This window comes from Paracoccus ravus, assembly GCF_004522175.1.
Taxonomy (GTDB): domain Bacteria; phylum Pseudomonadota; class Alphaproteobacteria; order Rhodobacterales; family Rhodobacteraceae; genus Paracoccus; species Paracoccus ravus.
Window position 1 is genome coordinate 1 of record NZ_SDEB01000001.1, and the last position, 110,327, is coordinate 110,327.

General features: G+C 65.2%; 113 protein-coding genes, 3 tRNA genes, 1 pseudogene and 1 riboswitch (1 of these 118 running past the window's edge). Of the genes and pseudogenes, 37 read left to right on the forward strand and 80 right to left on the reverse strand.

Translation table 11 applies throughout. From position 1 onward, the window contains the following. The 4 genes and pseudogenes from ESZ60_RS21220 to ESZ60_RS00020 all read right to left on the reverse strand — a co-directional run. Positions 1-151, reverse strand: a pseudogene (locus ESZ60_RS21220) (IS110-like element ISMmg1 family transposase); the annotation flags it as partial. Positions 152-253: 102 nt separating this feature from the next. Next, complete coding sequence (gene glyS, locus ESZ60_RS00010; protein WP_134678357.1) at positions 254-2,311, reverse strand: glycine--tRNA ligase subunit beta; 2,058 nt, start codon at positions 2,309-2,311, stop codon at positions 254-256. Beyond that, a complete protein-coding gene (locus tag ESZ60_RS00015) occupies positions 2,311-2,781 on the reverse strand; it encodes a DUF6446 family protein (RefSeq protein WP_134678358.1) in 471 nt (156 codons plus the stop codon). The genes glyS and ESZ60_RS00015 overlap by 1 nt, the downstream gene beginning before the upstream one ends. Position 2,782: 1 nt before the next feature. Continuing rightward, positions 2,783-3,745 carry a glycine--tRNA ligase subunit alpha gene (locus tag ESZ60_RS00020; RefSeq protein WP_134678359.1) on the reverse strand — a complete coding sequence of 321 codons (963 nt, stop codon included), beginning with the start codon at positions 3,743-3,745 and terminating at the stop codon, positions 2,783-2,785. An 86-nt stretch (positions 3,746-3,831) separates the two neighbouring features. Here ESZ60_RS00020 and ESZ60_RS00025 point away from each other — a divergent pair, with 86 nt between their 5' ends. Beyond that, the gene (locus ESZ60_RS00025; RefSeq protein WP_209021214.1) at positions 3,832-5,343 is read left to right on the forward strand and encodes a peptidoglycan-binding domain-containing protein; all 1,512 of its coding nucleotides are present in this window, start codon (positions 3,832-3,834) and stop codon (positions 5,341-5,343) included. Positions 5,344-5,345: 2 nt separating this feature from the next. On the opposite strand, the gene ESZ60_RS00030 is transcribed toward ESZ60_RS00025, so the two are convergent. Continuing rightward, positions 5,346-6,794, reverse strand: coding sequence for a TrkH family potassium uptake protein (locus ESZ60_RS00030; protein WP_134678360.1), 1,449 nt, complete (start codon positions 6,792-6,794; stop codon positions 5,346-5,348). 104 nt (positions 6,795-6,898) lie between these two features. Here ESZ60_RS00030 and ESZ60_RS00035 point away from each other — a divergent pair. Then, positions 6,899-6,972: transfer RNA gene (locus ESZ60_RS00035), tRNA-Gly, on the forward strand. A gap of 36 nt (positions 6,973-7,008) precedes the next feature. Here ESZ60_RS00035 and ESZ60_RS00040 read toward each other — a convergent pair. From ESZ60_RS00040 to ESZ60_RS00060, 5 genes are read right to left on the reverse strand one after another with little or no spacing between them, the layout of a single operon-like run. Beyond that, the gene (locus tag ESZ60_RS00040) at positions 7,009-7,221 is read right to left on the reverse strand and encodes a hypothetical protein (RefSeq protein WP_134678361.1); all 213 of its coding nucleotides are present in this window, start codon (positions 7,219-7,221) and stop codon (positions 7,009-7,011) included. 26 nt (positions 7,222-7,247) lie between these two features. Then, positions 7,248-8,051, reverse strand: coding sequence for an ABC transporter ATP-binding protein (locus tag ESZ60_RS00045; protein ID WP_425331297.1), 804 nt, complete (start codon positions 8,049-8,051; stop codon positions 7,248-7,250). Then, positions 8,048-9,049: a FecCD family ABC transporter permease gene (locus ESZ60_RS00050; protein ID WP_134678363.1), complete on the reverse strand. Its 1,002-nt coding sequence runs from the start codon at positions 9,047-9,049 to the stop codon at positions 8,048-8,050. Before ESZ60_RS00050 ends, ESZ60_RS00045 begins: the two co-directional genes overlap by 4 nt. After that, complete coding sequence (locus tag ESZ60_RS00055) at positions 9,046-9,885, reverse strand: ABC transporter substrate-binding protein (protein WP_134678364.1); 840 nt, start codon at positions 9,883-9,885, stop codon at positions 9,046-9,048. The genes ESZ60_RS00050 and ESZ60_RS00055 overlap by 4 nt, the downstream gene beginning before the upstream one ends. Then, positions 9,879-11,759 carry a TonB-dependent receptor plug domain-containing protein gene (locus tag ESZ60_RS00060; RefSeq protein ID WP_134678365.1) on the reverse strand — a complete coding sequence of 627 codons (1,881 nt, stop codon included), beginning with the start codon at positions 11,757-11,759 and terminating at the stop codon, positions 9,879-9,881. The genes ESZ60_RS00055 and ESZ60_RS00060 overlap by 7 nt, the downstream gene beginning before the upstream one ends. Before the next feature lie 131 nt (positions 11,760-11,890). Next, positions 11,891-12,085: riboswitch (cobalamin riboswitch) on the reverse strand. Between the two features lie 214 nt (positions 12,086-12,299). Between ESZ60_RS00060 and ESZ60_RS00065 the strand changes: the two genes are divergently transcribed. Together ESZ60_RS00065 and truA are read left to right on the forward strand one after the other, a co-directional pair. Further along, complete coding sequence (locus tag ESZ60_RS00065; RefSeq protein WP_134678366.1) at positions 12,300-13,265, forward strand: 5-bromo-4-chloroindolyl phosphate hydrolysis family protein; 966 nt, start codon at positions 12,300-12,302, stop codon at positions 13,263-13,265. Continuing rightward, on the forward strand, positions 13,265-14,053 hold the full coding sequence (gene truA / locus ESZ60_RS00070) for a tRNA pseudouridine(38-40) synthase TruA (RefSeq protein ID WP_134678367.1): 789 nt from the start codon (positions 13,265-13,267) through the stop codon (positions 14,051-14,053). The genes ESZ60_RS00065 and truA overlap by 1 nt, the downstream gene beginning before the upstream one ends. Positions 14,054-14,060: 7 nt before the next feature. Here the strand turns inward: truA and ESZ60_RS00075 are convergent, their stop codons facing one another. Then, the gene (locus ESZ60_RS00075) at positions 14,061-14,819 is read right to left on the reverse strand and encodes a sugar transferase (protein ID WP_342365222.1); all 759 of its coding nucleotides are present in this window, start codon (positions 14,817-14,819) and stop codon (positions 14,061-14,063) included. A 214-nt stretch (positions 14,820-15,033) separates the two neighbouring features. On the opposite strand from ESZ60_RS00075, the gene ESZ60_RS00080 reads away from it, so the two are divergent. From ESZ60_RS00080 to ESZ60_RS00120, 9 genes are all read left to right on the forward strand, one after another. Next, on the forward strand, positions 15,034-15,489 hold the full coding sequence (locus ESZ60_RS00080) for a universal stress protein (protein ID WP_134678369.1): 456 nt from the start codon (positions 15,034-15,036) through the stop codon (positions 15,487-15,489). After that, on the forward strand, positions 15,489-16,109 hold the full coding sequence (locus ESZ60_RS00085; RefSeq protein ID WP_134678370.1) for a CPBP family glutamic-type intramembrane protease: 621 nt from the start codon (positions 15,489-15,491) through the stop codon (positions 16,107-16,109). Before ESZ60_RS00080 ends, ESZ60_RS00085 begins: the two co-directional genes overlap by 1 nt. Before the next feature lie 46 nt (positions 16,110-16,155). Then, complete coding sequence (locus ESZ60_RS00090) at positions 16,156-16,710, forward strand: NifU family protein (protein ID WP_134678371.1); 555 nt, start codon at positions 16,156-16,158, stop codon at positions 16,708-16,710. Then, positions 16,703-17,296: a tRNA (adenosine(37)-N6)-threonylcarbamoyltransferase complex dimerization subunit type 1 TsaB gene (gene tsaB / locus ESZ60_RS00095; RefSeq protein WP_134678372.1), complete on the forward strand. Its 594-nt coding sequence runs from the start codon at positions 16,703-16,705 to the stop codon at positions 17,294-17,296. The genes ESZ60_RS00090 and tsaB overlap by 8 nt, the downstream gene beginning before the upstream one ends. Next, positions 17,293-17,703 carry a ribosomal protein S18-alanine N-acetyltransferase gene (gene rimI / locus ESZ60_RS00100; RefSeq protein ID WP_134678373.1) on the forward strand — a complete coding sequence of 137 codons (411 nt, stop codon included), beginning with the start codon at positions 17,293-17,295 and terminating at the stop codon, positions 17,701-17,703. Before tsaB ends, rimI begins: the two co-directional genes overlap by 4 nt. A gap of 80 nt (positions 17,704-17,783) precedes the next feature. Continuing rightward, a complete protein-coding gene (locus tag ESZ60_RS00105; protein ID WP_134678374.1) occupies positions 17,784-18,770 on the forward strand; it encodes a BMP family lipoprotein in 987 nt (328 codons plus the stop codon). Next, complete coding sequence (locus ESZ60_RS00110; RefSeq protein ID WP_134678375.1) at positions 18,770-20,383, forward strand: ABC transporter ATP-binding protein; 1,614 nt, start codon at positions 18,770-18,772, stop codon at positions 20,381-20,383. The genes ESZ60_RS00105 and ESZ60_RS00110 overlap by 1 nt, the downstream gene beginning before the upstream one ends. A gap of 70 nt (positions 20,384-20,453) precedes the next feature. Further along, on the forward strand, positions 20,454-21,548 hold the full coding sequence (locus ESZ60_RS00115) for an ABC transporter permease (protein WP_134678376.1): 1,095 nt from the start codon (positions 20,454-20,456) through the stop codon (positions 21,546-21,548). Further along, positions 21,548-22,513 (forward strand): ABC transporter permease, encoded by a 966-nt coding sequence (locus tag ESZ60_RS00120; protein ID WP_134678377.1) that lies wholly within the window; start codon positions 21,548-21,550, stop codon positions 22,511-22,513. Before ESZ60_RS00115 ends, ESZ60_RS00120 begins: the two co-directional genes overlap by 1 nt. Before the next feature lie 238 nt (positions 22,514-22,751). Here ESZ60_RS00120 and ESZ60_RS00125 read toward each other — a convergent pair whose 3' ends face one another. From ESZ60_RS00125 to ESZ60_RS00165, 9 genes are all read right to left on the reverse strand, one after another. Then, entirely contained in the window at positions 22,752-23,312 is a 561-nt protein-coding gene (locus tag ESZ60_RS00125) for a hypothetical protein (RefSeq protein WP_134678378.1), read from the reverse strand. Further along, positions 23,309-23,596, reverse strand: coding sequence for a hypothetical protein (locus ESZ60_RS00130; protein WP_134678379.1), 288 nt, complete (start codon positions 23,594-23,596; stop codon positions 23,309-23,311). The genes ESZ60_RS00125 and ESZ60_RS00130 overlap by 4 nt, the downstream gene beginning before the upstream one ends. Then, the gene (locus ESZ60_RS00135) at positions 23,593-23,979 is read right to left on the reverse strand and encodes a hypothetical protein (protein WP_167620023.1); all 387 of its coding nucleotides are present in this window, start codon (positions 23,977-23,979) and stop codon (positions 23,593-23,595) included. The genes ESZ60_RS00130 and ESZ60_RS00135 overlap by 4 nt, the downstream gene beginning before the upstream one ends. A gap of 129 nt (positions 23,980-24,108) precedes the next feature. Next, the gene (locus ESZ60_RS00140) at positions 24,109-24,843 is read right to left on the reverse strand and encodes a helix-turn-helix domain-containing protein (protein WP_134678381.1); all 735 of its coding nucleotides are present in this window, start codon (positions 24,841-24,843) and stop codon (positions 24,109-24,111) included. Next, a complete protein-coding gene (locus tag ESZ60_RS00145; protein ID WP_134678382.1) occupies positions 24,840-25,151 on the reverse strand; it encodes a hypothetical protein in 312 nt (103 codons plus the stop codon). The genes ESZ60_RS00140 and ESZ60_RS00145 overlap by 4 nt, the downstream gene beginning before the upstream one ends. Beyond that, complete coding sequence (locus ESZ60_RS00150; RefSeq protein WP_134678383.1) at positions 25,148-25,498, reverse strand: hypothetical protein; 351 nt, start codon at positions 25,496-25,498, stop codon at positions 25,148-25,150. The genes ESZ60_RS00145 and ESZ60_RS00150 overlap by 4 nt, the downstream gene beginning before the upstream one ends. Positions 25,499-25,632: 134 nt before the next feature. Continuing rightward, positions 25,633-25,839, reverse strand: a complete 207-nt coding sequence (locus tag ESZ60_RS00155; RefSeq protein ID WP_134678384.1) for a hypothetical protein — start codon at positions 25,837-25,839, stop codon at positions 25,633-25,635. A gap of 123 nt (positions 25,840-25,962) precedes the next feature. Continuing rightward, positions 25,963-26,649 carry a hypothetical protein gene (locus tag ESZ60_RS00160; protein WP_134678385.1) on the reverse strand — a complete coding sequence of 229 codons (687 nt, stop codon included), beginning with the start codon at positions 26,647-26,649 and terminating at the stop codon, positions 25,963-25,965. Beyond that, on the reverse strand, positions 26,646-27,908 hold the full coding sequence (locus ESZ60_RS00165; RefSeq protein WP_134678386.1) for a tyrosine-type recombinase/integrase: 1,263 nt from the start codon (positions 27,906-27,908) through the stop codon (positions 26,646-26,648). Before ESZ60_RS00165 ends, ESZ60_RS00160 begins: the two co-directional genes overlap by 4 nt. A gap of 163 nt (positions 27,909-28,071) precedes the next feature. Here ESZ60_RS00165 and ESZ60_RS00170 point away from each other — a divergent pair, with 163 nt between their 5' ends. Next, positions 28,072-28,869: a purine-nucleoside phosphorylase gene (locus tag ESZ60_RS00170; protein WP_134678387.1), complete on the forward strand. Its 798-nt coding sequence runs from the start codon at positions 28,072-28,074 to the stop codon at positions 28,867-28,869. On the opposite strand, the gene mnmH is transcribed toward ESZ60_RS00170, so the two are convergent. Both mnmH and ESZ60_RS00180 read right to left on the reverse strand, forming a co-directional pair. Then, a complete protein-coding gene (mnmH, locus tag ESZ60_RS00175; protein WP_134678388.1) occupies positions 28,846-29,898 on the reverse strand; it encodes a tRNA 2-selenouridine(34) synthase MnmH in 1,053 nt (350 codons plus the stop codon). The two genes, ESZ60_RS00170 and mnmH, sit on opposite strands and share 24 nt — an antisense overlap. Beyond that, positions 29,899-30,477 carry a L,D-transpeptidase gene (locus ESZ60_RS00180; protein ID WP_134678688.1) on the reverse strand — a complete coding sequence of 193 codons (579 nt, stop codon included), beginning with the start codon at positions 30,475-30,477 and terminating at the stop codon, positions 29,899-29,901. A 397-nt stretch (positions 30,478-30,874) separates the two neighbouring features. Between ESZ60_RS00180 and ESZ60_RS00185 the strand changes: the two genes are divergently transcribed. Both ESZ60_RS00185 and ESZ60_RS00190 read left to right on the forward strand, forming a co-directional pair. Continuing rightward, entirely contained in the window at positions 30,875-33,313 is a 2,439-nt protein-coding gene (locus ESZ60_RS00185) for a heavy metal translocating P-type ATPase (RefSeq protein ID WP_134678389.1), read from the forward strand. After that, a complete protein-coding gene (locus ESZ60_RS00190) occupies positions 33,310-33,684 on the forward strand; it encodes a GDSL-type esterase/lipase family protein (RefSeq protein WP_134678390.1) in 375 nt (124 codons plus the stop codon). The genes ESZ60_RS00185 and ESZ60_RS00190 overlap by 4 nt, the downstream gene beginning before the upstream one ends. A 346-nt stretch (positions 33,685-34,030) precedes the next feature. Here ESZ60_RS00190 and rpmB read toward each other — a convergent pair whose 3' ends face one another. Together rpmB and meaB are read right to left on the reverse strand one after the other, a co-directional pair. Then, positions 34,031-34,306, reverse strand: coding sequence for a 50S ribosomal protein L28 (gene rpmB / locus ESZ60_RS00195; RefSeq protein WP_134678391.1), 276 nt, complete (start codon positions 34,304-34,306; stop codon positions 34,031-34,033). Between the two features lie 232 nt (positions 34,307-34,538). Then, positions 34,539-35,513 (reverse strand): methylmalonyl Co-A mutase-associated GTPase MeaB, encoded by a 975-nt coding sequence (meaB, locus tag ESZ60_RS00200; protein ID WP_134678392.1) that lies wholly within the window; start codon positions 35,511-35,513, stop codon positions 34,539-34,541. A gap of 107 nt (positions 35,514-35,620) precedes the next feature. Between meaB and ESZ60_RS00205 the strand changes: the two genes are divergently transcribed. The 3 genes from ESZ60_RS00205 (at position 35,621) to ESZ60_RS00215 (ending at position 38,212) form a co-directional block, all read left to right on the forward strand. Then, the gene (locus tag ESZ60_RS00205) at positions 35,621-36,019 is read left to right on the forward strand and encodes a SoxS protein (RefSeq protein ID WP_245155535.1); all 399 of its coding nucleotides are present in this window, start codon (positions 35,621-35,623) and stop codon (positions 36,017-36,019) included. 66 nt (positions 36,020-36,085) lie between these two features. After that, complete coding sequence (gene serS / locus ESZ60_RS00210) at positions 36,086-37,378, forward strand: serine--tRNA ligase (RefSeq protein ID WP_134678393.1); 1,293 nt, start codon at positions 36,086-36,088, stop codon at positions 37,376-37,378. Between the two features lie 78 nt (positions 37,379-37,456). Next, entirely contained in the window at positions 37,457-38,212 is a 756-nt protein-coding gene (locus ESZ60_RS00215; RefSeq protein ID WP_134678394.1) for a hypothetical protein, read from the forward strand. On the opposite strand, the gene der is transcribed toward ESZ60_RS00215, so the two are convergent. From der to ESZ60_RS00270, 11 genes are all read right to left on the reverse strand, one after another. Next, complete coding sequence (gene der / locus ESZ60_RS00220; RefSeq protein ID WP_134678395.1) at positions 38,213-39,688, reverse strand: ribosome biogenesis GTPase Der; 1,476 nt, start codon at positions 39,686-39,688, stop codon at positions 38,213-38,215. Then, a complete protein-coding gene (locus ESZ60_RS00225) occupies positions 39,685-41,004 on the reverse strand; it encodes a PQQ-like beta-propeller repeat protein (RefSeq protein ID WP_134678690.1) in 1,320 nt (439 codons plus the stop codon). The genes der and ESZ60_RS00225 overlap by 4 nt, the downstream gene beginning before the upstream one ends. A 55-nt stretch (positions 41,005-41,059) precedes the next feature. After that, a complete protein-coding gene (locus ESZ60_RS00230; protein WP_134678396.1) occupies positions 41,060-41,755 on the reverse strand; it encodes a hypothetical protein in 696 nt (231 codons plus the stop codon). Positions 41,756-41,831: 76 nt separating this feature from the next. Continuing rightward, complete coding sequence (rarD, locus tag ESZ60_RS00235; RefSeq protein WP_134678397.1) at positions 41,832-42,740, reverse strand: EamA family transporter RarD; 909 nt, start codon at positions 42,738-42,740, stop codon at positions 41,832-41,834. A gap of 209 nt (positions 42,741-42,949) precedes the next feature. Next, positions 42,950-43,549: a superoxide dismutase gene (locus tag ESZ60_RS00240; RefSeq protein WP_134678398.1), complete on the reverse strand. Its 600-nt coding sequence runs from the start codon at positions 43,547-43,549 to the stop codon at positions 42,950-42,952. Positions 43,550-43,689: 140 nt separating this feature from the next. Further along, positions 43,690-44,124 carry a hypothetical protein gene (locus tag ESZ60_RS00245; RefSeq protein WP_134678399.1) on the reverse strand — a complete coding sequence of 145 codons (435 nt, stop codon included), beginning with the start codon at positions 44,122-44,124 and terminating at the stop codon, positions 43,690-43,692. A gap of 72 nt (positions 44,125-44,196) precedes the next feature. Continuing rightward, a complete protein-coding gene (locus ESZ60_RS00250) occupies positions 44,197-44,715 on the reverse strand; it encodes a sarcosine oxidase subunit gamma (RefSeq protein WP_134678400.1) in 519 nt (172 codons plus the stop codon). Further along, positions 44,708-47,638: a sarcosine oxidase subunit alpha family protein gene (locus ESZ60_RS00255; protein WP_134678401.1), complete on the reverse strand. Its 2,931-nt coding sequence runs from the start codon at positions 47,636-47,638 to the stop codon at positions 44,708-44,710. Before ESZ60_RS00255 ends, ESZ60_RS00250 begins: the two co-directional genes overlap by 8 nt. Next, complete coding sequence (locus ESZ60_RS00260; RefSeq protein WP_134678402.1) at positions 47,635-48,000, reverse strand: sarcosine oxidase subunit delta; 366 nt, start codon at positions 47,998-48,000, stop codon at positions 47,635-47,637. Before ESZ60_RS00260 ends, ESZ60_RS00255 begins: the two co-directional genes overlap by 4 nt. A gap of 138 nt (positions 48,001-48,138) precedes the next feature. Then, positions 48,139-48,372: a hypothetical protein gene (locus ESZ60_RS00265; RefSeq protein WP_134678403.1), complete on the reverse strand. Its 234-nt coding sequence runs from the start codon at positions 48,370-48,372 to the stop codon at positions 48,139-48,141. Positions 48,373-48,502: 130 nt separating this feature from the next. Further along, entirely contained in the window at positions 48,503-49,777 is a 1,275-nt protein-coding gene (locus ESZ60_RS00270; protein WP_134678404.1) for a sarcosine oxidase subunit beta family protein, read from the reverse strand. Between the two features lie 182 nt (positions 49,778-49,959). Between ESZ60_RS00270 and ccmI the strand changes: the two genes are divergently transcribed. Both ccmI and ruvX read left to right on the forward strand, forming a co-directional pair. After that, on the forward strand, positions 49,960-51,177 hold the full coding sequence (gene ccmI, locus ESZ60_RS00275; RefSeq protein ID WP_134678405.1) for a c-type cytochrome biogenesis protein CcmI: 1,218 nt from the start codon (positions 49,960-49,962) through the stop codon (positions 51,175-51,177). Beyond that, entirely contained in the window at positions 51,174-51,641 is a 468-nt protein-coding gene (gene ruvX / locus ESZ60_RS00280) for a Holliday junction resolvase RuvX (RefSeq protein WP_134678406.1), read from the forward strand. Before ccmI ends, ruvX begins: the two co-directional genes overlap by 4 nt. Before the next feature lie 45 nt (positions 51,642-51,686). On the opposite strand, the gene ESZ60_RS00285 is transcribed toward ruvX, so the two are convergent. The 5 genes from ESZ60_RS00285 to ESZ60_RS00305 all read right to left on the reverse strand — a co-directional run bounded on the left by ESZ60_RS00285 (position 51,687) and on the right by ESZ60_RS00305 (position 57,181). Then, positions 51,687-53,867 carry an esterase-like activity of phytase family protein gene (locus ESZ60_RS00285; RefSeq protein WP_134678407.1) on the reverse strand — a complete coding sequence of 727 codons (2,181 nt, stop codon included), beginning with the start codon at positions 53,865-53,867 and terminating at the stop codon, positions 51,687-51,689. Positions 53,868-53,954: 87 nt separating this feature from the next. Further along, positions 53,955-54,305, reverse strand: a complete 351-nt coding sequence (locus tag ESZ60_RS00290) for a hypothetical protein (RefSeq protein WP_134678408.1) — start codon at positions 54,303-54,305, stop codon at positions 53,955-53,957. Beyond that, positions 54,302-55,210: a DnaJ C-terminal domain-containing protein gene (locus tag ESZ60_RS00295; protein WP_134678409.1), complete on the reverse strand. Its 909-nt coding sequence runs from the start codon at positions 55,208-55,210 to the stop codon at positions 54,302-54,304. The genes ESZ60_RS00290 and ESZ60_RS00295 overlap by 4 nt, the downstream gene beginning before the upstream one ends. A gap of 151 nt (positions 55,211-55,361) precedes the next feature. Continuing rightward, the gene (mog, locus tag ESZ60_RS00300; protein ID WP_134678410.1) at positions 55,362-55,895 is read right to left on the reverse strand and encodes a molybdopterin adenylyltransferase; all 534 of its coding nucleotides are present in this window, start codon (positions 55,893-55,895) and stop codon (positions 55,362-55,364) included. A gap of 56 nt (positions 55,896-55,951) precedes the next feature. Further along, a complete protein-coding gene (locus ESZ60_RS00305; RefSeq protein WP_134678411.1) occupies positions 55,952-57,181 on the reverse strand; it encodes an argininosuccinate synthase in 1,230 nt (409 codons plus the stop codon). Positions 57,182-57,397: 216 nt separating this feature from the next. Between ESZ60_RS00305 and ESZ60_RS00310 the strand changes: the two genes are divergently transcribed. After that, positions 57,398-57,625, forward strand: coding sequence for a hypothetical protein (locus tag ESZ60_RS00310; protein WP_134678412.1), 228 nt, complete (start codon positions 57,398-57,400; stop codon positions 57,623-57,625). Positions 57,626-57,690: 65 nt separating this feature from the next. After that, a complete protein-coding gene (gene ilvA, locus ESZ60_RS00315; RefSeq protein WP_134678413.1) occupies positions 57,691-58,929 on the forward strand; it encodes a threonine ammonia-lyase IlvA in 1,239 nt (412 codons plus the stop codon). Here ilvA and ESZ60_RS00320 read toward each other — a convergent pair. Beyond that, the gene (locus ESZ60_RS00320) at positions 58,892-59,287 is read right to left on the reverse strand and encodes an Hpt domain-containing protein (protein WP_134678414.1); all 396 of its coding nucleotides are present in this window, start codon (positions 59,285-59,287) and stop codon (positions 58,892-58,894) included. The two genes, ilvA and ESZ60_RS00320, sit on opposite strands and share 38 nt — an antisense overlap. Positions 59,288-59,407: 120 nt before the next feature. On the opposite strand from ESZ60_RS00320, the gene ESZ60_RS00325 reads away from it, so the two are divergent. After that, positions 59,408-60,694, forward strand: a complete 1,287-nt coding sequence (locus tag ESZ60_RS00325) for a PP2C family protein-serine/threonine phosphatase (protein ID WP_134678415.1) — start codon at positions 59,408-59,410, stop codon at positions 60,692-60,694. A gap of 30 nt (positions 60,695-60,724) precedes the next feature. Here ESZ60_RS00325 and ESZ60_RS00330 read toward each other — a convergent pair whose 3' ends face one another. The 3 genes from ESZ60_RS00330 to ESZ60_RS00340 form a co-directional block, all read right to left on the reverse strand. Then, a complete protein-coding gene (locus ESZ60_RS00330; protein ID WP_134678416.1) occupies positions 60,725-61,165 on the reverse strand; it encodes an NUDIX domain-containing protein in 441 nt (146 codons plus the stop codon). Between the two features lie 138 nt (positions 61,166-61,303). After that, a tRNA-Leu gene (locus ESZ60_RS00335) sits at positions 61,304-61,388 on the reverse strand. Between the two features lie 156 nt (positions 61,389-61,544). After that, positions 61,545-61,629, reverse strand: a tRNA-Leu gene (locus tag ESZ60_RS00340). A 387-nt stretch (positions 61,630-62,016) separates the two neighbouring features. Between ESZ60_RS00340 and exbB the strand changes: the two genes are divergently transcribed. Genes exbB through ESZ60_RS00355 form a run of 3 tightly spaced genes read left to right on the forward strand, consistent with a single transcriptional unit; the run spans position 62,017 to position 64,562 of the window. Further along, entirely contained in the window at positions 62,017-63,207 is a 1,191-nt protein-coding gene (gene exbB, locus ESZ60_RS00345) for a tonB-system energizer ExbB (RefSeq protein WP_134678417.1), read from the forward strand. A 3-nt stretch (positions 63,208-63,210) separates the two neighbouring features. Beyond that, positions 63,211-63,714: a TonB system transport protein ExbD gene (gene exbD, locus ESZ60_RS00350; protein WP_134678418.1), complete on the forward strand. Its 504-nt coding sequence runs from the start codon at positions 63,211-63,213 to the stop codon at positions 63,712-63,714. Next, entirely contained in the window at positions 63,711-64,562 is an 852-nt protein-coding gene (locus tag ESZ60_RS00355) for a TonB C-terminal domain-containing protein (RefSeq protein WP_134678419.1), read from the forward strand. The genes exbD and ESZ60_RS00355 overlap by 4 nt, the downstream gene beginning before the upstream one ends. Here the strand turns inward: ESZ60_RS00355 and ESZ60_RS00360 are convergent. The 12 genes from ESZ60_RS00360 to hutI all read right to left on the reverse strand — a co-directional run bounded on the left by ESZ60_RS00360 (position 64,552) and on the right by hutI (position 77,065). Continuing rightward, positions 64,552-65,475 carry a hydrogen peroxide-inducible genes activator gene (locus ESZ60_RS00360; protein ID WP_134678420.1) on the reverse strand — a complete coding sequence of 308 codons (924 nt, stop codon included), beginning with the start codon at positions 65,473-65,475 and terminating at the stop codon, positions 64,552-64,554. The genes ESZ60_RS00355 and ESZ60_RS00360 overlap by 11 nt on opposite strands. Positions 65,476-65,515: 40 nt before the next feature. After that, the gene (locus tag ESZ60_RS00365) at positions 65,516-66,796 is read right to left on the reverse strand and encodes a hemolysin family protein (RefSeq protein WP_134678421.1); all 1,281 of its coding nucleotides are present in this window, start codon (positions 66,794-66,796) and stop codon (positions 65,516-65,518) included. 39 nt (positions 66,797-66,835) lie between these two features. Beyond that, positions 66,836-67,561, reverse strand: a complete 726-nt coding sequence (locus ESZ60_RS00370) for an exopolysaccharide biosynthesis protein (protein WP_134678422.1) — start codon at positions 67,559-67,561, stop codon at positions 66,836-66,838. Positions 67,562-67,658: 97 nt separating this feature from the next. After that, positions 67,659-68,783, reverse strand: coding sequence for an NADH:flavin oxidoreductase/NADH oxidase (locus tag ESZ60_RS00375; RefSeq protein WP_134678423.1), 1,125 nt, complete (start codon positions 68,781-68,783; stop codon positions 67,659-67,661). A 64-nt stretch (positions 68,784-68,847) separates the two neighbouring features. Beyond that, a complete protein-coding gene (locus ESZ60_RS00380) occupies positions 68,848-69,618 on the reverse strand; it encodes an amino acid ABC transporter ATP-binding protein (RefSeq protein ID WP_134678424.1) in 771 nt (256 codons plus the stop codon). Between the two features lie 2 nt (positions 69,619-69,620). Then, positions 69,621-70,283 carry an amino acid ABC transporter permease gene (locus ESZ60_RS00385; protein ID WP_134678425.1) on the reverse strand — a complete coding sequence of 221 codons (663 nt, stop codon included), beginning with the start codon at positions 70,281-70,283 and terminating at the stop codon, positions 69,621-69,623. After that, positions 70,283-70,930: an amino acid ABC transporter permease gene (locus ESZ60_RS00390; RefSeq protein ID WP_134678426.1), complete on the reverse strand. Its 648-nt coding sequence runs from the start codon at positions 70,928-70,930 to the stop codon at positions 70,283-70,285. The genes ESZ60_RS00385 and ESZ60_RS00390 overlap by 1 nt, the downstream gene beginning before the upstream one ends. Before the next feature lie 61 nt (positions 70,931-70,991). Then, complete coding sequence (locus ESZ60_RS00395; protein ID WP_134678427.1) at positions 70,992-71,807, reverse strand: transporter substrate-binding domain-containing protein; 816 nt, start codon at positions 71,805-71,807, stop codon at positions 70,992-70,994. Between the two features lie 66 nt (positions 71,808-71,873). Further along, entirely contained in the window at positions 71,874-73,538 is a 1,665-nt protein-coding gene (hutU, locus tag ESZ60_RS00400; protein WP_134678428.1) for a urocanate hydratase, read from the reverse strand. Between the two features lie 5 nt (positions 73,539-73,543). Continuing rightward, on the reverse strand, positions 73,544-74,335 hold the full coding sequence (gene hutG / locus ESZ60_RS00405) for an N-formylglutamate deformylase (RefSeq protein ID WP_134678429.1): 792 nt from the start codon (positions 74,333-74,335) through the stop codon (positions 73,544-73,546). Further along, complete coding sequence (gene hutH, locus ESZ60_RS00410; RefSeq protein WP_245155536.1) at positions 74,332-75,897, reverse strand: histidine ammonia-lyase; 1,566 nt, start codon at positions 75,895-75,897, stop codon at positions 74,332-74,334. Before hutH ends, hutG begins: the two co-directional genes overlap by 4 nt. Continuing rightward, positions 75,866-77,065, reverse strand: a complete 1,200-nt coding sequence (hutI, locus tag ESZ60_RS00415) for an imidazolonepropionase (RefSeq protein WP_425331298.1) — start codon at positions 77,063-77,065, stop codon at positions 75,866-75,868. Before hutI ends, hutH begins: the two co-directional genes overlap by 32 nt. A gap of 97 nt (positions 77,066-77,162) precedes the next feature. Here hutI and ESZ60_RS00420 point away from each other — a divergent pair, with 97 nt between their 5' ends. The 4 genes from ESZ60_RS00420 to ESZ60_RS00435 all read left to right on the forward strand — a co-directional run bounded on the left by ESZ60_RS00420 (position 77,163) and on the right by ESZ60_RS00435 (position 81,092). Continuing rightward, entirely contained in the window at positions 77,163-78,524 is a 1,362-nt protein-coding gene (locus tag ESZ60_RS00420) for a formimidoylglutamate deiminase (RefSeq protein WP_134678432.1), read from the forward strand. Beyond that, positions 78,521-79,228, forward strand: coding sequence for a histidine utilization transcriptional repressor HutC (locus tag ESZ60_RS00425; protein ID WP_134678433.1), 708 nt, complete (start codon positions 78,521-78,523; stop codon positions 79,226-79,228). The genes ESZ60_RS00420 and ESZ60_RS00425 overlap by 4 nt, the downstream gene beginning before the upstream one ends. A gap of 62 nt (positions 79,229-79,290) precedes the next feature. Then, positions 79,291-80,079: an inositol monophosphatase family protein gene (locus ESZ60_RS00430; protein WP_134678434.1), complete on the forward strand. Its 789-nt coding sequence runs from the start codon at positions 79,291-79,293 to the stop codon at positions 80,077-80,079. 59 nt (positions 80,080-80,138) lie between these two features. Next, positions 80,139-81,092, forward strand: a complete 954-nt coding sequence (locus tag ESZ60_RS00435; protein ID WP_134678435.1) for a DMT family transporter — start codon at positions 80,139-80,141, stop codon at positions 81,090-81,092. On the opposite strand, the gene ESZ60_RS00440 is transcribed toward ESZ60_RS00435, so the two are convergent. Next, the gene (locus tag ESZ60_RS00440) at positions 81,043-83,196 is read right to left on the reverse strand and encodes a lytic transglycosylase domain-containing protein (RefSeq protein ID WP_245155538.1); all 2,154 of its coding nucleotides are present in this window, start codon (positions 83,194-83,196) and stop codon (positions 81,043-81,045) included. The genes ESZ60_RS00435 and ESZ60_RS00440 overlap by 50 nt on opposite strands. A 103-nt stretch (positions 83,197-83,299) precedes the next feature. On the opposite strand from ESZ60_RS00440, the gene dapA reads away from it, so the two are divergent. After that, complete coding sequence (dapA, locus tag ESZ60_RS00445) at positions 83,300-84,175, forward strand: 4-hydroxy-tetrahydrodipicolinate synthase (RefSeq protein WP_134678436.1); 876 nt, start codon at positions 83,300-83,302, stop codon at positions 84,173-84,175. 90 nt (positions 84,176-84,265) lie between these two features. Here the strand turns inward: dapA and ESZ60_RS00450 are convergent, their stop codons facing one another. From ESZ60_RS00450 to ESZ60_RS00480, 7 genes are all read right to left on the reverse strand, one after another. Further along, positions 84,266-84,850 (reverse strand): CAP domain-containing protein, encoded by a 585-nt coding sequence (locus tag ESZ60_RS00450; protein WP_134678437.1) that lies wholly within the window; start codon positions 84,848-84,850, stop codon positions 84,266-84,268. A 124-nt stretch (positions 84,851-84,974) separates the two neighbouring features. Then, positions 84,975-85,337: a Na+/H+ antiporter subunit G gene (locus ESZ60_RS00455; RefSeq protein WP_134678692.1), complete on the reverse strand. Its 363-nt coding sequence runs from the start codon at positions 85,335-85,337 to the stop codon at positions 84,975-84,977. Positions 85,338-85,353: 16 nt separating this feature from the next. Beyond that, positions 85,354-85,623 (reverse strand): K+/H+ antiporter subunit F, encoded by a 270-nt coding sequence (locus ESZ60_RS00460; protein ID WP_134678438.1) that lies wholly within the window; start codon positions 85,621-85,623, stop codon positions 85,354-85,356. Continuing rightward, positions 85,620-86,111 (reverse strand): Na+/H+ antiporter subunit E, encoded by a 492-nt coding sequence (locus ESZ60_RS00465; protein WP_134678439.1) that lies wholly within the window; start codon positions 86,109-86,111, stop codon positions 85,620-85,622. The genes ESZ60_RS00460 and ESZ60_RS00465 overlap by 4 nt, the downstream gene beginning before the upstream one ends. Next, a complete protein-coding gene (locus tag ESZ60_RS00470) occupies positions 86,108-87,700 on the reverse strand; it encodes a monovalent cation/H+ antiporter subunit D (protein ID WP_134678440.1) in 1,593 nt (530 codons plus the stop codon). Before ESZ60_RS00470 ends, ESZ60_RS00465 begins: the two co-directional genes overlap by 4 nt. Next, the gene (locus ESZ60_RS00475) at positions 87,700-88,071 is read right to left on the reverse strand and encodes a Na+/H+ antiporter subunit C (protein ID WP_134678441.1); all 372 of its coding nucleotides are present in this window, start codon (positions 88,069-88,071) and stop codon (positions 87,700-87,702) included. The genes ESZ60_RS00470 and ESZ60_RS00475 overlap by 1 nt, the downstream gene beginning before the upstream one ends. Further along, positions 88,071-90,914, reverse strand: coding sequence for a monovalent cation/H+ antiporter subunit A (locus ESZ60_RS00480; RefSeq protein WP_134678442.1), 2,844 nt, complete (start codon positions 90,912-90,914; stop codon positions 88,071-88,073). Before ESZ60_RS00480 ends, ESZ60_RS00475 begins: the two co-directional genes overlap by 1 nt. A 122-nt stretch (positions 90,915-91,036) precedes the next feature. Between ESZ60_RS00480 and ruvC the strand changes: the two genes are divergently transcribed. Genes ruvC through ESZ60_RS00505 form a run of 5 tightly spaced genes read left to right on the forward strand, consistent with a single transcriptional unit; the run spans position 91,037 to position 94,561 of the window. Continuing rightward, positions 91,037-91,531, forward strand: coding sequence for a crossover junction endodeoxyribonuclease RuvC (gene ruvC, locus ESZ60_RS00485; protein ID WP_134678443.1), 495 nt, complete (start codon positions 91,037-91,039; stop codon positions 91,529-91,531). 10 nt (positions 91,532-91,541) lie between these two features. Next, positions 91,542-92,213, forward strand: a complete 672-nt coding sequence (gene ruvA / locus ESZ60_RS00490; RefSeq protein ID WP_134678444.1) for a Holliday junction branch migration protein RuvA — start codon at positions 91,542-91,544, stop codon at positions 92,211-92,213. An 8-nt stretch (positions 92,214-92,221) separates the two neighbouring features. Next, a complete protein-coding gene (htpX, locus tag ESZ60_RS00495; protein ID WP_134678445.1) occupies positions 92,222-93,136 on the forward strand; it encodes a zinc metalloprotease HtpX in 915 nt (304 codons plus the stop codon). Continuing rightward, positions 93,133-94,158 (forward strand): Holliday junction branch migration DNA helicase RuvB, encoded by a 1,026-nt coding sequence (gene ruvB / locus ESZ60_RS00500; protein WP_134678446.1) that lies wholly within the window; start codon positions 93,133-93,135, stop codon positions 94,156-94,158. Before htpX ends, ruvB begins: the two co-directional genes overlap by 4 nt. Continuing rightward, complete coding sequence (locus tag ESZ60_RS00505; protein WP_134678447.1) at positions 94,151-94,561, forward strand: PaaI family thioesterase; 411 nt, start codon at positions 94,151-94,153, stop codon at positions 94,559-94,561. The genes ruvB and ESZ60_RS00505 overlap by 8 nt, the downstream gene beginning before the upstream one ends. A gap of 310 nt (positions 94,562-94,871) precedes the next feature. Here ESZ60_RS00505 and ftsH read toward each other — a convergent pair whose 3' ends face one another. The 16 genes from ftsH to ESZ60_RS00585 all read right to left on the reverse strand — a co-directional run. Continuing rightward, positions 94,872-96,767, reverse strand: a complete 1,896-nt coding sequence (ftsH, locus tag ESZ60_RS00510) for an ATP-dependent zinc metalloprotease FtsH (RefSeq protein WP_134678448.1) — start codon at positions 96,765-96,767, stop codon at positions 94,872-94,874. A gap of 60 nt (positions 96,768-96,827) precedes the next feature. Next, positions 96,828-98,099: a tRNA lysidine(34) synthetase TilS gene (tilS, locus tag ESZ60_RS00515; RefSeq protein ID WP_134678449.1), complete on the reverse strand. Its 1,272-nt coding sequence runs from the start codon at positions 98,097-98,099 to the stop codon at positions 96,828-96,830. Continuing rightward, positions 98,089-99,012, reverse strand: a complete 924-nt coding sequence (locus tag ESZ60_RS00520) for a tetratricopeptide repeat protein (RefSeq protein ID WP_425331296.1) — start codon at positions 99,010-99,012, stop codon at positions 98,089-98,091. The genes tilS and ESZ60_RS00520 overlap by 11 nt, the downstream gene beginning before the upstream one ends. Continuing rightward, positions 99,012-99,518, reverse strand: a complete 507-nt coding sequence (pal, locus tag ESZ60_RS00525) for a peptidoglycan-associated lipoprotein Pal (protein WP_134678450.1) — start codon at positions 99,516-99,518, stop codon at positions 99,012-99,014. The genes ESZ60_RS00520 and pal overlap by 1 nt, the downstream gene beginning before the upstream one ends. A 21-nt stretch (positions 99,519-99,539) precedes the next feature. Beyond that, positions 99,540-100,865: a Tol-Pal system beta propeller repeat protein TolB gene (gene tolB, locus ESZ60_RS00530; protein ID WP_134678451.1), complete on the reverse strand. Its 1,326-nt coding sequence runs from the start codon at positions 100,863-100,865 to the stop codon at positions 99,540-99,542. 59 nt (positions 100,866-100,924) lie between these two features. Then, positions 100,925-102,337 carry a cell envelope integrity protein TolA gene (gene tolA / locus ESZ60_RS00535; protein WP_134678452.1) on the reverse strand — a complete coding sequence of 471 codons (1,413 nt, stop codon included), beginning with the start codon at positions 102,335-102,337 and terminating at the stop codon, positions 100,925-100,927. 4 nt (positions 102,338-102,341) lie between these two features. Continuing rightward, positions 102,342-102,809 carry an ExbD/TolR family protein gene (locus ESZ60_RS00540; RefSeq protein ID WP_134678453.1) on the reverse strand — a complete coding sequence of 156 codons (468 nt, stop codon included), beginning with the start codon at positions 102,807-102,809 and terminating at the stop codon, positions 102,342-102,344. Continuing rightward, entirely contained in the window at positions 102,809-103,504 is a 696-nt protein-coding gene (gene tolQ, locus ESZ60_RS00545) for a protein TolQ (protein WP_134678454.1), read from the reverse strand. Before tolQ ends, ESZ60_RS00540 begins: the two co-directional genes overlap by 1 nt. Positions 103,505-103,603: 99 nt before the next feature. Next, on the reverse strand, positions 103,604-104,008 hold the full coding sequence (gene ybgC, locus ESZ60_RS00550) for a tol-pal system-associated acyl-CoA thioesterase (protein WP_134678455.1): 405 nt from the start codon (positions 104,006-104,008) through the stop codon (positions 103,604-103,606). 9 nt (positions 104,009-104,017) lie between these two features. Further along, the gene (locus tag ESZ60_RS00555) at positions 104,018-104,593 is read right to left on the reverse strand and encodes a hypothetical protein (protein WP_134678694.1); all 576 of its coding nucleotides are present in this window, start codon (positions 104,591-104,593) and stop codon (positions 104,018-104,020) included. A gap of 93 nt (positions 104,594-104,686) precedes the next feature. Further along, positions 104,687-105,316, reverse strand: a complete 630-nt coding sequence (locus ESZ60_RS00560; RefSeq protein WP_134678456.1) for a 3-oxoacid CoA-transferase subunit B — start codon at positions 105,314-105,316, stop codon at positions 104,687-104,689. Beyond that, positions 105,316-106,020 (reverse strand): CoA transferase subunit A, encoded by a 705-nt coding sequence (locus tag ESZ60_RS00565; RefSeq protein ID WP_134678457.1) that lies wholly within the window; start codon positions 106,018-106,020, stop codon positions 105,316-105,318. The genes ESZ60_RS00560 and ESZ60_RS00565 overlap by 1 nt, the downstream gene beginning before the upstream one ends. A 129-nt stretch (positions 106,021-106,149) precedes the next feature. Then, positions 106,150-108,720, reverse strand: a complete 2,571-nt coding sequence (topA, locus tag ESZ60_RS00570) for a type I DNA topoisomerase (protein WP_134678458.1) — start codon at positions 108,718-108,720, stop codon at positions 106,150-106,152. A gap of 126 nt (positions 108,721-108,846) precedes the next feature. Then, a complete protein-coding gene (locus ESZ60_RS00575; RefSeq protein ID WP_134678459.1) occupies positions 108,847-109,686 on the reverse strand; it encodes a ferredoxin--NADP reductase in 840 nt (279 codons plus the stop codon). Positions 109,687-109,741: 55 nt separating this feature from the next. Then, a complete protein-coding gene (locus ESZ60_RS00580) occupies positions 109,742-110,113 on the reverse strand; it encodes a DUF934 domain-containing protein (RefSeq protein ID WP_134678460.1) in 372 nt (123 codons plus the stop codon). Next, on the reverse strand, positions 110,110-110,327 hold the 3' portion of the coding sequence (locus ESZ60_RS00585; protein ID WP_134678461.1) for a phosphoadenylyl-sulfate reductase. It continues 514 nt past the right edge of the window; 218 of the gene's 732 nt are visible here — the last part of the coding sequence; the start codon falls outside the window, past its right edge — the gene reads right to left on this strand; its stop codon occupies positions 110,110-110,112. The genes ESZ60_RS00580 and ESZ60_RS00585 overlap by 4 nt, the downstream gene beginning before the upstream one ends.

Consider the following 110,327-nt stretch of genomic DNA (forward strand, 5'->3'; position numbering starts at 1 on the left):
TGGCCATGATGCAGGCCGGTAGCTTCGACGCGAAGGCGATAACGCCCTCCCGACGCAATCGCCGACGCATCACGACTGTCCCCGCCCGGTCGAGACCGACGACACTGCAACTGTTCTTGCCCAGATCGATGCTAAGGATGACAATGCTCATGGTTCGCTCCTTCCTCCTTTGAAAACCGACATCCTACACAGAGGTCGGCGGGAGGGGCGGGCCATCCATACAGGGGGCCTGAGGCCCCTTTCCCTTGATGGTTCAGCCTTCGATCCGGCCAAAATCGGCGATCAGCCGCCCCGCCTCGCGGATTCGCGACAAGAGGTTCAGGCGGTTGCGGCGGACGATCTGGTTGTCGGTATTGATCTGCACCGCCTCGAAGAAGGCGTCGATCGGCGCGCGAAGGGTCGCGATGCCTTGAACCGCAGCCGGGAAATCCTCGAGGCGGACGGCTTCTCGGATGGCGGGCTCGGCCTTGTCGAGGGCGGCGAACAGCGCGCGTTCCTGCTCGGTCTCGGAGAATTTCTCATCCGCGCCGAAGCTATATTCGACGCCATCCTTTTCCTCGGCCTGCGTCAGGATGTTCGACGCGCGCTTGAGGCCTTGCAGCAGGTTCGTGCCGTTCTCGGTCGTCAGCACTTCGCCAAGCGCAACGGCCCGGTTTACCAGCAAAACGAGATCGTCATTCCCCGGCATCGCCAGAACCGCGTCGATAATGTCGTGACGCACGCCCTGATCGCGCAGATAGACTTTCAGACGGTCGTGGAAGAAGGCCAGCAATTCGCCCGCATCCGCGCCCGGATAACCCTTGGCGAAGACATCCGAGAGGTTCGCGCGAACCTTGTTCGAAAGCACCAGCCGGATCACACCAAGCGCCGCACGGCGTAGCGCGAAGGGGTCTTTCGAGCCGGTCGGCTTCTCGCCGATGGCCCAGAAGCCGGTCAGCGTGTCGAGCTTGTCGGCCAAAGCCACCGCGACCGAGACCGGCGCAGAGGGCACGTCATCCGACGGCCCCAGCGGCGAGTAATGGTCGCGCGCGGCATCGGCGACGGCGGCCGGCAGGCCCGCTTCCAGCGCGTAATGGCGACCCATGCCGCCCTGCAGCTCGGGGAACTCGCCGACCATGGCTGAGCGCAGGTCCAGTTTCGCGACCTTCGCGGCCTGTTCGGCCAGTTCGGGATCGGCCCCGACCAGCGGTGCGATCTCGCGCGCCAGCGCCGCGATGCGGGCGACGCGGTCGGCCTGCGAGCCGAGCTGGCTCTGGAAGGTCACGGATTTCAGCCCGTCGGCCCAATCCCCCATGCCCGATTTTGCCTCGCGCAGGTCATTGTCCCAGAAGAAGGCGGCGTCCGACAGGCGGGCGGCCAGCACGCGCTGGTTGCCCTTCAGGATCGTCTCGCCATGATCCGGCGTCTCGATATTGGCGACGGTGACGAAGCCCTCGATCCGGCCGGTCTTGGGATTGCGGGCCGAGAAGAACTTCTGATGCTCCTTCATCGAGGTCTGCAAAACCTCGGGCGGCAAGGTCAGGAAGCGGTCCTCGATCGCGCCCATCAGTGGCACCGGCCATTCGACCAGACCCGCGACCTCGGTCAGCAGACCGTCGTCGGGGACGATCTCCCAGCCGCGGGCGAAGGCGAGATTGGCGGCCTCCTGCCGGATCGCGGCCGCGCGCTCGGCGCTGTCGAGCATGACCTTGGCGCGGCGCAGCTTGGCGGCGTAATCGTCAAAGCCGGAAACGGTGATCTCGTCCGGGGCCATGAAGCGGTGGCCGCGGGTGGTGTTGCCCGAGGTGATGCCCTCGATTTCCAGCGGCACGACCTCGGCGCCGGCCTCGTCGGTCAGCAGGCAGATGACCCCATGCAGCGGACGAACCCAGCGCAAGCTTCCCGAGCCCCAGCGCATGGATTTCGGCCAGGGGAAGTTGCGGATAGTCGCGTCCAGCACCTCAGCCACGATCTCGGCGGCGGGGCGGCCGGCCTTCTCGATGGTGGCGAACCAGACTTGGCCCTTCTTGTCGTCGCGCGCCTCAAGCTGCTCGCGCGTCAGACCGGTCGAGCGCAGGAAGCCTTCCAGCGCGGCCTCGGGGGCGTCGGTGCGCGGGCCTTTGCGTTCCTCCCGGGTGGTCGGGCTATGGGCGGTCAGGCCTTCGACCGCCAGCACCAGACGGCGCGGAGTCGAGAAAGCACCCGCCGAGGCATAGGTCAGGCCAGCAGTCACCAGCCCGTCGGTTACCAGTTTCTTCAGGTCTTCGCGGGCGCGGGCCTGCATCCGCGCCGGGATTTCTTCCGAGAAAAGCTCGATCAGAAGGTCGGGCATCAGTCCATTACTCCGCGTTCGGGGGTCTTGTCGTTGAATTGGTGCCAGCCGTAAGCGCGGCCATCGGGATAGACGGCGATCACACGATCCACATCGGGGCGGATCTCGGGCTGGGAGAGATAGGCTTTGGCCGCGCCAGAGGCCAGATCGGCCTGCAATTGCCCGGCGTCAAAGCAGGTAAACCAGTTCGGCCCGACCAGCGGCGTCGGCTGCTCGAAAACTTCCGCACCCTCGGGCAGCGGCTGGTCTAGGCGAAAGCATCCGCGCCAGCGGATGGGCGAGCTTGAGGCGTCGATCGCCTCAAGATCGCCTGCCTCCAGCGGCACAGGCTGGCCATGCGCCACCACCGTCAGCCGGATGCTCGCAGCATCGGCGCGCTCGTAAAAGCCATATTCCTGCGCATACCAGACCCCGACGCCCGCAGCGATTGCGGCGCCAAGGATCAGAAGCGCGGGAATCCGGCCGTTCAAATCACGCCCCCGCCGGGAAAGCAGGCAGCGGCTCGCCCGTCGCAGCCGAGGTCGTCACGAACAGATCCGCGCAACGCTTCGCCAGCGCGCGAACCCGCCCGATATAGGCCTGACGCTCGGTGACCGAGATCACGCCTCGCGCATCGAGCAGGTTGAACAGGTGGCTGGCCTTGATCGCCTGATCATAGGCCGGATGCGCCATCGGAATATTGCGGCCGGCGCTGTCGGCCTCGGCCGCGTCCAGCGTGCGGGCGCATTCGGCCTCGGCATCCTCGAAATGCTTCAGCAGCGTGGCGGTATCGGCCTGCTCGAAGTTCCAGCGGGAATATTCGCGCTCGGCCTGACGGAAGATATCGCCATAGGTCAGGGGGATCGCGCTCGCCGGGTCGTTGAAGGGCATGTCCATGACATGCTCGACGCCCAGCACATACATGGCCAGACGCTCGAGGCCATAGGTCAGCTCGCCCGAGACCGGACGGCAGTCATGCCCGCCGACCTGCTGGAAATAGGTGAACTGGCTGACTTCCATACCGTCGCACCAGACCTCCCAGCCAAGGCCCCAAGCGCCCAGCGTCGGGCTTTCCCAGTCATCCTCGACGAAGCGCACGTCATGGATCATCGGATCCAACCCGATCGCCTTCAGCGAGCCCAGATACAGATCCTGCAGGTTCGGCGGCGAGGGTTTGATGATGACTTGGTACTGGTAATAGTGCTGCAAGCGGTTCGGGTTCTCGCCATAACGACCATCGGTCGGGCGACGCGAGGGCTGGACATAGGCCGCAGCCCAAGGCCGCGCGCCCAGCGAACGCAGAGTGGTCGCCGGATGGAAGGTGCCCGCGCCGACCTCCATGTCATAGGGTTGCAGCACGGCGCAGCCCTGCGCGGCCCAATAGGATTGCAGGCGCAGGATGATATCCTGAAAGCAGACGGGTTTCGCCGTCTGAACGTCCTTGGGGCTGGTCATCGCTGCATCCTTTTGCATAACTGGCAAGTAGGGTCAGCCGCCTTCTAGGCAGAGGGCGGCGCAGGGTCAATGAGAGGGAATTGCCCATGCGGCGCTTTGCGTTCATCTTCGCTGCGGCCTTGCCGCTTTTGCCTGCCCTGCCAGCCCAGGCCGAGGATGTGCTGATCCGCATCGAGGCCAAGCGCGGCACCGAGGCCGCCCGCGCCAGCGCCGAGGGCTGGAGCGCGCGTTTCAGCAATATCGTGACCTTTCCTCTGGCCGATGGCTGGGTCGGCGTGGCGCTGGGTCCACTACCCCGAGCCGAAGCCACCATCCGCCTGCGCGAGTTGAAATCGGCGGGACGGATTCCGGGCGACAGTTTCCTCGCGCCGCTTCCCGGACAAAGACTGACGCCGGTCGCCCCCGCAGCGGGTACACCACGGGCAGATCCTCCGGCAGATCGTTCGGCTGCGGCCGTCGGCTCGCCCTCGACCTTCCCTTTGGGCGGGGCGGCTGGCGCGCAGCCCGAGCAGAACGTCACTGCCGCCGCCGAGCCTGTGCCGGAAACCGACCCACAGCCGGTCAAGTACTTCCTGCGCATCGAATCGGCGTCCGACCGGGCAAAGGCCGAAGAGCTTCTCGCCAAGCGACGCGAGACCCTGCCCGAGGTGGGGTTATGGGCTCTGCCGAACGGAAGATCGGCGATTGCGCTCGGCCCCATGGACGAGGCGACCGGCAAGGCCTGGCTCGCAGCCTTTCGCCGGGCCGAGGCCATTCCCAGGGACGCCCTGCTTTCCCCCCAGACAGAGATGGGCCAGCCGGTCATGCCCGGCAGCGATCCCGAACTGGGCCCGCCGCCCGCCGAAGGGGCTGAGCCCGCCGCCATGCCCCCGCTCGAGGATATCCAGCGTGCATTGCGTTGGGCGGGCCATTACGACGGCGCGATTGACGGCAAGGATGGTCCGATGACGCAAGCCGCCATCGCCGATGAGATCGTCAACCTGCGGACCTCGCCCGACACGGCCACTGCCATGCAGGAACTGATCCGCCGGCGCGAGACCTGGCGCCGCGAGATGGGGCTGGGCGAATTGCGCGATGCCCATACCGGATTGGCCCTGCCCGCCCCGATGGAAAAGTTGGAATTCGACCGGGCCGAGCGGGCGCTGTCGATCTATGGCCCCAAGGGCGGCTCGGGCGCGGCACTGATCCTGTTCTCGCAGCCCGGCGACCAGCAGGAAATGCTGGACCTGACCGGGCTTGTCACGGCGCTTGGCTGGGTTCCCGCGCCCAAACGCGATGTGCGCCGCGGCAGCGTGACGCTGGACGGCCGGAACGAGACCCATATCAGCCATGCCGAGGCCCGTATCCGCGACGGCAGGGTCGAGGGCTTCGTGCTGATCTGGCCCGGGGTCGATCCCGAAGAGCAGCGCCGCCTTGCCTCCGAGATCTCGGATAATCTGGGTCGCTTCGCACCGACCGCCGCCGAGATCGCGAGCCAAGCGCCTGCGGAAACCGCCGCCACCCCCGAGCCCTTGGCCGAGGCCATGCCCGGTCCGGCAGGCGCAGAGGAAACCGCCGCAAGCCCGATCCCTGCCGCGCTGCCCTCTGCCGCGCCCTGAATTCAGCTGCGCCAGAAGCGTGGCAGGAAAAGCACCAGCACGGTGACCAGTTCGAGCCGGCCGATATACATGCCAAAGGTCATCATCCATTTCGCGGCGGTCGGCAATTGATCGACCGCCCCGTTCGGGCTGAGCTCGGGACCCCACATCACGCCGACATTGGCGATCGCGGTCCATGCCCCGGTCAGCGCCGTCCTTGGATGCAGCCCGGTCATCGCGAGGCCCATGATGAGCAGGCCGAAACTCAGCATGAACAGGGTAAAGAAGGTCATCACCGAATCGACGACCTCCTGTTTCAGCGGGTTGCCGTCATAGCGCAGCGGATAGACGCGATGCGGCGATTGCATCCGCCGCATCTGCGAGCGGACGGCCTCGAACAGGACCAGATAGCGGAACACCTTGACCGAACAGGCGGTCGAGCCGGTGCATCCGCCGATCAGCCCGACCACCACCAGCACGGCAAAGGGGAAATGCCCCCATTGCGTCACATCGCTGGAACTCAGCCCCGTGCCGGAAAAGGTCGAAACCACGTTGAAGACGGTTTCGCGGATGATCGCTTCGGGATGTTTGGCCTCGAGCCAGACCAGCCGATAGGCGACGATCGCCGTGATCGCCAGGAACATCCAGCGCAGATAGGCCCTGATCTGCGCATCCGCCCAAAGCGGCTCGGCCGAGCCCCGCACAAGCTGGACCATGCGGATGAAGGGGATCGAGGCCAGCACCATGAAAATCGCCGCCGCATATTCCAGCGGCCCCGCGAAACCCGCAAAACTGGCATTGTAATTCGAGAAACCGCCGGTCGAGCAGGTGGACATGGCCAGCAGGAAGGCGTCATAGCCCGTCATTCCCAGCAAAATATAGACGATGGCGCAGATCGCGGTCAGGGCGATATAGACCCAGGTCATCTCGCGGGCGATGTCAAAGGCACGGGGCAGGATCTTGCCCAATGTGTCGAAACCCTCGGACTTGAAGAATTGCATCCCCCCGACCTTCATCACCGGAAGGAAGATCATCGCGACCACGATGATCCCCAACCCGCCTGCCCAGTTCAGGAAACAGCGCCACAGATTGGCACCCTTTGGCAGGCTGTCGAGATCGGGAATGCTGGTCGCCCCGGTGGTGGTCAGTCCCGACATGCCTTCGAAATAGGCGTCGGTGAAGCTCAGATAGGGCGCGCCGATCATCAGCGGCAAGGCTCCGGCCGCTGGCAGCACCGCCCAGATCGCGGCGGTCAGCAGAAAGGCCTGCTCCATGCTCAGCGCCAGATCAGCCCCGCGCGTCGCCAGCGTGATCAGCGCCCCCGCAAGCATGGTGAGGATCGCGGATTCGAGAAAGGCCTTCCAATGCGGGTCGCCGGCCCACCAATCGACAGCCATAGGCAGCACCATCGCCGCCCCCAGCGTGATGACCAGCTTGCCGATTGTGTTGGCCACCGGACGGATATCGATCATGTCTCACTGCTTGCCGCGCCGTTGTGCCTGCGTCAAGCATCTGCGGTTTAAGCGCCTCTGCCCGCTTGCAACCTCTGTCGGGGCTGACTATAGAAAACAGCGATGCGGGTGTAGCTCAATGGTAGAGCAGCAGCCTTCCAAGCTGAATACGTGGGTTCGATTCCCATCACCCGCTCCATCCTTCCCTTTTCCAGATTGCCGCAGCCAGAGCAGGTTATTTGCCTAGCGTCAGCGCGGCAAAGGCGTAGCCCGCAAGGAAAGTCAGGCAGGGAATGACGAGGTTCCGCGCCCGGTATATCATCTGAAGCCGCAGCGTTTCCGCCTGCAGCTTCCTGGTCTCGGCCTTCAGCTTGATCACTTCGGCCTCGTCACGCAGACGCCTTGCGCGAGCCATCTGCTCGGGAGTCGGTGGAATCAGTTCCGACATGCAACCTCCGCTTCGCAAAAAGCAGTCTATCCGTTTCGGACGGGCGAGGAAGGCAAACTGGCGGATATGGTTAAGGGCTCGGGCGTCACGGTGTCCAGCGGCTGGAACAGCCAGCCCTGCTCGCCCTCGGTGATCTGCGCGGTGATCCCGAAACTCTGGGCCAGATGCCGGCGGGTCAGTACTGCCTGTGGCGCGCCATCCGCGACGATCCGGCCATGATCAAGCAGCACCAGCCTTGTGCAGTGCCGCATGGCAAGCCCCAGATCATGCAGCGAGGCCAGCACCGCCCTTCCCTGCCGCGCGAGCCCCGCGAAAAGCCGCATCACCTCGATCTGCGCGGCCGGGTCCAGACCCGCGATCGGCTCATCCGCCACCAGAAGCGGCGTCTCCTGCGCCAGCGCGCGCGCGATCAGGACCCTCGCCCGCTCGCCCCCCGAAAGGCCAAGCACGTTGCGATGGCGCAGCACCTCCAACCGGAGCGCCGCGATGGCCCGGTCGGTGGCGCGCCGGTCGGCATCCGCGGCGGCGTCGGGATGGGCGATGCGGCCAAGCGCCACGAGATTCTCGACCGACATCGGCCATGCGATCTCGCGGTCCTGAGGCATGAAGGCGACGGCCCGGGCGCGCTCATGCGGAGGCAACTCGGACAATGAAGACCAACCGCTGACCGGCACCAGACCTTGCGCCGCGCGCAAAAGACTGGTCTTGCCCGCCCCGTTGCGCCCGACCAGCCCGACGAATTCTCCGGCCGAGATGGTCAGATCGATGCCTTCCAGCACCGCAGCGCCGTCCTGAAGGCAACTCAGGCGCGACAGCGTGAGCCGGTTCACCATTCCAGCCTCCGAGTCTTGAGGATCAGATGCAGAAAGAACGGCGCGCCCACGATCGATGTCAGCACCCCCAGCTTGAGGTCGCGCTCGGGGGCGATCAGCCGAACCGCGATATCGGCTGCGAGCACCATCGCGCCTCCGCCCAAAGCCGAGGCCGCGATCAGCCGCGAGGGGCGGGCCCCGACGGCGTGGCGCAGCACATGCGGCACGACGAGGCCGACGAAACCGATGGTTCCGGCCACGGCCGTAGCACCTCCGATCATTGCCGCCGTGCCCGCGACCAGCATCAGGCGCAGCTGCCGCAGATCGATGCCGCTGGCGGCGGCGGCGTCCTCGCCCAAGGTCAGCGCGTCGAGGCCGCGCCCGGTCGGAAAGAGCAAGGCCGCGCCGCAGATGATGAAGGGGGCCGCGATCCAGACATGCAGCATCGAGCGATCCGAAAGCGATCCGAGCATCCAGAAGATGATCTCGCTCGCGGCATAGGGATTGGGCGAGAGGTTCAGGACCAGCGCCGTCGCCGCCCCGGCCAGCGCCGAGATCGCGAGCCCCGCAAGGATCAGCGCCATGGTCCCGCCGCGCGGCCCGGCGAGCAGCAGGACCAGCACCACCGATCCCAGCGCCCCGGCCAAGGCCGCCAGTGGCAAGGCCAAGGGAAAGCTCGCGGCAAGGCCCAGCTGGATCGCCAGAACCGCCCCCAGCGCCGCCGAGGCGCTGGTGCCGACCAGCCCCGGCTCGGCCAGTGGATTTCGCAGGAAACCCTGCATCACCGCCCCGGACATGCCGAGCGCCGCCCCGACCATCAGCGCCAGCAATGCGCGCGGCAGCCGGATCTGGCGCATCACCAGTTGCAGCATCTCCGGTCCCTGGCCGGACAGGGCGCGCAGGCTGTCGCCCGGCCGGATCGCCGCCGGGCCGATCAGGACCGAGGCCGCGAACAGGGCAAGGCATAAAGCTCCAAGCCCGGTCAGCAGCAGGGAATAATTCGGGTTCCGGCTCATTTCGGCAATTTCTCACCAGTTCTCAGGGCTCGCAAGTCGGCAACGGCGCGCAGGACATGGGGCGTGCCGCAGGCCCAGTCCCGATCCGAAATCACCTCGCGGGACTGCCGTTCCAGAAGATGTCGCAGGGCGGGATGGTCAAGCATCTCTTCGGCGCGGGCATGGCCGGGATTGCGCTCGCTGACGACGACCAGATCGGGTTGGGCCAGGGCCAGTTCCTCGAGCGGCAGGTTGCCGCCGTGACGGATCCCGAAATCGCTGGCGAGGTTACGGTATCCCGCTGCCGCGAGCATCGCGCCCGCAAGGCTTTCATCGCCCGCCACATAGCCATTCGCGGCGTAAAGCACCGCACTTGGCGGATCGGCGGGATGGTCCTGCAGCGCGGCCAGATCAGCGTCGAACTGGGCCAGCACGGCCTCGGCACGGGCCTCGCGGTCCAAGGCGCGGCCCATGCGCAACAAATTGTCGCGGATGTCCTGAAAGCTCGTCTCGGGGGGAAACACTTCGACCGGGACGCCGAGACGGCGCAGCAGGCGCAGCGCCTCGGGGGGCGTCGTCGCGCCGGCAAGGACCAGATCGGGACGCAGCAGGAAGACCTCTTCGGCGCTGGCATGATTGACGGGAATGTCCAGCGCGCGTTCGCGCATCACCGAAAGAAGCGGGTCCTGCGCCAGATATGAGACCGAGATCACCTGTCGGGGCGCCGCCAGCATCAAGGCTAGCTGGTCGGTGCAGAGATTGACCGAGACCACGCGCTCTGGCCGGGCCTCGGCGGCCGCTCCGACAAGGCTCAGGCCGCCCGCGAGGCAGGCGACCCGAAGAAGCGCTGTCACCATCTGGCCTCCAGCCCGGCATGAACGGTGCGGCCCGGCGCAGCATAGCCCCAGACCTCGGAATATTCCGCATCGAACAGGTTCACCACCCGCCCGGTCAACCGGATATTCGATGTCAGATCGTAACCGCCTGCGAGGTTGACGGTGGTGAAATCGTCAAGCTCGGAGGTCTCATACATGCCCCAGAACTCGGTGTCGTAATTCCCCGAGACATGACGCAGATCGGCGGTGACGGACGCCGCGCCGTCAAGCAGCGCCAGCGTCGCGGACAGGCCCAATTCATGCCGGGGGCGGCGGATCTCGACCGTGCCCTCGGGCGTCTTGGCATCCAGGTAGGTGTAATCCAGCGCGAGGCTCACGTTTTCCGCCGCGCGCAGCTTGGCGGCGATCTCGACGCCCTCGCGCGGGCTTTCCCCATCGAGATTGGTATAGCTTGCCCGCCCGTCCGGCGCGAGGCCGGGCAGATAGACGACCTCATCCTCGAGCGTCTCGCGGAACCATGTCACGTCGACCGAACCGCGCCCATCGGGAAGCTGTGCCTCGATTCCCAGATCGAAGCCGCGATTCTTCTCGGGCTTGAGAAAGGGATTGCCGACCGAGAACATGTCATCCGAGTAAAGCTCGTAATAGGACGGGTTCACCAGCCCGGTCCCCGCCGAGGCATGCAGGCGGAAGGGGCGGTCGGGCATCTGCCAGGACAGAGCAAGGTTCCAGCTGGTGAAATCCTCGAAATTCGCGTTGTCGTCATGGCGCAGACCGGCCTGCAGGTTCAGGCCATTTTCGAGGAAACCGCGATATTCCAGAGCCAGCGAATTCATCTCGCGGCGGAAATCGGGGGCAAGGGTCGATTCGTCCTTTTGCCGCTCGGCGAGCAGGTTCAACAGATGCGCGGCATCCTCGACGGGCCTGCCGTCGAGGCCATAGCTCAGGCGGTATTTCAGCGTTTCCGTCTCGCCGCGCGATTCCGCAGATTCGGTCGAGCGATTCTTGGTCACCGTATCCTGATAGGCCAGCCGATGCGTCAGGCGACCGTCCAGCATGGCGAATTCGGCCCAGAGCGCGCCTTGGAACTCGTCCCGCTCGCCATGCAGGCTGTCATCATCGACGACGTAGCTTTCGGCATCCGTGGCCATCCAATCGCTGTAATCATAGTCGTAACCCTCAGCCGCGCGGCGCAGGCTCGCGCCAAGACGCAGCGCATCCGTCGCCTGATACCAGCCCGACAGGCCGATGCTCTTGCGGGTGATGCCGTCCTTTTCGCCGCCATCGCCAGACTGGTCATAGCCGTGATCGTCGCTGGCCGAGAGGTTCAGCGAGATCCCGCCCCGCTCGCCATTCTGGCTGACATGGCCCGAGGCCGAGGCCCCGTTCCCGACCTCGATCTTGCCCCCATAGCTCAGCCCCGGACCGCCCTTGTCGGTGATGATGTTGATCACCCCCGCCGAGGCGTTCGAGCCGTAATAGACCGATTGCGGACCGCGCAGCACCTCGATGCGCTCGATATTGGCGGTCTCGAGCCCCGCCACGACATATTCATCGCCGCCGCCATTGGCCTCGATCCCGTCGATCAGGACCAGCGTGTGATCGGACTCGCCGCCGCGAATCCGGATCTGGGTATGGCTCGTCCCCGAAGAACTGACCGAGACGCCGGGCAGCGCACGCAGGGCGTCCTGCACCGATGCGATGCCGCGCGCCTCGATCTCTTCGGCGGTGACGATGCTGAAGGCGCGGCCATAGCCCGCCTCGGGGACGGGTTGCAGCCCGGCGGTCAGCACCACGGGGGCGAGCGTCACGGGGGCCGCATCCTCCTGCGCCTGGGCCATAGCGGGAAGGGTTGCGGCGAGCAGGGCGATCTGGGCGCTTTTCTTGCGGAACATCTCCGGGGCCTTTCACATGCAGACAAGCTGCATTTCATTGCGGATGCGGGAGAAGGCCGACATGGCTTCGCCGCAGGTTGGTGACAGTCACCTCTGCGGTTCAGCCGCTTTCCAGACGCACCCCGCGCCGGAAATGGGTGAGTGCTGCGGCAGGTCTCCTGGCTCGCGGGTCGCAGCGCGGGCCTGCCTTCCCGGAACATGTCCAGTGGCGCGGATGACCCTTGCTCTCCGCCAACAGTTGCGGGGGCAGCCGCGGCCTTGCCGTTCGGCGCACCGCGTTCCCTTTTCATCCGGATGACTCCGGAACCGTAGCATTCCTGTGTTGTCGCAGAGGCCAACCTGCTGTCAAGGTCGATATGCCTGCATTGCGCTGCCCTTTCTTTCGAGAAGGATCAGACCTATATCCTGCGCAACACGGCAGACTGACCCAAGGATGAAAGGAAGCAGATGTCCCCGAAAGCGACGAAACGGCTGTCCTTCTTTCTGCTGATGGGATTGACGCTCTACGCCTCTTTCGTGGGCGCGGGCTGAGGACAGGTCATGGCCAAACGTTTCGGAGGGCGCTTCTCGCCACTGGGCCGCGGGCAGGACGGCGACCAGTCGCCCCTGCGCCCCGTCCCGCGCCCCGTGCATCATCCGCTGGAATCGCGCACCCGCTGGATCACCTTCATGGCGGTGCCCTTCCTGATCAGCGCTTTCTGGCAGGGACCTTTCGGGCTGGTCATGCATCTTCTGGCCTTTGCCGGTGTCGCGGGCGGAATGGTCCTGACCCGCGAGGGCCTGCAAGCCGAGGCCGAATATGATGCCCGCCGCGTCGCCCGCCGTCCGGCGATTCCGCGCAAGCTTTTTGGCGGCGTGCTGAGCGGTCTCGGCCTCGCGCTGGGGTCCTACGTTCCCGGCGCGGAACTGGGTGCAGCGGTGATCGGCATCGCCGGGGCGGTGCTGCATTGGCTCTCTTTCGGGACCGATCCGATGCGCGACAAGGGCATGGAGGGCATCGACAGTTTCCAGCAGGATCGCGCGCATCGCATCATCACCGAGGGCGAGGCCCATCTGAAAGCCATGCAGGACGCGATCCTGCGCACCGGGGACCGCCGGCTCGAGGCCCGCGTTGCGATGTTCTCGGCCACCGCGCGCGAGCTTTTCACCCGGATCGAGCAGGATCCCGGCGACATCGCCGCGGTCCGGCGCTATCTCGGCGTCTATCTGCAGGGCGCCCGCGACGCGACGGTGAAATTCTCGGATCTGTATCTGCAGACGCATGACGCCCGCACACGGCAGGATTACGAGACCCTGCTCAATGATCTCGAAACCCAATTCGCCGCCCGCACCCGCAAGCTTCTGGAGGGCGGGCGCAGCGATCTTGATATCGAGATCGGCGTCTTGCGCGACCGGCTTGCACGCGAAGGCGTGGCTCAGCCCGCGATCGAGGCGGGCAAACTCGAAACGCCGATGACCATGGACGATCTGCTGATCCGCCGGGATAGCGAGAAGCAGCCGCGCTGATGCCTCGCTACGCATTGTTGATCGAATATGACGGCAGGCCCTTTGCCGGATGGCAGGCGCAGGCCGACCAGCCCAGCGTGCAGGGCGCGATCGAAACGGCGCTGGCCCGGCTTGATGCAGGCTTCGCGGCAGGCGCGCGGATTGCCGCCGCCGGGCGCACCGATGCCGGGGTCCATGCCACGGGTCAGGTCGCCCATGCCGATCTGGCGCGGGACTGGGACCCGTTCCGGCTCTCCGAGGCGCTGAACTGGCATCTGAAACCGGCCCCCGTGGCCATTCTGGCGGCGGTGAAGGTCGAGGATGATTTCCACGCTCGTTTCTCGGCCATGGAACGGCGCTATGTCTTTCGCCTGATCGCCCGCCGCGCACCTGTCACGCATGAGCGAGGGCAGGTCTGGCAGGTGCTGAACCCGCTCGATGCCGAGGCGATGCGCCGGGGCGCGGCACATCTGATCGGGCTGCATGACTTCACCACCTTCCGCTCGACCATGTGCCAATCGGCGAGCCCGGTGAAGACCTTGGACGAAATCCGGATCGAGGAACACGAGATCCCGCAGGGCCGCGAATATCGCTTCTACCTGCGCGCCCGGTCCTTCCTGCATAATCAGGTCCGCTCGATCGTCGGCACGCTGGAACGCGTCGGCGCGGGGGCGTGGCATCCTGACCGCGTGGGAAAAGCCCTGGCCGCATGCGACCGCGCGGCTTGCGGGCCGGTCTGCCCGCCGCATGGACTTTATCTGTCAGGGGTAGGCTATCCGCAGGACCCGTTCGGCATCGACACCGTTTGACAGAGAATCACTCGGCCGGGACGCGGGCCTTGGCCGACGCTGCCTTATCGCGCGGCGGGACCGTCGTTGAAGAGGCGCGCTTGCGCCCCCTACCTTGCCAATTCGGCACCAGCACCGTCATTACCGTGTGCCAGATGATCCACAGATCGACCCGCAGGTTGCGGCGGCGCTGATAAATCAGGTCGAGCCGCAACTTGGTCGGCAGGCAGCGCCGGTAATAGGCGGCCTCGGTCGCTTCGGCGGTCTTGCAGCGCGCCATGATGCGATCCTCGTGCACGTGATAGATCATCGTGGCAAGGCCGGTCACGCCGGGACGGTTCGTAAGCACCTGATTATAAAGCGCGGGAAAGCGCTCGACATATTCCGGCAGCGGCGGACGCGGGCCTACAAAGCTCATGTCGCCACGCAAAATATTGAAAAGCTGCGGCAATTCATCGATTCGGGTGCGCCGGAGAAAGCGCCCCACACGCGTGATGCGCCAATGCTTATGCGCGCCGGTCGCGCCGAAATCGCCCTCTTCGCCCAGCATGGTGCGGAATTTGAGCAGGCTGAACTGCTGGCCCGGCGCCCGCATCCGCGGTGCCACGTAAAAGACCGGACGCCCCTGCGTCACGACCAGAAGAAAGGCCACGACCAGCATGAGCAGGGACAAGGGCACAAGCAGGACGAGGGCCAGCAGTATATCGAAAAGCCGCTTGCCGACTGTCATGCCGACACGTTCCGAGGGCAGGTCGGCGCCAAGCCAGGCGGGGCCGATCTGCGGCATGGGACGCACATCGCGGCAATCGTTTCTGTCCCAATCGTGGTGAATTGTCACAGCATGATCCCGCGGTCATCTTGATAACATTTTTGCCTTAACATAGGGCATACGAATTGAAAACGGACGCAAGGGGTAAAGCGCGACAGACTTGCGCCAGCGTGTCCTTTCGGCCAGTGTCTGCCCACTCGGGTCAACCGAGTTAAGCCGAACGGGAAGAACAATGCGCAAACTCCTGGTGGTTCTGGACGACTCGCGCGAATGCCTGAACGCCATCCGCTTCGCCGCGATGCGCGCGGCAAAGACCGGTGGCGGCGTTCAGGTCCTGGCCGTGATCCCCGCCGCAGATATCCAGCATGGCATGGGCGTCGCCGAGGTCATGCGGGCCGAGGCCTATGAGCGCATCCAGGCCCATTACGAGGTCTTTGCGAAATGGATGCGCGACCGCCCCGGGGTCGAGCCGGAACTGGTGGTCCGCGAGGGCGAGCCCTGCGCCGAGTTGCTGGCGCAATTGTCCGATGATCCCGAGATCGGCGTGATCGTGCTGGCCGCCTCGACGGAATCGGCGGGTCCCGGGCCGATCATCTCGCGTCTCTTGCGCGATGTCGCGACCCTGCCCTGCCCGATCACCATCGTGCCCGGCGATATGTCCCGCGAGCGGCTCGAACAGATCACCTGATGGACCGGCGGCTGGCTCTGGCCGCGGTTCTGGCCATTCCGGTCCTCAGCGCCATTTTTGCCCTGATCGCGGCAAGCGGCCTGCGCCCGCTGAGCGGGGCGCTTCTGGGCATGTCCTTTTATTGGCTGCTTCTGGCGGCGGCGCTTTGGAACAGGGGCGGCTGGTCGCTCTGCCCGCGCTGGCCGGGCGGGCGGCTCGCTTTAGCCTTTGGCGGGACCGCGCTTTTCCTGGCCTGGACCGGCTTGCCGGGGCTGGCCGCGCTCTCGCCGCATGTGGCTGCTCTGGCAATCATCGCCGGTCTGAGCAATGGCTGCCTTGAGGAGGCCTTCTGGCGCGGCGCGCTGGTCCCGCGCCTTGGGCGGCGGCATTGGCGGGCGGGAATCGCGCCGGTTCTGCTCTTTGCCCTCTGGCATGTCGCCCCTGCGATGCTGCTGAGGCGGCTCGATCTGCCCGGCGGCGCGGTGATCATGGCTCTGGCGGCGCTTTTCTTCGGGGCGCTCGCCATGACGCTCAGGCTGGCTTCGGGCAGCGCGGGACTGGGGGCGATCCTGCATGTGCTGGCCAGCATTTCGGTCTTTGCCCATGCCGCCGCGATAAACGGAACCTCGCGTTTTCCTTGACTCGCACCCCCCTCAATCCCCATATCGCGCGCAAAGGAGCACGCCCATGTTCATCCAGACCGAAACCACCCCGAACCCCGCCACGCTGAAGTTCCTGCCGGGCGAGACCGTTCTGGGCACCGGCACCGCCGATTTCCCCGAGGCCGAGGCCGCCGCAGCAAGCCCGCTCGCCCGCCGCATCTTTGCCGTACCGGGCGTGACCGGCGTTTTCCTTGGCTCGGATTTCGTGACTGTGACCAAGGCCGACAGCGCCGTCTGGGACCATCTGAAGCCTTCGGTCCTTGGTGCCATCATGGAGCATTACCAGTCCGGCGCGCCGGTCATGGAAGGCTCGGCCAGCAGCGGCCATAACGATCAGGACGGCCCGGATTCCGAGATCGTCAGCCAGATCAAGGAACTGCTCGACACCCGCGTGCGTCCTGCCGTGGCGCAGGACGGCGGCGACATCACCTTCCACGGCTTCGACCGTGGCGTCGTCTATCTGCATATGCAGGGCGCCTGCGCAGGCTGCCCCTCCTCGACCCTGACCCTGAAAATGGGGATCGAGAACCTGCTGCGCCATTACATCCCCGAGGTGACCGAGGTCCGCCCCGTTGCCTGACGCGCTCTCTTTGGGATTTGACACATCGGCCGCGCATTGCGCGGCCGCTTTGCTGCAGGGTGATCGCGTGCTGGCCCATCGCCATGAGGACATGGCCAAGGGCCAGGCCGAGCGGCTTTTCCCCCTGCTTCTCGAGGTGCTGGCCGAGGCTGGCGCGGACTGGCGGGATCTTTCGGTCATCGGTGTGGGCACGGGACCGGGAAACTTCACCGGCATCCGCATCGCCGTCGCGGCGGCGCGGGGGCTGGCCTTGTCGCTGGGGATACCTGCGGTGGGCGTGAGTGCGACCGAGGCCGCGGCGCTTGACCTGCCCCGGCCTTGCCGTGTCGCCCTGCCCGCCCGCGCGGGCGAGGTGATCTGGCAGGATTTCGGCCCCGGCCTCGTCAGCCGCGCCGATCAGGGCGTGCTGCATAGCCTGCCGCCCGGCCCGCCGCTGATGTCGCCCGTCCATCCGCTGGCGGTCGCCATCGCCCGTATCGCGCTTGCGCGCCGCGCCGATCCCGACCTGCCCCGCCCCGCCCCGCTCTATCTGCGCCCGGCGGATGCCGCGCCCGCCCGCGACCGTGGCCCCCTGATCCTGACATGACCTCGGATCTTCTCGCGGACCTGCATCTGCGCTGCTTCGCCACGCATCCCCGGCCCTGGTCCGCGGCCGAGATCGAGGATTTGCTGGCCAGCCACCTGAACTTTCTGCTGATCAGGCCGCAAGGGTTCCTGATCGGCCGCACTGTGGCGGATGAGGCCGAACTGCTGACGGTCGCAGTCTCTCCGGAGGCGCGCAGGCAGGGCGTCGCACGCTCGCTGCTGTCAGAGTTTCGTGACACGGCGCGGATGCGTGGCGCGACCGAGGCTTTCCTCGAGGTCGCCTCGGACAATGCAGGCGCGCGGGCACTCTATCTTTCCGAGGGCTGGGCAGATGTCGGGCAGCGGCGAAATTACTATGCGCCGGGGATAGATGCGGTGCTGATGCGACAAGGACTGCAAGGCCAATAAGGCTGTTGACGCATGCGCGGCCATGCGCGCTAATCCAGACACACAGGGCAGGAATGCCCATAACAGGTTGAGGTTCTGGAATGTCGCTCACGAAAACCCTGCTGGCCAGCGCCAGCCTGTCCCTTCTGCCCCTGGCAGCAATGGCCGATCCGGCGCTGATCTTCGATCTGGGCGGGAAATTCGACAAATCCTTCAATGAGGCGGCATTTCATGGCGCCGAAAAATGGAAGGCCGAGACCGGCGGCAGCTACAAGGACCTCGAGATGCAGTCCGAGGCGCAGCGCGAACAGGCCCTGCGCCGCCTCGCCGAGACCGGCGCGAACCCGATCGTGATGACCGGATTCGCCTTTGGCGAGGTGCTGAACAAGGTCGCTCCCGATTACCCGGATACCAAATTCGCCATCGTCGACATGGTGGTCGAACAGCCCAACGTCCAATCCATCGTCTTCACCGAAGAGCAAGGCTCGTATCTGGCCGGTGTGATGGCGGCCAAGGCCTCGAAATCGGGCACGGTCGGCTTCATCGGCGGCATGGACATCCCGCTGATCCACAAGTTCGAATGCGGCTATGCCCAGGGCGTCAAGGCGACCAATCCCGAGGCCAAGCTGATCATCAACTATACCGGCACCACCCCGGCTGCCTGGAACGATCCGGTGAAGGGCGGCGAACTGGTCAAGGCGCAGATCAGCCAGGGCGCTGATGTCGTCTATGCAGCGGCAGGCGGCACCGGGATCGGTGTGCTGCAGGCTGCGGCGGATGCGAATATCCTGTCGATCGGCGTGGACAGCAACCAGAACCACCTGCATCCGGGCAAGGTCCTGACCTCGATGGTCAAGGGCGTGGACAATTCGATCTACGAGGCCTTCAAGGCCGGGACCGAATTGCAGCCGGGCATCAAGGTCATGGATCTCGCCTCGGGCGGCGTTTCGGTCGCGCTGGATGACAACAACAAGCCCCTCGTGACCGAGGACATGACCGCCGCCGTCGATGCTGCGACCAAGGGCATCACCGGTGGCGAGATCAAGGTTCATGACTACATGACCGACAATACCTGCCCGGTGCAGTAATGACGGCCCAGCCTGAAGTCCCCGACGGGGCCCCCGCGATCGAATTGCGGGGTATCTCGAAGGCCTTCGGGCCGGTTCAGGCCAATAAGGGGATCGACCTGCGCGTGTCGCGCGGGACGATCCACGGCATCATCGGTGAAAACGGGGCCGGGAAATCGACCTTGATGTCGATCCTTTACGGCTTCTACCGCCCCGATTCCGGCGAGATCCTGATCGGCGGCAACCCCATCACCATCACCGACAGCCAGACCGCGATCCGCGCGGGCATCGGCATGGTCTTTCAGCATTTCAAGCTGGTGCAGAATTTCACCGTGCTGGAAAACGTCATCCTCGGGGCCGAGGACGGGCGGCTCTTGCGCCCCTCACTGTCGCGCGCGCGGGGCGAGTTGAAGCGGCTGGCATCCGAATATGAATTGCAGGTCGATCCCGATGCCTTGGTCGAGGATCTGTCCGTCGGCCATCAGCAAAGGGTCGAGATCCTCAAGGCGCTTTACCGTCAGGCCGATATCCTGATCCTTGACGAGCCGACCGGCGTCTTGACCCCTGCCGAGGCCGATCACCTGTTTCGCATCCTGCGCGGGCTCAGGGATGAGGGGAAAACCATCATCCTGATCACCCACAAGCTGCGCGAGATCATGGAGATCACCGATAATGTCTCGGTGATGCGGCGGGGCGAAATGGTGGCCTCGGTCACGACCTCTGAAACCAGCCCCACGCAACTGGCCGAACTGATGGTGGGCCGCAAGGTGCTTCTGCGCGTCGAGAAAGCCCCGGCCCAGCCCGGCGCGCCGGTGCTGGAGGTGCGGGGTCTGCGCATGGTCGATGCCGCGGGCGTCGAGCGCCTGCGCGGCATCGATCTTGATATCCGCGCCGGTGAGGTTCTGGGCATCGCGGGCGTCGCCGGGAACGGGCAGACGCAACTGCTGGAAATCCTCGGCGGCTATCCCGAAGCGGGCGCAAAGATCGAGGGCGCGCTGCGGCTCAAGGGCCAGCCCTTGCCCCTGACCGGCTCGGATGCCGGAGCGCGGCGCAAAGCGGGCATCGGCCATGTCCCCGAAGACCGTCAGGTCGAAGGGCTGATCATGGATTTCTCGGCTTGGGAAAATGTCGCCTTCGGCTATCACGACGCGCCGGAATTCCAGAGCGGCTGGCTGATGGATCAATCCGCGATCCGCGCTGATGCCCAGGCCAAGATCGAGCATTTCGACGTGCGCCCGCCGAACCCGGAACTCGCGGCGAAGAATTTCTCGGGCGGCAACCAGCAGAAGATCGTCGTCGCCCGCGAGGTCGAGCGCAATCCCGACCTGCTGCTGATCGGCCAGCCGACGCGCGGCGTCGATATCGGCGCGATCGAATTTATCCACAAGCGCATCATCGCCCTGCGCGACGCGGGCAAGGCGGTGCTGCTGGTCTCGGTCGAACTGGACGAGATCATGGCGCTGGCCGACCGCATCGCGGTCATGTTCGACGGTCGCATCATGGGCGAGCGTCTGCCGGAAGAGGCTACCACCGCCGATCTGGGCTGCCTGATGGCCGGGATCGAGCCCGGCACCATCGCGCCGCAAGATGCGATCCCGCCCGCCGCGCTGCATGTCCCGGCCGAGGGCGCATGATGCGGGCTTGCTGGCCTCTGGCGGGGATATTTGACAACCGAAGAAGACTGGCTGCTGCGGGAGAATGCTGATGGACCGAATGCCGAAATGGGCGGATGTGATCCTGACGCCGCTGATCTCGCTGGCGCTGGCCTTTGCAATATCGGCCCTCGTGATTCTGGCGATCGGGGAAAGCCCAATCGAGGCTCTGAAGGTCATGGTCGAGGGCGCGCTGGGGTCGAGCTACGGCTGGGGCTTCACCCTCTATTACGCGACGAACTTCATCTTCACCGGGCTTGCCGTGACGGTGGCCTATCATGCCGGGCTGTTCAATATCGGCGGCGAGGGCCAGGCCGCGATGGGGGGGCTTGGCGTCGCGCTGGTGCTGCTCGCGGTGCCATGGCCGCATTGGGCGCTGGCTCTGCCTGCGGCGATGATCGGGGCGGCGCTGTTCGGCGCGCTTTGGGCGCTCATCCCGGCTTGGCTGCAGGCCAGGCGGGGCAGCCATATCGTCATCACCACGATCATGTTCAACTTCATCGCGGCGGCCCTGCTGAACTATGTGCTGGTGAACCTGCTGCGCCCGGTGGGCAGCATGGACCCGGCCTCGGCCAGCTTCGCCGAACCGACGCATCTGCCGAAACTCTCGGACATGGCGCTGGGTTTCGGCATGGAATGGGGCAAGAACACCCCGGCCAATGTGAGCTTCTTCGTGGCGCTCGCGGCCTGCCTTCTGGTCTGGCTGCTGATCTGGCGCACGAAGCTCGGTTTCGAGATCCGGGCTTTCGGCAAATCCGAGCGAGGCGCGCTTTACGCAGGCATCTCGCCGGTCAGGATCACCGTCATCGCCATGCTGATCTCGGGCGCGCTGGCGGGGCTGATGGCGATCAACAATGTGATGGGCGAGGCCGAGCGGCTGGTCCTGAATGCCGTCGAGGGCGCGGGCTTCATCGGGATCGCCGTGGCGCTGATGGGGCGCAATCACCCGTTCGGCGTGTTGCTCGCGGCGCTGCTTTTCGGCTTTCTCTATCAGGGCGGAGGCGAGCTGGCGCTTTGGACCTCGGTCCCGCGTGAACTGATCGTGGTCATTCAGGCCTTGGTGATCCTCTTCACCGGCGCTTTGGACAATATGGTGCGCATGCCGCTTGAGCGGATCTTCATGGCGCTGCGCCGGAAGGGGGCGTGATGGATTTCCCGACGATCCTGCAGATCCTCGATTCCGCCGTGCGGCTGATGACGCCGCTGCTGCTCGCCTGCCTCGCCGGGCTCTATTCCGAGCGCGCCGGGGTCTTCGACATCGGGCTCGAGGGCAAGATGCTGATGGCGGCCTTCACCGCCGCCTCGGTCGCCTATGCCACGGACAGCGCCTGGCTCGGGCTCATCGCGGGGATCCTTGGCGCGGTGCTGATGTCGCTGATCCATGGCCTTGCCGCGATCACCTTCCGGGGCAATCAGCTGATCTCGGGCGTGGCGATCAACTTCCTCGCCTCGGGGCTGACCGTGCTGCTGGGCCAGAAGATCTTCGGCCTCGCCGGGCGGACGCCCTCGCTCGCGGGTCCGGCGCGGTTTTCCGAGATCACCCTGCCCTTTGCCGAGGCGCTGCGCCCGGTGCCGGTGATCGGGCCGATCTATGCCGAGCTGATCTCGGGCCATACGATCCTTGTCTACATCGCCTTCGCCATGGTGCCGCTGACATGGTGGGTGCTTTATCGCACGCGCTTCGGGCTGCGGTTGCGCGCGGTGGGCGAAAACCCGGCCTCGGTCGATACCGCGGGCGTCTCGGTCACCCGGCTGCGCTATGCGGCGGTGATGATCTGCGGCGCGCTATGCGGGATTGCCGGGGCCTATCTCGCCACCGGCATCTCGGCGGGCTTCGTCAAGGAGATGACCGCCGGGCGCGGCTTCATCGCGCTGGCGGCGCTGATCTTCGCGAAATGGCGGCCCTGGGGGGCCTTGGGGGCCTGCTTTCTCTTCGGCCTCTTCGAGGCGCTGGCGAACCGCTTCCCCAATCTCGATCTGGGCTTCGTCACCGTGCCGTCGATGTTCATGTCGGCCCTGCCCTATATCCTGACGGTGGTGATCCTGGCCGGTTTCGTCGGCCGCGCCATCCCGCCCCGCGCCGGAGGAGAGCCTTATGTCAAAGAGCGCTGAGCCTTGATGTGGTCAAGTCATCTCATTGATATTGCTCAGGCTATTTTGATGGAGCCGTGCCGGAATCGGTGCAGGGTGACACCGGGGTGACACCGATTTTCGGTCTCTTGCGAGGCAATCGCGCCTTTCGATGGACCTTTGAGCGAGTCGCGGCCATATTGCGCGCGTCCCCTCTCGGGACTGTCGCGGGGAGTGCGCAAGCCACGGCCTGCCAGCCGTTCGACCCGCGACGATAGAATCAGCCTTGCTCCAGCGCCGCCCGAGCCGCACTTTCCAGCACCCCCACCAGCGCCCCGATTTCGCCCAAGCTCTCGCCCGGCTCCCGCTGATCGAGCCGCGCGGCGATCAGCTCGCAGAGCGTGGCGATCGGCAGTGTCGCGACGGTCGGTCCACGTCGCCGCTTCGGCGCCCCGTCCCGCGCCTGAGCGACAACCGACTGCCGCAGAGTGCGTGGGTTGATCGAAGGCAGGGATTTCGAGCGCGTAGCGAGCTGCGCGGCATAGGCCTGCCGCACTTCGGCTTCATGCTCAGCGCACCAGAGCAGGTCCATGCGCCAAGGCGTCGGCAGATCATCGAAGCCCTCTGCTTCGCACCAGGCGCGAAACGCCGCGATGTAGGGCCGTCCTGTTGGACGCTCGGCCCCCGTCACGGCGAGTGCCTGCCGCCGCCCGACCAGAAGCGCGCGGCCCATGTCCATGAGCTGATCGAGCCCAAGCGCCCGCGAAGCCTTGAAGGCCTGCCAAGCCGCGCGCCCGGCCGCGACCACGTTGCTTGAAATCGGGATCGCCGCCGCTGTCATGCCGCCAGCCGCCGCAGGGCCGCCAGACGGGTCAGCAGCTCGGCCACGCTCGGCTCGGTCATGCCCGCCCCTTCAAGCCGCGTGGCGGGCTCGCCCAGCGCTTTGCCGATGAGCCTGGGTGCGATCCGCAAGAGCCATTCGGGATCAAGCCCCGCCAGGGCGCAGACAAGTGCCAGATCGGGCGAGCGCCTGGCGAGCCATGCCCGCGCCCGCGCATCGCCCCGGCGCGCATCCCTGATCGCGACGACGACGACCGAAGACCAGAGCGCCGCCTCGGGGCTCATCGCTTGCCCCATTTGCGGCAGAGCACCGGCGCAAACCGGATTTCGCGACCGTGGCAGAGCCGGAAGCTATTCGCCCGCTGCGCGGCGAGCTCGCGCCAGTTCAGCGCCTCGCCAAACTTGACCGGGCAACGCGGGAAGGCGTCGCGGCGTATCCCGCGCGCCCGGCGCATCTGCCGCGCCCGCTCCCGGCAGGACGCCGAGCAGAACAGGGCATCGAGCCGCATTTCCCACGGCAAGTCACGACCGCAGCGAATGCACCAGCGCAAGCCACGCGCCTCGGCCTCATCCAAGCGGCAGCACCCCCGGTCTCGCTTGAAGCGCCATTGCCGGATGAACCCGGCCGCGCGCATGGCTTGGGCGATCATCCGGCTGGAGATTGTCAAAAGCGTCCCCCTTTGGCGTCAAGTTTCCCGGCCATTTTTGCCGATTTTACGTGATACTGTAACAGTTTAAGATGGGCATTTTTCGGATGCAGCCTTTTGAGCGTTTCCGGTTGCGCTCCGCTCGCTCTCTCAAAGCGCTCCAGAAGCTTCGAGCGGGCCGCGTGGCACGGCTTCTGGCGCTGCCGACAAGCCGCCGCTTGTCGGATCAACTCTTTGTTCAGCATCCCCCCGATTGATGGGCACTGCCTCACGACCCAGCGCCTCTCTCACGAGGCTGTCCCGTTTCGCCTGCGGGATTTCGCTCCCTCTTGGAGCGGGCTGAGAAGCACCGTCGTCCTCGACCGTCGCGACCAGCGTCGCAGCGCGGGTGCGCGCGCTGCCCGCCGAAGGCGCGCGCGCACCCGCGCTATCTTTCAAGGACCTTTCAAGGACTATTAGGGGTTCACTGTGAACCGGGTCGGGGTTCACCGTGAACCGGGTCGGGGTTCGTGATGAACCGGGTTCATCCTGAACCGGGTTCACTGTGATACCGGTTTCAGGTTTTTGTGCCCCAATCCTGCGCCCCTTTTTCCATTCGGGCAGAGCACGTATTTCGTCGATTTCCAGGTCGTAGACGACCGTATGACCATTGGCGCAAGGTCGAGTTTCACCGGTTTCGCGGATCAAGCGACGCACAAGAAGCGCTTTGATCTCGCGCTTGACGGTCGGCAGCGAAAGTTCGGTTTCTGCAGCTATGCTCGCCTTGGAGGGAAAGACCCCCTTTCCCTGATCATCTGCCCTGGCCGCCATGTTGAGCAGCACTGCTTTGGCGGCGGAGCTACCCACTACACGCGACTGAACAAGCTTATAGACCTTGATACTCACGCGTCGTCCCTTACACCGTCTGTTGCGGGCCCCCTCGCCCGACGCGTTGCGCGCGTTGCAATCCCCAACCGTCGGCCCTTGCGCACGACGATGCCCATCGCCGCCAGAGCCCGCAGCTTGGCTCCTACCTCCCGCGCAGGCAGCTTGAGACCTTCAGCGATCGCCGTGATCGTCAGCGGGTAGAGTTCACCAGGCTTCACCGTTCCGGGCAGTCTGTGCCCCAGCTCATCGAGCACCGCGATATGCGCGGCTGCCAGACCCTCAGCGCCTCTGTGGCTGCGCGCCGTGACCTGCATCAGCTTGCTCATGGCCGTTCCCCGAGCTGCAGCGACATCTGACCAGGCAGGGCCTCCGGCAAGCGATGGCGCCGCATGTGGCAAGCACGGCAGAGCCATTCCACTGACTGCGGCCGGGCATAGTCAGAATGATGCGCTTCCGGCACACAGGAAACGCCGCACTCGGCACAGCCCTCCGGCCGCGTCAGATCGCCGTGAGCCAATGCCCTTTGCACTTCAAGGCGCGCCGCCAGCTTGGCGGCATTGGCAGGACGGGCCCTGTATTGCCGCTGCGCCTCGGCGTTGCGACGCCGGACCAGTTCAGTCCCTTCCAACCTGGGCGGAAGCTCCGGGAACAGCCCGGCCTCATCGTTGGGCATGTCTGCCTCATTTGCTTTGCCCGCCGTTGCAGAAGCCGGCCATCGGCTCTATGCCGGGCGCGATCCGCCTTGACGGGTGGGTTGATTTTCAGCGGGCCGCGTCCGCGCGAATGGAATAGGCGGCCCGCGCGATCTCAGCGCCTCGAACGGTCCAGATGCTCAAGCAGATCCTGCCCGCGATACTCGGGCGGGCTGTCCTGCGTCTGCCGCGTGACGCGCGGCCCGATGCCGTCCTGCTCCCATCGCATGAGCGTCTTGGGCGTCCGGTTCAGGATCAGCCCGGCCTGCCCTCGGGAATAGACCTGGTCGGGATCAATTCGGCCAAAGGAAGTTGCCAGCATGTTGAAACCTTGCGGCTCCGCTTTGGCGATTGTCTCAGTTTGCATGAAGGCCTCGAATTCAGAGTGAGGCCCTTTCAATGAAACCGCACGGTCCGGAGGTTCAACAGGGTGAACTTCCGTTTTTCATGGGTCGCTTTGAAATTGCGGGCTTAGGCACATGTCGCGGATGGTGTTAGTCGCCCATCGCACTGAAAGAGTTCGCCTCCGTGCCTCGGGAAGTGCCGACACATCATGGAGGCTCCGCCCAAGTCCCTCGCAAATGTTTCTGCGCGCCTCCCGAGCTCTAGTCGCGCCCCTGCGGTTCGCCTCGGCCTCGAGAGGCAGTGTGTCAGCCCACTCCCGCCAACCATCTGCTAAGGTCGAATATTTGACCTCGGTCCTTCCGGCTCGATGCAGGGCACCCAGACAGACCTTTCTCGCGTCAGCCAGAGAGAGACCTGCCGCTCCGTTCAGAAAATCGATCACCCCCAAGATACCGCAACGGAAGAGCACCTCCCGAATCGTCAGCGCGTTGCCGCCCTTGGGGTTCAAGAGCAGGGCGTTTTGCTTTTTGCGGTCGCTCAGGTCGCGCAGACCAGGAGCGTTCAAGCCCCGCTCGTGCACTTCCGGGGCAACTACCTGCATGAACTGCAAGACGGCCTCCAGCCACTCTTCCCGGCGCATTCCTTCGGCGAGTTGCGCGCGCCTGTCCGGTTCCAGTTCCGCAAACTCTGGGCTGCGTTCCAGATCTTCGGGCTGAAAACGCGAGATCACCTCGAGCTGCGCCAGCAGCTTTTCCCTTGCCGCGAAAAACTCGATCCGGCCGCTCATTGCAGCATCTCGGCCAGATGAGCCTCCCAGCGGAGCTGCGCCGCCTGCCGTTCGGCCCAGAGCTCAGATTTGTCATAGCGCGCCACCAGGTCGCCGCGCTTGTGTGCGATCATTGCCTCGGCCACCTCGAAGGCCACGCCGACTTCCGAAAGACCCGTGCGGAAGGATCGCCGCAGGGCATGGCAACCGATCTTGTCCATGCCCGGCGCGCGCCCCGGATCGAACTCGCCCACCAGTTCCAACAGCCGGGCCTTGATCGCCCGCCAGCGCTCGCCCATGCCGGTGATGCGCCCAATTGTCCCGTCCGGGTTCGTCCGACCGGGAAAGACCAGGTCGGTGCCGGCGCGGCGCGGCTGCGCCTCGATCAGCGCCCGCGACATCGGACCGAGCGGCACCCGCTGCGTCCGGCCCATCTTGGTTTCATGCGCCGGGATCACCCACTCATCGCCCGAGACATCGCACCAGCGCATCGAATTGGTTTCGCTCTTGCGCTGTCCGGTCAGCAGGCAGAGCCGGAAGAAGTCGCGTGATTGCGCGGAGCCCCTCTCAGTGGCCTCCCAGAAGGCCTTGAGCTCGTCGCGGCCGATGAGGGTCAGCAACTCACGCGAAAGGCGCTGTGCGCGCGTTGTGCGGCCCCTCCGGTATCCTGCGAGCACATTGGCCCGCAGATGCCCGGTATCGGCAGCCCAGTTCAGGAAGGAATTGGCGCATTGCCGGAAATAGGCCGCAGCGCCGGGGCGTCCCTCATCCTCGATGCGATCAATGATCGCGACGATCGAGGCCCGCTCCAGGTCCTCGCCCTTCACCCGCTTGAGGCTGTCGAAATTGCGCCGTAGCGAGGACATCACGTCGCGCCGCTTCTGAACCTGTCGCCGCTCCAGATCACGGCCATAGAATTCCATCAGCTCGGCCAGCCGTTCTCCGGCCCGCGTCCTCACGGTCGGATCCTTGCCGCCCCGCGCCTTCAGCATCAGATCGCGCGCCCGCTCTCGCGCATCGGCAAGTCTGACCTCCTCGACGCCGCCGATGCGAATGTTGATGCGCTGCCCGGCGCGGCCGCGGCCGATGCGGGTTTCGACATAGTAGGATTTCGCGCCGCTCGGCTGGACTCGCACCACCAGACCGCGCACCGTGGCATCGGGAACGGAGTAGCGTCCGGCCCTTGGCTCCAGCTTTTCGATCAACCGCACCGTCAGCGCCTGCGGCCCACCTGAGCGCCTCCGACTGGGAAAGGAAATCACGTTTGTTTCGGTCATCATCTCACCTCTCGACACGCCGCCTGCCAGCGGCCCTGGGTGACACCTGGGTGACACCGTGACCGGAATCCTATGTCCTCGCGTGTCCGATGAAAAGATGGAAAGATTTGAAATATATGAAGTTTTGTCCCTGCATATCCTCCCATGAACAGAAGGAAATCACTGTATGTCAAAGAGCGCTGAGCTTGCCCGCCTGATCCGCGACCGCGCGGGCTATGCCGCCCCCGAATACGGTCTGATCCTCGGCTCGGGGCTTGGGCATCTGGCGGCAACGATCGAGGGCGTGGCGACCCCCTATTCCGACCTGCCGGGTTTTCCCCATGCGGGGGTTTCGGGGCACGTCCCTCAGCTTGTGATCGGCACGCTGGAGGGGCGGCGGGTCGCCGTCTTTGGCGGGCGCGCGCATTACTATGAATCGGGTCGCGCCGACATCATGCGCCTGCCGCTCGAGGTGCTGCGCGAATTGGGCTGCGAGCGGCTGATCCTGACCAATGCCGCAGGCTCGCTGCGCGCGGACCTGCCACCGGGGGCGCTGATGCTGCTCTCGGACCATATCGCCTTCGCCGGGACCAACCCGCTGATCGGCGAGGCCTCGGACGCGCGTTTCGTGCCGATGACCGATGCCCATGACGCCGGGATGCGCGCCGGGCTGAAAGCCGCCGCCGAGGCCGAGGGGGTCGATCTGCCCGAGGGGGTCTATTGCTGGTTCTCGGGCCCGAGTTTCGAGACCCCGGCCGAGATCCGCGCCGCACGCGTGCTGGGCGCGGACGCGGTCGGCATGTCCACCGTCCCCGAGATCATCCTTGGCCGCTTCCTTGGCCTGCGCTGCGCCGCAGTTTCGGTCATCACCAATATGGGCGCGGGGCTCTCGGACGAATCGATCAGCCATGAGCATACCAAGGCCATGGCCCCCCTCGGCGCGGCGAAGCTTGAAAAGGTGCTAAGGCGCTTTTTGCGCGGCTAGGGCCGCCTCGACCGCCCCGCAGGCGGCATCGAGATCCGACAGATCCGACAAGGCAACCACTCTGCTGCGCCCGTCATCATACCGGGCGCGGTGTTTCTGGTAGCGCGGGTCGTAATGGTCACGCATCAACCCCTCGGCCAGCGCGGTCCAGTTGTGCGTCTCGGCAAAGCGCTGCCAGGTCTCGATGCGCTCGGCCGGATGAGAGGGGCGCAGGCTTTCGAGAATGCGCGCCAGACGCGCCGGGTCGGCAGCCGCATCGGCATAGGCGCGAGCAGTGAAACCGGCGCGGGCTCTAAGCGGAACCGCCAACCGGATGCGCGGGGCCGAGATCAATGCCTGCCAGATGCCGCGCGGCAGGTTCAGATCGCCGATGCGCGAGCTTTCGGCCTCGATGAGCAAGGGGCGGCTGGGGTCCAGCCCCTCCAGCGCCATAGCGAGGCGGCTTTCGAAGAGCTTCTGCGCGGGCTGGCCGCCGGGCCTTGCGCCGAACAGGCTGCCGCGGTGATTGGCGAGCCCCTCGAGGTCGATGACCTGATGGCCGCGCGCGGCGAGGCGGCTCAGGATCTCGGTCTTGCCGCTGCCGGTATTGCCATCAAGGACCACGACCGGGGCCACAACCGGGGCGAGCAGACGCGCGACCACCAGCCCGCGCCATGCCTTGTAGCCGCCCTCGATCCGGCCGACGCGCCAGCCGATCTGGCCAAGGATCGTCGCGAAAGCGCCGGAGCGCTGCCCGCCGCGCCAGCAATAGACCAAAGGTTTCCAGCCTCCGCCATAACCCGAAAGCGGCCCCGCGATGTGGCGCGCGGCATTGGCCGCGACCAGCGCGCCGCCGATCTTGCGGGCGTCAAAGGGGGAAACCTGCTTGTAGATGGTGCCGACCTGCGCGCGTTCCGCATCGGAAAGGACGGGCAAGCTGATCGCGCCGGGCAGGTGATCCTCGAGAAATTCCGAAGGGGCGCGGGTATCTATGATGGTGTCGAACCCGGCCAAAGCCGGATCCGACAGGGATGTCAGACGGATGTCCAATCAGTAGACGTAGACGGGCGTACCGACCGCGACCTGTTCGTAAAGGTCCATCACCGCCTCGTTGCGCATCCGCAGGCAGCCATTCGAGACCGCGCGGCCGATCGAGCCCGGCTCGGTCGTGCCATGGATGCGGATCGAGGTGTCATTGCCCTTGGCGTCGTAAAGATAGAGCGCGCGTGCGCCCAGCGGGTTGCTTGGGCCGCCCGGCATGCCATCGGCCCATTTGCCATATTGCTCGGGCTTGCGCTTGATCATCGCGGGGGTGGGCGTCCAGCTCGGCCATTCGGTCTTGCGACCGACCGAAGCGCGACCGCGCCAGATCAGTTCGGCCGTGCCGACCGCGACGCCATAGCGGATGGCGCGACCGGGGGCGACGACGTGATACAGGAAAAAGTCCTTGGACACGACAACGATACTGCCCACTTCGAAATCCGGGCGGATCGCCACCTCGGTCGGGGCATAGGGGTCACGCTTGGCGACCGGCTTGGCTGCGGGGGCGTTCGGCATCGCCTGCGCCAGCACCAGCGACGGTGCGGCCACCAGCGGCACGGAGAGCATCAGCATCTGACGGCGGTTCATCATCCATTCCTGACTTCGGGCAATCTTGGTCTTTCCGGTAACCTTTCGATGATGTGGGATCAACTCAAAGCGCCGTGACAGGCTTGAATGACTGCGGAATCGTGCCTAGCTTGCACCGCAAAGGAGCCCGCCATGTGCTGCGCGACCAAGCTTGTCCCCGTGCGGATGCCGCGAAAACGCCCAAAGGCGCGGCCCCCGCATCTGTGCCGGGGCAGCGGGCGGCTTGGATGCCGATGCCATGTCATGGCGCGGCAAGATCTGTCACTTAGCCCATCGCTCCCGCCGATCCGGCTGCACCTGCCGCGGCCACAATGGGTGCAACATGCGGCGCATCGGCCGCAGGCTCCGCCCCATCCTTGCTGAATCGCTTCCATGCCATTCAGACAGGAACAGGATCATGACCCTCTCGAACAGGATTTTCCCGGCAGAGGCCCAACTGGCCGTAACCGGTATGAACTGCGCCTCTTGTGCCGGGCGCGTAGAAAAGGTGTTGCGCAATGTGGCCGGCATCAGCGGCGCAAAGGTCAATTTCGCCACCGGGCAGGCGCATTTCCGGGTGACCTCGCCCGAGGCCATGACCGCGGCCGTCGCCGCGCTGGACCAGGCCGGCTATCCCGCCCGCCCCGCCGAAACCCGGCTGCACATCCAGGGCATGAGCTGCGCATCATGCAGCGCACGGGTCGAGAAGGCCCTGCTCGCCATGCCCGGCGTGCATTCCGCCAACGTGAACCTCGCGACCGGAACCGCTGCCATCAGCCATTCGCCCGCGCTCAGCGCCGGGGAACTGGCGGATGCCGTCTCGGCCAAGGGCTATCCGGCATCGCCGCGGCAGGACCATGCTCCGCCCCATCAGCATGATCATGACGAGGATGCTGCCCGGCTGAAAGGCCGATTCCTGACGGCGCTGGCCCTGACACTGCCGATCTTTGTCGTCGAGATGGGCGGGCATCTGCTGCCCGGGCTGCATCACTGGCTTGCGCAGGCAGTCGGGACGCGGCTGCTTTGGCTCGCAGAATTCGTCCTGACAAGCGCGGTTCTCGCCGGTCCGGGGCGGGTTTTTTTCCAGATCGGCATCCCCGCCTTGCTGCGCCGCACGCCCGAGATGAACAGCCTTGTCGCGCTTGGGGCCGGGGCGGCCTGGCTTTATTCGACAGTCGCGACCTTTGCCCCGGATCTGCTGCCCCCGGATTCGCGTCATGTCTATTTCGAAGCCGCCGCGGTGATCATCTGCCTCATCCTGCTGGGGCGCTGGCTCGAGGCCCGCGCCAAGGGCCGGGCCGGGGCCGCGATCCGGCATCTGATCGAGCTTGCGCCGGAAACCGCCTGGGCCGAGCGTGACGGAGAACTGGTCGAAACCGCCGTCGCCGATCTTCGCGCCGGGGATATGGTCCAGATCCGGCCGGGCGCGCGGGTGCCGGTGGATGGCGTGATCACCGCAGGCACAGGCCCCGTCGACGAGGCCATGCTGACCGGCGAGCCGATGCCCGTGGTAAAGGCAAGCGGCGACAAGGTCACCGGCGGCACGATCAACGGGACCGCGACGCTGAGCGTGCGGGTGACCGCCACCGGCGCCGAGACCGTGCTGGCCCGGATCATCCATCTGGTCCAGGAAGCGCAGGCGACGAAACTTCCGGTTCAGGCCGCGGTGGATCGCGTGACCGCCGTCTTTGTCCCCGTGGTCATCGCGCTCGCCGTCCTGACCTTCGGGATCTGGCTGATCGCCTCCGGAGAAGTTGCCCCGGCGCTGGTGGCGGCCGTCTCGGTGCTGATCATCGCCTGCCCTTGCGCCATGGGACTGGCCGTGCCGATCTCGATCATGGTCGGAACCGGGCGCGGTGCCGAGCTTGGCCTCTTATTCCGCCGGGGCGATGCGCTGCAACGCCTTGCCGAGGCGCAAACCATCGGCTTCGACAAGACCGGAACCCTGACCCAGGGCCAACCCGCCCTGACCCGGATCTCGGTATCGGGCATCAGTCGCGCCGAGGCGCTGCGTCTGGCCGCCTCGGCCGAGGCCCAGTCCGAGCATCCGCTTGCCGAAGCGATCCTTGCCGCCGCACGGGCCGAGGGGCTGGAGCTCGCACCTTCACAGGGGACCAAGGCCCATGCGGGCCGTGGCCTGACCGCAGAGGTCGAGGGGCGCGCCTTGCTGATCGGCAATCTCGCCGCGCTGAGGGAGACGGGGATCGACCCGGACCCCGAACTTGGCGCGCAAGCCCGGCACTGGGCCGATGAGGCCGCGACCCCGGTGCATCTGGCCGTCGATGGCCGTCACGTCGCGGCCTTGGCGATTGCCGACACGATTCGCCCCTCAGCCGCCAAGACGATGCGCGAACTCGAAGCGCTTGGCGTCGATACGGTGCTGCTTTCGGGCGATGTGCAGGCCGCCGCCGAGGCGGTTGGCGGCCAGCTTGGCATCAATCGCGTCCTTGGTGGGCTTCTGCCCGAGGACAAGTTGCAGCGCATCCGCGATCTGGGTGAGGGCACAGTCTTTGTCGGGGACGGCATCAATGACGCGCCGGCGCTGGCCGCAGCACGCACCGGAATCGCCATCGGGACCGGCACGGATGTCGCGATCGAATCGGCCGATGTGGTGCTGGTCAGCGGCGATCCGCGCGGCGTCCCCCGCGCGATTCGGCTGTCCCGCGCGGTGATGCGGAACATCCGGCAGAACCTTTTCTGGGCGTTTGCCTATAACGCGGCCTTGATCCCCGTCGCGATGGGGGCCTTGGTGCCTTTTGGCGGGCCGCAGCTTTCGCCGATGCTCGGCGCGGGCGCGATGGCACTATCCTCGGTATTCGTCGTGACAAATGCCCTCAGGCTCAGACGATTCGCATGAAGATCACCGCGGCAGCCGGGGCGTCTCTTCCCAGAGTGCCGGCCTTTGGCGACGGCCTGACCGCCGGATATGGGCTCGCGCCCGAGAAACGGTTGGTTCCACGCCTCGCGGCCTGGGTGACCCGACAGGGCCAGCCGGTCCATCTGGTCAATGACGGCGTCGCGGGCGAGACGACCGCGCAGGGGCGCGCCCGGATCGCGTCACGTCTGGCGCAGCACCCTCCCGACGGGGGGATTGTCGAACTGGGCAGAAATGACTTGCGGGCCGGAGTGTCTCCGGCCCGGGAGAGACCGATCTGGATGCGATTCTGGCGCTGGCCCGCGCGCCTTGGCGTCAGGTGCTGCTGGTCGGAATCGCGCCCCCGAGCTTGACCCGGCGCGGAGCAGGGCATGGGCGGCGTTCTGGCCCCGCCTTGCTGCCCGGCACGGCACGCTGCTTTACGAAAATCTCTATGCGCTGCTTTTCGCCCTGGACCGGCAGCGGCTCAGGGACATGCTGCTGGCGGGCACGACCCATCCTCGGCGCGCGGCGTCGAGGCCCTTCAAGGGGCTGGGCCGAGGGTCGTTTACCTGATTCGTGAGATCCGCACCGTGAAGGCGGGCCAGCCGGGCTGACCGCTCCGCTTCGGACATGATAAAACCCCGCCCGGAAGGGACGGGGTCGATCTGCAGCCCTCCGGTCTCGAATCGCTCGACCGTCGGGACATGCAGAAGGGAATCAGGCCTTGGCCAGCTCGCGCTTGATTTTCAGCACGCGGTCCGACAGCTCTTCGTCGCGGGCTTTCGCGAGGAAGGCGTCCAGACCACCGCGGTGGTCAACCGAGCGCAGGGCAGCAGCCGAGATGCGCAGTTGGTAGCTACGGCCGAGCTTTTCCGAGATCAGCGAGACCTCGTTCAGGTTCGGCAGGAAGCGGCGGCGGGTCTTGTTATTGGCGTGGGACACGTTGTTGCCGCTCATCGGGCCCTTGCCGGTCAGTTCGCAAACGCGCGACATGATCTGTTTCCTTCGATTCGATCTTGCACGGGCGGTTGCCCGCAATATGAAAGGGCGCCGCGTGGCAGCGCCCGGAATTCTGTCTGCGGGGGAATAAGGGCTGCAGCGGCGCGCGTCAAGCCTTTTTGCCCGCGATTCCTGCCCTGCCCCGGTCGATTTCCACAGGCCAAAGCGGATTTCTTGTCGCGCATGGCCAATATAGGCCGGGCATAGGCCCGATCCCAGCCCCTTTTCAGGACGATTCGCCTCGGTCAAGAAGCGTCATGATCCGTTCCGCGGCGCCCTCGGGCGTCAGCTCACCGCGCGCGACCGCATCGCCCAGCAGCACGGTCTGCGCCTTGACCACGGGACGATCCAGCCGGGCAAGCAGCCCGCCGCGCAATTCCGCCATGAACCAGCGCCGCGCCTGATCGGCCCGGCGCGCCGCGAAATGCCCCTGCTCGCGCCGCCAGCGGGCCAGATGGGTCAGGTGGGCCCAGACCTCGTCCAGCCCCTCGCCACTCAGGGCCGAGACCGGCATGGCCTGCGGATAGCCCTCGGGATCCTCTGGGCGATGACGCAAGAGCCGCAGCGCACCCGCATAATCCGCGACCGTGCGCAGGGCCGGACCGCGCAATTCGCCATCGGCCTTGTTCACCAGAACCAGATCCGCGATCTCCATGATACCGCGCTTGACGCCCTGCAACTCGTCCCCGCCTGCAGGGGCGAGCAGCAGCACGAAGAGATCGGTCATCTCGGCAACCAGCGTCTCGGACTGGCCGACGCCGACCGTCTCGACCAGAATGATGTCGAACCCCGCCGCCTCGCAGAGCTGCACCGTCTCGCGGCTGCGCCGTGCCACCCCTCCCAATTCGCCGCGCGAGGGAGAGGGGCGGATGAAGGCCAAAGGATCGCGGGCCAACGTCTCCATCCGGGTCTTGTCGCCCAGGATCGAGCCGCCCGATCGCGCGGAACTCGGATCGACGGCCAGCACCGCGACGCGCAGGCCCTGCCCGGTCAGAAGCTTGCCAAAGGCCTCGATGAAGCTCGACTTGCCGACGCCGGGCGTGCCGGACAGGCCGATGCGCAAAGCCTGCCGCGTGGGCAGTTCCGTCAGTAATCGCGAGGCCCGCGCGCGATGGTCGGATCGGGTGCTTTCGATCAGCGTGATCGCCCGGGCCAGCGCCCGCCGGTCGCCGCCGAGCAGAGGCCCGATCAATTCGTCCATCGCATCCCCGCTTGCCTGTCCCTTATTTTTTCGTGGATAGGCGCAGCATCTCTCCATGTAAACGGCCCTGCTTGTTGCCGCAGGCAGGTGGGACTAACCTGCGGCAGATGAAAGACAGGCTTCGAAATCCGGGGCGCAGGCCGCTCCTTGGGCTGGGCGTCGGGCTGTTCCTCGGCGTCGCATTCGCGTCGCGGCTGCGGGCGGCGCCGCGCCTTCAATTGCTCATGATTCGCCGCAAGGGCTGTGCCTATTGCGCGCAATGGGATAGCGAGATCGCGCCCATATATGCCGATCATCCCGAAGGCCGCGCTGCACCGCTCTTGATGGTGGATGTGAACGGCCCCTATCCTGACGGGCTGGCGCTGGACCGGATGCCCTGGCTCACCCCCGGCTTCATCCTGCTGCGGGACGGGATCGAAGTGACCCGCTACGAGGGCTATCCCGGCGAGGCGCATTTCTTTCCCATGCTGCGCAAGATGCTGGCGGCAGCGCGGCAGGCAGGCTGAGGCTTTCACCCTGCGCGGTCCTGCGCTATCTGAGGCCGCGTAACCAATTTAAGGAACGGGTCAGCCATGCACGACATCCGCGCCATCCGCGAAAACCCCGCCGCTTTCGACGCAGCCCTGGGCCTGCGCAACCTGGCCCCGGTGTCGTCCGAGATCCTGTCGCTGGATGCCGACCGCCGCGCCCGCATCAGCGCCGCCGAGGCGGCTCAGGCCGAGCAGAACAAGGCCAGCAAGGAAGCAGGCGCCGCCAAGGGCCGCGGCGACGAGGACGAGTTCCAACGCCTGCGCGCCCTTGTCACCGCCAAGAAAGAGGAAAACGCCCAGCTTCAGGCCGAGGCCGCCGCGTTGGACGCCCAGCTTGCAGACCTGCTTTCGGGCATCCCGAACCTGCCGATCGAGGGCGTGCCCCCCGGCAAGGACGAAGCTGACAATGTCGAGATCCGCCGCTGGGGCGAGCCGCGCGGCTTCGACTTCACCCCGGTCGAGCATTTCGAGATCGCGGGCGTCAAGCCCGGCATGGATTTCGAGACCGCCGCCAAGCTTTCGGGCTCGCGTTTCGTGGTCTTGCAGAACGGCGTGGCGCGTATCCACCGCGCACTCGCGCAATTCATGCTGGACCTGCATGCCGAGGAACATGGCCTGACCGAAACCTGGGCCCCGGTTCTGGTCCTGTCCAAGATGATGGAAGGCACCGGCCAACTGCCGAAATTCGGCGAGGACAGCTATCAGACCCGCGAGGGCTGGTGGCTGATCCCGACCTCGGAAGTCACGCTGACCAATACGGTCAATGGCGATCTGGTCGAACATGCCAGCCTGCCGCGCCGTCTGGTCGCGCATAGCCAATGCTTCCGTTCCGAGGCGGGCAGCGCGGGCCGCGATACTTCGGGCATGCTGCGTCAGCACCAGTTCGAAAAGGTCGAGATGGTTTCGATCACCGATGCCGAGAACGGTCTGGCCGAACATGCCCGCATGACCCGCTGCGCCGAAACCGTGCTCGAGCGTCTGGGCCTGCCCTATCGCACCATCGTGCTTTGCGGTGGCGATATGGGCTTTGGCGCGCGCATCACCCATGACCTCGAGGTCTGGTTGCCCGGTCAGGACCGCTATCGCGAGATTTCCTCGGTCAGCTATTGCGGCGATTTCCAGGCGCGGCGGATGAATGCCCGATACCGCCCGGAAGGCGGCGGCAAGCCCGAATTCGTCCATACGCTGAACGGTTCGGGCCTTGCCGTGGGCCGCACGCTGATCGCGGTCTTGGAAAACGGCCAGCAAGAGGATGGCTCGGTCATTCTTCCCGAGGCGCTGCATCCCTATCTGGGAGGCAAGACGCTCTTGGATCAGAACGGGAATCTTGCCTGATACACTCGCGCGCCGCGTGAATCCGCCGCAGTTTGAAATCAAGCTGCAACCGAGACCGATCAACCCGCGTTCAAGTGGATGCGATCGGCCGGCACTCTCATCCTGGTAACAGCAACGCTGGCCTTTCTGGCCAGTACGCTGATCTATGCCTTGCAGCCGACAAGTTCGGCGGTCATCGGACCCTTTGGCACCGTGCCTCTCGATCCCGCGCTGGCGGGTCAGCTTGACCTTGCCGAACAGTTCCTGCGGCCGCGCGTGCCCGCGATGTCGGCGCTGCTGGTGCTGACTTGGTTGTCGCTGTCCTATCACGCTTTCCGACGCGTCGCTGCCCGCCCCGAAGAGATCGAACAGGACGGCGGCAGCTTCGCCGAGCAGGGCTTCCTGATCGTCGCGCTTGTCCTTGGTGCTTTCTGGCCCTGGCTCTGGAGCAGCCGCCCGAACCTCTCGGTGCTGCTTTGCGCGGGGATGCTGGCTGGGTTTCTCGGTGCGGCGTTGCGGGGCATGCGGCTGGGCAAGGGCTTTCGAAGAAGCGGCGCGCTGAGTTTTGCCGCGGGCTGGGCGACGCTCGTTACCTGCGCCACTCTGGCGACGCTGATGCAGATCAATCTTGGCGCACCCGCCGCGCTCGCCGCGGGGCTCGCGATCCTCGTCGCGGCGCTTTCCTCTGTCTTCGTGCAATTGCAGCTGGGGGGAACGATCAGCTACAGCCTGGCCGTCATCTGGGGAATGATCGCCGTCGCCGCCGGCTCGGTCGCGACCGAGGCGGCGGTGTCCACCATGTCCGTTTTGGCAATCGCGGTGATCGCCGTGGCCCTTGTCAGGGTCACGACCTGATCAGGCTTCCTTGGGCTTCTGCCGGTTCTTGTGCTTGGACAAGGCACCCGACTGATTGATCTTGTTGGCTTTGGCCAGATAGGGGTTTTTGGTCCCCTGATCGCGGAAGGTCAGACGGATCGGCGTGCCCGGCATGTCGAAATCGGCGCGCAGACCGTTGATCAGGTAGCGCTGATAGCTGTCCGGGATCTTGTCCGTATGCGTCGCCATGACCACGAAGGCGGGCGGACGGGTCTTGACCTGCGTCATGTAGCGCAGACGGATGCGACGACCACCGGGAGCTGGCGGCGGGTGAGCCTCGGTCATCGCGCCCAGCCATTGGTTCAGGCGGGCGGTCGGAATGCGGCGGTTCCAGACCTCATGCGCCTTCAGGATCGCGTTGTGCAGCCGGTCGAGCCCCTTGCCCGTGCGGGCCGAGACGGTGACCAAAGGCGCGCCCTTGAGCTGCGGCAGCAGACGCTCGAATGCCTCGCGGAGTTCATTGAGCTTCTGCGGCTTCTCTTCCTCGAGATCCCATTTGTTCGCGGCGACGACGACGGCACGGCCCTCGGTCTCGGCGAAATCGGCGATCCGCAGGTCCTGCTGCTCGAAGGGAATGCCCACGTCCAGAAGCACCACGACCACCTCTGCGAAGCGCACGGCGCGCAGCCCGTCGGCGACCGAGAGCTTCTCGACCTTGTCGGTGACGCGCGCCTTCTTGCGCATCCCCGCCGTATCGAAGATGCGGACCGGCGTGCCCATGAAATCACTGGCGACCGAGATCGAATCGCGGGTGATCCCGGCCTCGGGGCCGGTCAGCAGGCGATCTTCGCCGATGATCTTGTTGATCAGGGTGGATTTCCCGGCATTCGGGCGTCCGATGACCGCGACTTGCAGCGGCTTATGGACCGAGGGACGCCAGCTTTCGTCGTCATCCTCGTCGGCATCCTCGGAAAGCTCGACATCGGTTTCCGGAGCCTGCTGAACGTTCTGCGCCTCGAACACATCGGCCAGCGGCACGAGGGTGCGATAGAGGTCGTCCATCCCCTCGCCGTGCTCGGCCGAGATGCGCAAAGGCTCGCCAAGGCCAAGGCCGTAAGCCTCAAGGAAGCCGGTCTCGCCAGCGCGGCCCTCGGCCTTGTTGGCGGCAAGGATCACATGCTTGGCCCGCTTGCGCAGGATATCGGCGAAATATTCATCCGCCGCGGTGACGCCGACGCGGGCATCGATCACGAAGAGGCAGATATCGGCCTCATCGACGGCGCGCTCGGTCAGGCGGCGCATCCGGCCTTGCAGGCTGTCGTCGTCGACCAGTTCCAGACCCGCCGAATCGACGACGATGAAACGCAGGTCGCCAAGGCGGCCTGCCCCCTCGCGCAGGTCGCGCGTCACGCCCGGCTGGTCATCGACCAGCGCCAGCCTCTTGCCGACGAGGCGATTGAAAAGCGTGGACTTGCCGACATTCGGCCGCCCGACAATGGCGAGGGTGAAGCTCATCGATATGCCATAAGTTGGCCGTCATGGGTGACGACATAAAGGGTCTGGCCTGCAACGGCCGGGACCGCCGCGGCACCGCCCGGTATCTCGGCATTGCCGATCAGGGCCCCCGTGGCGGGGTCGAAGACGCGCAGATACCCGTCCGAGCCGGCAAGGTAAAGCCGATTCCCTGCAAGCACCGGTCCATAGTGATTCCAGACCTTGCCCTGCTTGCGCACGATGGTCTCGGTGAAATAGGGCAGCTTCTGCGCCCAGACCCGGCCGCCATTGCTGGCATCGAGCCGGATCAACTGTGCCTGATCGTTCACGATGAAGACCGAATTCCCGGCCACGAGGGGCGGGCTCGAGGCCCCTTCGGGCGCTTCCCATTTCATGGCGCCGCTTGCCATGTCATAGGCCCCGACCCGGCCCGAACTGGTTCCGGCATAGACCGTCCCGCCCGAGATCACCGGATCGCCGGTCATGTCGCGGAAAAAGCCGATCGAGCGGCCCAGACGCGAGCCCGCGACATTGGCGCTCCAGATCTGCGTCCCCTCGGCCGCATCGACGCCCTGCAATTGCCCGGTCGCAAAGGGAAACACCACCGTGCCGCCCGAGACGGCCGGAGCCGCGCTGCCCATGACCCCCGCCATGGCATTATTGCCAAAGGCACGCCACATCACCCTGCCGTCGCTGGCGCGGACCGCCCAGCCCGTCGCATTGCGGCCCATCACATAGACCGTGCCATTGGCAACCGTCGGCGCGCCCGAGATCGGGGCCTCGACGCGCTGCCGCCAAAGCACGGCCCCGCTGCGGGCGTCGAGCGCGACCAGTTCGCCATAGCCCGAGGTGGCAAAGACGCGCCCCGCCTCATAGGCGATGCCCCCGCCCGAGGCACTGCCGCCCGTTTCACCCGCAGGACGCAGGCTGCGGGTCCAGATGCGCCCACCGCCCGCCGTGGTCGCGACCAGATTGGCTTGGCTGTCCAGCGTATAGACCACCCCGCCCGCCACGATCGGCTCGGCGGTGATCCGCCCCCGGCGGTCCGAGGCGGCTCCGACCGGCGCGCTCCAGATCCGGGTCGTGCCGGCCCCCAGCGCCATGTTTCCGCTGGCCGTCCCGCGCCCGGAACGCTGCGTCCAATCGGCATTTCCCTGCACCGGCGGAAGCGTCAGTGCCGAGGTCGTCCCGGCCAGCCTGCCCTCGACCGGCGGCCCATCGGGCGAGGTCACGGCGCGCGGATCGAGCCGGGGTCCCGGCAGGGTCTCGTCACGCTGGGTGCAGGCAGAAAGCGCCAGAAGGCCCGTCATCGCGGCAATCAGGGGCAGGCGGGTCATCGCGATCTCCTTGTTGCGGCCAGTCTGGCGCGCCTTGTTCTTCATCCCGCGCATCTTATTGGGACGGAGCAACCGGCATGGATTGCGGAACCACACCGTCGGCCTGCTCGGGTTCTTCGCCCAAGGCAATCATCACCTCGGCCAGACGGCGGCGCAAGGGCTCGGACAGCCCGTCCTTTTGCTGGATCTGGCGGATCAGCACGCTGGCATCCTCGGTCCGCCCGGCGGCGATCAGGGCGACGGCCTTCTGCTCGAGCGCAAGCAGTTCGAAAGGCGCGCCGGCCTTCGAGAGTTCGGCCAAAATGGCGTCGCGCTCGGCGGCATCCATGCCGGAGCCGGCAATCATCACCGCCTTGAGCAAGGCCAGATCATGCAGCAGCCGGTCATCCTTGACGCCTTCGGCCGCGTCGCGCAGGCGCTCGGCCGCCTGTGCGGTCAGGCCGGATTCGGCCTCGACCCCTGCCGCCAGCATTTCGCTCAGCAGTTTGCGGCCCTTGGCACCCTGCGGGTCGATGCCCTCCAGCGCGGCCAGCCGCTCGGGCGCTGTTTCGGAGGCAAGGACCGCGTCGCCCCAGGTCCGGGCCGCAGCTTCCGCGCGGTCGGCGGCATATTCGCGCCAGGCCGCCCCGGCGACCAGCGCCACGATCAGCAGGATCGCGATCCAGCCAAAGCGACGGAAGGCCAGATACAGCCTGTCGCGCCGCAATTCTTCGGTCACCTCGTCAATGAAGCTGTCGTTCTGGTTCGCCATGTCGTCCCCGTCTGCTTTCGCGCTTTTCTATACGGGCTTGCGATCAATTGCCAATGGTGAGCGGCGACGGGCGCCCTCAGGCCCCGCGCCTCAGCCCGATCCCCAGCCGCAGCAGCGCGGGCGCGGAATAGATCGCGAGCGCGAACCAGATCATCGAAAAGGCGATCATGTGCCAGAAGGTAAAATCTTCGCCAAAGACCAGCACGGCGCAGAGAAACTGCAGCGTCGGGTTCAGATAGAGCATCAAGCCCAAGGTGGACATCTCGACCCGGCGCGAGGCAAAGCTGAACATCACCAGCGGCACCGCGGTGATGATCCCCGAGGCCAGCAGCAGCAGCGTGACGCCCGCGCTCTGGCCAAAACTGACGGGCTGGGCCAGGGCTTCGGGCATCAGCCCCAGTTTTTGCGCGATGAGCCAGCCCAAGGCCAGAGGTGTCAGGATGGCGACCTCGCAGGCGACCGACAGGACCGGCCCCACCGCCAATGCCTTCTTGGCGACGCCGTAGAGTGCAAAGCTGATCGCCAGCGCAAACGAGATCCAGGGCGCGACGCCCAGGCCCCAGGTCAGCACGATGACCGCAAAGCCCGCGAGCAGCACGGCGACGAACTGGGCCGCGCTCAGCTTTTCGCCAAAGACGAACAGTCCCATCACCACGGCGATCAGCGGAAAGATGTAATACCCGAGCGAGCTTTCGACGACAAAGCCCGCCTTCACCGACCAGATGAACAGACCCCAATTGATCGAGATGACCAGCGCGGCAAAGGCCAGCCGCGCGAAATAGGGGCCGAACAGGGTCCGGCGAAATTCGGCCAGGCGGCCCTGCCAGCCCAGAATGGCCAGAAAGAACACCAAAGACCAGATCGTGCGATGGGCCAGCACCTCGATCACCGCGACGCCGGAAAGCTGGTGATAGAAAAGCGGCGAAAGGCCCCAGGTCAGGCAGACGCCGATCATGGCCCAGAATCCCTTGCCCCATTCAGACATGCGCGCCTCCATACGAGAGGTCCGGACATGCGCCGGTTTCGGGCGGGGGGCAAGAGCCATTTCTCGCGACAGGGGTCCAGAACGGGGGCTGCGCCCCCGCGCCTGCCGCACCCCTCGATGGGGTGCGGCAGGCGCTCCCCAGGATATTTCGATGCCAACGAAAAAGGCCCGCCGGGTGGGGCGGACCTTGGCATTCGCTGGGGATCGGATCAGAGGCGCGAGGCCACGTTTTCCCAGTTCACCAGATTGTTCAGGAAGTTTTCCAGATATTTCGGCCGCGCATTGCGGAAGTCGATGTAATAGCTGTGCTCCCAGACGTCGCAGCCCAGAAGGGCCGTCTGGCCGAAGCAGAGCGGGTTCACGCCATTCTCGGTCTTGGTCACCTTGAGCGAGCCGTCGGAATCCTTGACCAGCCAGGCCCAGCCCGAACCGAACTGGCCGACGCCCGCTTCCGAGAATTTCTTCTTGAAATCTTCGACCGAGCCGAAGGATTCGGTGATCGCCTTTTCCAGATCGCCCGGCATCGCGCCCGGGTTCGGACCCATCATTTCCCAGAACTGGGCGTGGTTCCAATGCTGGCTGGCATTGTTGAAGATGCCGTTCTGCGCCACGGCGCCGGACTGGTAGGTGCCCTTGACGATGTCCTCAAGGCTCTTGCCTTCCCACTCGGTGCCGGAAACCAGCTCATTGAGCTTGTCGACATAGGCCTTGTGGTGCTTGTCGTGGTGATATTCGAGCGTCTCTTTCGACATGCCGCCTGCCGCCAGCGCGTCATGGGCATAGGGAAGATCGGGAAGGGTGAAGGCCATTTTCGAAGTCCTTTCCAAGGGGTTCGGAACGGGTTTCTGACACAGCTGCCGGGTCGGGGAAACCCCCAAGCGTGCCTGACCGTTGCCGCATTGGCGTCAGGCGTGACAACGCGTGGCGGCGGGGCGGGGTTCCTTGTCCCCTATTCCGAGGGCGAGACGCATTGGCCCGCTCCGGTCATCCGGTTCGCATAGCCCTCCGCCGTCACCAAAAGCGTGGCCGAGCCATCGGCCTTGCTGACCCGCAGCCGGAAATCCAGCCGCTCGGCATATTGGCCGGAATGGTTGCGGACCTTGCCCAGCGCCCAGCCATAGCTGCGGCTCTGGCGGTCATCCGCCGTCACGACCGCCTTGATCGGTCGCCTGACCAGATCCTTCAGGATCGGATCAAAGACCTCGATTCGGCCCGCTTGCGGCCCTTCGGTCTGGCGCGTCAGCATCAGGAAATCCGGCACCCAGCCGGTTCCGCTTTCGTCGATGATCTCGCACATCATCACACGCAATTCAGGCTGCCGGGGCTGCGCAAGCCCGGCAGGGGAAAACAGCAAAAGACAGGCGACAGTCAGCAGGCAGCGCATCAGAACCCTCGCGCAGTGATCCGCGCCATCCAAAGCCGCCGGGACGAAAACCACAAGTCCGGATCGCCGCAGCTAGCGCGGATCCAGAGACGTGCCCGCGCTTGCGGCATTCACCAGCAGCGCCCGCAGGTAATCCGCGACCGACCGGAACCCGATAATCGCAAAGCCTTCGTCCTGCCGCCAAATGGCGCATGCCACCTGCGCCGCGCGGCTGCGAAGCATGCCGTCCTGCGGCATGGCGGAGAGATTCGCGGGCGTCAGCTTGGCCAGAACCTGCCCAGCGCTGGGGCCTTGGACAAGGAATCCCACCCGCATGTCGCTGACATCCAGAACCAGCGCATGCCGACCTGCAAGCGAAGCGGCAAGCGCCGCCAGAGCGGGCGCGACCTGATCGCGCGGAAGGACCAGCAGCAATTCGTCGGGAGACATCCAGCACAGCCGCCGCGCCCCGGCGAGGCTGGTTCCGGTCCGCTCCGGGATCGGGATGCCGAGCGCCTGCGCGATATCAGGGCCCGTCTCGGACAGAACCGCCCGGATCTGGATCATGCCAAGGCCCGAGATCTCGGTGATGCGTGCCAAAGCCTCAGCCATGCGTGCGGACTCCTTCCTTGTCATAGAATACCGGATCGACGATGCGCGCCCGATAGCTCACCGCCCCATCGCCGGGGAATTCCAGGATCTCGCCCATGCGCTCGGGCCCGCGCAGCACCAGCCCCATCGCGATCGGTCTGTCGAGAGTCGGAGAAAGATAGGTCGAGGTCACGCGGCCCTGCATATTGCGCTGGCCATTGCCGTTCACGCCGGGTGCGACGGCATAGGCGCCATCGGGCAGCACCCGCCCATCGGTGCTTTCCAGCCCAACCAATTGCCAGCGCTCCGGCGCGGCCATGAAGCTGCGGTCCTGTGCGCGCTTGCCGATGTAATCGGGCTTCTTCCGGCTGATCGCCCAGCCCAATCCCAGATCCTGCGGGATCACCGTGCCATCCGTCTCGTCGCCGATCATGATGAAACCCTTTTCGGCACGCATGACATGCATCGCCTCGGTGCCATAGGCGGTGACGCCCAGATCGGCCCCCGCCTCATGCAGCCTTTCCCAAAGCTCGAGGCCGCGCCCGGCGGGAACGGCGATCTCGAAGCTGAGTTCGCCAGAAAAGCTAATCCGGTAGACGCGCGCGGGGATGCCCGCGATCGTTCCTTCGGCCCAGCCCATGAAGGGCAGCGCATCGGAGGAAAGATCCATGCCGCCCAGACGTTCCAGCAGATTGCGGGCCTGTGAGCCGACCACCGCGATCTGCGCCCATTGCTCGGTCACATTGGCGGTCCAGACCTGCCAGTCCCACCACTCGCATTGCAGCCAGTCCTCGAGATGAGCATGGATGCGCTCGGCCCCGCCGGTCGTCGTATGGACCAGCCAAGTATCCTCGGCGAGCCGCGCGGCGACGCCGTCGTCGATCAGGAAGCCGTTCTCGTTGCAGATCAGCCCATAGCGGCATTTTCCCACCGGCAGCGTGGACATCATGCCGGTATAGATCATGTCGAGGAATCGCCCCGCATCCGGCCCCTTCACGATGATCTTGCCAAGGGTCGAGGCATCCAGCGTTCCGACGCCCCCGCGCACCGCCCGGACCTCGCGCGCGACGGCTTCGGCATGGCTTTCGCCGGGTTGCGGATAGCAATAGGGCCGCCGCCAATGGCCGACCGGCTCCCAATGCGCGCCACGGGCCTCGTGCCAGCCATGAAGAGGTGTCTTGCGCAGGGGCTGGAACAGATCGCCGCGCGCCTCGGCCGCAATCGTCCCGAAGGTCAGCGGTGTATAGGGCGGACGGAAGGTCGTCGTCCCGGTTTGCGGGATCGGCTGTTTCAGCGCGGCCGACAGCGCGGCCAGTCCGTTGATATTGCTGACCTTGCCCTGATCCGTCGCCATGCCAAGCGTGGTATAGCGCTTGGTGTGCTCGACGCTTTCATAACCCTCTTGCGCGGCCAGTTCGACATCCGAGAGCTTCACGTCATTCTGGAAATCCAGCCACATCTTGGCCTTCATCCCGCGCGAGGCGTTCATCGGCATCACCCAGACCGGCATCAGGGCCTGCTCGGCAGCTGCGCCGGTGGCCTTGGCAACCAAGAGATCGCCCGCCGCGGCACCGACCGGCGTCACCATCGCCGCGCCATCCGCCCCGGTCGGCGGGCGCGCGGGATCGGGAATGAACATCGCCCCTTGCTGATCCCAGTTCAGCTTGCCGCCGCAATGGGACCAGAGATGCACGACCGGCGACCAGCCACCCGACATGGCGACGCAATCCACCGCCAGGGTTTCAAAGACCCGCCCCGCACCGACATATGAGCAAAGCTTGACCGCTTCGATGCGATGCCCGCCGCGAATGCCAGCAATCGCCGAGGCCGGCAGGATACGGACACCGCGACGCTTCAGGGTCTCGACCAGCGCGCCGGTGGGGTTCATGCGCGCATCGACCACGGCGGCAACTTCGAGACCGGCATCCAGCGCGGCCAGCGCGCTGCGATAGGCATCGTCATTATTGGTCACCACCAGGATCCGTCGGCCCGGCGCCACCCCGTAATCGACGATATAATCCCTCACCGCCGAGGCCAGCATGACTCCGGGGACGTCATTGCCGGCGAAACTCAACGGTCGTTCCAGCGCACCTGTCGCGGTGACGACATGTCCGGCCCGAATGCGCCACAGCCTCTGGCGCGGCAGCCCTGCCGAAGGCTCGTGATCCGCAAGGCCCTCGCGCGCGATCAGGTAGCCATGATCATAGAGCCCGGTCGCCATGCAATTGCGGCGCAGCCTGACATTCGGCAGCGCCTTCAGATCGCGCAGAAGCCCGTCGATCCGCGCCTGACCGTCCGGATGATCCGTGGGCGTCCGCCCGCCCCAATGCGGCGCCTGTTCCAGGACGGTCACGCTTTTGCCCTGCCGGGCCTGATCGAGTGCCGCAGCAAGCCCCGCGACTCCGCCGCCGACGACAACCAGATCGACATGGTCATAGGCCTGCTCATAGCGGTCGCCATCACCTTCGGTCGGAGCCTTGCCCAGCCCGGCGGAACGGCGGATCAGCGGCTCGAACAGATGCTTCCAGAACGGGCGGGGGTGGATGAAGGTCTTGTAATAGAACCCCGCTGGCAGAAAACGCGACAGCCAGCCATTGACCGCGCCCAGATCGAAGCCAAGGCCGGGCCAGCAATTCTGGCTGGTGGCGACCATGCCCGCGACAAGGCGCGTGGTTGTGGCACGCTGATTGGGCTCGAAATAAGCCCCCTCGCCCAGGCCCAAAAGCGCGTTCGGCTCTTCGACCCCGGCCGCGAGCGGCCCCCGCGGCCGGTGATACTTGAAACTGCGGCCCATCACCAACTGGCCATTCGCCAGCAGGGCCGAAGCCAGCGTGTCGCCGCGCACACCGCGCAACTCGCGATCATCGAAGCGGAAGGACAAAGGATAGGCGCGGTCGATCAGGCGACCGCCCGCGGCCAGGCGGAAGGGTCCGGCGTCAGTCATTCGTTCGGTCTTTCGGCAGGTTCCGGATCACGAGGCGCAATGGCCGTCGGCGTCCAATCGGGACGACGGGCACGGATCGCGGCGAGGATTTCAGGCGGAGGGGCGGCATTCTGCGCCAGGTAAGTCCCAAAGACCTCCAGCGTGGCGGTGCAGCGCGCGGCGAGGAACCATTTGCCGCAGCCATAGGCGTGACGCCAGCGTTCGAAATGCACGCCCTTGGGATTGCTGCGCGCGAAAAGATAGGTCTCGAACGCCTCTGCGCTCGATCCCGGTCCAACACGCTTCAGATGGGCCTCGCCGCCGGGATGAAGTTCGGTCTCGTCCGCCGTGATGCCGCAGCAGGGGCAGGTGAGGGTCAGCACGGTTCGCTCCTTGGGTCATGCACAAACGTAAAAGGCGCACCGGCGGCAAGCCGGGCGCCTGAATCGCACCGTGCAGTGTCGAAATAATCTGCCGCGACCCGCGCCGAGAGGCAGTTTGCCTCTCGGCCGAGTTCTGGATCAGTTGCTCGCGGGCGGCGTGGTCCCTGCCGGAGCAGGGTCGGTGGTGGCGGGGGCGGCGGGCTCGACACTGACCGCGCCATCGGTCGGGGCCGGCTCGGGCGCGACGACGGCACCGGTTTCAGCCGGGGTCGGCTCGGGGGCACCACCGGACATGAACCAGTAGATGACGGCCAGCACGACGATGATAGCGCCGATGATGAGCCACATATTGCCCTTGGTCTGTTCCGCCATGATGAAAGCTCCTTGGTCATGGTGACGTGCAGCAGAAATGCGCCACCCTCGCAAGAGTTCCCTTGAAATCCCGGCATTTTCCGCTTTCCCCCGTCATGGGCGAAAAGCTGCCCGGCTGGCGACGCGCGATTCAATGCGCGACTCCTGCCGCGACGCTCTCATCGATGAACCGCCCCTCGCGGAAGCGGTCCAGCCCGAATTCCGCGGCCAAGGGCCCCGGCGCGCCCTGGGCGACCAGCTCTGCCATGGCCCAGCCCGAGCCGGGAATCGCCTTGAAGCCGCCCGTGCCCCAGCCGCAATTCACGAAGATATTGCCAACCGGAGTGGTGGAAAGAATCGGCGAGCGGTCGCCCGTCATGTCGACGATTCCGCCCCATTGCCGCAGCATCTTGAGCCGCGAGAGCATCGGAAAGGTTTCGACCAGCGCGCGGACGGTTTCCTCGACGTGATGCCAGGATCCACGCTGGGTATAATTGTTGAACCCGTCGGTTCCGCCGCCAATGACCATCTCGCCCTTGTCGGATTGCGACATGTAGCCGTGGACGGTGTTCGCCATGATCACCAGATCGCAACAGGGTTTGACCGGCTCGCTGACCAGGGCCTGCAAGGCCAGGGATTCGATGGGCAGCCGGAAACCGGCCTTTTCCGCCAGAACCGAGGAATGGCCCGCGACGACCAGCGCCAGCTTGTCGCATTCGATCCGGCCCTTGCCGGTGTTCACCGCCCGGACCGCGCCGCCCGAGGTCTCGATTCCCGTGACCTCGCAATTCTGGATGATATGCATGCCCATGGCGGAACAGGCCCGGGCATAGCCCCAGGCCACGGCATCATGTCGGGCGGTGCCGCCCCGTTCCTGATACAGCCCGCCCAGCACCGGATAGCGCGGACCGTCGATATTGATGATCGGCAGCATTTTCTTGATCCGCTCGGGACTGACCCATTCGGTTGCGACATTCTGCAGCCGGTTGGCGTGGACGGTGCGCTTGTAGCCCCGGACCTCATGCTCGGTCTGCGCCAGCATGAGCAGGCCGCGCGGGCTGAACATCACGTTGTAGTTCAGATCTTGCGACAGGTTTTCATAGAGTTTCAGCGCCTTGTCATAGATCGCCGCCGAGGGGTCCTGCAGGTAGTTCGAGCGGATGATCGTGGTGTTGCGCCCGGTATTGCCGCCGCCCAGCCAGCCCTTTTCGATGATCGCGACATCGGTGATGCCGAAATTCCGTCCCAGGTAATAGGCGGTGGCGAGCCCATGCCCGCCCGCGCCCACGATCACGACCTGATATTTCTCCCGCGGCTCGGGACTGGCCCAGGCCCGTTTCCAGCCCGAATGCATCCGCATCGCTTCGCGTGCGAGGGCAAAGACCGAATAGCGGCCGGTGCTTTTGGTGGCAGGATTGGACGGCATGGGACGACCTTTGCAGATTCTCGCAGGGCAGAGTGGTCCTTTGCCCTGCCCCGGGCAAGCCGGCCCTGCGACGCAGGGATTGACGATTTGCGACAAAGGGCGGCGCAGATCTCCCGCGCGCGGCTTTGACTTTTGCCGACAGGACAAACCGGCTATCACCGAGTGGCACAGAGGAGCCGTGGATGTTCTGGATCATATGCGCCGTCATGTCGGCAATCGTTGCCACCTCGATCGCTTTGCCGCTGCTCCGGCGGCGCGGTGCCGGCGAAGAACCCGCCGCGGCCTATGACCTGCGTATCTATCGCGATCAGCTGCGTGAGGTGGACCGAGATCTGGAACGTCGCGTGATCGAGCCCACCGAGGCCGAGCGCCTGCGCGCCGAGATCGGCCGCAAGGTTCTGGCCGCCGATCGCGCGCTGTCGCAGGGTGTCTCGATGCGACGCGCGCCGGGCGGCATCGCGGCGTTTGCAGTTCTGCTTGGACTGATGCTGGCCGGACTTTGGCTGTACCAGCGGATCGGGCATCCGGACATGCCCGATGCGCCGATCGCTTCCCGGATCGCCTTGGCCGAGGCGTTTTACGAAAACCGGCCCTCGCAGGCCGAGGCCGAGAAAATCGCCCCCAAGGCGGCGCGTCCCGCGCCGGATGCCGAATATACCGCGCTGATCGAACAGCTTCGCGCGGCGGTCGCCAAGAACCCCGACGACCCGCGCGGTCAGGAGCTTCTGGCACTGCACGAGGAACAGCTGGGCAATCTTGTTGCCGCCAAGGCGGCGCAGGAAAAGCTCGTCTCCCTCAGGGCCGAGGAGGCCAGCGCCGATGATTTCGCGCGTCTCGCGGGCCTGACCTCGGCCGCCGCCGGGGGCATGATCACCCATGAGGCCGAGGCGGCCATGACGCGCGCGTTGGAACTGGACCCGATGAACGCACAGGCCCGCTTCATGTCCGGGCTGATCCAGATCCAGATCGGTCGTCCCGACCAGGCTTTTCCGATCTGGGCGCATCTGCTGCGCGAGGGCCATGAGGATGCAAGCTGGCACGGGCTGGTCCGCTCGGCCATCGAGGATCTGGCATGGTTTGCGGGCGAGGCGAACTACACGCCCCCGCAAATCGCGCCCGCGCTTCCGGGCCCCGATGCCGATGCCATGGCCGCTGCGTCCGAAATGGCCCCCGAAGATCGCCAGCAGATGATCGAGGGCATGGTCAGGGGGCTGGAAACCCGGCTCGCCACCCAAGGCGGCCCCCCCGAGGAATGGGCCAGGCTGATTTCTGCCCTTGTGGTTCTGGGGCAAAACGACCATGCCCGGGATATCTATGGCGAGGCGCGGACGCGCTTTGCCGCCAACCCCGAGGCCCTTGGCGTGATCGAGGCCGCGGGCCAGGAATCGGGACTGCAATGATCTGCGAGACGATCGAGGAATTCGCCAGCGCCCTGCCCCGCGCGGGGGCCATTGCCGGGCTGGATCTGGGGACCAAGACCATCGGCGTCGCGGTCAGCGACGGGCTGCGCAGCGTCGCCTCGCCGATCACGGTGATCCGGCGCGCCAAGTTCACCCTCGATGCCGAGGCTTTGCTGAAAATCGTCGCGGATCGCGCGCTGGTCGGGCTGGTTCTGGGGCTGCCGCGCAATATGGACGGGTCAGAGGGACCCCGCGCGCAATCCACCCGCGCTTTCGCCCGCAATCTCGAACGCCTGACGCCGCTGCCGATCAGCTTTTGGGACGAGCGGCTCTCGACCGTCGCGGCCGAACGCGCGCTGCTCGAGGGCGACACCTCGCGCAAGCGCCGCGCCGAGGTCATCGACCAGGTTGCGGCAGGCTATATCCTGCAAGGCGCGTTGGACCGGCTGCGCTTCCTGGGCTGAGACAGGCGAAAGCGGCCCTTTCGGGCCGCCTTCCGGTCATATGGTTCAGTTCACGCTGGCCGTCTGCGTGCCGACCGGGAAGGACCACATGAAGGTCTCGCCCGAGGCATCATCGACGCCATCATTGTCGGTCGCGGTGAAGGCCGTGCCGTCGGAGGTGATGGCGAGGCTTTCGACCTTGTCCTGCACATAGCCGTTCCACTGTTTCAGGTCGGGGATCAGATCGCGCACGAGGGTCTTTTCGACCAGCGGCAAATCGCCGCCCAGCGGCGCGGGTTCCAGCCCGTCAAGCGAAACCGCGGTGACCTGCTTCAGGACCGCCGCCTGACCGATCAGATTGTCGCGCTCGATCAGGAAGATCCGGCCATCATGGATGGCAAGTTCGGACAGACCGACCCAGCCCTCGCCCTTTTCCAGCGGATAGCGGACGCCTGCCCATTCGCCCGATGCAGGATCGTAGCGCAGCAGCTTGGCCTGTCCCTTGGGATCGTCCTTCCATTCGCGCTGCACGGCCATCCAAAGCTTGCCGTCCTGGTCCAGAGCGATGCCTTCCAGCCCGAAACGGGTCGATTGCGCGGTCAGATCGGCGGGCAGTTCCACCGCCTGCTGCACCGCGCCCGCGGCATCGACATGCAGGATCTGATGGGGAATGTCCTTTTCCGGATTGCCCTCGCTTGCCAGCCAGAAACCGCCCTGCCCGTCTGACGCGATGCCTTCCAGATCGAGCTTCTCGGCGGGCTTCCCGTCCTTGCTGACCACCATGGCGGCGGTGATGCGCGCGGGTTTCGACGCGGTCTCGATGCGGTAGATCGAGGGGGCGGCCTCATAGGCGCTGTCGCTGACCGCATGCAGCACGGACTTGTCCTGCGGATCGACCGCAAGACCCGAGATCGCGCCCCAGCCGATCAGTTCCTCGCCTTCCGAGACCAGCGTCGGATAAGCGGCCTCGCCTTCGGCCCGCTCATAGAGCATGACATGGGCGCGGGCCGCCCCGTCTTCGCCCAGATCGGTCTCGTTCGCGCTGGCGAACAGGTTGCGCCCGGGGATCGCGACCAGCCCTTCCGGTCCGATGCCCGAGGGCAAAAGCTGTTTCAAACTGGGCTCGGCCGGGTTTGCCACGTCATAGACGCCGATCACGCTGCCGCGCTCCGAGCCGACGAAAAGCAGCTTCTCGCCGTCGAATTCGGCAAATTTCAGCGCCTCGGGCTCGACGCCCTTCTTGCCCGAGCGGCCTTCGGGATAATGCCCGATCCGAACGATCTCATGCTCAAAGCTCGCGCCGGATTCGTAAACGACCGAGCCGTCGCGGTTCCAGATCGTAAAGCCGCGCGAGCCGCCTTTCCAATCGCCCTCATTGGCGGTGGCGAAATGGTCATTGTCGATCCATGCGACCGTATCGGGTTCGCGCGGCACGTCCTTGAGGCTGCCGGTAAAGTCCAGCTTGCCGTCCTTTTCGGTATCCACGCCGTCCAGATCGACCATGCCCGCGCTGAAATGCGAGGCGACCTTGCCATCCGCGCCGATGACGACGATGTGGTTGTTTTCCTGCAAGGTGACGACCAGATCGCCCTTGGCGTTGAAGTCCAGATATTCCGGCTCGGGATCTTCGGCCGCGATCTCGGCCAGACCGGTCAGTTCGACGATCTGTTGGCTTGTGCAATCGACCTGACCGTCCTTGATCGTCAGGCGTGTGACATAGCCCGCGGGCGCCTGCGGGATCGCGCCATCATTGACCTCTTCGTCACGCTCGTTTTCGATCACGACGGCGAGCATGTCGCCCATGGGTGAAATCGCGACCGAGTCGGGCTGCCCGCCCAGATCGCAGCTTGCGGTCAAGGCCTTTGTCTTCAGATCGACCGAGCGCAGCGCGCCCGAGGGTTGGGTGAAGCTTTCCGAGGTGTTCACCCCGACAAACGCCGTCTCGCCAAGCACGACCGTGGTGGTGGGCTCGCCATCCATCGGGATATTGCCGATGGGCTTGGGCGCGTTCGGGTCGGTGATGTCGATCAGGCCGATCGCGTTCAGCGGGCTGTCGGAATAGATCAGTTCCATGCCGTCGGCCGTGGCGGTCATGATCTCGGCCGAGGTGGCGCGGGCGCGATCTTCGCCCTCGGCCATGTTGTCGGCGGTGGCAAAACTCGCGATGCGGTTGAAAACCGGCTCGGCAATCGCTGGCGACGCGGCAGCCAGCGCGATGAGCGAGCAGAAGGTCAGACGAAAGGTCATGTGATCCTCGGGGGTTGGCGTGTTCCCCGCGGATGTCGCGCCGCGATGTAACACCCCGTTGTCGGGGGCGTGACGGTTCGGTGACGTTTATTCGCGCGTGACGATGCGGACCTCGCGAATCGCGGTCTTGAGACGCAGCCGCGTCTCGGCGGGCTCGCGCGCGACCGCGTCCAGGATCGCCCGCATATCGCCCCGCAGCCCGTGCAACTGGTCCACCAGGGACAGGACCAGTGCCAATGCCTCGTCATCGAGGTGATAGCCTTCGGACAGATCCGCGACCAGTTGAAGCCTCGCAATGTCCAGCGCCCGAAACAGCGGCCCGGCCTCGGACTGCACCGGCTGCACCACGCCGCTGCGGATGTAGCTTTCCAGCTGCACGCGCGAAATTTCGGGCAATTCTGCCAGCGTTTCGGTCAGGGTGTAATGCCGGCGTGTCATTTTCCCCTCCTCGGATCATAGGCGTTGTTCTCGCGCCATTCTCGCATGAACCGCGCAAGATCGTCGTCGATCCGGGGCGGCATGACCACTTTCAGAACGACATGCTGATCGCCCCGCTTTCCGCCCTCGCCCTTCAGCCCGCGTCCCTTCAGGCGCAGCTTCTGGCCGGTATTCGACCCGCGCGGCACGTTGATCATCACCGGCCCGTCGATGGTCTCGGCCTCGACCTTGCCGCCCAGCACGGCCTCGTCCAAGGTGATTGGCAAGGTCGTCTCGACATCGTCCCCGTCGCGCCGCCAGTCTGGATCCTCGGCCACGATCAGGGTCAGAAGCGCGTCACCCGGCCCGCCATTGCCATAGCCGGGGGCGCCCTTGCCGCGCAGGCGGATGATCTGCCCGTCCCGCGCGCCCTCGGGCACCTTGACGTCCAGAAGCGCGCCATCGGGCATGGTGATCCGGGTCGATCCGCCCCGTGCGGCGGTCATGAAGTCGATCTCCATGGTGAAGCGCTGGTCCTGGCCGCGCATGTCGAAGCTGCGCGCACCGCCGCGCCGCCGCGATCCGCCTTGGCCGAAAAGATCCGAGAACACATCCGAAAGATCGTCGAAATCCTGCGCGCCCGGTCGATAGGGATTGTCTCCGGCCTGGGCATAGTCGCGGTAGTAATGCCGCTGCGGGCGCTCTTGCCCCGAGGCGTCGATCTCGCCTCGATCGAAACGCCCGCGCTGCTCGGGATCCTTGAGCAGATCATAGGCGGTCGAGGCCGCCTTGAAGCGCTCATGCGCGACCGGATCGGGGTTCAGGTCGGGATGATCCGTCTTGGCGATCCGGCGATAGGCCTTCTTGATCTCGTCCTGGCTCGCAGTCTTGCCCAGGCCAAGCGCCTTGTAGGGATCTTCGGCCATCGCCGTTCTGTCCTTTCAGATGGTTGCGGCCTGCCTCTCCGGGCAAAGGCCTTTACCCCATCCGATATGATGAACGAGATTTTGTCCAGTTTCGCGAAAGGGGGCGTGCCCCCCGTGGCCTCGACCCCTCGAGGGGGTCGCGGCCGCGTGCCTATGCCTTTGGCCGGAACGCCGCGATGCGCGAAGGGTCAGTCTCAATCCGGGCCGCCCCGATCAGATCGAGGCAATAGGGCACTGCCGCGAAAACGGCTTCGAGACAGGTGGCGATGGCCGAGGGCTTGCCGGGAATGGTGATCATCAGCGTCGCCCCCCGGATTCCCGCCGTCTGGCGCGACAGGATCGCAGTCGGCACCTCGCGCAGGCTGGCGCGGCGCATCTCTTCGCCAAAGCCGGGCAGTTCCTTTTCCATGACATCCGCCATGGCCTCGGGCGTCAGATCGCGCGGCGCGGGACCGGTGCCGCCGGTGATCAGGATCAGGTCGTTCCCCGCCTCATCGGCCAATTCGCGCAACGTGGCCGCCACGCTGTCGCGCCCATCCGGGATGATCCTGCGGGTGATCTCGATCGGCGAGGTGATGACGCCGCGCAGCCAATCCTCTGCGCCCGGCCCACCCTTATCCTCATATTCCCCGCGACTCGCGCGGTCCGAGACGGTGACGATGGCGATACGGGCGGCATGGGACATGGCGGAACCTGCGTCAAAAGGAAAAGGGCCGCGGGGATCGCCCGCGGCCCTTCTTGTCACTTGGCGACGCGCGCGTTGCGGGTCGCGATCAGTTTCAGGCGCAGCGCGTTCAGCTTGATAAAGCCCGCCGCGTCCTTCTGGTCGTAAGCACCGGCATCTTCCTCGAAAGTGACGTGCTTTTCGCTGTAAAGCGAATGATCCGACCAGCGGCCGACGCAGCTGGCCGAGCCCTTGTAGAGCTTCAGACGGACCGTGCCGGTGACATGTTCCTGCGATTTGTCGATCAGGGCCTGCAGCATCTCGCGCTCGGGCGAGAACCAGAAGCCGTTATAGATCAGCTCGGCATAGCGCGGCATGATCGAGTCCTTCAGGTGACCCGCGCCGGCATCCAGCGTGATCTGCTCGATGCCGCGATGGGCTTCCAAGAGGACGGTGCCGCCGGGGGTCTCGTAGATGCCGCGCGACTTCATGCCGACGAAGCGGTTCTCGACGAAGTCCAGACGGCCGATGCCATGCTTGCCGCCCAGCTCGTTCAGGCGGGTCAGGATCGTTGCGGGCGACAGCGCCTCGCCGTTGATCGCGACGGCGTCGCCCTTTTCAAAGGTGATCTCGATGAATTCCGGCTCGTTCGGCGCTTCCTCGGGGGAAACCGTGCGCTGGTAGACATATTCCGGCGCGGCCTCGGCAGGGTTTTCCAGCGCCTTGCCCTCGGACGAGGTGTGCAAGAGGTTCGCGTCGACCGAGAACGGGGCCTCGCCGCGCTTGTCCTTGGCGATCGGAATCTGGTGCTCTTCGGCGAATTCGATCAGCTTGGTGCGCGAGGTCAGGTCCCATTCACGCCAGGGCGCGATGACCTTGATCGAGGGGTCGAGCGCATAGGCCGAAAGCTCGAAACGAACCTGATCGTTGCCCTTGCCGGTCGCGCCATGCGCCACGGCATCAGCCCCGTGCTTATGGGCCAGTTCAACGAGATGCTTGGAAATCAGCGGGCGCGCGATCGAGGTGCCCAGCAGATACAGACCCTCATAGAGCGCATTGGCGCGGAACATCGGGAAGACGAAGTCGCGCACGAATTCCTCGCGCACATCGACGATATGGATGTTCTCGGGCTTGATGCCCAGAAGCTCGGCCTTGGCGCGCGCGGGTTCCAGTTCTTCGCCCTGGCCCAGATCGGCGGTAAAGGTGATGACCTCGCAGCCATATTCGGTCTGCAGCCATTTCAGGATGATCGAGGTGTCGAGCCCGCCCGAATAGGCAAGGACGACTTTCTTCGGCGCGTCGGACATGCGTAAGCCCCCTTTGAATGTCGGGGCAGGGAATAGGCCCTATTCTCGCCGTGAACAAGTGTGCGCAGGCCGCCTGACATCGCAGCGCACGCCCTTTCACCCCAAAGCCGCATGTCGCGCCCTCGCCATCAGGCCGTCTGAAGTCTCGGCAGCAAAAACATGACGAATCAAGCGAGTTCGTCCAGACTGCCGCGCGTGTGTTAAAGAGGTTTGGCAATGGCCCAGGTTAATTGCGATTATTGCGGCGGCTATGGTCACCTGCCCGGCAAGAGCGCCGACAAGGTGACGACCTGCCCCAAATGCCACGGAACGGGAAAGGTGCGCGAGGCCAGGACGCAGCCCCAGCCCGGTCTCAAGAGCAAAGCCGCGCAACAAAAATCCTCGCCGCCGCTTTGGTTCTGGATCGTCGCAGGAGTCATCCTTCTGGTCATTCTGGGCGGCTGATGCTCTGCATGGCACGCGCCAAATTCGCTTGAACCTTTGGTCAGCCCCAGCGTATCTGCATCTTCATGACCGATTTTGCCGCCGCTGTCCGAGAGGCCGAGGTCGCGCTGCGCGATCTCTTTGAGCCGACGCCCCTGCAGAAGAATGACCATCTTTCGGCGCGTTACGGTGCCGAGATCTGGTTGAAGCGCGAAGATCTGACCCCCGTTCGCAGCTACAAGCTGCGCGGGGCATTCAACGCGATGCGCAAGATCGGCGCGGGAACGGCGGGACATTTCGTCTGCGCCAGCGCGGGGAATCACGCCCAGGGCATGGCCTATGCCTGCCGCCATTTCGGCGCGCGCGGCACGATCTTCATGCCGGTGACGACCCCCAAGCAAAAGATCGACAAGACCCGCATCTTTGGCGGCGATGCCATCCAGATCGTGCTGACCGGCGATTATTTCGACCAGACGCTTGCCGCCGCGCAGGACTTCGCCCGCGAGCAGGGCGCAAGCTTCCTGTCGCCCTTTGACGATCCCGACATCATCGAGGGGCAGGCGACGGTCGGGCTGGAATTCCTGAGCCAGCTGGGCGAGGCACCCGATCTCGTGGTCCTGCCGGTCGGTGGCGGCGGCCTTTCCGCAGGGGTGAGCCGCTTGCTCGCCGAATTGTCGCCGCAGACGCAGATCGCCTTTGCCGAGCCCGAAGGCGGCGCAAGCCTGCACGCGGCGCTGACCAATGGCGCCCCGGTCACCCTGCCCGCGGTGGACAATTTCGTCGATGGCGCGGCGGTCGCAAGGATCGGCGCCCTGCCATTTTCGACCCTGTCGCGGTTTTCCCCCGACCTGGTCCATCGTGCCCCCGAGGACCGCATTTGCGCCACCATGCTCGAAATGCTCAATATCGAGGGTATCGTGCTGGAGCCGGCCGGCGCGCTGACCGTCGACGTGCTGCGCGACATTCCCGATCTCGCCGGCAAGCGCGTTGTCTGCATCTGCTCGGGCGGCAATTTCGACTTTGAACGCCTGCCCGAGGTCAAGGAACGCGCCCAGCGGTTTTCCGGCCTGAAGCGTTATTTCATTCTGCGCATGCCGCAACGACCCGGAGCGCTGCGGGATTTCCTTGGCCTGCTCGGTCCGAATGACGATATTACCCGGTTCGAATATCTCAAGAAATCGGCCCGCAATTTCGGCTCGATCCTGATCGGCATCGAGACCACCAGTCCCGAACAGCTTGATGATCTGCGCGACCGGCTGGAGGGCGCGGGGATCGGGCATCGCGACATTACCCGAGACCCCATCCTGTCCGAATTCCTGATTTGAGCGCAGGGGCCGGGGCGAGATGATCGCCCCGCCTGCCCAAGACCAGTTTCAACCCGCCGAAGAGTCCCTGCTTTGACGCGGAATAGCAGATGGCCAAGCCGTCCAGATCGATATCCGCGGCTCTGCCGTTGCAGGTCAGACTTTCGCCCTGATCGCAAAGATCGCCAAATTCGCGAAAGCCAAGCGTCCGCGCGCAGCCCTTGAGAAAGTGCAGATCTGTCGCCAATTGCGCGGCATTGCGCCTGGCAAGGCGCAGGATGACGCCCTCGACCTCGTCCAGAAACAGGTCGAGGATCAGCGCAAATTCATCCGGCCCGACATCGCTTTGCAATTCATGGATGCGGTTCCAGTCCAACATTCGGCAACCTCAGGAAGAACGCTTCCTCCTCCATACCACGAATTGGGGCGCCCGGGGCCGATGCTGAAAATTCTCGGCATTAACGGAAGGTTCAACGCTCCTGCCGTAATCACACAGGCCATGAGCAGCGGCGATTCCATTTCTGGCGACTTACCCGGTTCCGGCTGGCGGCTTGTCCTGCTGGTCGATGAAAGCCGGGCGCAGCGCCGCGCGCTGGCGGTTCAGCTCAGGCGGGCGGGCTATGATGTCCTCGAGGCGGCAGGCGTCGATGAGGCGATGCAGATTTGCGCCACCCGCCATCCCGATATCGTCATTTCCGACTGGGGTACGCCGGGACGGAACGGGCTGGATTTCTGCCACCAGTTCCGCGCGATGGCGCGGCAGCGCTACGGCTATTTCATCCTGCTGACCTCGCGCACGGACAAGCTGGACATTGCTGCGGGCTTGCGCGCCGGCGCGGATGAATTCCTGACCAAGCCCGTTTCAGGCGCGGAACTGCTGGCCCGCCTTTCGGCGAGCGAGCGGATCCTGAGGATGGAAGAAAGCCTGCGGCAGACCAATCTTCAGTTGAAGGACGCCTTGACCCGCCTGCGCGAGCGCGAAGCCGTGATCGAGCGCGACTTGCGCGAAGCACGGCGTCTGCAACAGGGGCTTGTGCGCGAAAGAGACGGATGTTTCGGACCTTTCCAGCTGTCGCTGCTGATGCGTCCGGCGGGCCATGTTGGCGGCGATCTGGTCGGCTTCTTTCCGATCGATGCGCGTCGGATCGGGCTGTTCGCGCTGGATGTCTCGGGACATGGCGTCGCGGCCGCCATGCTTTGCGCGCGGCTTGCATCGCTTCTGGCCGGCACGCCCGAGCATAATATCGCCATGCGCTTGGGGCGCGATGGCCGCTATGTCGCGCGCCCCCCGGTCGAGGTGGTGCGCAGCCTGAACAAGCTGATGGTCGAAGAATTGCGGACCGAGACCTATTTCACGATGATCTATGCTGAACTGGACCGCGTTTCGGGACAGATGCGTCTGGTGCAGGCGGGCCATCCGCACCCGATCCTCCAGCGCGCCAATGGTGCGATCGAACTGATCGGCAATGGCGGCCTGCCCGTCGGGGTCTTCGAAACCGTCGATTACGAAGAGATCAGCTTGCAGTTGCACCCAGGCGACCGGCTGTTCATCACCTCGGACGGGATCACGGAAACCGAGAATACGCGCGGCGAATCGCTGGGCATGGACGGGCTTGAGGCGATTTTGCGCACCAACGCGATGCTGCGCGGGAATGCCCTGCTGGAATCGATCTGCTGGTCGGCGGCCAATTTCGCGGCCGGGCAGCGCAATGACGATATTTCGGCCGTGCTGGTCGAGCATCTTGCCGATGCTCCCGGCAATCCCGATCACCTGCGGCTGCAATAGGGCCGGGCTGCCGCCCGCACCGCGTCAAGTTTATCCAAAAGCCAGAAGCCGACCGGCTATCTGGCGCGCGCCCGGATCGGCCAGAATGCGCGTCAGCTCCCTCGGGGCCACCCAATGCGCGCTATGGGCCGGGTCTCTGGGCGGCCCGACCTGCAGGACCGGCCGGGCCAGCCAGACCGAGCAAAGCTTCTCGGCCCAGACATCTTCATCCTGCATGTAGCAATAGCGGCGATAGGCCCCGATCCAGCGCGGTGTCGACAGTGTCCATCCGGTTTCCTCGCGCGCTTCGCGATGCAGGGCGTGGATCGGGGATTCGCCCGGATCCACCCCGCCCCCGGGCAATTGAAACTCGGCCTCGGGATCGGCCTTGAACGTCACCAGGGCCGCCCCGTCGCGGATGAGCAACCCATAGGCCCCGGGCCGGAACTGGTATTTGCGCCCTTTTTCAGGGCGTTCGGAACAACGGATCATTGCGGCTCTCTTGTCGAACACCGGGCGATGCGAGCCGGGGCGAAGATGAAAGTCAAGCCGGACGGCAGCCCGCGAAAAGGGGGCTCTCTGGGACGGGCATAAAAAAACACCGCAGCTTTGCAGCTGCGGTGTTTTTCATGGTGCCCAGAAGAGGACTCGAACCTCCACGCCTTGCGGCACACGGACCTGAACCGTGCGCGTCTACCAATTCCGCCATCTGGGCAACTGGAGTGACGGTGGCTTTAAAGAGGAGCGCGGGGGGTGTCAATCCGATTGTCGGCCGCGAATGAGGAAATCCGCACGCAGTTCGAAAACGGTTACGCCGATTGGGAGGCCGGAAAACAAAAACACCGCAACTGCAAGCAGCTGCGGTGTTTTTTGGTGCCCAGGAGAGGACTCGAACCTCCACGCCTTGCGGCACACGGACCTGAACCGTGCGCGTCTACCAATTCCGCCACCTGGGCAGGTGGTGAGCGGCTGCATAAGGGGATTGCAGAACGGGGTCAATGGGCGGAACGCCGCTTTTTTCGGGGAGATTCATTTTTTTCGTTCGCATTCACAGGGGGTCCGCAAGTTTCCGTGAACCGGGCGCGCGGATGCGTCGATTTTCAAAGAGAAGTGCCGAATTCGCAGGGATTTGACCGGCGAGATGCGGGCCGCAGGACGGCGCGTCTTGACGGCGGCCCAATAGTTGGGACGGCGCGTCTTGACGGCGGCCCAATAGTTGACAATTTTACCCTGACGCAGGATACCCTCCGCAGCACCGCGGCCAAGGGGTGCATATCTTTTTCGGATAGCAGCATTTGGCGGCCATGCGGGCGGGTTTGATGCCGAAATTGAGAAGGACCACCATGAGCCACCACTCTCTGCCGCGCCTTCGCGCCGGGACCGCCGCCATGCTTGCCTGCCTGCTGACGGTCGCGCCTGCCCTCGCGCAAGAAACGTCAGGTGAGGCGCAGACTCAGAGCCAGTCCCCGGCCCCGAACTCGGCCCCTGCGACCGCGCCGGCAGCCGTGAGCCCGGCCGCCCCCGCGCAGATGACCGCAGCCGAAGCTGCGACGACGTCTACCGTGGCCCCGACCTCCCCCGCGACCCCCTCGGATCTGGCTCAGGAAACCGTCCCGGCGACGCCCCTGTCCCCTGTCACCAACGGCACGCCCGCCGTGCCTGCCGAGGCGACGACCGCATCGCCCGCAGAACCCACCGCCTCGACCGCGCCCGCGCCGGTCCAGCCTGCCGAGACGACCGCCGATGCAGCGAGCGATGCCGCCGCCTCGTCGGGTGTGCTGCCTCAGGTGATCCAGGATGCGCTGGCGCCGCTTTCGCCGCAGGCGCGCGACCCGAACCTGCCCCATGACCTGTCTCCGATGGGGATGTTCTGGGCCGCAGACTGGGTCGTCAAAGGCGTGATGATCGGCCTGGCCTTTGCCTCGGTCGTGACCTGGACGGTACTGGTCGCGAAATTCCTTGAACTTGCGGGCGCCCTGAGCCGCGTGCAATCCGGCATCAACCGGGTCGAGACGGCTGGCAGCCTGCCCGCCGCCCTCAAGGCGATCGGGCGGCGCAAGGACCCGGTATCCCGGATGATCCGGGCCGCGGCGACGGAATATGACCGTTCGGCCCCCGCGCTTGATCAGGCCGGAGATACGGGGCTGAAGGAACGGGTCGAATCGCATCTCGACCGCATCGAAGCCGTTGCCGGCCGCCGCATGGGCCGAGGCACGGGCGTCCTTGCCACGATCGGCTCGACCGCGCCTTTCGTGGGCCTGTTCGGTACGGTCTGGGGGATCATGAACAGCTTTATCGGCATTTCGGAATCGCAGACCACCAACCTTGCCGTGGTCGCCCCCGGCATCGCCGAGGCGCTGCTCGCGACCGCGATCGGCCTCGTCGCCGCCATCCCGGCGGTGGTGATCTACAACGTCTTTGCCCGTGCCATCACCGGCTACCGGCTGCGGCTGGCCAATGCCTCGGCCGGGGTGAAGCGCCTTGTCAGTCGCGACCTGGATTTCCGCGACGCAACCCAAACGCGCGAGGTCTGATCCATGGCTGGTGGCGTCCGCGAATCCCAAGGCGACGATCTGGTCGAGAACCACGAGATCAACGTCACGCCCTTTATCGACGTCATGCTGGTGCTGCTCATCATCTTCATGGTGGCAGCACCTCTGGCGACGGTGGATGTGAATGTCGATCTTCCGGTCTCGAATGCGACGCCCGCCCAACGCCCCGATCAACCTGTCTGGGTCACGGTCAAGCCCGACCTGACCCTGACTCTGGGCAATGATGACATTCCGGCGGGCGGTCTTGGCGCGGCGCTGGCCGAGGCGACCGGGAATGACCGCGAGAAGCGGATCTTCCTGCGCGCGGACAAGGCGGTCACCTATGGCGACCTGATGGGCGTGATGAACACGCTGCGCGAGACCGGCTATCTCAAGATCGCGCTGGTCGGACTGGAAACCACCGCAGCCCCGCCTGCCGCAGCGGACCCCGGATCGGTCACTCCGGCAAGTGCCAATCCTGCGGCAACGGCCCCGGTGGCCCAGCCATGAGTGCGCGGGCGGCGATAAGGGACGGCGCGCTCTGGGGCTCGGCGGCCGTTGTCGTTTTGGCCGCGCATCTGGGTGGCGCGATCTGGATCATGCACCGCGCCGAGGCGGCCGCGCCTCCGGGGCTGCCTGACCCGATCTTTGTCGAACTCGCGCCATTGCCCGAAGCGGCCGCGCCGCCCGAAGAGGTCGAGAGCCCGGAGATGGCCGAGGCCGCACCCGAACAGGAACCTGAGCCCGAACCTGAGCCTGAGCCGGAACCCGAGCCGGAACCCGAACCCGCGCCGGATTTCGTCATGGACCAGCCTCTGCCCGAGTTGGAGCCGCTGCCGGACATGAACACGCTTTTCCCGCCTTCGGCGGATGCGGTGGTCCTGCAATCTGCCCGCCCGAAGGCGCGTCCCGAGCGTCCTGAACCCGAGCCCGAGCCCAAGATCGTCCGCAAAGAGCCTGAGCCGAAGAAGGTCGAGAAGAAAAAGGCCGAGCAGGAGCAACCCGAACGCAAGGCGGCCACCGCGGTCCGTGCGCAGCAATCCAACCGGACGGCCGCGCCTCAGTCCCAGGGCGCGCAGCCCTCGGCGCGTCAGGTTGCAACCTGGCAGTCCAAGGTGCAGTCCACCGTCAACCGTCACATGCAGCGCGCCCGGCTCAAGCGCGGCGGTGTCAGCGTGACCATCGCCTTCACGATCAATGCGAATGGCAACGTCTCGCGCGGGAGGCTCAGCGGAACGACCGGCGACGCACAGACCGACGCGGCCCTGTCGCGTCAGGCGGCAAGCCTGCCGCGCATGCCTGCGCATCCCTCGGGCAAGGCAATTCCGGTCACCCTGCCTGTGACGATCAAGCGCTGAGCGGCTCGACCCCCAGTGCCGGAGCGAGGCCACGGATCACCGCGGCCAAGGCCCGGGCATCCGTTCCGGCTTCGGCGTTTCGCCGCCACACGACGGCCAGTTCCCGCGAGGGTTCCGGCGTCGCAAAGGGCACGATGCGCAACCGGTTGTCACGGTTCTCGTCCTGCAGGGCAAGGCGCGGGATCAGCGTCATCCCCAGCCCGCTGGACACCATCCGCATCAAGGTCGCCATCGAGGCTGCCTCGAGATTGACCTTGCGACGCGGATTGCGCAGCCCGCAGATGTCGAGCGCCTGATCGCGCAGGCAATGTCCGTCGGCAAGCAGCAGCAGCCGTTCGGTCTCGATGCTTTCGGGCCGTGCCGGTCCGGACAGAAAAGTCGTGTCATCCTCGGACAGGGCGATGAGAAACCCGTCCTGAAGCACCGGCTCGGCGATGATCGCGGGATCGGTGACCGGCAGCGCCATGAGCCCAGCATCAAAGCGGTGGCTGGCGACACCGGCCAGCAGATCGTCGGTCACCACCTCATGCAGTTCCAGATCGAGGCCGGGATAGGTCTCGCGCAGGGCAGGGATAAGATGCGGGATCAGATAGGGCGCGACGGTCGGGATGATCGCGAGCCGCAATTTGCCCGAGAGCGGGGAATGGCCCGCCCGGGCCACCGCCTGCAACCGTTGCGCGGAATCCATCAATTCCTGCGCGATGGGCAAGAGACGCTCGCCCAAAGCGGTCAGGCGTACGGGCCCGGTCCCTGCCCCGCGCTGAAAAACCGCGCCACCAAGTCGCGCCTCGAGTTGCGCGATCTGGCTGGAGAGGCCGGGCTGCGAGACATTGGACACTTCGGCCGCCCTGCCGAAATTCCGCAAACGGGCGACGGCAAGGAAATAGGTGATCTGGCGCAGGGTAAAGTTCATAAGCCCTGATTATCACGACACGCGGGAATAAGAACCCCGATCATTCATTGCGCAGCGCGCGGGACACCAGCAGCTTGTCGATGCGCCTGCCGTCCAGATCGACCACCTCGATCCGCCAGCCATCCCACTCGACCCGATCCCCGATCTGAGGGATCGCGCCGGCCAGATCCAGCACCAGCCCGGCCACGGTCGAGAAATCATGATCCTCGGGCAGCGGCACGGCGAGGCGGTCAGCGAATTCATCCACCGGCATCCAGCCCGCGACCAAAAGGCTGCCATCGTCTCGCTGGATCACCTTGGGCTCGTCATCATCCATCCCCGAGAACTCGCCGGTGATCGCCTCAAGCACGTCCATCGGGGTGACGACACCCTCGAAATGGCCGTATTCGTCATAGACCAGCAGCATCTGCCCCGGCGACGCACGCAGGCGCGCAATCACCTCGGGCGCATCCATCGTCTCGGGAATGATCGGGGCGGGCTTCATCACCTCGCGCAGGTCGAGTTTCGGATTGTTCACGGCGATCAGGTCGGCGCTCGCCACCACGCCGATCATCTCGTTCTCGTTCCCGTCGCTGACGGGCAGACGGGTGCGATGGCTTTCCTGGAACTTGCGCGCGATCACCGCATAGCTGTCGCCGACATCCACCGCCGGGATGTCGCGGCGCGGCGTCATCAGCCCGCGTGCCGAACGGTCGGCGATCCGCATGACCCCGGCGATCATCTCGGTTTCGGCGCGATGCATGACGCCTGCGCTTTCGGCCTCGGCGATGACGAGGCGGATCTCTTCATCCGAGATGCCGTGATTGTCGCCCCCGGTCTGGCGCAGGAGCGACAGCACCAGCTTGCCCGACTTGTCGAGCAGCCAGACGAGCGGCGCGGCGATGCGCGAGATGGTCCGCATCAAGGGCGCGACCCGCACCGCCACGGATTCGGGCGAGCGCAGGGCGATCTGCTTGGGCACAAGCTCGCCCAGAATGAGCGACAGATAGGTGATCGCGACGACCACGCCGCCCATTCCCAAGGGCTGCGCCAACGAGGCCGGCACCCCCCAGCCGGGCAGCGCCGCCGCCAACCGCGCGCCCAGCGTCGCCCCCGAGAATGCACCCGACAAGACGCCGACCAGCGTGATCCCGATCTGGACCGAGGAAAGGAAGCGGCCCGGATCCTCGGCAAGGCGGATCGCCGTGGCCGCCCCGCGATTGCCTCGGTCGGCCAGAACGCGCAGCCGCGCCGGACGCGCCGAGACGATGGCCAGCTCGGACATGGCCAAGAGGCCATTGAGCAGGGTCAGAAGGACAACGATGGTGATTTCAATCCACATGGGAAAAGGCTCGGTTCCGGACAGAGGGCGCGCGACGCCTCAGGCAAGCGCACGCGAGAGGACAAAGATCGCGGCCTTGATCATCGCATAGACGACCCCGACCGCGATAACGAAAGACGCGATGCCGCACAGCGCCCCGAGGGCGGTCCAAAGACCGTCCCTTTCCAGCAGACCCAGCATCATCACGCTGATGGCGAAGGCGGGCGGCATATTGCCCAGCGGCACGGGCAGAAGCAGGACGACCGACAGGACAAGGCAAAGCCCGCCCACCACGCGCTCGGCCGAGGGCGATACCAGCATCTCGAGCCGGGGCTTGAGCAAGCGCTCCAGCGCGGCAAGGACCGGCGTCACCCGCCGCATCATCCCTCCGAATACCGAACGCGAGATCGAACGGCGCGAGATCACCGGCGGCAGCCAGGGCCGTTGCCCGGTCATCTGCTGCCAAGACAGATAGATCAGCGGCCAGCCCAGGATCGCCGACAGGCCCGGCGGGGCCGGAACCACATTCGGCGCGGCAAAGATCAGGATCAGCGCGGCCAGAGCCCGGCCCGGCATCAACGACAGCAGATCGGTCATTGCGATACGGTCGCGCGATTCGTCCTGTGCAAGCTCGGTCAGGCGCTGCGACAGGCTCTTGCGCGCGCGGCGCTTCTGCGGGCCGGGTTCCGGCGCGGATTCATCCTCGGGCGCGGGGATGACGGGAACGACATCGCCCGGCCCGCTTCGTCGAGGGGGCTCGGACCTGTCGGAAATGTCGTCGATCATCGAGCTATCGGCGGCTGCTTTCCGTGAAAGGATGCGTTCAGTCTAGCGAAACTGGCCGCAAGAACAACCGCCGATGACATTGCGTGATCTGAGGCCGTCAGGTCGGCTTGAAAAGCGATTTCAGCGTCGAGGGCTGGCAGCGCAGATATTGCGGCGAGGCCGTGACGGTGGCCCCCAGTTCGGCCGCGACATGCCAGGGCCAGCGCGGGTCGTAAAGCACGGTGCGCGCCACCGCGACCATATCGGCGTCCCCGGTCGAGATGATCGCCTCGGCCTGCTGCGCATCGGTGATAAGACCGACGGCAATGACCGGGATGCTGACCGCCTGCTTGACCGCGCGTGCCAGCGGCACCTGATAGTTCGGGCCAACCGGGATCTTCTGGCGCGGGTCGAGGCCGCCGCTCGACACATGGATCGCCGCGCAACCGCGCGCTTCCAACTCTTTCGAAATGGCGACGGTGCTTTCGCTGTCCCAGCCGCCCTCTTCCCAATCGGCGGCATCGACCCAATCCGTTCCGGACAGCCGGACGGTCACCGGATAGCCCTCGGGGACGGCCGCCTTGACCGCATCGAACACTTCAAGCGGGAAGCGCATCCGGTTTTCCAGACTGCCGCCATATTCGTCGCTGCGCTTGTTCGACAGGGGCGAGAGGAACTGATGCAGCAGATAGCCATGCGCGGCATGGATCTGGATCGCGTCGATCCCCAGCCGGACCGAACGGCGCGCCGCCTCGGCAAAGGCGTCGCGCACACGGTCCATGCCCGCGCGGTCCAGCGCGACGGGGGCGTTGTCGCTTGCCGCGAAGGGCAGGTCCGAGGCCGAGACGGTCTGCCACCCATTCGCGTGATCCGGCGCGATCTGCGCGCCACCATCCCAGGGTTTCGCGCTCGACGCCTTGCGTCCGGCATGGGCAAGCTGGATCGCGATGGGCATGTTTGACCATGCCCGCACGCCTTTCAGAACACGCTCCATCGCGGCCTCGGTCTCGTCGTCCCACAGGCCCACATCGCCATAGCTGATGCGGCCTTCGGGAACGACCGCGGTCGCCTCGATGGTCAGGATGCCCGCGCCAGACTGCGCCAGCATCCCCAGATGCGTCAGGTGCCAGTCGGTCATCTTGCCGTTTTCGGCCGAATATTGGCACATGGGCGCGATGACGATGCGGTTGGCAAGGGTCGAGCCGCCAATGGTGATCGGCTCAAAAAGCTTGGATTGGGGCATGGCGCCCTCCTGCTGATGTTTCCCGAAATGAGTTAGTCGGCAGGAGGCGCTTGGCAAGCCCCGATCAGAAACTGTTCCGCTCGTGATAGGTGCGCAGGAAGGATTGGATGCGCGGATCGGCAGGCTGGTGCAGGATGCGGTCGGGCGTATCGACGCCGACCAGCTCGCCCTTTTCCATGAAGGCGACCTGATCCGCGACATGGGCAGCAAAGCCCATCTCATGGGTCACGACGACCATGGTCATGCCTTCGGCGGCCAGCGTTTTCATCACGTTCAGCACCTCACCGACCAGTTCCGGGTCAAGCGCCGAGGTCGGCTCGTCGAACAGCATCAGCCGCGGCTCCATCGCGATGGCGCGGGCGATGGCGACGCGCTGCTGCTGGCCGCCCGACAGACGCAGGGGATGGTTCTCCATCTTGTCGGCGAGGCCCACCTTGGTCAGGGCGGCACTCGCGCGCTCATGCGCCTCGGCCTTGCCCATGCCGCGCACGCGGATCAGCCCCTCGGCCACGTTCTCGCGCGCGGTCATATGCGGCCACAGGTTGAACTGCTGGAAGACCATGCCGATGGAGCGCCGCATCTCGCGCAGCTTGCGGCCCGACATCTTCCTGCCGGGGGCGTCATAGCCCATCATCTGCCCGTCGATGCGGATCTCGCCCGAGTCGTATTCCTCGAGGAAGTTGATGCAGCGCAGCAGCGTGGACTTGCCCGAGCCGGACGGCCCGATCAGGCAGGTCACCTTGCCCGGCAGGATGTTCAGATCGACATCCTTCAGCGCGTGAAAGGGGCCATAGAATTTGTTGACCTTGCGGATCTCGACAGAGGAAGCCTGCATCCTCAGGTCCTTTCGATCAGATGTTTGGTGATGCGCGCCTCGAACCGGCGACCGACGCGCGAGATGGTTTCCACGAGCAGCCAGAAGAACAGCGCGAGCACGAGATTCGCCTCAAGGAAACGGAAGGTCTCGGTGGACATGCGGTTCACCTGATACATCAGTTCGGGCACCGTGATGATGGACAGGATCACGGTTTCCTTGGTCAGGATGATCGAGAAGTTGATCAGCGCGGGCAGCGACGAGACCAGCCCCAAGGGCAGCAGGATGCGGCGCACGATCGAAAGCTCGGTCATGCCGATGGCGCGGGCGGCCTCGATCTGGCCATGCGGCACAGCGCGGAAGCCCGAGCGGAAAATCTCGGCGAAATAGGGGCTGCCGTAGATGGTCAGGCCCAGAAGCCCGGCGGGCAGCGCATCCAGCCTGAGGCCGATCAGCGGCCCGCCGTAATAAAGGACGAAAAGCTGCACGAGGAAGGGCGTGCCCCGGATCACCTCGATATAGGCTTGGACGATCCAGCGGATATATTTCGGGGCGTAGCGCTGGATCAGCGCGATGACCAGTCCCAGCGCCATGCCAAAGACCGTCCCCAGCGCCCAGCACAGGATCGTATTGCCAAACCCCTTGAGCAGTGCGGGGCCGTATTGTTGAAAGATCGAGAAATCCATCACACGGCCGTCCTGTGTTCAAGGTAGCGCCCCAGAGCCGCAAGGCAGAGGTTGATCGCCAGATAGATGCAGGCGGCCGCGATATAGACCTCGAGCGGGCGGAAGGTCGTCGCGGCCTGCGCCTGACTCGCGCGGGTAATCTCGAGGATGCCCACGACCGAGACGAGCGACGAGGCTTTGACCAGCAGGATCAGTTCATTGATCAGCGCAGGCAGCGACAGCGTCACGGCTTGCGGCAGGACCACGCGGGTCCAGACGTCGCGGGGGGTCATGCCGATGGCGAGGGCGGCCTCTGACTGGCCTTTGGGCAAGGCGGCGATGGCACCGCGCCAGATCTCGGAAATATAGGCGCTGGCACAGATGCCCACGGTCACCACGGCCGCGACGGTGGCCGGCACGTCCAGCCCGATCACCGGCAGGGTGTAATAGAACACCAGAAGCTGCACGAGCAGCGGCACGCCGCGCAGGAAGCTGACCCAGACGGCGGCAAAGCGCCGCAGCGCTGCATAAGGCGACAGCCGTGCGGCGCAGATGAGCGCGCCGATCACCAGCCCAAGCCCGATGCCCAGAACCGAGATCAAGAGCGTATAGCGCGCCGCCCAGATGAGCGGCCAGAAACTTTCGAGAAAGACCGGGAAGGAAAACATTTACGTCTCGTCTTGGCCCAAGAAAACGGGCGGGGAATGGCTTCCCCGCCCGCCGATCGGCTTACTTCGTCGGCACTTCGCGCGGAAGCTCGGTATAGGTGCCGAGCCACTTTTCCTGAATCGCCTTGACGCGGCCGTCATCGGTCATCTTCAGCAGCGCGTCATTGATGGCCTTGGCAAAGGGCTCGGAATCCGCATCCTTGCGCAGCGCCCAAGCGAAATATTTCGGCTCGCCGAATTTCGCCGGCTCGAACAGGGCGAAGGTCTCGGGGCGGTTCTTCACGAGATAGGTCAGGTTCGGCAGCGAGCCAGCGACCGCGTCCAGACGACCGGCGGCGAGATCGGCATAGGCCTCATCGGTGGTGCCATATTCCTTGATGGTGATGCCGCCGAGTTTCTCGCCAAAGGCTTCGAGCTGCTTGAACTGCGCCGTGCCCTGCTGGACGCCGACGGTCTTGCCCTTGATGTCCTCGGGGGCTTTCAGCTCGCTATTCGCGGCCTTGACGAGCGCGACCGTCGCGTCGGCAATCGGCAGCGTGAAGGTGTAACGCTCCAGCCGCTCGGGGGTGACGGTCACCGGGGCGATGATGATGTCGAATTTCTTGACCTCAAGACCCGGCAGTTCGGCAGGCCACGGGATGTCCTGATAAAGCGGTTCGACACCGATTTCCTTCGACACTTCGTCAAACAGGTCCTTGGTCATCCCTTCATAGGTGCCGTTGTTCAGCATGTCGAAGGGGGCATAGTGCATGTCGGTCGCAGTGACGATCTTGCCTGCCGTCTTGATGTCCGCGAGTTGGTCGGCCGAAGCCGCCGTGCCCGCGCCAAGCGCGATCAGGCTGACAAGCGCTGCCTTGAGGCTCATTTGGAAACTCATTTCTTTCTCCTTGTTGGTCGGATTAAGGGGGCGACGTCGTTGCGTTGCGTCCTCGCCCCCCTTTGATCAAAGAATGCCCGGCAAGTTCAACCCATGCTCTTTGGCGCATTCGATGGCAATGTCGTAACCTGCATCCGCATGACGCATCACGCCGGTTGCCGGGTCATTCCAGAGCACACGTTCAATGCGGCGGTCGGCATCCTCCGAACCGTCGCAGCAGATCACCATGCCGGAATGCTGGCTGAAGCCCATGCCAACACCTCCGCCATGATGCAGCGAAACCCAAGTCGCGCCGGACGCAGTGTTCAGCAGCGCGTTGAGCAGCGGCCAGTCGGAAACCGCATCCGAGCCGTCCTTCATCGCCTCGGTCTCGCGGTTGGGCGAGGCGACCGAACCCGAATCGAGATGGTCGCGACCAATCACGATCGGCGCTTTCAGCTCGCCATTGCGGACCATCTCATTGAAGGCGAGGCCCAGCTTGTGGCGCAAGCCCAGACCGACCCAGCAGATCCGCGCAGGCAGACCTTGGAAGGCGATGCGCTCTTCAGCCATGTCCAGCCAGTTGTGCAGATGTGCGTCGTCGATCAATTCCTTGACCTTGGCATCGGTCTTGCGGATGTCTTCCGGGTCGCCCGAAAGCGCGGCCCAGCGGAAGGGACCGATGCCACGGCAGAACAGCGGGCGGATATATGCAGGCACGAAACCGGGGAAGGCAAAGGCGCGCTCGAACCCCTCCTCCAGCGCCATCTGGCGGATATTGTTGCCGTAATCGACGGTCGGGATGCCCGCATCGGCAAAGGCGACCATGGCCTCGACCTGAATGCGCATGGACGCACGGGCAGCCTTTTCCACGGCTTTCGGGTCGCTCTCCTGCTTGGCGCGCCATTCCGCGACACTCCAGCCGATCGGCAGGTAGCCATGCACCGGGTCATGGGCCGAGGTCTGGTCGGTGACGATGTCCGGGCGGACGCCGCGTTTGACGAGTTCGGGGAAAACCTCAGCGGCGTTGCCGATCAGCGCCACCGATTTCGCCTCTCCGGCCTTGGTCCAGCGATCGATCATCGCCAGCGCCTCATCGAGGTCATGGGTCTTTTCGTCGACATAGCGGGTGCGCAGACGGAAATCGGCGCGCGTCTCGTCGCATTCGACGGCAAGGCAGCAAGCACCGGCCATGACGGCCGCCAAAGGCTGGGCGCCGCCCATGCCGCCAAGGCCGCCGGTCAGCACCCATTTGCCCTTGAGATTGCCGTCGTAATGCTGGCGACCCGCCTCGACGAAGGTTTCATAGGTGCCCTGAACGATGCCCTGCGTACCGATATAGATCCACGAGCCCGCAGTCATCTGGCCATACATGGCCAGACCCTTCTTATCGAGTTCGTTGAAATGGTCCCAATTCGCCCAATGCGGCACAAGGTTCGAGTTCGCGATCAAGACGCGCGGCGCGTCCTTATGGGTGCGGAAAACGCCGACCGGCTTGCCGGACTGGACCATCAGCGTCTCGTCTTCCTCCAGATTGCGCAGCGACTCGACGATCAGGTCGAAATCCTTCCATGTCCGGGCGGCGCGGCCGATGCCACCATAAACGACCAACTCATGCGGGTTCTCGGCCACGTCGGGATGAAGGTTGTTCATCAGCATCCGCAGCGGGGCCTCGGTCAGCCAGCTTTTCGCGGTCAGTTCGGTGCCGGTCGCGGGATAGACGTCGCGAGTATTGTGACGGGGATTGTCCATCGGGTTCACGCCTTCAGTTCGGCGGCCAGCGCCGCGAGGTTGGTCAGGATCTTTTTCAGGGGCACGCGCAGCGCTTCGGCCTTGGCCTCGTCATAGGCAAAGGGCGGGGTTTCGGTCGAAAGATGGGTCGATTGCGCCAGTTCCATCTGGATCGCATGGACGCCCGCGTCGGGCTGGCCATAATGCCGCGTGGTCCAGCCGCCTTTGAAGCGCCCATTCAGCACATGGGTCCGGCCCGTCGCGGCTGCGACCTCCTGCACGGCGGCCTCGATGGCCGGCGCGCAGGAGCGCCCGCTATTCGTGCCGATGTTGAAATCGGGAAGCGTGTCCTCGAACAGGAACGGGATATGGCTGCGGATCGAGTGGCAGTCATAGAGGATCGCCACGCCATGCTTTGCCAGCACCCGCTCGATTTCCGCGGCTAGGGCCGCGTGATAGGGCGCGTGGAAGCGGGCCTTGCGCTCGGAGATTTCCTCGGCTGTAGGCTCGGTGACCCAGATCGCCTCACCGTCGAAATCGGTGAGCGGCACCAGCCCGGTGGTGTTCTGGCCGGGATAAAGGCTTGCGTCGTCCGGGCCGCGATTGGCGTCGATGACATAGCGGTGAAAAGTCGCCCGCACCGTCGTCGCGCCGGGCAGGAGGCCGTCATAAAGCCGCTCGATATGCCAGTCGGTATCGGCCAGCACCTGACCGCGCGGGTTCAGCCGCGCGCGGATCTCATCGGGCAGCCAAGTCCCGGTATGGGGCAGGCCAAGAATGATCGGGCTGTCGCCTTGGATAACTTCGACCGGATTCACGGCGTCACCTCGGACAGCAGTTCGGGTGCGACGGCGGCGACCAGAACGCCCTCGCGGACCAGGCGCGCGCATTCCACCAAATCCGGGGCCATGTAGCGGTCCTGATCCAGCGCCGGAACCGTCGCGCGCAGCGTGGCGATCACGGCTTGCAACGGGGCCGAAGTGGTCAGCGGCGCGCGGAACTCGACGCCTGCGGCGGCGCAAAGCGCCTCGATCCCGATGATATGGGCAAGGTTCGCGTTCATGCGTTTCAACCGGCGCGCGCCATGCGCAGCCATCGACACATGATCTTCCTGATTGGCACTGGTCGGCGTCGAATCGGTTGAGCAGGGATTGGCGAGATGCTTGTTCTCGCTCATCAATGCGGCCGAGGTGACCTCGGCGATCATCAGGCCCGAATTCAGGCCCGGATCGGGCGTCAGGAAGGGCGGCAGGTCATGGCTCAGCGTCGGGTCCACCATCAGCGCGATGCGGCGCTGCGAGATCGCGCCGATTTCCGAGATCGCCAGCGCAATCTGGTCGGCAGCGAAGGCCACCGGCTCGGCATGGAAATTCCCGCCCGAGACGATCTGATCCGCGCCAACCAGAACCAGCGGGTTGTCGGTCGCGGCATTGGCCTCGATCTCCAGCGTGCGCGCGGCCTGCCAGAGCAGGTCGATGCAGGCCCCGGTGACCTGCGGTTGGCAGCGGATGCAATAGGGGTCCTGCACGCGGCTATCGCCCTCGCGATGGCTTTCGCGAATCTCCGAACCCTCCATCAGCCCACGAATCACCTGCGCGGCAAGGATCTGGCCGCGATGACCGCGCAGCGTGTGAATCTCCTCGAAGAAGGGCGCGGTCGAGCCCATGATCGCATCCGTGGACAGCGACGAGGTGATCAGCGCAGCGCGCGCCGCCGCGAAACCGTCGAACAGCCCTGCCAACGCGAAGGCGGTCGAGGCCTGCGTGCCGTTGATGAGCGCCAAACCCTCTTTCGCAGCCAGAACGACCGGTTTCAGGCCAGCGCCAGCCAATGCCTCTGCCGAGGCCATCTCTCGGCCTTTCAGCGTCGCGCGGCCCTCGCCCAGCAGAGTCGCGGCCATATGCGCGAGTGGTGCGAGATCGCCAGAGGCCCCGACCGAACCCTGCGAGGGGATCACGGGCAGGACGTCCTGGGCCAGCATGCCCTCGATCAGCGCGATGACCTCGGGGCGCACGCCCGAGGCGCCACGGCCCAGCGAGAGAAGTTTCAGCACCATGATGAGGCGGGTCGTCGGTAGCTCGACCGCCTCGCCCACGCCGCAGCAATGCGACAGGATCAGGTTGCGTTGCAGGGTGGCGGTGTCCTCGGCGCGGATCTTGATCGAGGCGAGTTTGCCGAAGCCCGTATTCACGCCATAGACCGGCACATCGCCATTCGCGGCGGCGGCGATGCGGGCAGCCGAGGCCAAGATACCGGGGCGGGCGCTGTCGGCCAAGCGCACCGAGAGCGCGTCGCGCCAGACGCGTTCAAGCTGGGCGAGTGTGGTCTCACCGGGGGTCAGGATCAGTTCAGACAAGTTCGCCTCCGACAAAGCGGGCATGAAGGGGATTGAAGCCGATGCGATAAGTCAGCTCGGCGGGGTGCTGGATGTCCCAGACGGCCAGATCGGCGCGCATTCCGGGTTTAAGCTGGCCGCGATCACTCAGCCCCAAAGCGGTCGCGGCGTGGCGGGTCACGCCGGTCAGGCATTCTGCGGGCGTCAGGCGGAAGAGCGTCGCGCCCATGTTCATCGTCAGCAGGATCGAGGTCAGCGGCGAGGTGCCGGGATTGCAGTCGGTCGCCAGCGCAATCGGGACGCCCGCATCGCGCAGCGCCTGAACCGGCGGGTATTTCGTCTCGCGCAGGGTATAAAAGGCACCGGGCAGCAGCACCGCGACAGTCCCCGAGGCCGCCATCGCGTCGATCCCGTCCTGCCCCAGCCATTCCAGGTGATCGACCGAGATCGCGCCATGCTGCGCCGCCATTTCCGCGCCATGCAGGTCGGAAAGCTGCTCGGCATGCAGCTTGACCGGCAGGCCGAGGCGGGTGGCATGGTCAAAGATTTGCGCCATTTCGTCGCGCGAAAAGGCAATGCCCTCGCAAAAGCCGTCGACGGCGTCGATCAGGCCCTCGGCATGACCTGACTCCATTCCCGCGATGACGACATCGCGGATATAGGCGGCGCGGTCGTCCTTGTATTCCGGCGGCACGGCATGGGCGGCAAGCCATGTCGTGCGGATGGTGACCGGGCGGATCCGACCGATGCGGCGCGCGACGCGCAGCATCTTGAGTTCGGTCTCGGTCTCCAACCCATAGCCCGACTTGATCTCAAGCGTGGTGACGCCTTCCGCCAGCAGCGTGTCGATGCGCGGCAGGGCCGAGGCGAGAAGCGCGGCCTCATCCGCCTCGCGCGTGGCGCGGACCGAGGACAGAATGCCGCCACCCGCGCGGGCGATCTCTTCGTAGCTGGCCCCCTCGAGGCGCATCTCGAATTCCCGCGCACGGTCGCCGCCAAAGACGACATGGGTATGGCAGTCGATCAGCCCCGGTGTGACCAGCCTTCCGCCCAGATCATGGCGGTGCGCTTGGGCGTAATGGGCGGGAAGCTGAGCTTCAGGTCCAACCCAGAGGATCCTGTCACCTTCGAGAAGCAAAGCCCCCTCTTCGATCAGCCCGTATCCGCCTGAATCTTCGTCCATGATGGAGAATCTTCCTTGGGTAAGAAGCAGCATCGCGAAGGCCCCGATTGATTTCCTGATTTTTCTATGTCTAAACTTAATCAAATTCTATGTCTAAACTTATTTTGACGCAAAGAAGGGCAAATGCATGGGTCAGATCTGGGCAGAGCGGGCCTTGCTGCCCGAAGGCTGGGCGGAAAATGTATCGGTCACGCTGGATCGGGGCCGGATCCGCTCGGTCGTCACGAATGCGCCGCCCGCCGGGCAGCGCGTCGAGCTTCTGCTGCCAGCGCTCGCGAACCTGCATAGCCATGCCTTCCAGCGCGCCATGGCGGGGTTGAGCGAAGCCAAGGGTCCCGAGCCGCGCGACACGTTCTGGACATGGCGCAAGATCATGTACCGTTTCCTCGACCACCTGACGCCAGAGGATATCGAGCCGATCGCGGCGCTGGTGCAGATGGAGATGCTGGAGGCAGGCTATGCCACCAATGTCGAATTCCACTATCTGCATCACCGCATCGGCGGCGGGCATTACGACAATATCGCCGAAATGTCCGAGCGCATCGCCGCCGCCGCCCGCCGCACCGGCATCGGCCTGACCCTGCTGCCGGTGCATTACCAGTTCGGCGGGACGGATCGCCGGGCGCTGATCTCTGGACAGGACCGCTTCGGCACAACGCCCGAGGAGTTCCAGAAGCTGCTGGAAGGGGCCGAGGGCACGCTGGCACATCTGGACGCGGATAGCGGCATCGGCATCGCCCCTCATTCGTTGCGCGCCGTCTCGCCCGAGGCATTGCGGATGTGCGTCGATCTGCGCCCGACGCGGCCCCTGCACATGCATCTGGCCGAGCAGATCCCCGAGATCGACGAGATCAGCGCCGCCTATGGCCGCCGCCCGGTCGAATGGGTGCTGGAGAATTTCGCGCCCGGCCGGCGCTGGACCCTGATCCACCTGACCCATATGACCGAGGACGAGACCCGCCGCCTTGCCGCCACCGGCGCTGTTGCGGGCCTTTGCCCCATCACCGAATCCTCCCTGGGAGACGGCATCTTCAACGGCACGACCTGGGCCGAGGCGGGCGGGCGCTACGGATTCGGTTCGGACAGCAATATCCGCATCTCGCTCGCCGAGGAACTGCGCACGCTGGAATACAGCCAGCGCCTGCGCGACCGGGGCCGGGCAATTCTGGCGACGCCCGAGCGCTCGACCGGGCGGGTGCTCTATGAGGCGGGCCTCGATGGCGGCGCAACCGCAGCCGGACGCGAGACCGGGGCGATCCGCGCCGGGCTCTGGGCCGATCTCTGCGCGGTGGATCTGAAGACCCCCGTGACGTTCGGGCGCGAGGGCGATCAGTTGCTCGACAGCCTCATCTTCGCCGGGCATGACGGGCTGGTCCGCGAGGTCTGGTCTGCCGGACGCCATGTCGTGCAGGATGGCCGCCATATCGCCCGCGACGGCATCGTCGCGGATTATCTTGCCACCATTGCACGCCTTCAGGATCGCCTGTGACCGACCGCCTCTTGCCCTCGTCCAAGGCCCTTACCATTGCCACGGAAGTCCGCCGCCGCATCGTCGATCGGGAATGGCGGCAGGGCGACCGCATTCCCGACGAAGCCGCGCTGGCGGTGGAGTTCGGCGTGGCGCGCGCCACGGTCAACAAGGCCCTGCAACTGCTGGCGGATGAGGGGCTTTTGGACCGCAAGCGCCGCGCCGGGACGCATGTCACGATAAATCCCGCGCGCAAGGCCACCTTCACGATTCCCATCGTGCGCGAGCAGATCGAGGCTGCGGGCATGGTCTATAGCCATCGCGTCGTGGCGCAGAAGATCCGTCCCGCCCCTGCCGAGATTGCCGCCCGGATGGGCGAGCCCGAGGGCGCGGCGATGATCCATCTGCGCACCGTTCATTTCGGCGATGCCAAACCCTTTCAACTCGAGGATCGCTGGATCAATCCCCGGGCGGCGCCGGGCGTCGAGGCAGTCGATTTCCAACGCAACAACCCCAATGAATGGCTTGTGCGCAACTATCCCTGGCTGCGCGGGCAATTGGCCTTTTCGGCGGAAAATGCCGATGCCCGCGACGCCCGCCTGCTGGAAACCCGGCAGGGAACGGCATTGCTGATCCTGCAAAGGACGACATGGAATGACCTGGGCGCGATCACCTCGGTGCGTCTGGCCTTCCATCCCGGCTACTGCATGGTCGCCATTCCCTAGTCCGGCTTCACTTTTCGCGGCTCTTTGTCTAATAGGCGTGCAATCCCAGAAAAGGTAATGCCATGGCCAGCGCCAATCTCAACATCATGATCAAGGCCGCGCGCAAGGCGGGCCGCAGCCTCGTTAAAGATTTCCGCGAAGTCGAGAACCTTCAGGTCAGCGTCAAGGGCGCGGGCGATTTCGTCAGCCGCGCCGATCGCGAGGCCGAGCGCATCATCAAGGAAGAGCTGCGCGGCGCGCGCCCGAATTACGGCTGGATCGGCGAGGAAACCGGCGAGGAAGCAGGCGAGGACCCCACCCGCCGCTGGATCGTGGACCCGCTGGACGGCACCACCAACTTCCTGCACGGCCTGCCGCATTGGGCGGTCTCGATCGCGCTGGAGCATAAGGGCGAGATCGTCGCCGCCGTCGTCTACGACGCCGCGAAAGACGAGATGTACACCGCCGAGAAAGGCGATGGCGCGTTCCTCAACGACCGCCGCATCCGCGTTTCGGGCCGCCGCCAGATGATCGAATCGATCTTTGCGACCGGCGTGCCCTTTGGCGGCCGCGGCACCCTGCCCGCCACGATCCGCGACCTGAGCCGCCTGATGCCCGTCACCGCCGGCGTGCGCCGCTGGGGTGCGGCCTCGCTGGATCTGGCCTATGTCGCCTCGGGCCGATTCGACGGCTATTGGGAGCGGGGCATCCATTCGTGGGACGTCGCGGCTGGCATCCTGCTGGTGAAGGAAGCAGGCGGCTTCGTCGAATCCGTCCGCTCCGAGGACAGCCCCATCGAATCGGGCTCGATCATCGCGGGCAATGCGCAGCTTTTCGAACCCTTCGCCGAGATCATCCGTTCGCGCGACTGATCGCGGTTGACCTTTCCCCCGGTCGGGCGCATGGCTTCCATACCAGAGGATTGCCCGCCATGACCGAGAAAATTCCGGCGGGGCCGAGATGGGCCCCGTCTTCGCCGCAATCCGCACTTCAGCCTTCACCGGCTGGGGATCGGCAAGGCAAAGCCATCCTGACGATCTGCGCCGCCTCTCTGGTCTTTGCGATCATGGACGGGATGTCGCGACATCTGGGCACGGCCTATTCCCCGATCTTTGTCGTCACCCTGCGCTACTGGTTCTTCGTCGGCTTCGTGCTGCTCCTTTGCGCGCGCGCGCCGGGGGGGATTCGCGCGGCGATCCGGACAAAGCGTCCGGGAATGCAGATCTTTCGCGGCGTGCTTCTGGCCTTCGAGGTGGTCGTCACGGTCGAGGCGTTCGTCCGGCTTGGCCTGATCAACACCCATGCGGTCTTTGCCTGCTATCCGCTGCTGATCTCGGCCCTGTCGGGTCCGGTTCTTGGCGAAAAGGTTGGCTGGCGCAGATGGGTCGCCGTGGGCGTGGGATTCGTCGGCATCCTGATCGTGCTGAAGCCCGGAAGCGGCGTTTTCTCGGCCGAGGCATCGCTGCCCTTCCTCGCCGCGGCGATGTTTGCGCTTTACGGATTGCTGACGCGGCTTGTCGCGCGCGACGATGGCGCAATGGCCAGCTTTTTCTGGACAGCCGTCGCGGGCGCGGTGGCGATCACCCCCTTTGGCCTGATGGAATGGCAGCCTATCGCAATGGGCGACATGCCTTGGCTGCTGCTGCTCTGCATCGGTGCGGCGACCGGACATATGCTGCTGATCAAGGCCTATGAAATGGCCGAAGCCTCTTCGCTGCAGCCCTTTTCTTATACCCAACTCGTCTGGATCAGCATTTTCGCTGTCTTGGTCTTTGGCGAGACTCTTGCGCCCAATGTCGCCCTAGGCGGCGCGATCGTGGTGGGCGCGGGGCTTTTTACCTGGTGGCGGTCTCGGCTTCGGGAAGCGGCGAGCCGGGCTCGTTGACCTTGGCTTCCTGAATCGCGGGGGCCGGACCCAGCACCTCGGCCAGAACTCCGCCCGCGCCGTAATGCATCAGGCTGCGCGGCGAAAGCGGCGGGCGCTTGGACACCGCAAGATGCAGCAAGGGCTGTTTCGGGACCGGCATCGTCCCGCCCCCGTTCAGGTCAAAGGTCGGCACGATCGGCGCGGGCTTTCCCATGATCCGCGCGCGATAAATCGGCAGCGCCTCGGTCACGCGCATGACGTAATTGCGGGTCTCGTCAAAGGGGATCATCTCGACCCAATCCACCGGATCGGCATCGCGGCGCAGGTCGCCGAAATCGTCGAGCCAGCGGGCCGAGCGGCCCGGCCCCGCGTTATAGCCTGCGCTGACCAGCGCGATCGAGGGGCCGAAACGGTCCCGGAGCCCGTCCAGATAGGCGGCGCCCAGCCGGGCATTATAGGCCGCGTCCCGCGTCAGCCGCGGCGCGTCATAGCGCTCGCCCAGCTTCGCCGCCATGTCGCGCGCCGTGCCCGGCATCACCTGCATCAACCCCAAAGCTCCGGCATGGGACGAGACGGTGTGGTTGAACTCGCTTTCGCGCCGGGCGATGGACATGACCAGTTCGGGCGGCAGGCCCAGAGGCTTTGCTTCAAGCCCGGTCAGCGGGAAATAGGCGGCCGGAAAGACCACACCCTTGGCGGCCGCGGCCTTGGCAAGGCGCAGCGCGTGCCAAGGCCGGTGCATCTCGAGCATGAGCCGCGCCATGCCGCCGATCTGATCGGGCGGCGCGGTCTCGGCCAGATGCAGGAAGAACCGCGCGGCAAGATCTGTTTCGCCAGCCGAAAGCAGCCATGCCCCGGCCTGCCACACCGGATTGTAGCGGATCTGGCTGTCGCGCCATTCCGGCAGGCTGTCATTCGCAAGTCCCGGCACGGCCAGCGCCGGTTGCATCGGCTGGCGCAGCTTCTCTGCGGCAAGCTGGCCGTAATAGGCCGTCTGCCAATTCGCGGCATGAAGATAGGCCGCTTTCGCGGCGGCCGTCTCGCCCGCAAGCTCATGCGCGCGCCCCTGCCAGTAAAGGGCGCGCGACAGCGAAATCGGACTGCTGACTCCGGCCTGAAGTCGGGTGAAATGCGAGATGGCCCGGTCCGCCGCGCCCTGTTTCAGGGCAGCAAAGCCTGCCAGCCATTCAAGGTCGATGAAACGCTCGCTGCCCTCGGGCATGAAATGCCCGGCGGCCAGTCTTTCGGCCAGAGGCCAATCGCCCGCCCGCATCGCCTGCCGTGCGTAATCGGCGCGCAATCCCGCCCATTCCGCAGGAGCGCGCAGCGCCTCGGCGCTGGTCGAGCGTTCCAGCATCAGGTCGCGGGCCAGATCGGTCATCTTCGCCCCGACGCGCCAGCGGAACCGGTCAAGCGCGAGCCCGGCATCGTCCCGCTGTGCGTCCGACAGCGCAAGGATCAGCGAATCGACCCCCGCCTGGCGGGATTGCAGAGCGATGCGGGCGCGGCCGATATTCTGCGCGGCCGGGGTCGCCAGCGGAAGAACGAGTTGCGCCGATTGCCATTCGCCGAGATCCAGCAGATTCGACAACCGCGCGTCATGCCTGCCGACCAGATCGCCGCCATAGACGGCCACGAAATTGTCGGATTCGGATTCGGTCAGGGGTTGTTCAGTCCAGAAACGCACGATCTCGGCCCGGGCGGCCTCGGGATTCGTGGCCTTTAGCGCCGCGATATAGGCCTTGGCTCCGTTCAGCGTATCGGGACGGCGCGGGCCGAACCATTCGATCACCTCGGCGGCGGGCATGTCGGCACGCAGCAAGGCATCCCCCCGTCGGTAGAGCAGTTCCATCCCCGGCCAGTCGCGGTAATGGCGCACAAAACCCAGATATTCCGGCCATTTGCCCTGCCCGGCGCGCAGCTTGTGCCATTGCACCAGCGCCTCGGCGATCGGACCCGAGCGGCGGGCATGGCCGCTGGCATCCTGCCAGTCGCGCGCCCCCGAGGCGGCGAGGGCGCGGGCAAGCGCCGCGGAATCCTCGGCATGGGTAGGGGACAGGCCAAGAGCCAGCGTCAGGGCCAGAAGCGGCCCCAGAACCCTGTCGCGCAAAGGATACATCATGGCTTCATTACTGCGGGCTTTCCCGCGGCCGCGCAACTCACATCCTTGGCAAGCGACGCCACGAGATGTAAGGCCAACGAGGATTCAAACTCAGGATACTGTCATGTTCAAAGGCTCTCTGCCCGCGCTGGTCACGCCCTTCACCCCCGATGGCGAATTGGATCTTCCGGCGCTGAAGAAGCTGGTCGAGTGGCATATCGCCGAAGGCAGCCATGGCCTCGTGCCGGTCGGCACCACCGGCGAAAGTCCGACCCTGAGCCATGACGAGCATCGCACCGTGGTCGAAGAGGTCGTGCGCCTGGTCGCGGGCCGCATCCCGGTGATTGCCGGGGCGGGCTCGAACTCGACGCGCGAGGGCATCGGCCTCGTGCAGCACGCGCAGGCCGCCGGGGCCGATGCGGCGCTGGTCGTCACGCCCTATTACAACAAGCCGACGCAAACCGGGCTGATCGCGCATTACACCGCGCTGCACGATGCCAGCGACCTGCCGATCATCATCTACAACATCCCCGGCCGCTCGGTCATCGACATGACCCCAGAGACGATGGGCGAATTGGCCCGGCTGCCGCGCATCATCGGCGTCAAGGATGCAACCGGCAAGATCGAGCGCGTCTCGATGCAGCGCGCCACCTGCGGCGCGGATTTCGTCCAGCTTTCGGGCGAGGACGCCACGGCGCTTGGCTTCAACGCGCATGGCGGCACGGGCTGCATCTCGGTCACGGCGAATGTCGCGCCCCGGCTTTGCGCCCAGTTCCAAGAGGCGACCTTGGCCGGCGACTATGCCAAGGCGCTGGAGATTCAGGACAAGCTGCTGCCGCTGCATGTCGCGATCTTCCTTGAGCCGGGTGTCGCCGGTGCGAAATACGCGATGTCCCGGCTCGGCATGTGCAGCGAGCGCGTCCGCCTGCCGCTGGTTGGCCTGACCGAGGCAACCAAGGCCGCGATCGACAAGGCCATGGATCATGCCGGGCTGATCTGATCGCCCCTGCCCCAAGGCGAAAACCCACACCAAAGCGAAAGGCCGCCCCGAGAGGCGGCCTTTTTCATGCGATGCCGTCCGGGAACGGCGTCATTTCGGATCGGAATAGACCACGGACCAATAGGCGACGCGTCCGTCCGGCGACAAGGCGCGGCCGATCCCCATCTCTTCCATCTGGGGAATATTGGTGTTCTGACGATGTGCGCCGGATGCTTCCCATTGGCGCAGCGCGCCCTCGAGATCAAAGAGCGAGGTGGCTCCGGCGGCGATATTCTCGGCCGTGATCTTGGGCTTGTAACCCAATTGCTTGATGCGCATGGCCGGTCCCGCCGAGGCGCGGCCCCGGTGCTCCATCACACCACGGCTGGCCATGTCGCAGGCCTGCTGCTCGGCCGCCTTGGTGAGCCGGGCATCCAGACGCAGCGGCGGCAACGCGGCGGCGGCGCGCACCGCATTGCTGTGATTCAGCGCGATCTTTGCCTCGGCAGCCGAGACGCTGCCGCAAAGCGCGGTACCGGCGACTGAAACAAGCACGGGGCCGTGCCCGTCGGTGCGCAGGATGCCGCGCGGCATAGCCGACTTGCTTGAAACGACGGTCGATACTTCGGGAGGCTGCTCCGCGGGGCTGCATGCCGCGAGGGCCAGCAGCATCGCCGCGATCATATATCTGGTCATGGGAAAATTATTTGGTATTGAAAGGCTGCGTGCAACCTATACGGCAGCGCGCCTCCGAGAAGCACAAAAATTTGATATTCCGCGATCCTGACGTGATCTGTGGGATTCACGCAACAGGTCGGCTTCATTTCCGGTCATGCTGCGGATGGGCATAGGTCGACCAGCTCGTGTCCTCGGCCGGACCCGGGATGTTCTCGGGACGCCAGTTCATGTGCATATTCGCCTTGGCGATGACATTTCCGGTCACGGGCGCGGTCAGGAACAGAAACAGGGTGATCAGCAGTTCGTGCCAGGTCACGTCTCCATTCTGCGTCGGAAACCAGATCAGCGAGGCGATCAGCACCGCGCCCACGCCCAGCGTCGCCGATTTGGTCGGCGCATGAAGCCGCGTCATCTGATCGGGAAGCTTGACCAGCCCGTAGGAGCCCACGAGGCCAAAGAAACCGCCCACCACCAGCAGGGCCGAGACGATGATTTCGCCAATCATTTCCATGCTCTTCCCCTTACTCGATGATATCGCCGCGCAGGATGAATTTCCCGTAAGCCACGGTCGAGATGAAGCCGACCATCGCAAAGAGCAGCGAGGCCTCGAAATAGATGCCGGTGCCCTTGTCGATCCCGAAAAGCGCCAGCAGCGCGATCGCGTTGATCGTCATGGTATCAAGCGCCAGAACGCGATCCGCGATGCCGGGGCCAAAGACCACGCGGTAGAGACAGAACAGCATGGCGATGCCGAAGCACAGATAGGCAAAGCCCAGGGCGAAACCGATCATTCGAAGATCTCCTTCAGGCGACCCTCATAGCGGGACTTGATCTCGGCCACGACGGATTGCGGATCGGGCGCGTGCAGGCAATGGACCAGCAGCGCGCGGCCGTCCTCGGACAGATCGCAAGTCAGCGTCCCGGGTGTGAGCGTGATGGTCGAGGCAAGCGCCGTGATCGCCTCGGGCTGCCGCAACTCAAGCGGGATCACGATCCAGGCGGGTTGCAGAGCCCGGCGCGGCTTGAACAGCACGATCATCGCGACATCCCAATTGGCCTTGACGATGTCATAGAGCACGAGGCCCAGATAGGCGGGGATCTTGCCCGGAGCCCTGAGCCGCGCCGTGTCGGGCCAATATGGCGCGGTCATCAGCGGAATGACGATGCCGAGCATCATGGCAAAGACCAGCGAGCCGACGGCCCAACGGTTCACCAAGAGCATCCAGACCACGATCAGGACCAGCGACAGATAGGGATGCGGCAGCAGGCGGCGGATCATTTCGTGCCCTCCTGATTGTCGAGAACCGCGCCAAGATAGATCGAAGGGTCGTGCAACTGCGCGGCGGTGTCGGCGGCAAAGCGGGTGACCGGGCCGGCAAAGACCGTCAGCGCGACGATCCCCGCCAGCAAGAGCCCCACGGCCGAGGCGGCAAGCGCGGGCGATGCCGCATCCCCAAGGTCCTGGATATGCTCGTCGGGCTCCAGCTTGGTCGGGATCGGGCCGGGCCGCGCGGCAGCCGGGCTCATCTTGGCCAAGGGCACGTCCTGAAACTCATAGGCTTTCCAGAAGACCAGCGACCCCGCGCGCGACATGCCATAGATCGCAATCAGCGAGGTCACGAGAATCGTGCCCCAGATCCAGATTGCCTGCGGCGTGTCGCGGGTGGCATCCAGCACCAGAAGCTTGCCGATAAAGCCCGAAAAGGGCGGCATCCCCACGACCGCGATCGCGGTGGCGAAGAACAGCGCCGCAATCAGGCCATTGCCGGGCATGACCCCATCAAGCCGCAGCCAGAGGTCGCCGCGCCGCGCCCCGATCATGTCCACGACAAGGAACAGCGCCGCCCCGGCCAGTGTGGAATGGATGATGTAATAGATCGCCGCAGTGGTCGCTTGGGGCGTGAATTGCGACACCGCGATCATCAGCGTCCCGACCGATCCGATTGCCGCGAATGCCGCCAGTCGGCCCAAATTGCGCGTGCCGAGGATGCCGATCTGGCCGATTGCCAGCGTGAACAGGGCGGCGGGCAGCAATAGCTCCATCACCACGCCTTCGATCACCGTGTCCTGCGGAAAGACCAGCGTATAGAAACGGAGGATCGCATAGACCCCGACCTTGGTCATGATTGCGAAAAGCGCCGCGACCGGCCCGGGCGCGTTGGCATAGGTCGATGGCAGCCAGAAATGCAGCGGCACCAGCGAGGCCTTGATCGCAAAGACCAGCATCAGAAGCACCGCGCCGGTGCGCAGAAGTGCCGTGTCCTCGGCCGGCATCATCGCGACGCGGGCGGCCATATCAGCCATGTTCAGCGTGCCGGTGACCGCGTAAAGCACCCCGAGCGCGGCCAGAAACAGGGTCGAGCCCGCCAGGTTATAGGCGATATATTGCACGCCTGCGCGCAGCCGCATCGGCCCACCGCCATGGATCATCAGCCCGTAGCTGGCGATCAGCAGGATCTCGAAGAAAACGAACAGGTTGAAGGCATCGCCGGTCAGGAAAGCGCCGCAGACCCCCATCAGCTGGAACTGCCACAGCGCGTGGAAATGCCAGCCCTTGCGATCCCAGCCCGAACCGAATGCATAAAGCTGCACGGCAAGCGCCAGCGCCGCCGTCAAGGCGACCATCAGCGCCGCCAGCCGGTCCAGCATCAGCACGATGCCGAAGGGGGCAGCCCAGTTGCCCAGACGATAGACATAGACCTCGCCGGACGAGGCCATCCAGTTCAGGTACAGCGCAACCCCCAGCAGAAGCGCGGTCCCGGCGATGGAAAAGACGCGCTGCAGTAGCAGATCGGCGCGCATCCACAGGATGATAAGCGCGCCCATGACCGCCGGCAGGACGACGGGGGCAATCAGGATATGGTTCATCAGCGTCCTTCCCCGGCCTCGATACGGCTCACGCCGGGTTCGCGATCCGCGCGCGGCATATCGACGCGGTCATCGCCGCCTTCCAGAAATGCCCCCAGCGCCATCATGACGGTCACGGCCGTCATCGCGAAGGAAATCACGATGGCCGTGAGCACCAGCGCCTGCGGCAGCGGGTCGGTATAGGCCGTTACCCCGGATTCGATGATCGGAGGCTGGTTCACCACCAGTCGTCCGGTCGAGAACAGGAACAGGTTGATCGCATAGCTCAGCAACGTCGTGCCCAGCACCACCGCGAAGCTGCGACGCCGCAGGATCAGATAGATTCCGGCCGCAGTCAGGACCCCTATCGCACTCGACAGCAAAAGCTCCATCAGCGGTCTCCCTTGAACAGGCTTGGGTTGATATCCATCGGCTCGGCATTCACGGTCTCGCCCGCCTGCCGCGCGATCCGCGACAGCGAATTCAACGCCAGCATCACCGCGCCCACGACGCAAAGGAACACGCCAAGGTCAAAGCCCATGGCAGAGGCCAGTTCGAATTTCTCAAGACCCGGCAGTTCCACATAGCCAAAGGTCGATGTCAGGAACGGATAGCCTGCGAACCATGCGCCAAGGCCCGTGACCGCCGCGCAGGTGACGCCCGCTCCGATCATCGCGTGATAGGGCACGCGATTGCGCTCTTGGGCCCAGCCAAAGCCAGAGGCCATGTATTGCGAGACCAATGCGATGGACACGATCAGCCCCGCGACAAAGCCGCCACCCGGTAGGTTATGGCCGCGCAGGAAGATATAGACACCGACGACCAGCGTGATGGGCAGGATCAGGCGGGTGATGACGACCAGAAGCAGGGGATGACGCGCGCCGGCACGGCGCTCTTCATGGACCCAGTTGCGCAGGCGGCGTCCGCTTGCCCCGGCCAGAAGCGTCTCGGTCAGCGCAAAGATCGCGAGGGCCGCGATGCCCAGAACGGTGATTTCACCGAACGTGTCATAGCCGCGGAAATCGACGAGGATCACGTTCACGACATTATGGCCGCCTCCCAGTTTGTAACTGGTCTCCAGCATGTAATTCGCGATCGAGGGCATGGCGAAATCGCTGCGCATGACGACATAGGACAGCGCGCCGAAGCCAAGCCCCGTCAGCGTGGCGATGAAGGCGTCGAAGCCCCGCTTGCCGTCGCGGCTTTCCAGAATGGTGCGCTTGGGCAGGAAATTCAGCGCCAGCAGCAGCAGGATGACCGTCACCACCTCGACCGAGATCTGCGTCAGCGCAAGGTCGGGCGCGGAAAGATAGACGAAGCAGCCCGACACGATCAGCCCGATGATCGCCACCAGAACCAGCGCCAGCAGGCGGATGCGGTGGAACGCGACCATGCAGCCCGTCGCGACCATCAGAAGCACCCATCCGATCAGCGGGATCGGCTGGATCGGCAGCATCGGACGCACGGCACCGGCATAGTTCCCGCTCAGGAAGGCCCAGAAGCCGCAAAGGATCACCGTCAGGCAGAAAGCCGCAAAGGCCCGCGCCATCGACCCGTTGCTGAACCGTTCCGTCACCCGATGCGCCAGCTGCAGCGCGCTCAGGGTCGTGGCGTCGAAAATGGCTTTGGCATCCGGCCGCCACAGGGCATTGCGGAGCGCAAGCAGGCGCGGATGCAGGACCAGAAGCAGGACGCCCCCCACCGTCGCCGCCAGCGACAGCAGCAAGGCAGTGTTCACGCCATGCCACAGCGCCAGATGGGGATGCGGATGGGCGCCGGTCACCGCCGCCGCCGAGGCCTCGACCAGCCAGCCGGCAAAGAACTGCGGTGCGAGCCCGATCAGGACGACCAGAACGACAAGAAGGGCCGGGCTGAACCAGAGACCAAAATCCGGATCATGCGGCTTATGCGGGTAATCGTCACGCTCGGGCCCGAAGAAGACATGCCAGATGAAGCGCAGCGAATAGCAGACCGAGAACACCGCCCCGATCGTCGCCATCACAGAGATCAGATGGGCATTGCCCTGCCAGACGGTATGGGTCGCCTCTTCGAGCATCATCTCTTTCGAGATGAAGCCGTTGAGCGGCGGGATCCCCGCCATGGAAAGCGCCGCGATCGTCCCGATGACGAAGGTGATCGGCATCAGCTTGCGCAAGCCGCCCAACCGCGCGATCGAGCGCGTCCCTGCCTCGTGGTCGATGATGCCTGCCGTCATGAACAAGGCGGCCTTGAATGTCGCGTGGTTGATGATGTGGAAGACGGCCGCGACGGCCGCCGCCTCGGTCCCGAAGCCGAGCAGCATGGTGATCAGGCCCAGATGCGACACGGTCGAAAAGGCCAGAAGCGATTTCAGGTCATCGCGGAACATGCCGATCAGCGCCGCAAGGACCATGGTGATCAAGCCCGTCGTCGCGACGATGTAGAACCATTCCGGCGTGCCCGAAAGCACCGGCCAAAGCCGCGCCATCAGGAACAGCCCCGCCTTGACCATGGTCGCGGAATGCAGATAGGCTGAGACGGGCGTGGGCGCCGCCATCGCGTGCGGCAACCAGAAATGGAATGGGAACTGCGCCGATTTGGTGAAAGCGCCCAGCAGGATCAAGAGCAGCGCAGGCAGGTAAAGCGGACTGGCCTGAATCGCCTCGCGCGCGTTCAGGATGTCCCCGATCTCGTAGCTGCCGACGATATGGCCCAGGATCAGCATCCCCGCAATCATCGCAAGCCCGCCAAGGCCGGTGACGGTCAGCGCCATACGCGCGCCCTGCCGACCCTCGGGCAGGTGTTTCCAATACCCGATCAAGAGGAAGGACGACAGCGAGGTCAGTTCCCAGAAAATCAGCAAAAGCAGGATATTGTCCGACAGGACGATGCCCATCATCGCACCCTGGAACAGCATCAGATAGGTGTAGAACACCCCCACCGGATCATGACGCGACAGATAGAAGCGGGCATAGGCGATGATGAGAAGCCCGATCCCCAGGATCAGGATGCCAAAGAGCAGCCCCAGCCCGTCGATGCGAAAGCTGGCATTCAGACCCAGAGACGGCAGCCAGTCGAACCGCGCGGTCACGACCTCGCCCGCCATCACCTCGGGAATATGCAGGCACAGGCCCAACAAGGCGACGAATGTGGCCGCCGCACAAGACATCGCCGCCACGTCCCGCCCCGATCGGATCAAGAGGCCCGGCAAGAGGGCCCCGACAAAGGGAAGGGCGGCAATAAGTGCAGGCGACATGGGTCCTCCGTCCAATGGCGCCTCTATCTCCCGACACAGGCCTTGCTTGTCAACCCAAGCCACGTTTGACGCTAGGAGATGTTCTCCTTTCGTGCTAACCAACGAAAAAATTTGAGGCAGGCATGAAGATCATCGGGATAGACCCCGGCTTGAGGAACATGGGTTGGGGGATCATTTCCGTCGATGGTCCTCGCCTTCGCCATGTCGCGAATGGCATCATCCATTCCGATGGCGGCGATCTGGGCCCGCGGCTGGCCGTGCTGTACCGGGGGCTTTGCGCGGTGATTTCGCTTCATGCCCCGCAGGCGGCGGCGGTCGAGCAGACCTTTGTCAACAAGGACGCGGTCGGCACCCTGAAACTGGGACAGGCGCGCGGCATCGCGCTGCTTGCCCCGGCCGAGGCCGGGCTTGAGATCGGCGAATATGCCCCGAATGCGGTCAAGAAATCCGTCGTCGGCGTCGGCCATGCCGCCAAGGAGCAGATCCAGCACATGGTCCGTTTCATGCTGCCGGGCGTCGAGTTCGAGGGCCCCGACGCCGCCGACGCGTTGGCCGTGGCGATCTGCCACGCCCATCACTTGCAGGGCCGCGCCCTGCGCATCAAGATTAAGGCATGAGGGAAAGCGCATGATCGGACGTATTGCGGGCATCATCCTGCACCGGGCACAGGACCATGTCCTGATCGACGTGCGTGGCGTGGGCTATATCGTCCATGTCAGCGAACGCACCGCCGCAAGCCTGCCGCCCGCCGGTCAGGCCACCGCGCTCTATACCGAACTTCTGGTGCGCGAGGATCTCTTGCAGCTTTTCGGCTTTCCGAGCCTTCTTGAAAAGGAATGGCACCGGCTGCTGACCTCGGTCCAGGGGGTCGGGGCCAAGGTGTCGCTTGCGATCCTCGGCACGCTCTCGGCCGAAGGCCTGTCGCGCGCCTTGGCGCTTGGCGACTGGTCGGCGCTGCGAAAAGCCCCGGGCGTCGGGCCGAAGCTCGCGCAGCGCATCACCATGGAACTCAAGGACAAGGCCCCGGCGATCATGGCGCTTGGCGGCAGTCTGACCGTCGATCCCGGCCCCCTGCCCCAGGCCGATGCGGTGATCGAGACCCCGGCGACATCCGCCCCCACCCCGCGCATCGACACCAGCGCGCAGGCGACGGCGGACGCGCTGTCGGCTTTGTCGAATCTGGGCTATGCTCCGTCCGAGGCCGCCGGTGCCGTGGCCGAGGCCTCGGCCCAAGAACCGGGCGCGGGCACCTCGGCCCTGATCCGCGCGGCGCTCAGGCTCTTGGCCCCCAAGGAGTGAGGCAGACGATGTCCGGAAACCTGCGCACCTTTGTCCTGATGGCCGCCATGACCGCGCTGGTCATGGCGATGGGCTACCTGGTCGGCGGGAGAGGCGGCGCGGTTTTCGCGCTGATCTTCGCGGGCGCAGGCAATCTCTGGGCGTGGTGGAACAGCGACAAGGCGGTGCTGCGCCAGCAGGGCGCGATGCTGGTCAGCCGGCAGGACGCACCCGAACTGGTCGAAATGGTCGCCGCGCTCGCGCAGCGCGCCGGCCTGCCCATGCCCAAGGTCTATGTCCTCGCCACCGAACAGCCGAATGCCTTTGCCACCGGCCGCAACCCGGAGAACGCCGCCGTGGCGGTGACGCAGGGCATCATGCGCGTGCTTTCCCGCGACGAGCTTGCGGGCGTGATCGCGCATGAGCTTGCCCATATCAAGCATCGCGATACGCTCATCATGACCGTCACCGCGACCATGGCGGGCGCAATTGCCATGCTGGGCAACATGCTGATGTTCTCCAGCATGTTCGGGGGGCGTGACGATCAGCGCGGCGGCGGGCTGGCCGGCATTCTCGCGATGATCTTCGCGCCGATGGCGGCGGGGCTGGTGCAGATGGCGATTTCGCGCAGCCGCGAATATGAGGCCGATCGCATCGGCGCAGAGATCTGTGGTCAGCCCATGGCGCTGGCGGGCGCATTGGCCAAGATTTCCCGCGCCGCCGGGCAGATCGTGAATATCCCGGCCGAAAAGAACCCGGCCGCCGCGAGCATGTTCATCATCAATCCGCTTCATGCCCTGCGCATGGACAGGCTTTTCGCAACCCATCCCGCGACCGAAGAGCGCATCGCGCGGCTTCAGGCCATGGCCGGACGGGGCGGCTACAGCCATTCGCGCATCCCCTCGGCAGGCGGTCGCGACGGCGGACCCTGGGGCGGGAAATGATCGATCCCGATCCCATGCTGCGCCCAGAGCCGCTCGAGAGCGACAGCGAGGACCGCGCCCTGCGCCCGCAGATGCTTGAGGATTTCGTGGGTCAGGCCGAGGCCCGCGCCAATCTCCGCGTCTTTATCGAAAGCGCCAAGATGCGCGGCAAGGCAATGGATCACACCTTGTTTCACGGGCCTCCGGGCCTTGGTAAAACCACGCTGGCGCAGATCATGTCGCGGGAACTGGGCGTCAACTTCAAGATGACCTCGGGGCCGGTTCTGGCGCGGGCGGGCGACCTTGCGGCGATCCTGACCAATCTGGAAGCCCGCGACGTGCTGTTCATCGACGAGATCCACCGCATGAATCCGGCGGTCGAAGAAGTGCTCTATCCGGCGATGGAAGATTTCGAACTGGACCTCGTGATCGGCGAAGGCCCCGCCGCGCGCACCGTCCGGATCGAGTTGCAGCCCTTTACCCTTGTCGGCGCGACCACCCGTCTGGGCCTGCTGACGACACCCTTGCGCGACCGGTTCGGAATCCCGACCCGGCTGCAATTCTACACGATCGACGAGCTTGACCTGATCGTGACGCGCGGCGCGCGACTCATGGGCATTCCCTCGGACCCCGCCGGCACGCGCGAGATCGCGAAACGTGCGCGCGGCACACCCCGGATCGCGGGCCGCCTCTTGCGCCGCGTGATCGACTTTGCGCTGGTCGAGGGGAACGGGACCCTGACCCGTGAGATCGCCGATAATGCCCTGACCCGGCTGGGGGTGGACCATATCGGCCTCGACAGCGCGGACCGGCGCTACCTGACGCTGATGGCCGAGCATTACGGCGGCGGGCCGGTGGGGGTCGAAACGCTTTCCGCCGCGCTCTCGGAAAGCCGCGACGCCATCGAGGAAGTGATCGAGCCCTATCTGATGCAGCAGGGCCTTGTCAGCCGAACCCCGCGTGGCCGGATGTTGGCGCGCCTTGGCTGGCGGCATCTGGGATTGGACGTGCCGCGCATTCAGGACAGCCTATTCGATGACTGAGCTCGAGGCGCGCATCCGCGCGAGTTTCGACCGCCAGACCATGATGAAAACGCTTGGCGCGACCCTGACCGCGATCGCGCCGGGCCAGATCGGAATCTCGGCCCCGATCCTGCCCGGCTCGCTCCAGCAGCATGGCGCGGGTCATGCCGGGCTGGCCTTCAGCATCGGGGATTCGGCGGCCGGCTATGCCGCGCTGAGCGTGATGCCCGAGGAGGCCGAGGTGATGACGGTCGAAATGAAGATCAACCTCATGTCCCCTGCGACGGGCGAACTTCTGCTGGCCGAGGGGCGGGTGATCCGGCCGGGGCGGCGCATTCTGGTGGTGGCGGCGGATGTCTGGGCGATCACCGGCGATACGCGCAAGCATGTCGCCATGCTGCAAGGGACCATGATCCCGGTCTGACCGGACCGATGCCAATCCCAACCCTTTCGGACGAGTAGTTGCCGGTCTGCCACGCGCTCTGCCGCGAACCTCAAGCGGGGAACCTTGCTATCCCGCGGGGTGTTTTCCTGAGACAGGGCGGGATTGGCTCACGCCAGCCCGCATACAAAGGAGAGACCGATGAAGATCGCCAGTTTCGTCATCAATGTCGGTTTCGGCGTTGGCCTTGCGATGGGAGCCGTCGCGCTTCTTCTCCTCTGATAAAGCCTATCGACAGTAAAAGACCCCCGGCCAACGGCCGGGGGTCATTCATTTGATCGGGTTACGCGCCTTAGCCCTGCGGGGCAGGCTCTGCCGCCGGGGACGTGGCGGCGCCCGCGCGGGGGATCGAGGTCACCGAGGGGATCGACGAGCCCGGCGTGCCGTCATCGCCACCCAGCTGCTCGCCACGGATGATCTTGCCGATATCCTCGCCCGTCAGGGTCTCATATTCCAGAAGGCCCTTGGCGAGACGTTCGAATTCCTCGGTCTTTTCCGACAGGATGCGATAGGCGTCCTGATAGCCCTGTTCGATCAGGTCATGGACCTCTTGTTCGATCAGCTCCTTGGTCGCCGCCGAGACCGAGAAGCCGCCGGTATTGCCGGAATAACCCTCATGCGCCTCGGCATAGTCGATATTGCCGACCTTGTCCGACATGCCCCAGCGCATCACCATCGCGCGGGCCAGTTGGCTCGCCTGCTGGATATCACCGGCGGGACCGTTCGAGACGCCCTCTTCGCCGTATTTGATGATCTCGGCTGCCTTGCCCGCCATGGTCATCGCGAGCTTCTGCTTGGCCTCGTCCTTATGGTAGTTCAGCCGGTCCATCTCGGGCAGCGAGACGACCATGCCAAGCGCGCCGCCACGCGGGATGATCGTGGCCTTATAGACCGGGTCGCATTTCGGAAGGCTCAGGCCGACAATGGCGTGACCGGCCTCGTGATAGGCGGTCTTTTCCTTCTGCTCGGGAGTCAGCACCATCGAGCGGCGCTCGACGCCGAGCATGACCTTGTCCTTGGCATTCTCGAAATCTTCCATCGCGACGAAGCGGCGGCCCAGACGCGCGGCCATAAGTGCAGCCTCGTTCACGAGGTTCATCAGATCCGCACCTGAGAAGCCCGGAGTGCCGCGCGCGATGATGCGCAGATCGACATCGGGGCCGACCGGAACCTTGCGGGCATGGACGGACAGAATCTTTTCGCGGCCCTTGATATCGGGGTTCGGCACATAGATCTGCCGGTCGAAGCGGCCCGGACGCAGCAGCGCGGGGTCCAGCACGTCCTTGCGGTTGGTCGCGGCGATGATGATGACACCTTCATTGGCATCGAAGCCGTCCATCTCGACCAGAAGCTGGTTCAGGGTCTGCTCGCGCTCATCGTTGCCGCCGCCGATGCCGACGCCACGGGCGCGGCCCACGGCGTCGATCTCGTCGATGAAGACGATGCAGGGGGCGGATTTCTTCGCCTGCTCGAACATGTCGCGGACGCGGCTCGCACCGACGCCGACGAACATCTCGACGAAGTCCGAACCCGAGATGGTGAAGAAGGGCACGCCCGCCTCGCCAGCAATAGCGCGGGCAAGCAGCGTCTTACCGGTACCGGGCGGGCCTACCAGCAGCGCGCCTTTCGGGATCTTGCCGCCGAGGCGCGAGAATTTCTGCGGATTGCGCAGGAATTCGACGATCTCTTCCAGTTCTTCCTTGGCCTCGTCGATGCCCGCGACATCGTCAAAGGTCACCCGGCCATGCTTTTCAGTCAGCAGCTTCGCCCGCGATTTGCCAAAGCCCATCGCGCCGCCTTTGCCGCCGCCCTGCATGCGGTTCATGAAGAAAATCCAGACCCCGATGAGCAAGAGGAACGGCAGCCAGACGCCCAGAAGCGACATGAAGCCGGATTGCTGCTGGCGTTCGACGCGGACCTCGACACCTTTGCCGATCAGGCGGTCGGCGATTTCCTCGCCCTGCGGGCGGACGGTCGAATAGGTTTTTCCATCCTTACCGGTGATGCCGATGGTTTCGCCGTCAATCGTGACAGCAGAGACCTGATCCTCATCGACCCTCTGGATAAAGTCAGAATAGCTGATCTGGCGGCTGTTCATCTGCGACGAACCGTCGCTGAACAGGTTGAACAGCGCCAAAATCATCAGGAACAGCACCACCCAGAAGGCGATATTGCGCGCGTTGCCCAAAGGCAGATCCTCCAAGGGTAGACAGGCTTTGGCCTGAAAATAGGGATTCCGGCGTCAGGTTCAATGAGTATAGAGCAAAGCAATGAACTGAGAGAGCCCGCGCAGCGGGATTGCGCTGTAATCCGGATGCGGTTTGAGAGCGGGCGCGGCCAGGATTTCGCCGTCCTGCCAGATGCCGGGGCTGGCCGCAGCCTCGTCGCGCAGCATCCCCGAGGCGCGCCAGTTCAGCCCCGGCAACGGCTCATGCCCCAGGGCGCGAACCTCTTGACCCGGCAGCAAGCCCTTGATCAGCCAGCGCCCATCCCAGATTTCCTGCCCCGACAGGCTGCAGGCCCGCGCCGCCGCGACAGGCTCACGATAAAGCTGCAACCACTCGCCGCGGGGCTCGACGATGACACCCTCCAGCGTCAGACGCGGAGCGGTATTGAGCGCGGAAATGGCATTGAGCAGCGTTTCGCGTCGTGGCGGGTAATCGGCCCCGGTGACGAAGCGCAGCCCTGCGACAAGAAGTCGCCGACGGATCTCCAGCGGGGCGCGGCGGAAGGCGGTCCAAGGCAGCTTCAGCGTGCCCTGCTGCGCCGTGGCCCCTTCGGCGGTCAGCGCGGCGAAATCCTGCAGCGCGTCGCGCGCCTGCGCCATATTCGCAGCTGATTGGGCCAACTGGCGCGCCGGCAGGTTCAGCCCGGCCAATGCCTTGCGGATGCGGACGCGGTCGTAATCCTCGTTCTCGTTGGAGGGATCATCAATCCAGCCGATGCCGCGGCCGGTCATCCATTCCCGAAGGTCCCCGCGCGAAACGCCCAGCATGGGCCTGATCCAGCGCATGCCAAAGGCGATCCGGCTCTCGGCCATGGCGGCCAGCCCGTCGACGCCCGACCCGCGCGCCAGGCGCATCAGCAGGGTCTCGGCCTGATCGTCCAGCGTATGGCCCAGCAGGACCGCATCCAGCCGGTTGCGCTCGGCCCATCCCGACAAGAGCCGCAGCCGGGCATCCCGCGCCGCGGCCATCAGGTTTCCGGCCTCGTTGTCCCGCTGCCAGAGCAATGTCGCATGGGGAATGGAAAGGGCCGTGGCGGCGCGATGCGCCTGTCTCGCCTCATCGGCGGATTCGGGTCGCAATCCGTGATCGACGGTTGCGGCCATCAGCAGCCGCCCCTGCGCCCAGCCCCGCGCCAGATGCATCAGCGCCATCGAATCCCCGCCCCCCGACAGGGCAATGCCCAGCCGGGGCAGATCGCCGGACAGTCGGGTCAGTGCGGCGCCGACCTGTCGCGCGACGGGATCATGTTCCGGGATGTCGTCTCTTTGCCCCGCTACGGGATCATTGCCCATCGGCAAGATCCGCCGCCGCCTCTGGGTCCATCAGCGCGGGATCACTCGCCGCCTCGTCTTCGAAGGAGGCACATTGCGCATCCCCCAGCCGCTTTTCCGCCTCGGCGGCCTGCGCTGTACCGGGAAAGCGCGCAAGAATTTCCTGGAGGTAGAAGCAGCCCTGTTCCGGTCCTCCCCTTGCGCTCATCGCGCGCGACAGGCCCAGAAGCGAATCCGCGGCCTGCGGACCATTGGGATTTGCCGCGAAGCTTTCCAGCCAGGCGATGCCCGCGCCCGAAAGATCCCCGGCGGAATCCAGCGCGGCGCCGCGCAGGAACAGGGCCTCGGCGGTCAGGGGGCCGCCCGCGTGATGATGCGCTAGATGCGCGAAAAGATCGGCTGCCTGACGAAAGTCACCCTGACCGAGCACCTCCCGGGCCCGGTCGAAATCGGCCTGTTCCGCCGCCGTAGCAGCCCCGGCCAAGGGGGTCGTGGCGGGCGCGTCAAGCGCGCCCTGCTGGTCCGAGGAAGGCAGGGGGGCCACGGAGCCGCCCTGTTCGCCCAATGTCGGGGTGGTCAGGCTGCCCAGATCGCAGCCCTCTTCCATTTCGCAGAGGCGGAATTCGATATCCCCGATGCGGGTCGTGCCGTCCCGCACGATGCGATCGACGCGGTTCTGCAACTGTTCGGTCTGGCCAGTCAGTTGCTGAAGCCGTGCTTCCATCGCGTTCATGCGGTCGATGGCGCTGTCGCCCCCTGCCGCGGCAAACCCAGCCGGACCGGCTGCGACCAATTCGCCCCGCAAGCTTTGCAGATCCGCCGAAAGCTGGTTCAACTCGGTCCGGATATCGGCCAGCGTCTCCTGATCCTGCGCTTCGGCGGGCAGCGCGCTCAGCGCCAGCCCCAGTGCAAGCATGATGCCCCGCAATGCCATCACATACCCGCCCCTGGGCTGACGGCGGTGACCGCGCGGCGGTTCTTGGTGTAGCATTCCTCGGTCGAGCAGATTTCCAGCGGGCGCTCCTTGCCGTAGCTGACGGTGCGCAAACGGCCCGAACCCACGCCCTGCGAGATCAGGTATTCCTGCACGGAACTTGCCCGGCGCGCGCCAAGCGCGAGGTTGTATTCGCGGGTGCCCTGCTCATCGGCATGACCCTCGATCAGGGCCGAGAAGCCTTGGTTCTGATTCAGCCAGCCGGCCTGATTGGCAAGGATGGTGCGGGCTTCGGGGGTCAAGGTCGATTGATCCACGGGAAACAGAACCGTGTCGCCCGCCGTCGCCTTGAAATGCTCGGCGGTGCCGGGCAGCGCGCTGACACCGACACCTTGGTTCATATTGGCATAGGGATCATTGACCATCGGGCCCTGTTGGGCGGGGCGCGAACACGCCGCGGTCGCCAGCAGCATCCCGATCGCCGCAAATTTCACGAATGTCTTCATAATTCTGTCCAGTTCCCGCGGTTACGGCAGCAAGGGACCCCAATCCGGGTCCGAGGCCGCGCCATTCAACTTGACCGGTCGCATGTTCCGCCCGGTGATGTCCACCGAATGCAGGCGCGGCTCGCCATTGCCGCCGGGGGTGACGCGGGTAAACATCACGACGCGCCCATTGGGGGCCCAGGAGGGGCCCTCGTCAAGGAACGATTCGGTCAACATCTTTTCTTCCGAGCCATCCGTGCGCATCACGCCGATATGAAACTTGGCCCCGACCTGCCGGGTAAAGGCGATCATGTCGCCGCGCGGCGACCAGACCGGCGTGCCATAGCGGCCCTCGCCGAAGCTGATGCGCTTGGGCTCTCCACCGCTGGCCGACATCACATAAAGCTGCGGCTGGCCCGAGCGGTCGCTTTCAAAGACGATCTGACTGCCGTCGGGCGAGAAGCTGGGCGAGGTCTCGATAGAGGGGGCATTGGTCAGCGGGCGCTGCGCCCCGCTTGCCGCATCCATCTGGTAGATGTCGGTATTGCCGTTCTTTTCCAGCGAATAGACGATCCAGCGCCCATCCGGCGAGAAGCGCGGCGAAAAGCTCATCCCGCCCTGCTGCGCGTTCAGCGGACGCGCCGCCAGCGAATTCACATCCATCATCATCGCGGTCGGGAAGCCCGAGGCATAGCTGGTATAAAGCAGGCGCGAACCATCGGGCGAGAAGCGCGGCTTCAGCACCAGCGTGGAATCATCGGTCAGGAATTTGATATTCGCGCCGTCGTAATCCATGACGCCGATCCGCTTGCGGCGGGCATCCTTGGGACCGCTTTCCTGCACGAAGGCAACGCGGCTGTCGAAATAGGGGCCTTCGCCCGTCAGGCGGGCATAGACCTGATCGGCGGCCTTATGCGCGGCGCGCCGCCAATTGCCGGTCCCGGCGTCGAACTGCATCCCATCGCCCAAGGGCTGACCGGAAAACACATCGAACAGGCGGAACTTGACCACGACCTTGCCGCCCTCGACCCGGACCGCGCCGGTGATCAGGGCTTGGGCATTGATCGCCTTCCAATCCTCATAGGCGACCGGGGTCTCGAAGCTTTCGGGGCGCGCGATATGGGCCGAGGCCGGGATCTCGCGGAACAGGCCGGTCCCGGTCAGGTCGGCGGCGATCAGGTTCTGGACCTGCGCCAGCAATTCGCCCGCGCCCCCCTCGTCATGGAAGGCCGAGATCGCGAAAGGCATCGGCTCGATCACGCCATCGGTGATCTCGATACGCAGCGGGCCGTCCTGCGCGAGAACCGGCGCGGCAAGGCCCAGACCCGCAAGGGCCAGAGCGGAGGTCAGGAAAAATTTACGCAACATGAATAGCCCTCGGAGGTCTGGTTGCAGGATGAGTTGACGAAATCAGGTATGCCATGGCGCTACTTGATCGTGGCGTTTCCGCTGGGGTTGAAATCAATGATGACGTCCTTCCAGCGGTTATATTTCTCTGCCGGGAGGTTGTAGCCGTTCCGTCCGCACATCAGGATCGCGCGGCGCGCCGCCTCATAGGCCTGTTTGGCCACGGCGTCGGATGCGCCGTTATGGTCGATCATTTTCAGCGAACCGGATTCGGGCTTGCCATCGGGCGACATCGAGAAGCTGACGGAAACGGTGGTCCGACCCGCCTCGGTCGAAAGCGAGCCGCGATTCCAGCAGGCCTCGACCGCGACCCGAAAGCCGTCCTTTTCGCCCTGGCTCAGCGGCGGCCCGCTGGCGGCTGCCCCGCCGCCGCCCGAAGCGCCCGCGCCTTCTTCTTTTTTCATGGCTTCGGCCAGCGCCGCCTTTTTGGCAGCCTCGTTCGCGGCCTTGCGCTCGGCCTCGGCCTTTTCCTTGGCCTTTGCTTCGGCCGCGGCCTCTTGCGCCGCCTTTTTCGCGGCGGCGCGCTTTTCCTCTGCGGCCTTTTCAGCGGCGGCCTTTTCCTCGGCCTCTTCGCGGGCCTTGGCTTCGGCCTCGCGTTTTTCTGCGTCGCGTTTTTCTGCGGCGGCTTCCCGGGCGGCGCGCTCGGCGGCTTCCTTTTTCGCCGCCTCGGCGGCTTCGCGTTTTTCGGCCTCGGCTGCCTCAGCCGCGGCAAGCCTGCGGGCGCGTTCCTCGGCCTCGGCCGCCTTGCGCGCAGCCTGGGCTTCCTCGCGGCGGGCGGTTTCGCGGCGCTCGGCCTCGGCCCGCTCCTCGGCCTGCCGGCGGGCGGCGGCCTCGCTGCGTTCCTTGGCGGCGGCTTCCTCGGCGGCTGCTTCTTCGGCCTCACGGGCAAGAACAGCCTCGCGACGGCGCGCGGCTTCTTCGGCCTCGCGCCGGGCCTGAACGGCCTGGGCAAGCCCTTCGGGGCGACCATGCGGGCGGGGCGCATCCAAGGCCGCGACCTTGGATTCCTGCGGCAAGGGGGCGGGTGCCTGTCGCTCGGCTTCGGGGGCAGCCGTCGTCGCAGGCAACTCCATCCTCGGCGTTTCGGGCAGGTCGGGGCGCTCTTCGGGACGCGCAGCCGGAAGGTTCAGCATGGCGACATTGCTGTCGGGTGCCGGGGGGCTCATCGCCTCGGGCGCGCCGATCACGACCTCATCGGCCGGAGGGCGGGGCTGGGCCGGGACCGTCTCGGCCGTGGCATCGACCGGACCGCTGCCCGCCGCGGCTGCGGCCAGGGCCTGGAACTCGGCCTCGGACATGGTCGAAACCTCGGCCATGCGGATCGCATCGAGCGGCTGGGGACGAAACAATGCGCCGCCCACCACGGCAAAGCCGATCAGCCCGGCATGCGCGGCACCCGAGACCCAATAGCCGAAGCGGTCGGCGCGATCCATCGGCCTAGCCTTCGGTCGTCTGGCCGTCCATCCGGGGGCCGCCCGAATCCGTCACCAGAACGATATTGTTGAAGCCCGCCGCATTCAGCGCCCCCATCACCTCCATGATGCGGGCATAGGGGATCGTGCCATCCGCGCGCAGATAGATCTTGTCGCTCTGACGTTCGGCCGCCACGGCCTGAAGCCGGGTGACCAGTTCCTCCTCGGGAACCTCTGTCGTCATCACGAGGATCGGGCCCTCGGGCGTGACCGAGACGGACAGCGGTTCCTCGGGTTCGGCCGGAACGGATTGCGCGGCGGTCTTGGGCAGTTCCAGCGGCACGCCGACGGTCAGAAGCGGCGCCGCGACCATGAAGACGATCAGCAGCACCAGCATCACGTCCACAAAGGGCGTCACGTTGATCTCGGCCATCGGCTGCGATCTGCCGCGGCCGCGCCCTGCCCGGTTGCGCTTGACGACGCCCGCGCCCATCAGCCGTCTTCCAATTGACGCGACAGGATGGTCGAGAACTCGTCCGAGAAGGACTCGTAATTCCCAAGGATCCGGTCGGAATCGGCGCTGAGCTTGTTATAGAAGACCACGGCCGGAATGGCCGCCACCAGACCAAGCGCCGTCGCCACCAACGCCTCGGCAATGCCGGGCGCAACCACGGCCAGCGAGGTGTTCTGCGACAGGGCGATCTCCTCGAAGGCAGTCTTGATGCCCCAGACCGTGCCGAAGAGCCCGATGAAGGGCGCGGTCGAGCCGACCGTGGCAAGGAAGGGCAGCCCGCGCGTCAGGCGGTCGCTTTCGCGATTGATCGCCACGTTCATCGCGCGGTCAATCCGCGCGGTCGCGCCCGCGATCATGCCGCCATCGTCACGATGGCTGCGCCGCCATTCGGTCATGCCGGCCGAAAAGATGCGCTCAGAGGCCCCCGACGGCTCTTCGCCGACGCGGTCGTAAAGATCGTCCAGTGGCTGGCCGGACCAGAAGGCGCGGTCGAAACGATCGGCCTCGCGCTTGGCGGCGTTGAAGCTGATGAATTTCTGGATGATGATCGCCCAGGCCCAGAACGAGGCAAGGACCAGCATCACCATCACGATCTGGACGGTCAGGGACGCGCGCGCGAACAGCGCGATCAGGGAAAAGTCGATCGGCTGACCGGCTGCGGCGAGTTGTTCCATGAATCAGGCCTGTGAATTTGGCCGCTGCGGCGCGGCTTCTGGCCAAGCCGAATACCAGAAGCCCGAGCATAGACAAAGCCCGCAGGCGTCAAATCTGCGTCAGGAACAGGCGGATTCCGCGCCCTGAAGCCGCGACGTCACGGTTTTGGGAAGCCGGACCGGGCGTCCGGCCTCGGTGATGCAGACAAGAGTCACCACCGCCGAGAACAGCAATTGATCGCCGCGTCGCAGCTTCTGGCACATGATGATGCGCGCGGCCCCCATCTCATGGATGCTGGAGGTGACGGTCAGATCGTCATCGAAACGCGCGGGCGAGAGGTAATCCGCCTCGACCCGACGCACCGCGAAAACCAGCCCCTCGGCTTTCATCGCGACCTGATCGACGCCGACGGCCCGCAGCCATTCGCTGCGGGCACGCTCGATGAATTTCAGGTAATTCGCGTAATAGACGATGCCCGCAAGGTCGGTATCCTCGTAATAGACGCGGATGGGGAACTGATGCATGGCGGGCTCCTATTGGCGCGGCAGGCGCGCGGCAAGGCGCAGCGCATGGGAAGGGTCCATGGCCGCGACCGGCATGACCGGATCATAGGCGGCGCGGATCAGCCCGGCCAGTTCCGCCGAAGGGCTGACTTCGCGCGAGAAGGTCAGCATCGCGCGCATCATCATCGCCTCGGCCAGTTCCGCCGGATGGGCATCGGCAAGGCGGCCACCCATATTCACGAAGGTCAGGCAGGCGCGGATGCCGCCATCGGCATCAAAGCGAAAGATGCGATATTGATCCGCCGCACCCGATTTCAGTCGCTCGTGCAGGTCGGGCTGGCCGGTCAATTGCGCGAGGTCGGGAACGCCCGAAAGCTCATCCCAATCGCGCACGAAGAACATCATCAGATTCGCGCCCATATCGGGATCGGTCTCGACGATCGGATGCCCCGCATCGGCCAAGGCGGCGCGTGTCACGCTGCGGAATATCTCGAGCGTTTCGTCCGACAGGCCGAAAATGACCGGAGCGACCGGCCTACCCCAGCGCGCGCAAAGATAGCGGCCGTCGCGGGTGAAAAGGGCTGTGATCTCGTCCGGGCCAAGCACGCTGCGTTCCTCTTTCTTCGGATGCCCTTGGGGAATCGGCAGCAAGGCTGCATCAGTGGGCAAGCCGCCCCCTAATGCGATCAGGTCGAAAGCTCAACCGACGATGGTCGCCTCGGTCGCGGCGCGCAGCTCGTCCTCGGTCACGCCCTCGGCGGTCTCGACGATTTTCAGCCCGCCTTCGACCACGTCCAGAACGCCCAGATTTGTGATGATGCGGTTCACCACGCCCTGCCCGGTCAGCGGCAGGGTGCAGGTTTTCAGCACCTTCGACTCGCCGGCCTTGTTGGTGTGGTCCATGACCACGACGACGCGTTTGACGCCCGCGACCAAATCCATCGCGCCACCCATGCCCTTCACAAGCTTGCCGGGGATCATCCAGTTCGCGAGATCGCCGTTCTCGGCCACTTCCATCGCGCCGAGGATCGCCATGGCGATCTTGCCGCCGCGGATCATCGCGAAGCTTTCCGAACTGTCAAAGAAGGCGGTCTGCGGCAGCGCGGTCACGGTCTGCTTGCCCGCATTGATCAAATCGGGGTCTTCCTCGCCCTCATAGGGGAAGGGGCCGATGCCCAGCATGCCGTTTTCCGATTGCAGCGTGACCGAGACGCCCTCGGGGATGTAATTCGCGACCAGCGTCGGGATGCCGATGCCAAGGTTCACATACCAGCCGTCCTGCAATTCCTGCGCGGCGCGGGCGGCCATCTGGTTCCGATCCCAAGGCATCAGACGGCCTCCTTCTTGCGGGTGGTGCGCTGCTCGATGCGCTTTTCGTGCTGGCCTTGGAGCAGGCGGTGGACATAGATGCCCGGCAGGTGGATCGCGTCAGGGTCGAGGCTGCCCGTAGGGACGATTTCCTCGACCTCGACGATGCAGACGCGGCCGCATTTCGCCGCCGGCACGTTGAAATTCCGCGCCGTCTTGCGGAAGACCACGTTGCCCGATTCATCGGCCTTCCAGCCCTTGACGATGGCGAGGTCGGCGACGATCCCGCGTTCGAGGATGTAGGTCTCGCCGTCGAACTCCTTGTGCTCCTTGCCCTCGGCGATCACCGTGCCGACGCCGGTCTTGGTGTAGAAGCCGGGGATGCCCGCGCCGCCCGCGCGCATGCGCTCGGCCAGGGTGCCCTGCGGGTTGAATTCCAGCTCGAGCTCGCCCGAGAGGTACTGGCGCATGAATTCCGCGTTCTCGCCGACATAGGACGAGATCATCTTCCTGATCTGGCGCGAGTCGAGCAGGATGCCCAGCCCGAACCCGTCGACACCGCAATTATTGCTGGCGATGGTCAGGTCCTTGGTCCCCGCCTTGTGGATCGCCTCGATCAGCAATTCCGGTATACCGCTCAGGCCGAAGCCGCCTGCGGCAATCAATATCCCGTCCTTCAGGACCCCTTCCAGCGCGTCACCCGCGCTTGCATATACCTTTTTCATCCGCTCCTCCGCCGCAGTTTGGAATTTTGTGGCGGGGTTGCGGGTCGATGTCAACGCGCCGCACTGCGGCATTAAAAAACCCGCCCAGAAGGAGGACCAACTAGGCGGGCTTTGCGGCAGATTGCCGGATTACTCGGCCTTTTTGGCCTTGGGCGCTGCCTTTTTCGCGGCAGGCTTCTTGGCCGCAGCTTTCTTCGCCGGAGCCTTTTCAGCCTTGGGCGCGGCCTTCTTGGCGGGCTTCTTTGCCTTGCCAGCCTTTTCGGTGATCAGCTCCAACGCGCGCTCCAGCGTCACCGCACCGGGTTCCAGATCGCGTGGCAGGGTCGCGTTCACTTTGCCCCATTTAACGTAAGGCCCGTAGCGCCCGCTCAGGACCTGAATCGGCCCGCCCTCGGGATGCTCGCCCAGTTCCGCCAGCGGCGCAGCCGGAGCCGCCCTGCCCCGCACAACCTTCGTGGCCAGAACTTCGACCGCGCGGTTCATGCCAATGGTAAAAACCTCATCGACCTCGGGAAGGTTCGCGTATTTCGAGCCATGCTTCACATAGGGGCCATAGCGCCCGATCCCGGCTTCGACGATTTCACCGTCCTCGGGATGCGGGCCAATCGCGCGCGGCAGCGCCAAAAGCGCCAGCGCCCGTTCCAGATCGACCGAGGCCAGATCCCAGCCCTTCGGCACCGAGGCGCGCGGCGGTTTCGGAACATCCGCCGTCGCCTCGCCACGCTGGACATAGGGGCCGAAGCGGCCGTTTTTCAGGCTGATCTCGTCGCCATTATCGGTGCCCAGAACGGCATCGCCCACGACCTCGCCCTCGGGGCTGCTGATCGGACGGGTGAAGCGGCATTCGGGATAGTTGGTGCAGCCAATGAAAGCCCCGCCGGAACGCGCGGTCTTCAGATGCAGCCGACCCTTGTGGCAAAGCGGGCATTCCCGCGGATCGCCGCCATCGGCACGGGCCGGGTAAAGATGAGGCGCCAAGGCCTCGTCAATCGCCTCGAGCACTTCGCCGATACGCAACTCGCTGGTTCCCTCCAGCGCAGCCGTAAAATCCTTCCAAAAGCGGCGCAGCACCTCGCGATAGGCGCGTTCGCCCGAGGAGATGTCGTCCAGCTCGCCCTCGAGGCTCGAGGTGAAGTCGTAGCTGACATAGCGCGGGAAATATTTCAGCAGGAAGATGGTGACCAGCCGCCCCTTATCCTCGGGGATCAGGCGGTTCTGTTCCTTGCGGACATAGTCGCGGTCCTGGATCGTGGTGACGATCGAGGCATAGGTCGAGGGCCGGCCGATGCCGAGCTCTTCCATGCGCTTGACCAGCGTCGCCTCGGTGTAGCGCGGCGGCGCCTGGGTGAAGTGCTGCTCGGGATTGATCCCGCGCTTGTCCGCCTTCTCGCCTTCCTTGATCAGCGGCAGGCGGCGGCTGTCCTCGTCTTCCTCGTCGTCGCGGCCCTGGTCGTAGACCTTCAGGAAGCCGTCGAACATCATCACCTGGCCGGTGGCGCGCAGGCCGATCTGGGCGTCGTCCGAGCCGATCTCGACGGTGGTGCGCTCAATCCGGGCGGATTCCATCTGGGACGCAATCGTGCGCTTCCAGATCAGATCATACAGCGCCTTCTGGTCCTTGTCCGAGACCGGCAGCTTGTCGGGCGAGACGAACATATCCGTCGGGCGGATACATTCGTGCGCTTCCTGCGCGTTCTTGGCCTTGTTCTTGTACATGCGCGGGCTCGAGGGCAGGTATTCCTCGCCGAAGCGCTTCTTGATCGCGTCGCGCGCCGACATCACCGCCTCGGGGGCCATGTCGATGCCGTCGGTCCGCATATAGGTGATGTAGCCCGCCTCATAAAGCCGCTGCGCCGCCGACATGCAGGCCCGCGCGCCAAGGCCCAGCTTGCGGCTGGCCTCCTGCTGCAGGGTCGAGGTCATGAAGGGCGGCCAAGGGTTCCGGCTCGCGGGCTTGGCGGTGACGCTCGCGACCTTCAGATCGCGCGAGGCAATGGCGGAAACCGCCAGCATCGCATCCTTCTCCGTCGCGAGGTCAAAGCGATCCAGTTTCTTGCCGCCATAGACGGTCAGGTTGGCGTCGAACTGATCGCCACGCGGCGTCGCCAGTTTCGCATGGACCGACCAATATTCGCGGGCCTTGAAAGCCTCGATCTCCATCTCGCGGTCGACGATGACGCGCAGCGCGACCGATTGCACGCGGCCCGCCGATTTCGCGCCGGGCAGCTTGCGCCACAGCACCGGGGACAGGTTGAAGCCGACCAGATAGTCCAGCGCGCGGCGCGCGAGGTAAGCATCGACCAGCGGCTGGTCGATCTGGCGCGGGGCCGCCATCGCCTCGGTCACGGCGTTCTTGGTGATCGCGTTGAAGGTCACACGGCTGACCTGCGCGCCCTTTTTCAGCGCGGGGGCCAAAGTCTCCAGCAGGTGCCACGAGATCGCCTCGCCCTCGCGATCAGGGTCAGTGGCGAGGATCAAGTTCGGATCGGATGCCAGCGCATCCTTGATCGCCTTGACGTGCTTTTTCGAATCCGAGGCGACTTCCCATTTCATCGCGAAATCGGCTTCGGGATCGACGCTGCCATCCTTGGGCGGCAGGTCGCGGACATGCCCGAAGGACGCCAGAACCGTGTAATCGTCGCCAAGGTACTTGTTGATCGTCTTGGCCTTGGCCGGAGATTCGACGACGACGACAGGCATGGGCAATCCTTCGAGATGATTCGGGCGGGGAAAATGAGCATAGCCCGACGCCATGTCAACGCCGGGCTTCTTTCTTGTTGAAATATCCCACGGGGGACCGGGGGTGTGAAACCCCCGGCTTGAGGCTCAGACACCCTCGCCGACGAAGGCCTTTTCGACCACGAATTCCTTCGGATCGCTGTTCGCGCCCTCGCGCAGACCGAAGCCTTCCAGCACCGCCTTGACGTCGACGTTGAAGGCGAGGCTGCCGCAGACCATGGCGCGGTCATTCTCGGTGTTCATGGGCGGGAGGCCCAGATCCTCGAAGACCTTGCCCGAGGTCAGGTTGTCGGTGATGCGGCCCATGAAAGGGCTCTCTTCGCGGGTCGTGGTCGGGTAGTAGCGCAGGCGATTGGCGAAATCCTCGCCATAGATCTCGGTCAGCAGCGGGTCGTGCTGCAGGTTCTCGACCAGCTCGCGGCCATATTCCAACTCCTCGGCGGTGCGGCAGGTATGCATCATGATGACCTGCTCGTAACGCTCATAGGTTTCCGGATCGCGCATCAGCGAGGCGAAGGGCGCAAGGCCCGTCCCGGTCGCGAGGAACCACATCCGCTTGCCCGGCAAGAGCGCGTCCAGCACCAGCGTGCCGACGGGCTTCGGGCGCAGAATGATCTCATCCCCCGGCTGGATCAATTGCAGCTTCGAGGTCAGCGGGCCGTCCGGAACCTTGATCGAGTAGAATTCCAGCTCGTCATCCCAATTGGGCGAGGCGATGGAATAGGCCCGCAGGATCGGCTTGCCGTTGTCGCCCGGCAGGCCGATCATCACGAACTCGCCCGAGCGGAAGCGCAGGCTGGCAGGGCGCGTCACGCGGAACGAGAACAGCGTATCGCTCCAATGCTGGACCGAGGTCACGGTCTGGGCATCAGGAAGGGTCTTGGCGGGTTTCACGGCAGCGTCGGCCACGGAGAGATCCAGTGTCATGTCAGGGTCCCGGTCTATCTAAGTCATCAGGAAGCTGGGGGAAACCCCGGCAAGCTCAGCCGGCAAGGCGCGAACGGTGATCCCATTGTTGCCAGTCGGCGCGGTAAAGCCATTGCTCCTGCGGCTGGCGTTGGGCAAGCGCTGCGGAAATGCGCACCTCGTCGAAGCCGACGCGGCGTGCCATGGCATATTGGTCGGCAATCAGCCCGCCCACGGCGCGCAGCCGTCCCTTGTAACCCTTTTCGCGCAGAAGCCGCGCCAGCGTGAAGCCGCGCCCGTCGCTGAACGAGGGAAACTCGATGGCAAGAAGATCATGGTTCAGATAGTCGCCAAGGCTCGCCGGATCAACATCCGGGGCCAAGGAAACCGGCTCTGCGCCGTCAAAGGGGTGGAAGCCGTCATCGCGGACAAGAAAGAAATCGCTCATGAGGTTGCTCCTGCGCGGACCATCTTGCCGCCGATGAAATGGATGCCGCATTCGGTCTTCTGGCTGCCCCGCCAGCGACCGGCACGGGGGTCTTCGCCCGGCTTCACGGGCGAGGTGCAGGGCGCGCAGCCGATCGAGGCATAGCCCTTGGCGACCAGCGGATGGCGCGGCAGGTTGTTCTCGGCCATATAGTCCTGAACATCCTCCTTGCGCC

Excerpts from the sequence above, each read along its gene's own strand:
- glyS (WP_134678357.1), bottom strand. The coding sequence starts at position 2,311 with ATGCCCGACCTTCTGATCGAGCTTTTCTCGGAAGAAATCCCGGCGCGG.
- ESZ60_RS00020 (WP_134678359.1), bottom strand. The coding sequence starts at position 3,745 with ATGACCAGCCCCAAGGACGTTCAGACGGCGAAACCCGTCTGCTTTCAG.
- ESZ60_RS00025 (WP_209021214.1), top strand. The coding sequence starts at position 3,832 with ATGCGGCGCTTTGCGTTCATCTTCGCTGCGGCCTTGCCGCTTTTGCCT.
- ESZ60_RS00030 (WP_134678360.1), bottom strand. The coding sequence starts at position 6,794 with ATGATCGATATCCGTCCGGTGGCCAACACAATCGGCAAGCTGGTCATC.
- ESZ60_RS00040 (WP_134678361.1), bottom strand. The coding sequence starts at position 7,221 with ATGTCGGAACTGATTCCACCGACTCCCGAGCAGATGGCTCGCGCAAGG.
- ESZ60_RS00050 (WP_134678363.1), bottom strand. The coding sequence starts at position 9,049 with ATGAGCCGGAACCCGAATTATTCCCTGCTGCTGACCGGGCTTGGAGCT.
- ESZ60_RS00055 (WP_134678364.1), bottom strand. The coding sequence starts at position 9,885 with ATGGTGACAGCGCTTCTTCGGGTCGCCTGCCTCGCGGGCGGCCTGAGC.
- ESZ60_RS00060 (WP_134678365.1), bottom strand. The coding sequence starts at position 11,759 with ATGTTCCGCAAGAAAAGCGCCCAGATCGCCCTGCTCGCCGCAACCCTT.
- ESZ60_RS00065 (WP_134678366.1), top strand. The coding sequence starts at position 12,300 with ATGGCCAAACGTTTCGGAGGGCGCTTCTCGCCACTGGGCCGCGGGCAG.
- truA (WP_134678367.1), top strand. The coding sequence starts at position 13,265 with ATGCCTCGCTACGCATTGTTGATCGAATATGACGGCAGGCCCTTTGCC.
- ESZ60_RS00075 (WP_342365222.1), bottom strand. The coding sequence starts at position 14,819 with ATGCCGCAGATCGGCCCCGCCTGGCTTGGCGCCGACCTGCCCTCGGAA.
- ESZ60_RS00080 (WP_134678369.1), top strand. The coding sequence starts at position 15,034 with ATGCGCAAACTCCTGGTGGTTCTGGACGACTCGCGCGAATGCCTGAAC.
- ESZ60_RS00085 (WP_134678370.1), top strand. The coding sequence starts at position 15,489 with ATGGACCGGCGGCTGGCTCTGGCCGCGGTTCTGGCCATTCCGGTCCTC.
- ESZ60_RS00090 (WP_134678371.1), top strand. The coding sequence starts at position 16,156 with ATGTTCATCCAGACCGAAACCACCCCGAACCCCGCCACGCTGAAGTTC.
- rimI (WP_134678373.1), top strand. The coding sequence starts at position 17,293 with ATGACCTCGGATCTTCTCGCGGACCTGCATCTGCGCTGCTTCGCCACG.
- ESZ60_RS00105 (WP_134678374.1), top strand. The coding sequence starts at position 17,784 with ATGTCGCTCACGAAAACCCTGCTGGCCAGCGCCAGCCTGTCCCTTCTG.
- ESZ60_RS00110 (WP_134678375.1), top strand. The coding sequence starts at position 18,770 with ATGACGGCCCAGCCTGAAGTCCCCGACGGGGCCCCCGCGATCGAATTG.
- ESZ60_RS00115 (WP_134678376.1), top strand. The coding sequence starts at position 20,454 with ATGGACCGAATGCCGAAATGGGCGGATGTGATCCTGACGCCGCTGATC.
- ESZ60_RS00120 (WP_134678377.1), top strand. The coding sequence starts at position 21,548 with ATGGATTTCCCGACGATCCTGCAGATCCTCGATTCCGCCGTGCGGCTG.
- ESZ60_RS00125 (WP_134678378.1), bottom strand. The coding sequence starts at position 23,312 with ATGACAGCGGCGGCGATCCCGATTTCAAGCAACGTGGTCGCGGCCGGG.
- ESZ60_RS00130 (WP_134678379.1), bottom strand. The coding sequence starts at position 23,596 with ATGAGCCCCGAGGCGGCGCTCTGGTCTTCGGTCGTCGTCGTCGCGATC.
- ESZ60_RS00145 (WP_134678382.1), bottom strand. The coding sequence starts at position 25,151 with ATGAGCAAGCTGATGCAGGTCACGGCGCGCAGCCACAGAGGCGCTGAG.
- ESZ60_RS00150 (WP_134678383.1), bottom strand. The coding sequence starts at position 25,498 with ATGCCCAACGATGAGGCCGGGCTGTTCCCGGAGCTTCCGCCCAGGTTG.
- ESZ60_RS00155 (WP_134678384.1), bottom strand. The coding sequence starts at position 25,839 with ATGCTGGCAACTTCCTTTGGCCGAATTGATCCCGACCAGGTCTATTCC.
- ESZ60_RS00160 (WP_134678385.1), bottom strand. The coding sequence starts at position 26,649 with ATGAGCGGCCGGATCGAGTTTTTCGCGGCAAGGGAAAAGCTGCTGGCG.
- ESZ60_RS00165 (WP_134678386.1), bottom strand. The coding sequence starts at position 27,908 with ATGATGACCGAAACAAACGTGATTTCCTTTCCCAGTCGGAGGCGCTCA.
- ESZ60_RS00170 (WP_134678387.1), top strand. The coding sequence starts at position 28,072 with ATGTCAAAGAGCGCTGAGCTTGCCCGCCTGATCCGCGACCGCGCGGGC.
- ESZ60_RS00180 (WP_134678688.1), bottom strand. The coding sequence starts at position 30,477 with ATGAACCGCCGTCAGATGCTGATGCTCTCCGTGCCGCTGGTGGCCGCA.
- ESZ60_RS00185 (WP_134678389.1), top strand. The coding sequence starts at position 30,875 with ATGACCCTCTCGAACAGGATTTTCCCGGCAGAGGCCCAACTGGCCGTA.
- ESZ60_RS00190 (WP_134678390.1), top strand. The coding sequence starts at position 33,310 with ATGAAGATCACCGCGGCAGCCGGGGCGTCTCTTCCCAGAGTGCCGGCC.
- rpmB (WP_134678391.1), bottom strand. The coding sequence starts at position 34,306 with ATGTCGCGCGTTTGCGAACTGACCGGCAAGGGCCCGATGAGCGGCAAC.
- meaB (WP_134678392.1), bottom strand. The coding sequence starts at position 35,513 with ATGGACGAATTGATCGGGCCTCTGCTCGGCGGCGACCGGCGGGCGCTG.
- ESZ60_RS00205 (WP_245155535.1), top strand. The coding sequence starts at position 35,621 with ATGAAAGACAGGCTTCGAAATCCGGGGCGCAGGCCGCTCCTTGGGCTG.
- serS (WP_134678393.1), top strand. The coding sequence starts at position 36,086 with ATGCACGACATCCGCGCCATCCGCGAAAACCCCGCCGCTTTCGACGCA.
- ESZ60_RS00215 (WP_134678394.1), top strand. The coding sequence starts at position 37,457 with ATGCGATCGGCCGGCACTCTCATCCTGGTAACAGCAACGCTGGCCTTT.
- der (WP_134678395.1), bottom strand. The coding sequence starts at position 39,688 with ATGAGCTTCACCCTCGCCATTGTCGGGCGGCCGAATGTCGGCAAGTCC.
- ESZ60_RS00225 (WP_134678690.1), bottom strand. The coding sequence starts at position 41,004 with ATGACCCGCCTGCCCCTGATTGCCGCGATGACGGGCCTTCTGGCGCTT.
- ESZ60_RS00230 (WP_134678396.1), bottom strand. The coding sequence starts at position 41,755 with ATGGCGAACCAGAACGACAGCTTCATTGACGAGGTGACCGAAGAATTG.
- rarD (WP_134678397.1), bottom strand. The coding sequence starts at position 42,740 with ATGTCTGAATGGGGCAAGGGATTCTGGGCCATGATCGGCGTCTGCCTG.
- ESZ60_RS00240 (WP_134678398.1), bottom strand. The coding sequence starts at position 43,549 with ATGGCCTTCACCCTTCCCGATCTTCCCTATGCCCATGACGCGCTGGCG.
- ESZ60_RS00245 (WP_134678399.1), bottom strand. The coding sequence starts at position 44,124 with ATGCGCTGCCTGCTGACTGTCGCCTGTCTTTTGCTGTTTTCCCCTGCC.
- ESZ60_RS00250 (WP_134678400.1), bottom strand. The coding sequence starts at position 44,715 with ATGGCTGAGGCTTTGGCACGCATCACCGAGATCTCGGGCCTTGGCATG.
- ESZ60_RS00255 (WP_134678401.1), bottom strand. The coding sequence starts at position 47,638 with ATGACTGACGCCGGACCCTTCCGCCTGGCCGCGGGCGGTCGCCTGATC.
- ESZ60_RS00265 (WP_134678403.1), bottom strand. The coding sequence starts at position 48,372 with ATGGCGGAACAGACCAAGGGCAATATGTGGCTCATCATCGGCGCTATC.
- ESZ60_RS00270 (WP_134678404.1), bottom strand. The coding sequence starts at position 49,777 with ATGCCGTCCAATCCTGCCACCAAAAGCACCGGCCGCTATTCGGTCTTT.
- ccmI (WP_134678405.1), top strand. The coding sequence starts at position 49,960 with ATGTTCTGGATCATATGCGCCGTCATGTCGGCAATCGTTGCCACCTCG.
- ruvX (WP_134678406.1), top strand. The coding sequence starts at position 51,174 with ATGATCTGCGAGACGATCGAGGAATTCGCCAGCGCCCTGCCCCGCGCG.
- ESZ60_RS00285 (WP_134678407.1), bottom strand. The coding sequence starts at position 53,867 with ATGACCTTTCGTCTGACCTTCTGCTCGCTCATCGCGCTGGCTGCCGCG.
- ESZ60_RS00290 (WP_134678408.1), bottom strand. The coding sequence starts at position 54,305 with ATGACACGCCGGCATTACACCCTGACCGAAACGCTGGCAGAATTGCCC.
- ESZ60_RS00295 (WP_134678409.1), bottom strand. The coding sequence starts at position 55,210 with ATGGCCGAAGATCCCTACAAGGCGCTTGGCCTGGGCAAGACTGCGAGC.
- mog (WP_134678410.1), bottom strand. The coding sequence starts at position 55,895 with ATGTCCCATGCCGCCCGTATCGCCATCGTCACCGTCTCGGACCGCGCG.
- ESZ60_RS00305 (WP_134678411.1), bottom strand. The coding sequence starts at position 57,181 with ATGTCCGACGCGCCGAAGAAAGTCGTCCTTGCCTATTCGGGCGGGCTC.
- ESZ60_RS00310 (WP_134678412.1), top strand. The coding sequence starts at position 57,398 with ATGGCCCAGGTTAATTGCGATTATTGCGGCGGCTATGGTCACCTGCCC.
- ilvA (WP_134678413.1), top strand. The coding sequence starts at position 57,691 with ATGACCGATTTTGCCGCCGCTGTCCGAGAGGCCGAGGTCGCGCTGCGC.
- ESZ60_RS00320 (WP_134678414.1), bottom strand. The coding sequence starts at position 59,287 with ATGTTGGACTGGAACCGCATCCATGAATTGCAAAGCGATGTCGGGCCG.
- ESZ60_RS00325 (WP_134678415.1), top strand. The coding sequence starts at position 59,408 with ATGAGCAGCGGCGATTCCATTTCTGGCGACTTACCCGGTTCCGGCTGG.
- ESZ60_RS00330 (WP_134678416.1), bottom strand. The coding sequence starts at position 61,165 with ATGATCCGTTGTTCCGAACGCCCTGAAAAAGGGCGCAAATACCAGTTC.
- exbB (WP_134678417.1), top strand. The coding sequence starts at position 62,017 with ATGAGCCACCACTCTCTGCCGCGCCTTCGCGCCGGGACCGCCGCCATG.
- exbD (WP_134678418.1), top strand. The coding sequence starts at position 63,211 with ATGGCTGGTGGCGTCCGCGAATCCCAAGGCGACGATCTGGTCGAGAAC.
- ESZ60_RS00355 (WP_134678419.1), top strand. The coding sequence starts at position 63,711 with ATGAGTGCGCGGGCGGCGATAAGGGACGGCGCGCTCTGGGGCTCGGCG.
- ESZ60_RS00360 (WP_134678420.1), bottom strand. The coding sequence starts at position 65,475 with ATGAACTTTACCCTGCGCCAGATCACCTATTTCCTTGCCGTCGCCCGT.
- ESZ60_RS00365 (WP_134678421.1), bottom strand. The coding sequence starts at position 66,796 with ATGTGGATTGAAATCACCATCGTTGTCCTTCTGACCCTGCTCAATGGC.
- ESZ60_RS00370 (WP_134678422.1), bottom strand. The coding sequence starts at position 67,561 with ATGATCGACGACATTTCCGACAGGTCCGAGCCCCCTCGACGAAGCGGG.
- ESZ60_RS00375 (WP_134678423.1), bottom strand. The coding sequence starts at position 68,783 with ATGCCCCAATCCAAGCTTTTTGAGCCGATCACCATTGGCGGCTCGACC.
- ESZ60_RS00380 (WP_134678424.1), bottom strand. The coding sequence starts at position 69,618 with ATGCAGGCTTCCTCTGTCGAGATCCGCAAGGTCAACAAATTCTATGGC.
- ESZ60_RS00385 (WP_134678425.1), bottom strand. The coding sequence starts at position 70,283 with ATGGATTTCTCGATCTTTCAACAATACGGCCCCGCACTGCTCAAGGGG.
- ESZ60_RS00390 (WP_134678426.1), bottom strand. The coding sequence starts at position 70,930 with ATGTTTTCCTTCCCGGTCTTTCTCGAAAGTTTCTGGCCGCTCATCTGG.
- ESZ60_RS00395 (WP_134678427.1), bottom strand. The coding sequence starts at position 71,807 with ATGAGTTTCCAAATGAGCCTCAAGGCAGCGCTTGTCAGCCTGATCGCG.
- hutU (WP_134678428.1), bottom strand. The coding sequence starts at position 73,538 with ATGGACAATCCCCGTCACAATACTCGCGACGTCTATCCCGCGACCGGC.
- hutH (WP_245155536.1), bottom strand. The coding sequence starts at position 75,897 with ATGCCCGCTTTGTCGGAGGCGAACTTGTCTGAACTGATCCTGACCCCC.
- ESZ60_RS00420 (WP_134678432.1), top strand. The coding sequence starts at position 77,163 with ATGGGTCAGATCTGGGCAGAGCGGGCCTTGCTGCCCGAAGGCTGGGCG.
- ESZ60_RS00430 (WP_134678434.1), top strand. The coding sequence starts at position 79,291 with ATGGCCAGCGCCAATCTCAACATCATGATCAAGGCCGCGCGCAAGGCG.
- ESZ60_RS00435 (WP_134678435.1), top strand. The coding sequence starts at position 80,139 with ATGACCGAGAAAATTCCGGCGGGGCCGAGATGGGCCCCGTCTTCGCCG.
- ESZ60_RS00440 (WP_245155538.1), bottom strand. The coding sequence starts at position 83,196 with ATGATGTATCCTTTGCGCGACAGGGTTCTGGGGCCGCTTCTGGCCCTG.
- dapA (WP_134678436.1), top strand. The coding sequence starts at position 83,300 with ATGTTCAAAGGCTCTCTGCCCGCGCTGGTCACGCCCTTCACCCCCGAT.
- ESZ60_RS00450 (WP_134678437.1), bottom strand. The coding sequence starts at position 84,850 with ATGACCAGATATATGATCGCGGCGATGCTGCTGGCCCTCGCGGCATGC.
- ESZ60_RS00455 (WP_134678692.1), bottom strand. The coding sequence starts at position 85,337 with ATGATTGGCGAAATCATCGTCTCGGCCCTGCTGGTGGTGGGCGGTTTC.
- ESZ60_RS00460 (WP_134678438.1), bottom strand. The coding sequence starts at position 85,623 with ATGATCGGTTTCGCCCTGGGCTTTGCCTATCTGTGCTTCGGCATCGCC.
- ESZ60_RS00465 (WP_134678439.1), bottom strand. The coding sequence starts at position 86,111 with ATGATCCGCCGCCTGCTGCCGCATCCCTATCTGTCGCTGGTCCTGATC.
- ESZ60_RS00470 (WP_134678440.1), bottom strand. The coding sequence starts at position 87,700 with ATGAACCATATCCTGATTGCCCCCGTCGTCCTGCCGGCGGTCATGGGC.
- ESZ60_RS00475 (WP_134678441.1), bottom strand. The coding sequence starts at position 88,071 with ATGGAGCTTTTGCTGTCGAGTGCGATAGGGGTCCTGACTGCGGCCGGA.
- ESZ60_RS00480 (WP_134678442.1), bottom strand. The coding sequence starts at position 90,914 with ATGTCGCCTGCACTTATTGCCGCCCTTCCCTTTGTCGGGGCCCTCTTG.
- ruvC (WP_134678443.1), top strand. The coding sequence starts at position 91,037 with ATGAAGATCATCGGGATAGACCCCGGCTTGAGGAACATGGGTTGGGGG.
- ruvA (WP_134678444.1), top strand. The coding sequence starts at position 91,542 with ATGATCGGACGTATTGCGGGCATCATCCTGCACCGGGCACAGGACCAT.
- htpX (WP_134678445.1), top strand. The coding sequence starts at position 92,222 with ATGTCCGGAAACCTGCGCACCTTTGTCCTGATGGCCGCCATGACCGCG.
- ruvB (WP_134678446.1), top strand. The coding sequence starts at position 93,133 with ATGATCGATCCCGATCCCATGCTGCGCCCAGAGCCGCTCGAGAGCGAC.
- ESZ60_RS00505 (WP_134678447.1), top strand. The coding sequence starts at position 94,151 with ATGACTGAGCTCGAGGCGCGCATCCGCGCGAGTTTCGACCGCCAGACC.
- tilS (WP_134678449.1), bottom strand. The coding sequence starts at position 98,099 with ATGGGCAATGATCCCGTAGCGGGGCAAAGAGACGACATCCCGGAACAT.
- ESZ60_RS00520 (WP_425331296.1), bottom strand. The coding sequence starts at position 99,012 with ATGGCATTGCGGGGCATCATGCTTGCACTGGGGCTGGCGCTGAGCGCG.
- pal (WP_134678450.1), bottom strand. The coding sequence starts at position 99,518 with ATGAAGACATTCGTGAAATTTGCGGCGATCGGGATGCTGCTGGCGACC.
- tolB (WP_134678451.1), bottom strand. The coding sequence starts at position 100,865 with ATGTTGCGTAAATTTTTCCTGACCTCCGCTCTGGCCCTTGCGGGTCTG.
- tolA (WP_134678452.1), bottom strand. The coding sequence starts at position 102,337 with ATGGATCGCGCCGACCGCTTCGGCTATTGGGTCTCGGGTGCCGCGCAT.
- ESZ60_RS00540 (WP_134678453.1), bottom strand. The coding sequence starts at position 102,809 with ATGGGCGCGGGCGTCGTCAAGCGCAACCGGGCAGGGCGCGGCCGCGGC.
- tolQ (WP_134678454.1), bottom strand. The coding sequence starts at position 103,504 with ATGGAACAACTCGCCGCAGCCGGTCAGCCGATCGACTTTTCCCTGATC.
- ybgC (WP_134678455.1), bottom strand. The coding sequence starts at position 104,008 with ATGCATCAGTTCCCCATCCGCGTCTATTACGAGGATACCGACCTTGCG.
- ESZ60_RS00560 (WP_134678456.1), bottom strand. The coding sequence starts at position 105,316 with ATGCCTTGGGATCGGAACCAGATGGCCGCCCGCGCCGCGCAGGAATTG.
- ESZ60_RS00565 (WP_134678457.1), bottom strand. The coding sequence starts at position 106,020 with ATGAAAAAGGTATATGCAAGCGCGGGTGACGCGCTGGAAGGGGTCCTG.
- topA (WP_134678458.1), bottom strand. The coding sequence starts at position 108,720 with ATGCCTGTCGTCGTCGTCGAATCTCCGGCCAAGGCCAAGACGATCAAC.
- ESZ60_RS00575 (WP_134678459.1), bottom strand. The coding sequence starts at position 109,686 with ATGACACTGGATCTCTCCGTGGCCGACGCTGCCGTGAAACCCGCCAAG.
- ESZ60_RS00580 (WP_134678460.1), bottom strand. The coding sequence starts at position 110,113 with ATGAGCGATTTCTTTCTTGTCCGCGATGACGGCTTCCACCCCTTTGAC.